The organism is Enterococcus sp. DIV0682, from assembly GCF_051712685.1.
Taxonomy (GTDB): domain Bacteria; phylum Bacillota; class Bacilli; order Lactobacillales; family Enterococcaceae; genus Enterococcus; species Enterococcus faecalis.
Genome location: NZ_JBIOPK010000001.1, coordinates 971,212 through 1,086,554 on the forward strand (window position 1 = coordinate 971,212; position 115,343 = coordinate 1,086,554).

Sequence of the window (115,343 nt, forward strand, 5' to 3'; positions counted from 1 at the left end):
TTGAATGGTTTCGTCACTCCATTGAACAATTACTTCGGCCGCACCTAAGCGATAAGCTTCTTCCGTAATTAAGCGGGCAAGGGGCGCTTGATCGACACTGATTTGTAAAACAACCGTATGATTGTCCTGAACATTGACACCCGTTTCAGCAATTAAACGTGCATATTTCTTTAGATTTTCATTAAAATTCTCTAAGGTCATTCGTGATTCCTCCTTCATTTTGATGGGTAATGACTGCTCATATCATAACACGGAAGAGCAGGGAACTCAACGAAATAAAGCCTTTATCAACTGTTATTTTAAGTTGGGGTAAAAGTTGTCGTGCTCCCGCTCAGTGAACTTTTGTACAAAGAGTTGTTCTAATTTTGCATAATAGAAAAATCGTGTTACAATAACCATAAGCATTTATTTGGAAGCGTTGTATATGAATGAATAAAGGGGATAGGGAATTATGGCAAGAAAAAAAACCATTACGAAAGAGCAGATTTTAACAGCTGCCTATGAAGTAGTCGCCACTGAAGGATTTTCGAAGTTCACTGCACGTAATATTGCTAATAAAATGAAATGTTCCACCCAACCGATTTATTTGGAATTTAAAAACATGGATGATTTACGCGATGCTTTATTTCAAAAAATTCATAAATACTTAGCGAAAGAAGTCTTTCCAGTAAAACATACCGGAAATACAATTGTTGATTTGGCTTTAAACTATATTCATTTTGCGACAAGTGAAAGTAAGTTATACCGTGCGCTTTATTTAGAAGAATATGGTGGCGGCAAAAAAATGCAAGAATTCTCTTATCACTATTTTACTGAAGCGGTAAAAGCTGATCCTGAGTATGCTAATTTAAACGATGTTCAAATTGACTCTTTACACATGGGAACATGGGTGGTCGCTACTGGTGTGGCTGCGTTGATGACTTCTGGAATTATCCATCCTTCAGAAGAACAAATCATTCATTTAATGAAAGATAGTATTGAAGCAATTCTTGAACGAGATGAACCAATTGATATTGACCTATAAAAATTAAAAAAAGTGTAACCTCATGCTGATAACTTCTGTGAGGTTACAGCAAAAGACTGTTTCTTAAAAGAACGGTCTTTTTTTGTTAAGTGTATTAATGGTAGATTATTCGCAACCATGCTACAGTAAAGAAGAGAAATAGAAAGGGGCAAAAAACATGAACCGAGTGAAAGATAAGCGTTTATGGCTAAGTATTGTAGGAATTACCGGACTAGGGCTCTTGTCGGGCTTATTTTCAGTAAATGCGAGAGAATATTATCAAGCGTTGAGATTACCAAGTTTTGCTCCGCCAGGCTGGTTATTTGGACCAGTGTGGTTGGTGTTGTATATTTTTATGGGCATTACTTTTTATTTCATCTTAGTTCATCCAAATAAACAACAGAAAAAACGGATGATTACGCTATTTATTTTACAATTTATTGCGAACTTTTTCTGGACATTTTTCTTTTTTTCTTTACAAAATAATTTATTATCTGTGATTGATATCTCATTGTTATGGCTATTATTAATAGTTCAACAGTGGGACTACTTGCGTTATAAATTAATAACGCGTGGCTGGTTGATGATTCCTTATATTCTTTGGGTTACTTTTGCGGCAGCTTTAAATTACAGTATTTTATTTTTAAATTAGGAATATCAAAACACCAGAGAAAAATGGGAACTAGCCATTTTTCTCTGGTGTTTTTTTTTTTATCTATTTCAACGTAGTTATTCTGCGGCAGTTGCTAATTTTTTCGCAAATTCTTCTAAACGTTGGATGTCGTCTTCTTCAGCGGCTAAATCAACTTTAACGCTGTCGGCGCCTTTTTTTGCCCCAATTTGAGTAAAGACTGCTTCGAAGTCGTCCACCGATTTACAAAAATCATCATAAAACGTGTCTCCTGAACCACAAACGCCGAAGATTTTTCCTGATAAATCAATCTCTTGTAAGTCTTCATAAAAGTCGACAATTTCATCAGGTAAATCGCCATCGCCATACGTATATGTAGCTACTACACAGATATCGGCCTCTTCAAAATCAGCGGCATCGACTTGCGTACACTCATCAATTTCGACCTCTAATTCTAAATCTTCAAATGCTTCTGCAACAATGTCGGCAATTTCTTCTGTATTCCCAGTCATGCTTGCATACACAATTTTAGCTAACGTCATAAACTTTCTTCCCCCTCATACAATTCTGTCACTTATTATAGCAGATGCGCATTTCTTATAAAAGACTAGCGAGTGCTTTTATTAAGGGACTTTTTGAAAATTGGTGTTTGAACAATCTTTTTTGCCAAAAATGTGATAAAATAATTTGAATGAAACAAGTTTAGGAGAGATAGTATGATTACATTAAAATCACCACGAGAAATTGAAATGATGGATGAATCAGGGGAATTATTAGCGGATGTTCACCGTCATTTACGGACGTTTATTAAACCTGGCATTACAAGCTGGGATATTGAAGTATTTGTGAGAGACTTTATTGAAAGTCATGGTGGCGTGGCGGCTCAAATTGGCTATGAAGGCTACAAATATGCTACTTGTTGTAGTATCAACGACGAAATCTGCCACGGATTTCCTCGTAAAAAAGTATTAAAAGATGGCGACCTAATCAAAGTAGATATGTGTGTCGACTTAAAGGGCGCAATCTCTGATTCATGCTGGTCTTATGTCGTGGGTGAATCAACACCTGAAATTGATCGCTTGATGGAAGTAACCAAAAAAGCGCTATATCTTGGGATTGACCAAGCACAAGTAGGAAATAGAATTGGCGACATTGGTCATGCAATTCAAACGTATGTAGAAGGAGAAGGCTACGGGGTAGTTCGCGATTTTGTAGGCCACGGCATTGGCCCAACTATCCATGAAAGTCCAATGATTCCTCACTATGGTGAAGCAGGTAAAGGACTACGTTTAAAAGAGGGAATGGTTATTACCATTGAGCCAATGGTTAACACAGGAACTTGGCGCATGAAAATGGACCCAAATGGTTGGACTGCTTATACTGAAGATGGCGGTCTAAGTTGTCAATATGAACATTCATTAGCGATTACGAAAGAAGGTCCAAGAATCTTAACGTCACAAGGCGAAGAATTGACTTATTAATAAGGAGAGTGTGTGATGAAGTTTCTCGACAACATCAAAAAGAATCAATCTTTGATGCGTTTTATTGAGACAACGCAAAGTCACATGGTCACAGCCGAAATAGGCAACAGCTCAGTGGTTGTTGCCTATTATTTATTACTCTCGCTGTTTCCATTACTGATTGCGGTAGGTAATGTCTTACCTTATTTAAGAATCGACCCTAATTCTGTGTTGCCTTATATTGCAGAGGCGATTCCGAAAGATGTTTATAAGAACTTAGAACCAGCGATTCGTTCACTACTGACTCAACGTTCAGGCGGGTTGCTTTCTGTTTCCGCTTTAGCAGCATTTTGGAGTGCCAGTCAAAGTATTAATGCACTACAAAATGCGATGAATAAAGCTTTTGGTGTCGAACAAAGGAAAAATTTTATTCTCGTAAGAGTGGTCTCATTTTTAGTTATTTTGTTATTTATGGTAGCGATTGTTGGTGTAGTAGTAATTTTAGGTCTGGGTCAGTACATTATTGAATTATTGCAACCAATTTTCCATTACTCAACATCTGTGATCGATACTTTCCAAGCGTTAAAATGGCCGTTAACGACCGTTGTTTTATTAGTGATTATGTGTTTGATTTATGCGGTCGTTCCTAATCGGAAATTATCGTTACGTTCTATTTTGCCAGGGGCTATTTTTTCGACAGTCGGTTGGATGCTATTATCACAAATTTTTGGTTTGTACGTAAAATATTTTAGTTCTAGAATCGCAAGTTATCAAATCATCGGGAGTTTTATCATCTTGATGTTATGGTTGAATTTTGCTGCCACGATTATTATTTTAGGAGCGATTGTCAACGCTGTCGTTGATGAATACTTATCTGGAGATAAAGAAAAAAAACAACCAAGTTTTGAACAACGCTTGTTTAGATGGTTTAAAAGGAAAAAATAAATGGATTTCTTTAAAAAAGTCTAAACCGTTGCCAGAACACATGTTTCAGCTTGTAAATGCTTCAGTTTACGGTATAATATACCCTGAACGAGAAGAAAGTGGGTTCGACTATGTCACTATTTATTTATGAAGTTTTGATACGTTTATTTATGACATTTATCTTATCTTTGCTATTAACACCACTTGTTAAGCTTCTAGCGTTTCGGATTGGCGCCTATGATGCACCAGGAGAGCGACGAATCAATACCAAAAATATGCCTACAGCAGGAGGACTTGCAATCTACATTGCTTTTGCTAGTTCATGTTTATTGATTTTTCGTTCGATTATCCCACAAGATTATATTTGGCCGATTATTTTGGCTGGTGGAATGGTTGTTTTGACAGGCCTCATTGATGATATTAAAGAGATTACTCCAATGAAAAAAACAATCGGTATTTTGTTAGCAGCATTAGTTATTTATTTTGTTGCTGGAATTCGGATAGATTTTGTGACGTTGCCAGTTGTTGGAATGATTGATTTACGCTGGTTTAGTTTACCACTAACTTTATTGTGGATTTTAGCGATTACGAATGCAGTAAATTTAATTGATGGTTTGGATGGTTTAGCATCAGGCGTATCCATTATTGGATTAACCACGATTGGTATTACAGGGTATTTTTTCCTACATGCTAAAACGGTCTATATTCCAATTGTTATTTTTATTTTAGTTGCGAGCATTGCGGGATTTTTCCCATACAATTTTTATCCGGCTAAAATATTTCTAGGAGATACCGGGGCGTTATTCCTCGGGTTTATGATTGCAGTAATGTCGTTACAGGGCTTGAAAAATGCTACGTTTATTACGGTAATTACGCCAATGGTGATTTTAGGTGTGCCAATTACGGATACGGTTTATGCAATTATTCGACGGCTATTGAACAAGAAGCCCATTTCCTCAGCAGATAAAATGCATTTGCATCACCGCTTGTTATCTTTAGGTTTTACCCATAAAGGGGCGGTCATGACTATTTATGCGTTAGCGTTAGTTTTTTCCTTTGTTTCTTTATTGTTCAGCTATTCAAGTACAGTAGCATCAATTTTATTAATTGTCTTTTGTTTAATTGGCTTAGAACTATTCATTGAACTAATCGGTCTAGTTGGCGAAGGACATCAACCGTTGATGTATTTGTTACGGATTTTAGGGAATCGTGAATATCGTCAGGAGCAAATGAAAAAGCGACTTGGCAAGCATTCTAAGAGAAAGTAAAGAAATCTTTAGGTTGCTTTGCGAGAGCGTAAACCTATGATATAATTCCATTAAACTTAAAAAAGTATATGTGTGAAACATATGCTTTTTTTTTAAGACGATGTTTCAGTAGTAAGGAGAAATGAGCATGCAAGAAATGGTAACAATCTCGATTGTCACTTATAATAGTCGTTACATTTTTAATGTACTAGACCAATTAAAAGCTGAACTAGGTACTGATAGTATTTATGATATTCATATCTATGACAACCATTCTGAAACAGCGTATCTTGAAAAATTAACAACATATGAACCATTTATTACTATCCATCGCGCTGAAGAAAATCAAGGGTTTGGTCATGGTCATAATCAAGTGTTATTCAATGCTTCGACAAAATATGCAATTATTTTTAATCCCGATGTTTTGGTTACTAAAGACGTGCTTGATCGTCTATTAGACCGTATCAAAATAGATAAGAACATTGCAGTCGTTAGCCCTAAAGTGTTAAATGAAGATGGCACGACGCAATATTTAGTTCGTCAAAAATTAGATGTCTTCGATTATATGTTACGTTTTATTCCCTTTCAATTTGTAAAGAAAATTTTTGATAAACGTTTGAGTATTTATGAATGTCGCGATTTGTCGGATACAGAAACAACGGATATTAAAATGGGCTCAGGCTGTTTTATGTTGATTGATCGTGAAAAATTCGTTGAAATTGGTGGGTTCGATGAACGTTTCTTCATGTACTTTGAAGACAACGATTTATGTTTACGTTTTGGCAAAGCAGGCTATCGGATTCTCTATACGCCTTTTGAAACGGTTGTTCACATGTATGAAAAGGGCGCCCATAAAAGTCGAAAATTGTTTAAAATCTTTATGCAATCAATGGGGAAATTTTTTAACAAATGGGGCTGGAGGTTCTTTTAATGAGTCAAAGATTAGCGGTAGTCATCGTCTTATATCAAATGAAAATAGCTGATACGCCGAATTATTTGTTATTAAAAGAAGTGGTAAATCATCCCGAATTGCACTTATTTATTTATGACAACAGCCCACTTCCTCAAGAAGATGCATTATTTTTACAACAAAATGTTACTTATCGACATAATCCTGATAATCCAGGCCTAGCGACCGCTTATAATGAAGCGATTGCTTTTAGTCAAGCGAATCAATGTGAATTATTGTTGCTCCTTGACCAAGACACAGAAGTGCCAGCCTCTTATTTTGATACGTTGATCATCATGCCATTAGATCCGACTGTGGCAGTCTATGTTCCAATTGTAGAAGCAAATGGACAACAAATTTCGCCAGTTTATAGTGATCAATATGTTGGACTTAAAGGAGCAAAGCCAACAGCAGGGATAGCCAACCAACCGTTGATGGCTATCAATTCTGGTACAGTCATTACGGCAGAAACACTGCGCTGGTTGGAAGGATTTTCGGAAGAATTTCCTTTGGATTATTTAGATCATTGGTTCTTTTATCAATTGAATCAAGCCAATAAAAAGATTGAAGTCTTACCAATCCACCTAAAACAAGAATTGTCTGTTTTAGATTATCGTACAATGAGTCCTCAACGTTATCGCTCTATTATTGAAGCAGAAACGTTATTTTATCGTCGATATGATCAAGAAAAGTTTTCCCATCATCGACGCCATTTATTTTTACGCAGTAGTAAGCAATTTTTAACTGTCAAAAATCGCCAAATTTGGCGGCAAACATTGGCAGAATTTCTCAAGTTAATGAAAGGATAATCTATGATCTCAGTTTGTATTGCGACATATAATGGAGAAAAATATCTCGCGGAACAATTAGATAGTATTCTTTTACAAGTCAGTGAAGAAGATGAACTAATTATTTCAGATGATGGTTCTACTGATCATACGTTGGAAATTTTGAGGACGTATGCAGCGAATTATCCCCAAATTCAATTGTTACAAGGTCCAGGGCAAGGAGTGATTGCTAATTTTGCATTTGCGCTTACGCATACGAAAGGCAAAGTAATATTTTTAGCAGATCAAGATGACGTTTGGTTGCCAAATAAAGTAACGACGGTGACAGAATATTTTGAAACGCACCCTGACATCCAAGTGGTTATTAGTGACTTGAAAATTGTTGATGCGGATTTACAAGTTACCAATCCCTCTTATTTTAAGTTTCGAAAAGTCAAACCAGGATTTTGGCGAAATGCGATAAAAAGTGGCTATATTGGGGCAGGTATGGCCTTTCGTCAAGAGATGAAAAACGTCATTTTACCCATTCCGCCGGAAGTTCCTATGCATGATATGTGGATTGGCTTATTAGCTGCACGGAAGAAGCAAACGGGTCTCATTAAAGAACCATTAGTGCTTTACCGAAGACATGGAGCGAATGTCAGCCCTATTATTACCAAAACAAGTTTCCAACAAAAATTAAATTGGCGTGTGAATTTATTAAAAGCTTTACATCAGCGTTTAAAGGAACAGCGCTAAACCTTTACAGATTTGTAAAATTTACGTAAAAAACATGACAAACCCTATGCTTAATGCGATAATAGGGAAGGATATTTGGTTTTATAGAAACTAAAAATAGAAGTATTTAAGGAGATTGTTCATGAAAGGAATTATTTTAGCAGGCGGAAGCGGGACACGCTTATATCCGTTAACAAAAGCAACATCAAAACAATTAATGCCAATTTACGACAAACCAATGATTTATTACCCAATGTCAACGTTAATGTTGGCGGGAATTAATGAAATTTTGATTATCTCTACACCAGAAGATACACCACGTTTTGAAAGCTTATTCGGCGATGGCCATGATTTAGGCATTCATATCGAATACGCGGTACAAGAAAGCCCAGATGGTTTGGCGCAAGCATTTATTATTGGTGAAGAATTTATTGGTGATGACAGTGTCTGCTTAGTTTTAGGGGACAATATTTATTATGGTGGCGGCTTATCAAAAATGTTGCAACGAGCGGCTTCTAAAGAGTCAGGGGCAACAGTCTTTGGTTACCATGTAAATGATCCAGAGCGTTTCGGCGTGGTAGAATTTGATGAAGAGATGCGGGCGCTTTCTATTGAAGAAAAACCAGCACAACCGAAGTCAAATTACGCAGTGACAGGTTTGTATTTTTACGACAATGAAGTGGTTGAAATTGCAAAAGGGATCAAACCGTCAGAACGTGGGGAATTAGAAATAACAGACGTTAATAAAGTCTACCTTGAAAAAAATAAACTTTCTGTTGAGGTAATGGGCCGTGGCTTTGCTTGGTTAGATACAGGCACACACGAATCCTTATTAGAAGCGTCAACATTTATTGAAACAATTGAAAAACGTCAAAATTTAAAAGTCGCTTGTTTGGAAGAAATTGCTTATCGAATGGGCTATATTACAAAAGAACAATTGGTAGAATTGGCACAACCATTGAAGAAAAATGGCTACGGCCAATACTTGCTACGTTTAGCAGCAGAATAGGAGCGAAGAAACGTGAAAGTTATTGATACAAAATTACAAGATGTCAAAATTATCGAATTGGATGTTTTCGGTGATCATCGTGGCTTTTTTACAGAAAGTTATTCCAAAGCTAAATTTGCAGAACATGGATTAGACTTTGATTTTGTCCAAGATAATCATTCATTATCAACAGAAGCAGGTGTCTTGCGTGGATTGCATTTTCAAAAAGGCGAAGCTGCGCAAACAAAACTAATTCGCGTTGTAACAGGTGCGGTATTAGATGTGATTGTTGATATTCGTAAAGGGAGTCCAACCTATGGTCAATGGGAAGGCTACATTTTATCAGAACATAATCACCGTCAGCTTTTAGTACCAAAAGGTTTTGCTCATGGTTTTGTCACCTTGACACCGAACGTGAACTTTATGTACAAGTGTGACAATTACTACAATGCGGCAGCAGACGGCGGTATTGCTTTTAACGATCCAGCGTTAGCTATTGATTGGCCAATTGCGCCAGAAAAAGCGATTACGTCAGAAAAGGATCAAAAACATCCAACCTTAAAAGAATTTGAAGCGGAAAATCCGTTTATCTATGGCGAAATTTAAGAAAAAAGTAGGAGAGTTTCAATTATGAAAAAAATCATCGTAACAGGTGGAGCTGGTTTTATCGGCTCAAATTTTGTTCATTATGTTGTAAAGAATCATCCAGAAGTTCATGTAACTGTATTAGATAAATTAACGTATGCAGGAAATGAAAAAAATCTTGAAGGTCTACCAAGTGATCGTGTGGAATTAGTCGTAGGAGATATCGCTGATGCTGAATTAGTTAATCGTTTAGTCGCTGAAACAGATGCGGTCGTTCACTATGCTGCTGAATCGCATAACGACAACTCATTAAACGACCCATTCCCATTTGTACAAACCAATCTGATTGGGACGTACACATTGATCGAAGCTTGCCGTAAAAACAATGTTCGTTACCACCATGTATCGACTGATGAAGTTTATGGCGATTTACCTTTAAGAGAAGATTTACCAGGACATGGAGAAGGCGAAGGGGAAAAATTCACTGCCGAAACGCCTTACAATCCTTCAAGTCCTTATTCTTCAACAAAAGCAGGATCTGACTTGTTAGTCAAAGCGTGGGTTCGCTCTTTCAACTTACAAGCAACAATTTCAAATTGTTCAAATAACTATGGTCCATATCAACATATTGAAAAATTTATTCCTCGTCAAATTACCAATGTCTTAAGCGGCATTACACCAAAACTTTATGGTGCTGGTAAAAATGTTCGTGACTGGATTCATACAAACGACCATTCTTCGGCTGTTTGGGCAATTTTAACAAAAGGGCAAATTGGCGAAACATATTTAATCGGAGCCGATGGTGAAGAAGACAATAAAACAGTGATGGAATTAATTTTAGAATTAATGGGACAACCTGTTGATGCCTATGAGCATGTCAACGATCGTGCAGGACATGACTTACGTTATGCGATTGATTCAACCAGATTACGCGAAGAATTAGGTTGGGAACCAGAATTCACGAATTTCCGTGAAGGCTTGGCAGAAACAATCAAGTGGTATACAGAAAATGAAGACTGGTGGCGTGCAGATAAAGAAGCTGTTGAAGCAAAATATGCACAAAATGGTCAGTAATTTTTTCTGACATGTGAGATAACAGTCGAAAGGCGATGGCAAAGTACAAAAGCTACTTTGCCCTGCCTTTTTTTCAAGAAGGAGCGAAAAAAATGATTTTAATTACTGGTGGAAATGGCCAATTGGGCACAGAATTACGTCACCTATTAGACGAACAAGGAATTGAGTATGTTTCGACGGATTCAACAGAATTAGATATTACTGATGCGGATAGTACGTTGGCAAAAGTGAAAGAAATTCAACCAAGCGTCATTTATCATTGTGCTGCTTATACAGCTGTTGATAAAGCAGAAGACGAAGGCAAGGAATTAGATGAAAAAGTGAATGTAGATGGCACACGTCATGTTGCAGAAGCTGCTAAAGCAGTGGGGGCGACACTTGTTTACGTAAGTACAGATTATATTTTTGATGGAACTAAAAAAGAAGGCGTCTATGCGATTGATGATCAACCGAATCCTTTAAATGAGTATGGTCGGACGAAGTTATTAGGGGAACAAGCGGTACAAGAAATCCTGGACGACTATTATATTATTCGAACATCATGGGTATTTGGTCAATACGGTCATAACTTTGTCTTTACCATGCAAAAATTAGCGGAAACAAGAGACCAACTAACGGTAGTGGACGATCAGTTTGGCCGCCCAACTTGGACAAGAACGTTAGCCGAATTTATGGCATTTGTTATTGCAGAAAAAGCGCCATTTGGTGTTTATCATTTGTCTAATGAAAACAGCTGTAGCTGGTATCAGTTTGCTAAAGAAATTTTAAAAGATACTGAAGTGGAAGTACTGCCAGTGGATTCAACTCAATTTCCACAAAAGGCGCAAAGACCACAATATTCTGTCATGGATTTAAATAAAACAGAAGCGTTAGGCTTTAAAATTCCTACTTGGCAAGAAGCCTTAGCACAAATGTTAGAAAATGTTCAACAATAAATTGTTTTGTGTAAGTGAGGGGTTTTGTTAGAGAAAAAGTGGAAAGGTGTTTCTCTTTATGAAGGTACTTTTAATCATTCCTGCTTACAATGAGGAAGAAAACATTTTGCGGACGATTGCTTCCATTGAAACATTTAAACAGGAAGTTACGCATTTTCAACATGAATTGGATTATGTGGTAATTAATGATGGCTCGACAGATGGAACCAAACAAATTTTAGAAGCCAACCAAATTAATGCCATTCATTTAGTGTTGAATTTAGGTATTGGCGGGGCGGTACAGACCGGCTATAAATATGCCTTAGAAAATGAGTATGATGTTGCGGTTCAGTTTGATGGTGATGGTCAACATGATATCAATAGTTTACCTATTTTACTGGAACCATTAGCAGAGGGTAAATGTGATTTTTCGATTGGCTCTCGTTTCATTCCTGGAAACGAAGCGTCTTTTCAAAGTACGAAAATGCGCCGTTTTGGTATTCGTTTGTTATCTTTTTGCATTCGAATGGCTTCTGGTAAAACAATTTATGATGTGACTTCTGGTTATCGAGCGGGAAATCGGAAAGTGATTGCTTTTTTTGCAAAGCGTTATCCGACAAATTATCCTGAGCCAGAATCGATTGTTCACTTAATTAAAAAACGTTTTGTGATTGTTGAAAGACCTGTCAATATGATGGAACGGCTTGGTGGTGTTTCTTCGATTCGTGCCTTGGCTTCTGTGAAGTATATGCTGGAAGTCGGCTCAGCAATTCTGATTGCTGCCTTTATGAAGGAGGGAGATTAATGCTACCAACCGTGTTATGGCTAGCTTTATTTTTATTTGCAATTGGCTTTTTCTTATACATTATTCGAGGAATTAATAAAAATATTTTTCTCCTAAAAAATGCTTTGATTTGGTTATTAATCTCAATTGTCTTAATTATTTTTGCTATTTTCCCGCATGTGGCAGAATGGTTAGCAATGGCCTTTGGGTTTGAAACAACATCAAACTTCTTATTATCAGCTGCGGTGATTGTCCTTTTAATCATGGAAATTAAAAATTCTGTGTTGATTTCAAAACACGAAAATCGCATTAAAACATTATTGCAAGAATTATCTATCATGAAATCTGAAGAAAATAAAAAAGATCGCTAATGTGTAGTGACCCTTAAAAGTTGGACCTGAAAGTCTAATATTTAAGGGTCAGCTCAATGAATAGCGATCTTTTTTATTTAAGATTCATAATCACAATGCCGACAATAATAACCACAGCACCAATAAGGGCATTCGTTGTGATCGTCTCTTTTAGAATCAGATTTGAAGCGATTAAAATAGCAATGTTTGTACAGGCAACGCCTAAAGGAACAATGTAAGAAACATCGGAACGACTAATAATTAACATCCATAAAATAAAACTAATTAAATAACAAAATAAACCTAATAAAGAAATAAGTGAGATATTCATTGAAAAGATTGTTTGTTGGAGTTGGATGTTCAAACTGCTAGAACCTAGTTTAAATAAGACCAGACCAGCAGAAGACAGAAATACGTAAATAATAAAAAGAACCATAATTTCCCTTCTCTCAAAAATAGTTTCCGTGCAAAAAAATGCAAGACCTCCATTATTGTAGCATAATCTCCTAAAAATTGGACAAGATTTTTTAATATAGCGAAATCAGTTAAATTTTTCTTTATAAAAAGGGGTCTACTATTGAAAAGCTAGGCGTTTATCGATAAAATAGAAATGTTGTTTAAAATGGCATTTTTGTATCCAAAAATTTTAGATAAAAATAGTTTATTACGGAAGGAATAAGTATATGTTTAAAGAAACATTTTCAATTTTCAAGAATATTTTTCAGAACAAAAAATTGTTATTACAATTTTCATTTAATGATTTTAAGGCCAAGTATGCTGGTTCAGCACTAGGAATTGTCTGGGCGTTTTTAACGCCATTAGTAACTGTTTTGACGTATTGGTTTGTCTTTTCTGTAGGCCTTCGTTCTAGAGCTGGCGACAATATGCCGTTCATTGTCTATTTAGTAACAGGGATGGTACCTTGGTTCTTCTTTTCAGATTCGTTATTATCAGCCACGAATGTGTTTCGTGAATATAGTTATTTAGTTAAAAAAGTCGTGTTTAATGTACAAATTTTACCAACGTCTAAAATTTTATCGAACTTGTACACCCACTTGTTTTTCATTCTAATTGGTTTTGTAATTACTACAGCTAACGGTTATTACCCAAGTCTGTACAGTTTGCAATTAATTTACTACTTAGCTTGTTTATTAGTCTTTTTAACAGCAATTACGTGGATTACTGCTTCAACACAACCATTTTTACCTGATATTATGCAATTTATCAATATCATTATGCAAACAGTTATGTGGACATTACCAATTTTATGGCAACCAACTGGAATGATTGCGACAATCTTAAAAATCAATCCATTATATTATATTGTTCAAGGATACCGCGAATCTTATTTAGGCGGTGCATGGTTCTGGGAACATTGGCAATATAGCTTATATTTCTGGGGAGTTACTATTGTTTTACTATTAATTGGCTCAACCGTGTTTAGACGCTTAAAACCACATTTTTCAGATGTACTATAAGGAGAGAACGACATGTCAGAATATGCAATCGATATCCAACATATTACCAAAACATACAACATGTATAAAAAGCCGTCCGATCGGTTTAAAGAAGCGCTTAGTCCAACCAAAAAATCTTACCACGATTTGTTTTATGCGTTAGACGATGTCACGATGCAAATTAAAAAAGGCGAGATGATTGGCTTTGTCGGCGAAAATGGTTCTGGAAAATCAACCATGTTAAAAATTATTACAGGAGTATTAACGCCAACCTCCGGGTCCATGGTGATTAATGGGAAAATTTCAGCGTTGCTTGAATTAGGTTCAGGTTTTAACCCTGAATATTCAGGATATGAAAATATTTTCTTAAATGGAATGGTCTTGGGTTTTTCCCGAGAAGAGATGGAAGAGCGTGTCCAAGATGTCATTGATTTTGCTGACATCGGCGATCATTTGTATCAACCAGTTAAGACATACTCTAGTGGTATGTTTGTCCGCTTGGCTTTTGCGGTAGCCATTAACGTGGATCCCGATATTTTAATTGTCGATGAAGCGTTGGCTGTCGGGGATTTAGAGTTTCAATTAAAATGTATGGAAAAATTTACAGAAATTAAAAATTCTGGTAAAACAATTTTATTTGTTTCTCACGATGTAAACTCCATCCGCCGTTTTTGTGATAGAACTTTTTGGTTGCAACACGGGAAAGTCGTTGAATATGGAGATACGATGGACGTGACTACCAATTACGAAAACTTTTTGAAAAAGAAATCAATTAAAACAGTTGACCGCGAAGCGACCATGAAAGATGAAACCCCAACGCCAGATATTATTGAAGTGGATCATGCGGAACTTTTAAACGCGGATTATGAACCCTTAGAAATGGTAACGCAAGATGAAAAAGTGATTGTAAAAATTGAATATACTGTCAAAAACGACCAAATTAAGAAGCCTGTTTGTGGGGTCGCTATTCGAACAGTGGACAATCATTATGTCTGTGGCTTAAATACGTTATTAGATGGCGTGCAAATTCCTTGGAAAAAAGGACGGAATGTTTTTTATTTAGAATATGAAAAAATGTCATTATTAACAGGTGAATATTATTTTGATATTGCTTTCTTTGAGGAACATGCAACAGTCCCATTAGTCTACAAAACAAAATACGTGACGATGTTTATTACCGGTCGCTATGCCGGAGAAGGAATTGTCATCTTAGATCATAAATGGAAGGATACGACAAAAGATGAAGTATGATTTTGAAATGGAAACAGACGAGAGTACCAGTGTTGGGAAAATCGTAGCACAAATCAAAGAAAATAGTGATGTCTTGGAATTTGGTCCAGGTAATGGGCGAATGACTAGCTATTTGATGGAAGAAAAAAAGTGCCAGGTCTCAATTGTTGAATTAGACAAAGAACTTTATGATCATGTCAGTCAATTTTCAACAGATGCCTTTTATGGCAATATTGATGAAAATGATTGGGTCGAATACTTTGCTGGTAAGACGTTTGATTATATCGTTTTTGCGGATGTGTTGGAACATTTAATGAATCCTCAAAGCGCCTTAGCAAAAGTCAAACCATTTTTAAAACCAGGCGGTCAAATTTTAATCACTTTCCCTAATTTGGCACATAATTCTGTCTTAATTGATTTATTTAATAATCGTTTAACGTGGAATGAAACTGGCCTATTGGATGCTACGCATAAATCATTCTATTTACAAGAAGGATTTGAAAAAGTTTTTGCAGAAGTAGGTTTATACATTGCCAAAGAAGATTTTACATTTAATCAAGTTGGCTACAACGAAATTCCTACGACGTATGAAGCGTTACCTGTAGAAGTACAAGCAGCTTTTAAAGCGCGTCCCTTTGGCGAAGTGTATCAGTACTTTTTTGCCTTGACTGCTGAACCAGTAGAACAGCCAGAGCGAGTGACACCAGTAAATTCATACAATGAAAAAAACGTTCATATTTTAATTAATTGCGGCGAAGAAAAAGAGACTGAGTTGGATCAACCAGTTGATTTACAAAAACCTGAAACAAAACAGTTCCAACTGAAGATACCAGAAGACGTCCAACTGATAAAATTATTCCCAAGTTTAACGGGGGCAATTGTTAAATTATCCATGACGATAGACGGCGAGACAGTCCCAGTCGCAGCCACGAATGCTTTTCTGGTACAAGAGAATATCTATTATTTCTTAGATACGCAAGTACCTGTAATCGAAGTAACCGATGCACAAATGGCAGGCAAAGACCTGACAGTAGCCATTGATTATTTCTTTGAAGGCAACTATTCAGAACGTGAAAATACCTTTATTCATGCACTGTTAGATGAAAGAAATCAATTTTTAGAAGAAATGAATAAACAGACGGAGACTGCCCCTATGCCTACTGGAAAATATAAACGAATCACGTTAACTAAATTTGATAAAATGATTAATTTAACCATCGATGATATTGCTCGCGATGTAGAAAATAACGTTTCTGTTATCAGAGGGTGGGCGTATGACAAACAAACAAATTATCCGCTAAGATTCAGCATTGCAGAAGCTAGTGAATCAGTCACTTATACGGTGGAAACAGAATATCGTCGGGATGTTATTGATATGTTTGAATTAGAAGGCGATCAAGATTATGGTTTTGTCATTACGATTAAAGATCCAGAAGATTTACCAGCCTACACGCTAAACATTGACACCAAATCAGGCCAGAAGGTTCAATACGTGGTGGAGCGTCCAAACATGGTTCAACCAGGCACGAAATTTGATCGAGCATGGCGTTCGATTCAGACACGTGGTTTGATGGGCTCAGTGAAGTGGTACTTTAAACGACAAGAAAAAGCAGAAGCCCCTGTTGACGTGGAGGCAGTTTTAGCGGAAATTAAAACGTTCCAATTTCAGCCTAAAATTTCTGTCGCTGTGCCTGTTTATAATGTCGAAGAAAAATGGCTTGCAGCATGTGTCTCTTCTTTACAAAATCAGTACTATGAAAATTGGGAGTTATGTTTAGCAGATGATGCATCGCCAAGCGAACATATTAAGCCTATGCTAGAAAAATATAAAGAACTAGATCAACGAATCAAAGTTATTTATCGCGAAGAAAACGGACATATTTCAGAAGCAACTAACTCAGCTTTGTCGATTGCTACTGGCGATTTTGTTGGTTTCATGGATAACGATGATGAATTAGCGCCACAAGCATTATATGAAGTGGTCAAAGCTTTAAATACAGACCCAACGATTGATTTTCTTTATACTGATGAAGATAAAATTACAGAAAATGGTCGTCGCTTCAACGCGTTTTACAAATCGGACTGGAATCCAGAACTGATTTTAAACCATAATTACATTACACACTTTGTTGTTGTGAAACGTGATTTATTAGAAAAAGTAGGCGGATTGAACTCAGCATATAACGGCGCTCAAGACTATGATTTCGTATTACGAGCAACGGAACAAGCAACGAAAATCAAGCATATTCCTGGTATGATGTATCATTGGCGTGCCATTGAATCATCGACTGCTCTAAACCCTGAAAGCAAAGGTTACGCCTATGTAGCTGGTCAAAAAGCGGTCCAAGCGGCAACGGAACGCCGTGGCTTAAAAGCACAAGTAGAGATTGCCGAATTTTATGGTTCCTATAAAATTAACTATCTTTATGATCATGTGCCGATGGTATCATTGATTATTACGAATGATACAGAGAATATGAGTAGTTACTTACGTCAATTATTAGAAAAAACTGCCTATACAAATTATGAAATTCTATTGCCTGCACGCTTCGAGAATCAAATAAATATCCAAAATGACCGTCTTCGTTATGTTTCAACAGAAACACGTCATGGCATGATTCAAGCTGCTAAGGGAGAATATGTGGCTTTATTAAATGCTGGATTGGTACCAACGAAAAATGATTGGTTAAAAGAGTTAATGAACATTGGTCAACAAGAGACCTCTGGTTTAGTGACTGGCCGCGTAGTTGACGCACGCTATCGTGTGGAAACAGTAGGAGTATCAGTTGATACAGACAAAGGTCGATTACTTTATCCCGAAAAAGGCACCCCTGGTAAAAGCTTAGGTTACTATTACAGAATTGCTTTACCAAGAAATATTCAAGCAGCAACTGAAGACTGCTTACTATTCAACAAACAACTTTACCTAAATTTAGAAGGAATTAACGAAAACTTAGGAAAAGAGTGGATGGGTGTCGATTTATCGTTACAATTTGCTAGCGCTGGTAAACGAAATGTATATGTGTCTTATGCAATTTTGAAAGCAGACGAAAAAATGCAAAACCATGATAAAAAAGGATCTTATAAAGAACTTGCGGAAAAATGGACCGCGGAAGCTTTAGTTGATCCCTACCGAAATCCGAAACATCTATAAGGAGAATGCACATGAATGAAGACATTAAGGTGATCTTTGATAGTATCTATCGCGACAAAACAACAAATAATTTAACCATTACAGGTTGGGCGTTGGATACAATCACTAAAGAAAGCCCAACTTTCACAATTAATAATGAAAACCAAGTGTCCGCTTATAACATTCAGCGCGTTTTACGTGAAGATGTTAATCAAATTTATCAAACAGAGCCTGCGATTGAAGCTGGCTTTGTTGTTACACTTGAAGGAATTAAACAAAAAAAAGTACTCCCTTTTCATTTTCAATCATCAGCACATGTTGTAACGGTGGATTTTCCCTTGAATAAAAAATATCCAGTGATTCCAGGGACAGAAGATAAAGTGACACGTCTCTGGATAAAAGCCAAAAAAGGATTTAAGTATATGGCTAAAAATGGTATTTCTCATACCATTCAACGAGCGAAAATTGAGAAACTGAGAAATCAAGCTTCGTATCCTAACTGGTTAGCTAGAAATGAAGTACTTGACATAGAAGCGATGACACAAGAAATCGCAACATTTCATTACCAACCTAAAATTTCCATTGCGATGCCAGTGTATAATGTTGAAGAAAAATGGCTTCGGTTGTGCATTGATTCTATTTTGAATCAAGTCTATACTAACTGGGAATTATGTATGGCCGATGACGCCTCAACAGATCCTAATGTCAAAAAGATTTTAACAGAGTACCAGCAATTGGATGAGCGAATTCGGGTCGTCTTTCGTGAACAAAATGGTCATATTTCCGAAGCAACCAACTCTGCTTTAGCGATTGCTACCGGAGAATTTGTCGCCTTACTAGACAACGATGATGAATTAGCAATCAATGCTTTTTATGAAGTGGTTAAAGTGCTGAATGAAAACCCAGAACTAGACTTAATTTATAGTGATGAAGATAAGATTGACATGGATGGAAATCGTTCTGATCCAGCCTTTAAACCAGATTGGTCACCTGATTTACTTTTAGGAACCAATTACATTTCGCATTTAGGTGTGTATCGTCGGAGTATTCTAGAAGAAATTGGCGGCTTTCGAAAAGGTTACGAAGGTTCTCAAGACTACGATTTAGTTTTAAGATTTACTGAAAAAACGACAAAAGAACGCATCACACATATTCCAAAAGTTCTTTACTATTGGCGGATGCTGCCAACCTCAACAGCAGTGGATCAGGGCTCAAAAGGTTATGCTTTTGAAGCGGGGCTAAGAGCCGTGCAAGATGCGCTCGTTCGTCGAGGTATTAATGGTCATGCAACGCATGGGGCGGCGAATGGCTTATACGATGTTTATTATGACATTGAATCTGAAAAGTTAGTCTCAATTATTATTCCAACTAAAAATGGCTATAAAGACGTACAACGTTGTGTTTCATCGATTATTGAAAAAACAACCTACCAAAATTACGAGATTATTATGGCTGACAATGGAAGTACAGATCCAAAAATGCACGAATTATATGCAGAATTTGAACAACAATTACCTGGTCGCTTTTTCGTTGAATCAATCGATATTCCATTCAATTTCTCAACTATTAACAATCGTGCAGCGAAAAAAGCGCACGGAGAGTATTTATTATTTTTAAATAATGATACCGAAGTGATTACAGAGAATTGGTTAACCTTGATGGTTTCATTTGCTCAGCAAGAACGGATTGGCTGTGTAGGTGCGAAATTATTGTATCCAAATAATACGGTCCAACACGCAGGCGTTATTTTAGGATTAGGTGGCGTCGCTGGGCATGGTCATTATGGTTATCCCCATGGTGACTTAGGCTATTTTGGTCGGTTAGCTATTAATGTTAATTATTCAGCAGTAACTGCCGCATGCTTACTTATGAAAAAAGCAGATTTTGATGCAGTTGGTGGTTTTGAAGAAGCGTTTACCGTAGCTTTCAATGATGTTGATTTATGCTTGAAAGTCCAAGCTTTAGGACGTGACAATGTCTGGCTTCATGAAGCAGAGCTTTATCATTTTGAATCTCAAACTCGTGGATATGATGATAAAGGCAAAAAGAAAAAACGTTTTGAACAAGAAAAAGTGATGATGGAAGAAAAATGGGGACCTTCAATTGAAAATGATCCATTTTATAATCCTAATCTGACAAGGGATATTCCCAACTTTTCATTACGAATTGACTAGATGCAATTGCGGATGACGAAATGGAGCGAAAAGATGGAACAACAACTAACTACAAGAAAAGAAAAACAACCATTACGCAACCAAGCTGAGCAGAGCGCTCGCTTGGTTGATCATTTGTTACGCTGGCGCTATCTGCTAGCGGCAGTCATTTTTATTTTACTGGTAGCCTTTAAAGTCCATGGTAGTTCATTAAACATGTGGGATGCGTATGTTTCTGAATATGCGGATGGTCAAAAAAGTTCATTAATTGCTGGTGAACCAAGAGGTGTTCGCTCGGATGAATGGCTCGTTCAAACCCCATTTAGCCTCTCACAAACACAAACAGGTTTGAAAACACATAATGATGTGATTACGTTAAATGGGCAAGACATGGTGGTAGGCTATAATTCACCAGCGTGGAATCTGGCCACGTTAGCGAAACCTTTTACGTGGGGCTATGTACTATTAGGCAAAGAATATGGCTTATCATGGTATTGGAATCTTAAATTAATTGGCTTAATTTTATTTTCTTTTGAAATTGGTTTGATCGTCACACGGCGGAATAAATATTTAGCTTTGTTAGCAAGTGTTTGGATTCCGTTTTCTTCGGCCCTTCAATGGTGGTTTGTCTCGCCAGTTGGAGATTTAGTATTTTTTGGCTTAGGTTTTTTAGTGGGAATTTATAATTATTTCTATTATCATAGTAGTGTTCGACGTCGTGTCATTTGTGCGATAACGGCTGTTATTATGGCCTCAGGATTTGTTTTAGTTATTTATCCTGCGTTACAAGTACCACTTGGTTATTTGATTTTATTATTTTTAATTTTATTCTTTTTAGAATTTCGTAAAAAAATTAAGTTGGATAAGTGGGATGGGGTCCTGATAGGTGGGGCACTCTTGATGACGGCGATTATTGTTGGCGGATCGCTATATGGCTCATTGGATTCCTTAAAAGCAGTAATGGATACCGCTTATCCAGGAAAACGGGTAAGTTTAGGTGGCGATATGCCTAAACGCGATATTTTGTTATTTTTAACAAATTGGAAAATGCCGTTTCAAGATGTTCCATATTCAAATAATTCGGAAATCAGTAGTTTTTATCAATTATTTTTTGTTATTTTGCCGCTCTCACCATTTATTTTTTATAAAAAAATCAAAGAAAACATTTACGGTTTTGTCTTATTCGTGTATTGTTTATTTAACTTAGTTTGGATGAGCGTTCAATTTCCAACAATTTTTGCTAAGTTGACATTGTGGTCTTATGTGCCAGAACAACGGGCGATGTTATCCTTTGGGTTTGCCGCTGTGTTATTGAGTTTATGGTTCATCGATTATTTATGGAATCGCCAAGCAAAAATTCCAATGATGGCCTGGTTAGGGGCGCTAGGATTAAATGTTGTTCTGTATTTCTTTGTTTTATATACGGGCAATTTACGGTTATACGTTACACGAATGGACATCATTGGTGTCTTAGTTGTCGCTACCGTTTTAATTGTTGCTTTATTTAAACGTTGGCGCACGTTATTTGTCCTTGTCTTATTAGGAATCATTATGGTTTCTGGTGCCTTTGTTAATCCAATTTCTCGAGGCGTTTCTGCTGTCTATGGAAAAAAATTAGCGGTAGAAGTGGAAGAAATTAACAAAAAAGACCCCAACCAATTGTGGGTGGGCGAACGCTTGATGTATGGCTATTTGCCAATGTTAGGTGTGCATACATTTAACGGTGTTGCTTTTACACCTGACTTAGAGGCTTGGAAACCATTAGATCCAAAAGGAAAAGACACATTTATTTATAATCGCTATGCGCACATCAATGTTGAAGTAGGAAATCAGACCCCTGTTTTAGAGTTGATGCAAAAAGATGCGATTATTGCTCGTTTATCTCCAGAAAAATTAAAAGAATATGGGATTAAATATGCGGTCGTTTATAAACCATTAGAACCGTTAGACACACCAACGATTCATTTTGAAAAATTATATGGACCTGATCAGAACGGGGCATATATTTATCGAATAAACGACTAGTGATTCATTCATGGAATGAGGTTTGAATATGGGAAAAGTATTGAATAGAATCGGTCGACTTATTTTATTAGTTACAATGATCGGCTCGTATACGATGTGGGTCGTAGGAATTGATGCGCCAGTCACAAAATATATGTATGCCAATAGTTCAATTTTATTATTAATAGCAGTAATACTTGTACTGCTATTAAATTGTACGAAATTAAAATTTATTGACTGGCTAACCGTTGCGTTGGCGTTAGCCACCTGGCTCTTGTTTCACTTTACGGAATCAATCCGTCATAGCACAATGCAAACAGATACAATGATTCCTTTAATTATTTTGTTGGTCCTTTGTTTTAAAGTTTGTGTCTTTGACCGTGTGGATCAAACGCTTTTATTAATTGTCTCTTTAGTTGCTTTGAGTGCGACTTTGTATCGGATGTCCGTGGAGTTGCCTCAGTTGATTCCAGCAGACGAAATTTTTAAAGAATCAAATAAACTAGAAAGTATTTGGATTAATACCAATACGATTGGTGCAACGTTGATGTTTTCAACAATGATGGCCAGTAGTTTGATCAAAGCATACAGAAACAAGGTTTTTAACCTGCTGCTTTTACCTGTATACATTGGTGGTGTTTTAGGTACATGGGTCAGTCAATCCAAAACCTCGTTTGCCATTTTAGTTGGTTTTATTCTGGTGGATAATCTTTTACCAAAACGTTTCTTGCAACGTTCGAAAGTTTGGCTGTTTGGTTTTGTCGGAGTAGTTGCATTGGGACCATTGTTGTTTTACTTATGTGCGGAATCGGATACTGTTGATTTATTTACAGGAAGAGAACGAATTTGGCATGAGTTTTTTGCTAAATGGTTATCTGATCCTCAACATATTAAAGTCGGTATGGAGCCTTTTGTGGCCTCATGGAAACCGCTGGGGACACATAATGCTTTTCTATTTACGTTAAGTAATTTCGGTGTCATTGGCTATCTGATTTTATTTGGTTTTTTAGTCAGTATGATTTTATTGATTGGTTTCCGCAAAAAAACATTGGATCGTTTGCAAGTTAGTTTACTTTTAGGCTTCCTTTTAATCTGGATTCATTCATTTATGGAAGATATTTTATTAGCGCCTCATTGGATGCCGATAGTTTATAGTTTCCTTGGGCTAGCCTTCTACTTCCGGCCAGAGAAAAAACGAGGAAGACATGAAAGACCAACGACACCTAAAAGAAGAAAACGAGTGAAACAAACAAGTCCTGTTAGCAATGAAGAGCGCCCGATAGCACCTGTTGACGAAGAGGGCTGGGACCAACCTGAAGAATTAAGTCGTGTCCAAAGACATCGCAGATAATTTTCATCCTATAGAACTTTCTTGTCCGCTGACATTATGGTAATATAGGGGTTGCATGTTATTACAAATAATGTAATTACTGGAAGTGAAGAGAGGAAGTTTTTAATGACATCAAAAAGTGAATGGAGTAATGCAAGACGAATTGTAATTATTTTAGCAGACGTTTTGCTCTATAATTTATCAATCATCTTAGGGTTTATGGTGAAATTTGGCCGAGAAATTCCTTCATTTAACTTTGTGGCTTATGAAAAATCTGCAATTTACATTTCAATCTTTTTTATCTTTTTGAATTTGTTGTTAGGTGCGTATATTTTTTATAATCGCAAAATTAGTGACATCATTTTTGTCACGGTGATTGGTCAAATTTTAATGACTTTAACGATTATGATTGTGACATTTGCCGGACGTTGGTTTACGTTCCCGCGTTCTGTTTTAGGATATTCCTTTATAATCGGAATTATTGTTCTAAGTCTTTGGCGAATTCTTGTTTATTATCTTTACTTAAAGGTCAGCAATGAGCGAAAAGTTGTTTTACTAGGTAAAGAAAATCAAGTTATGCGGTCAATTCAAAACTTTATGTCTGATAAAAATAACAAGCATAAAGTAACGAGTGTTGTTGTCAGCAATTACTATGAAAACTTAAAAAAAATTATCGATGAAATCGATATTGTTTATATTTCAAGTAATGTTGATGAGAACGAAAAAGTAAAATTGTATCAATTAATTGTCAAACACAAGAAAAAAATCTTTTTAGATACAAGTTTTGAAAATCTAATTATGTTAAAACCAAACATGATGAACTTTGAAGATGAAAGTATTATCGAAGTCTCAAATTTTGAAATCCAACCAGAAGAGAATTTTATTAAACGTTTATTCGATATTTTAGTCTCTGTTTGCCTATTTGTGATTACCTCACCCTTAATGCTTATTGCAGCGATTTTAGTCAAAGCAACCTCACCGGGACCAGTGATTTACAAACAAACTCGGATTACATTAGATCAACGTGAGTTCTCGATTTTAAAATTTAGAACGATGTCGGCAACAGCGGAAGCAAAATCAGGTCCAGTCTTATCTACAAGTAACGACAGTCGCGTCACTACAGTTGGTAAATACTTGCGCGCTTTACGTATTGATGAGTTGCCACAACTAATCAATGTTATTCGCGGGGATATGTCCATTGTTGGACCACGTCCTGAACGACCATTCTTTGTTGATCAATTTAATCAGGAAAACCCGAATTACTATTTACGTCACAATGTACGTGCGGGGATTACCGGCTATGCCCAAGTTTATGGGAAGTATGCTTCTGACTACAATAGTAAATTGAACTTTGATTTACTGTACATCAAGAATTATTCATTACTGTTGGATATGAAAATTCTGCTTCAAACCATCAAAATTCTCTTTGATAAAGTATCATCAAGAGGATTGGATGAGTCTGAAGAACGTGAAGAATTGACGATGGATTATTGTAAAGAGAATGCTATTAGAATTTACCGTTAAGAGGAGCTATGGCTTCTCTTTTTTTTGAAAAAAAGAGAGACTTCTAACAAAGCTTGAAAAATCAGGTATTCTATGTAAAAATATACAAGCGTGGATGAAAAAAGAAATAGGGGTGAAGAAATGGAAAAGGTACCAGTAAGTGTCTTACTTTCCATTTATATAAAGGAGCGTCCTGAATATGTTATTGCATGTTTAGACAGTATTTTTAATCAAACTGTAAAAGTCGATGAAATAGTATTAGTAGAAGATGGTCCTGTAACTGAAGAAATGACAGTCATTGTAGATAAATATAAAGAAACGTATCCAGAAGTGCTTCATGTTTTACCTCTAGAAAAAAATGTTGGTTTAGGTAAAGCGTTGGCAGAAGGGGTTAAAGCTTGTCGTAATGAACTGATTGCACGAATGGATGCAGATGATATTATGAAGACGGATCGGATTGAAAAGCAGTGGCAATTATTTCAAAAAAATCCTAACTTGGTCATTACCGGTTCTAACATTATCGAATTTGAAGGGAACATAGAAAATATTTTGGGGTATCGTAACCTTCCCAGTTCTAATGAGGCTATTCGTGAATTTTCCAAAAGAAGAAACCCGTTTAATCATATGACTGTCATGTATAAGAAGTCAGACATTTTAGAGGTCGGTAACTATCTGCCAATGTCAGGATTTGAAGATTATTATTTGTGGGTGCGGTTATTGAAAAAAGGAAAGGAAGCACAGAACCTTTCTGAACATTTAGTCTATGCTCGAACAGGCAGTGATATGTACGCACGGCGTGGTGGTTGGCAGTATTTTAAGTCAGGACTAAAAGGACGCAAAGCAATCTATCAAGCAGGACTTGGTAGTTTTAAAGATTTTTTTGTGAGTTCCAGTGCACATGTTGTCGTAAGTTTGATGCCGAATACTTTACGAGGTAAATTTTATGAGAAGTTTTTAAGGAAAGAAAATGATTAAGATTGAGGTAAAATTATGCAAGAGATGTCTCAGACAGATTTAAAAGAAATACAGGCTGTAACATTAACTATGTCCAAATATTTTGTGCAATTTTGTCAAGAAAATAATTTATTATGTTATTTCTGTGGCGGTGGTTGTATTGGTGCTGTACGCAGTCAAGGATTTATTCCGTGGGATGATGATTTGGATTTTTTTATGCCACGACCAGACTATGAAAAATTAAAAAAGCTATGGCCACAGAAAGCAGACATAAATAGATATCCATTATTAGTTGCTTCTAAAACATATAATGATCATAATTCATTTATAACTATTAGGGATACTGCCACTACTTTTATTAAACCCTATCAAGAGGATTTAGATATCCCTCATGGTTTACCAATTGATATTTTTCCGTTAGATGGTGCGCCAGAAGGGAAATTGCGAAGAAAAATCCAAAAGTTTTGGGCACTGATTTATGCGTTATTTTGTTCGCAAGTTGTTCCAGAAAAACATGGTGGTCTGATGGCTACAGGAAGCAAGGTTTTATTAGGGATTTTTTCTTCAAGCAAAATTCGCTATCATATTTGGCGCTTCGCTGAAAAAAGAATGACCAAGTATTCCTTTGGTTCAACTCCTTATGTCACAGAATTGTGTGTCGGACCACGCTACATGGGCAATATTTATCATTTAGAAGATTTTAAATCTGCTATTTTTGTTCCATTTGAAGATACAAAAATGCCAATACCAGTGGGCTACAAGCGCTACTTAACACAGGTTTTTGGGGATTATATGCAATTGCCACCAGAGGAAGATCGTCAACCTCATCATGAAGCGCTAATTGTTGATACTAAAAAATCGTATACAGAATATCTTTAAAAACTTCAATTATTTATACTGAAGCTGAACGTTATCTATAAATAGCGTTCAGCATTTTGTTGTAAAAAAATAAATAACATAATCAATGTAATAAAAAGATAAAGTTTAGAAATAAAATAGTAAAAAAAAGTTAGCAAGATTTTCTTGACGTAAGCTAGTCAAGTCCAGACTCCTGTGTAAAATGCTATACAATGTTTTTACCATTTCTACTTATCAAAATTGATGTATTTTCTTGAAGAATAAATCCATTCATCATGTAGGTCCATAAGAACGGCTCCAATTAAGCGATTGGCTGATGTTTGATTGGGGAAGATGCGAATAATCTTTTCTCTTCTGCGTACTTCTTGATTCAGTCGTTCAATTAGATTGGTACTCTTTAGTCGATTGTGGGAATTTCCTTGTACGGTATATTGAAAGGCGTCTTCGAATCCATCATCCAATGATGCGCAAGCTTTTGAATATTTTGGTTGATCGATATAATCATGAATCAATCGATTTTTAGCCTCACGCGCTAAGTTAATATCTGTGAACTTAAAAATTCCTTTAACAGCTTCTCTGAAAGATTTTGAATTTTTTTTAGGAATGGTGGTAAAGATATTTCTTAGGAAGTGAACTTGGCATCTTTGCCAACTTACGTTGGTGAAGGATTTTCTAATGGCAGAGACTAATCCTTTGTGCGCATCAGAAATAACGAGTTCCGTACCTTGTAAACCGCGTTCTTTTAGGTATTCAAAAAATGTTGTCCAGGTCTCTTCGCTTTCGCCACTTTGAATCATGAAGCCGATAATTTCACGGTCGCCATCTTTGGTTATTCCAATCGCTATATGACAGCTTTTTGAGAGTACTCGATTTTCTTCTCGTACTTTTATATAGAGTACATCGGTCATTAAGTAAGGATAATTTTTTTCTGATAATAAACGATTCTGCCACTCGTTAACCATAGGTTCTAGCTGTTCTGTTAAGCTAGAAACGAAGGACTTAGAGACGGATTTACCACAAAGTTCTTCCACAATTTTTGATACTTTACGAGTTGAAACGCCTGATACATACATTTCCAACATTGAAGCCATGAGGGCTTTTTCGTTTCGTTGATAACGTTCAAACACTGTGGGTGAAAAATGGCCATCACGTGTTCTGGGTACTTTTAATTCTAGCGTGCCTACACGTGTCGTAAAGCTGCGCTCATAATAGCCATTTCGTTGACTTTGTCGGTTTTCTGTTCGTTCATATTCTTTTGCTTGAATATATTCTGTTCGTTGATTTTCCATTAGTTGATTAAATACCGTTGTTAAAATATTTTTAGAAACGTCATCCTTTACAGAATATTCAATAATGCTTTGAATCTCTTCGCTTTTCAGTGTAAAATGTACTTGGGTCATGTAAAAGTCCTCCTGGGTATGTTTTTGTCGTTAAAAACATTGTACCGTAAAAGGACTGTTATATGGCCTTTTTACTTTTACACAATTATACGGACTTTATCCGTAAGCTAAAATTTATTAGAAAATTATTTGAAACTAGTGCTCATTCTAATCAGTTTTGAGAAATTTCAATTTGAAAAGTAAAAAATTGTTGGTTTCAAGTAAAATTTACATACTATAATTAAATGAGGATTAATTGTAAACAATACGCAAAAAGAAGGGTTAAATAAATAATGAAGAGAATAAATAAAATATCTGTTATTACAATGCTAATGTTGACAGCATTGGTTCCTAGTTCATCAATAGTGTATGCAATCGATGCATCAAGTAGTGAAAGTGCAGAAGAAGTAATTTCTACGGATACAGCAGAAACACTAAACTCTACGTCATCTAGCGGGGAAACTTCGACAGAAAGTTCTTCTAGCACCTCATCTTCAGTTCCTTCGGAAACAAAAAATAGTTTGGACACGAGTGATGCTAAAGACACTTGGCAATCAAAAGATGCTGAAGAAACTTCGGAAACGACTAGTTCTTCAGAAGCTAATAATAAAGATGAAGACGAAATCGTAATAACAGAGGATATGAACAAACCTATGGGATCAGGAATGAAAGGAACGAGAAGAAAAAGAGCCGCATATGCCTATGGTGATCCTATTAGCATAACAGAGGCAAATCGTCCGCCTAAAAACTTTATCGATGTATCTTCTTGGAATGGTAGTTTAAGTGTAGCAAATTATCAAACTATGAAAAGTTATGGGATAGGCGGAGTGGTCGTTAAAATGACCGAAGCGACAACTTATCAAAATCCAGAAAGATTTGCACAAGTTCAAAATGCAAATGCAGTGGGAATAAAAGTATCCGCCTATCACTATAGTCACTTTACAACAAAAGATCAGGCAATAAAAGAAGCAAACTACTTTGCCGATACAGCAATTAATACTGGATTACCAAAAGACACTTTAATGATTAATGATGCAGAAGAAGGTAGCATGAATAATGGACAATTGACAGCTAATTCAATTGCTTTTGCTAATCAATTAAAAGCAAGAGGTTTTACGAATGTATTACATTATTCAATGGCAGCCTGGTTTACAGAAGGAGTTTTATCGCCTACACAACTAGGGACTGAAAATATTTGGATTGCTCAGTATCCTTTTGAACCAACTGCAGATCAGTTATGGCACAAAAATGAAGGTTATGCGGCATGGCAATGGTCTTCATTATTAACGATTCCAGGTGTTGATATCGGCGTAGGTGTGTTTGATATTAATGCTGATTACACTGGACGATTTACATCTAGTGGTGGAAAACAGTATGATGATTTAATTAGCCAAAAAAACTACGATTATAACGCAAAAGTAAAAGTAGCGAGTGAAGCAAAAAAACATGATGTATACAACGGAATTTACAATGTCGGTCCAGGAGTTTCTAGTATGGGCAAAGGAGACATATACGCAGGTCAAGCCGCCCATATTACAGGGTATGCGAAGACTAGCCGTGCAGAGTTTTTGCGATTTGCGATTGGAGGCAAAACAATTGGCTGGATGAATAAGCAGGCGTTTACCCCTACTCTCAATACAGCGACTTACACGAAAATGAACAAACAAGGCATTATCGCAGACACGTCAATTTCTAATGGACATGGGGTCTTTAGCAAAGCGAACAATACTGCCGAAGATGGCGAGAACTTGGGACGTGCCTCTCAATATGCCAACCAAGTCGTAACTATTATCCAGTCTGCAAAATTATCTAATGGTCTGACCACATACCAATTTCAATTGAATGGCAAAACAATCGGCTGGGTAGATAGTCGAGCATTTGGAACAATCTTTGATGATTTAATTAGTCAAAAAAACTACGATTACAACGCAAAAGTAAAAGTAGCGAGTGAAGCAAAAAAACATGATGTATACAATGGAATTTACAATGTCGGTCCAGGAGTTTCTAGTATGGGTAAAGGGGACATATACGCAGGTCAATCCGCCCATATTACAGGGTATGCGAAGACTAGCCGTGCAGAGTTTTTGCGATTTGCGATTGGAGGCAAAACAATTGGCTGGATGAATAAGCAGGCGTTTACCCCTACTCTCAATACAGCGACTTACACGAAAATGAACAAACAAGGCATTATCGCAGATGCATCAATTTCTAATGGACATGGGGTCTTTAGTAAAGCGAACAATACTGCCGAAGATGGCGAGAACTTGGGACGTGCCTCTCAATATGCCAACCAAGTCGTAACTATTATCCAGTCTGCAAAATTATCTAATGGTCTGACCACATACCAATTTCAATTGAATGGCAAAACAATCGGCTGGGTAGATAGTCGAGCATTTGGAACAATCTTTGATGATTTAATTAGTCAAAAAAACTACGATTACAACGCAAAAGTAAAAGTAGCGAGTGAAGCAAAAAAACATGATGTATACAACGGAATTTACAATGTCGGTCCAGGAGTTTCTAGTATGGGCAAAGGGGACATATACGCAGGTCAAGCCGCCCATATTACAGGGTATGCGAAGACTAGCCGTGCAGAATTTTTGCGATTTGCGATTGGAGGCAAAACAATTGGCTGGATGAATAAGCAGGCGTTTACCCCTATTCTCAATACAGCGACTTACACGAAAATGAACAAACAAGGCATTATCGCAGATGCATCAATTTCTAATGGACATGGGGTCTTTAGTAAAGCGAACAATACTGCCGAAGATGGCGAGAACTTGGGACGTGCCTCTCAATATGCCAACCAAGTCGTAACTATTATCCAGTCTGCAAAATTATCTAATGGTCTGACCACATACCAATTTCAATTGAATGGCAAAACAATCGGCTGGGTAGATAGTCGAGCATTTGGAACAATCTTTGATGATTTAATTAGTCAAAAAAACTACGATTACAACGCAAAAGTAAAAGTAGCGAGTGAAGCAAAAAAACATGATGTATACAACGGAATTTACAATGTCGGTCCAGGAGTTTCTAGTATGGGCAAAGGGGACATATACGCAGGTCAAGCCGCCCATATTACAGGGTATGCGAAGACTAGCCGTGCAGAATTTTTGCGATTTGCGATTGGAGGCAAAACAATTGGCTGGATGAATAAGCAGGCGTTTACCCCTACTCTCAATACAGCGACTTACACGAAAATGAACAAACAAGGCATTATCGCAGACGCGCCAATTTCTAATGGACATGGGGTCTTTAGTAAAGCGAACAATACTGCCGAAGATGGCGAGAACTTAGGACGTGCTTCTCAATATGCCAACCAAGTCGTAACCATTATCCAGTCTGCAAAATTATCTAATGGTCTGACCACATACCAATTTCAATTGAATGGCAAAACAATCGGCTGGGTAGATAGTCGAGCATTTGGAACAATCTTTGATGATTTAATTAGTCAAAAAAACTACGATTACAACGCAAAAGTAAAAGTAGCGAGTGAAGCAAAAAAACATGATGTATACAATGGAATTTACAATGTCGGTCCAGGAGTTTCTAGTATGGGTAAAGGGGACATATACGCAGGTCAATCCGCCCATATTACAGGGTATGCGAAGACTAGCCGTGCAGAGTTTTTGCGATTTGCGATTGGAGGCAAAACAATTGGCTGGATGAATAAGCAGGCGTTTACCCCTACTCTCAATACAGCGACTTACACGAAAATGAACAAACAAGGCATTATCGCAGATGCATCAATTTCTAATGGACATGGGGTCTTTAGTAAAGCGAACAATACTGCCGAAGATGGCGAGAACTTAGGACGTGCTTCTCAATATGCCAACCAAGTTGTAACCATTATCCAGTCTGCAAAATTATCTAATGGTCTGACCTCATACCAATTTCAATTGAATGGCAAAACAATCGGCTGGGTAGATAGTCGAGCATTAAAAAAATAATAGTGAAAATACTTATTGAATCACACACAGAAAGAGCCTGGGACAAAAATCACTTCAGATTTTTGTCCCAGGCTTAAAAATTGATAAACGGCGGAAACAGAAGCAACACTACGCGTTGCATTGTTCTCAACAACTTCTATGGTGTTTTCTCGACATACGTCTCGTCACAGTCCGGCCGTCAAAAGAGCTAAAGCGCTAAAAGTTGCAATGTTTCACTGTGAAGCATGAACAGATGAAATCATCGTACACTACACTTCGTTTCGATCTCTTCAATTTCTAAGTCTTAAAGGACTAAGAGATTGAAGAATTCGGTGAAGGTCCTTCTTATTCTTCTAAAGAATTTTGGAAAGGGAAGTACGCCATAGTCGCAAATTTAAGGATTACTCTGTTGAAATTCATGCAAGAGAGTAGGTTTTAATGGCAGATTTCCCTAACAAAGTGAAACTATTAGAGCGAAAATGGGAACATAGATTAAAAAATTTATTTAGCGACTATTTCATACGTTGGTTCCTCATCAAAAAGCAATAATAGGTACTATTGAATTCCTTTATTTTGAAAATATTTCAAAGAAAGTTATTATCTAAAAATTTAATTCATATTAGTTGTGGAATTGTATAACAATTGGAATTATACGACTAGTTTAAAACATAAAGTCAATGAATCAAGGAGTATTCTTATCGTCGTATCTTTTATTTCAACTAAGGTAGGGTTTGTTAAAGAATGTATTATGGACAGGCTCTTAAAGAAAATACTATTTTTGAAAGTTAACAATAATTGAAGAAGATCATTGGGAGCTACATTTATTAGTATAACGATCATCGAAGTAAAGAAACACTTGGTTTGGCAATTCCTATCAATTTTTGTCAAGAACAACAATTAAAAATAAAGTGGAAAATACACTTAATAAAAAGTCAAACTTTCCGAAACCTGTCCAGATTTATATTCATCAATGAGTTTTTTCTTAATCAAATATTTACAGTTCGATTAAGGTCTACGATAAATTATTGAAACTTACTGTTAGTTATGAGAAAATGTAAAAGATTGAATGCAGTTTTGGCTGTGTTGATGAATATATAAGTTAAACAAAATTGAAATAAAACTAGTTGTTGACTAGTTAGAGAAAGGATTTTGTATCAAATGATTACAGCTTTAATTATTGCCGGTGGGGTCGGTAAACGAATGGGGCAGGAGATTCCTAAACAATTTATTATGGTAGAGGAAAAACCGATAATTATCTACACATTGGAATCTTTTCAAAAGCATCCACTCATTGATCGAATCTTAGTTGTGTGTAAAAAAGGTTGGGAACAAACACTAGATGCCTATGCAAAAGAGTACCATATTGACAAATTACAATGGATTATTCCAGGAGGAAATTCTGGTCAAGAATCAATTAACAATGGGGTTAATTTCTTAAAAGAACATTCAAATCCAGAAGATACTATTGTTATCCATGACGGGATTCGCCCATTAGTTGATGAATTAGTTTTATCTGATGTAATTGTTAAGTGTCAAGAATATGGAAATGCAGTGACTTCGTTGCCATATAATGAACAAATTTTTGTAAAAGAAACTGAGGAAACAACTCGACAATATATTAATCGTGAAACATTACGTCGCGTGTCAACACCACAAGCCTATAAATTTGAAAAATTAACTTGGGCTTACGAAAAAGCATTCCGTGAGAATATTGGTATTTCTGAATCGTCATACACAAATACTATGATGGTGGATTTAGGCGAAACATTGTATTTTGCTTTAGGCTCAGATAAAAACATTAAGTTAACCACACAAGATGACTTACAGTTATTTAAAGGCTTCTTGAAAATGAAAGAAGAGTAGTGGAGGGATACCATGTTATTTACAGACGATAATTATTTATCAGACGTTGAACGAGTTTTAGAGAAGACACCAGATTGGACGAAAGTAACTAATAAATCTGTTTTTATAACTGGTGCTTCAGGCATGATTGGGACCTTTTTAATTGATGTGCTTATGTACCAAAATAAAACGAGAAATGCGAATATTTCGATCTGGGCGATGGGACGAACATTGTCGCGTTTAGAAGAGCGATTTACTAGTTATCTAGAAGATCCGTTATTCCATATAGTTATCGGAGATGTCACAGAAGAAATTCAGATAGCAGAAGCTTGTGACTATGTGTTGCATTGTGCTAGTAATACACATCCTAAATCATATGCCAGTGATCCAATTGGAACGATTATGACCAATATTGCTGGTACGCAGCATATTTTAGATTATGCGGTCAAAGCGAATAGTGAAAAAGTGTTATTTTTATCAACTGTTGAAATCTATGGAGAAAATCGTGGAGATCTTGATAAATTTACGGAAGACTATTGCGGCTATATTGACTGTAACACGCTACGGGCCGGTTATCCCGAAGGAAAAAGAGCAAGTGAATCATTATGTCAAGCCTATATTCAGAAATATGGTATTGATGTTGTTATTCCAAGAATTAGTCGTACTTTCGGGCCTACGATGTTACTTTCGGATAGTAAAGCTTCTTCTCAATTTATTATGAATGCAGTTCATAAAGAAAACATTGTGTTAAAAAGCGCAGGGACCCAACTATACTCTTATGCATACGTTGCAGATATTGTATCTGCTCTTTTATTTTTATTAGTTAAAGGGCAAAAGGGGGAAGCTTACAATGTTTCAAACGAACATTGCGATATTACGTTACGTACTTTTGCGGAAACATTAGCCAATGTGGCTGGAACAAAAGTGATTCATGGTGAAGCCACCGCCCAAGAAAAACAAGGATTTTCTAAAGCAACAAAAGCACTACTAGACAATCAAAAAATCTACGCATTAGGTTGGCGGCCTCTGTACGACAGTATGGAAGAACCATTAAAACATACAATTAAAATTTTAGAAGGTAGCGGAAATTGATATGCCCAAAATTAGTATTATTGTTCCTGTATACAATGTAGAAAAATATTTAGAAAAATGTGTACGCTCTATTTTAGCTCAAACGTTTACTGACTTCGAATTAATTCTGGTGGACGATGGCTCTCCAGACAGTTCTGGAGCAATGTGTGATCAGTTTGCTGAACAAGATCAACGGGTAAAAGTTATCCATAAAGAAAATGGAGGGCTGAGCGATGCTCGTAATGCTGGAATTGAAATAGCGACAGGTGAGTATTTAGGTTTCGTAGACAGTGATGATTACATTGCAGATGATATGTATGAACTATTATATACAAATATCGTAAAAGAAGATGCCGATTTATCAATCTGTGGTATTTATGATGTTTATGAGGGAAAAGAACCTGTAGAAAAACAACAGCAATATATAGTACTAGATAAAGTAGCAGCAATGAAAATGATTTTAGAAGCTAAAGTTGTATCTGTTCATGCTGTGAATAAGTTATATAAAAAAGAAATTTTTGAAGATATCCGATACCCTGTAGGCATGATTACAGAAGACGGTGCAGTTATTTTATCTATCCTAGAGCATACAGAGAAAATTGTTATTGATACGCAACAAAAATATTATTATTTTCACCGTGCCAATAGTATTTCAAGCAATCTTTTTTCTAAGAAAGATTTAGATACAATCAATGTTTGGAAAGAAAATGAAAATTATATCTTAGACTGGTATCCTGAATTATCTAATGTTGTTCATACACGTGTATGTTGGGCAAATTTTATAGTATTAGATAAAATGATGAATAGTAAGTTAAATAATGAAGAAAAAAAAGTTCAAAAAGAAATTGTTACTTTTTTACGAAAAAATTTTAAATTTATAATGAAAAATCAATATTTTACTATGCCTAGAAAAGTCGGAGCAATCGCACTTCAAATCGGAGTACCATATTATAAGATGATTGCTATATTGGAAGAAAAACATAGGAAAACAAAAAATGAATAAATTAGGAGTAGTATTATGTGGGTAAATAACTTTTTGGAAAAAACGAAATTACCGTTTTTAATAATTTTTGAATTTATGCTTTTATTAAGAACAATTAGTCTTTATAGCTTGTTACCAAGTAAGGTAGATACTCTGGTGTTTGGGTTGATATCAATTTGGGCGATGGTTTATATTCTAAATCAGATGTTTTTTATTCTAAAAAATAAAAGATTTAAACAATTTGATCCGATGTTAGTCATTTTTATAGTCATGCTTTTTTTTGTAACACTCATTCATTACCAAACGTATTTTATAGCTAACCTAAAATTAGTTATATGGCAGGCTATTTTTTTATTAGTTATTTATCAAATTGGTAAAGAACAAGATAAAAAAACATTTAAAGTATTAGAAAAAATTCTTTTAATAGTTTGGGGATTGTTAGTAGTTATCGCTATTTGTATGTTTTTTATACAGTATTCATATACAGCGCCTTTGGATAAAATTTATAATGGCTTAAGAATTGGCTTTTTTGAAAATCGTTTATATGGGGTATTTGCCGACCCTAACTTTGCAGCTACCATTTCTGTTGTTTCAATAATTTTATCGGTGTCATTGCTTTTTCAAACTACTTTGAAAAAGTGGAAATGGTTATTGATAATGAATACTTTGATACAATGGATATATATAACTTTATCTGGATCAAGGACGGCTTTTGTAGAGCTAATGGTAATTATTTTTGTGGGTTCGTTTTTTGTGGTGTATCAAAAAACGACTGAAAAAAAATTAGGTTTACAACTTTTATATTCTATTATTACAAGTATTGGTATGGTCTTTTTTGCCTATATAGCAACGAAGCTAATTGAAAGAGGAATGTTAGCTATTTTAGATTTGTGGAATAACGTAGAATACAAATCTACAACGAACGTTTCAAAAAATCGACCAGATGTTTCTTTGGATAGACCAGACGTAGAAAACAAGACAGATATTTCTAATAATCGTTTTGGACTTTGGAAAAGTTCGTTTGAGATATTTCAGTCAAATATCTGGTTTGGTACCTCTCCTAGAAATTTGGTAACATATGCCCAACACTATTTACCTAATACTTTGATTGCGGTTAAACAACAAACTTCGCATAATTTTTTCTTTTATACCTTAGCGACAACGGGGCTGGCAGGGACTATTCCGTTAATTCTGTTTTTAATTAATAAAATCCTAACAACATTGCAAGTTTTATTTTCAAAAAAAATCAATATTTTTAATGATAATTTTTTGAGAAATGTCTTAATTGTACTGACTATTTTAGTTTCGGCAATGTTTCTAACAGAATTAATTTTAGTTAATAAAATTGGTACCTTTTTATTTTGGCTATATTTAGGTTCTGTATCTAGTCAATTAGTAAAAAACAATAATAAATTCTTATTTTGGAGATAAAAATGAAACCATTAACGATTAAAGAAATACAAGAAACGAGCACAGAAATATTAGTATATATTGATAATATATGTCGTCAAAATAATATTGAATATTCTATTTACTACGGTAGTTTAATTGGTGTTGAAAGGCACCAAGGATACATCCCTTGGGATGATGACTTGGATATTGTCTTAACGAGACCTAATTATGATCGTCTAATTAATATATTATCTAAAGATAAAAATTATCTATTATTGAGCTTGGAAACAAGAAAGAACTATCGCTATACGTTTGCAAAATTAGTTGATACTAGAACATGTGTTAAATCGAAGCAATTTTATAATAGTGAGGACCCAGAATTAGGTGTGTTTGTCGATATTTTTCCGATTGATGGTTTTCCAACCACATCTTCTGAACGTTTAGATTTTGGTCGTCAATGCGAGTCATATAGAGAAAATATGTTAGCTACCTTAAATAATTCTTATGCCATTTCTAAATCTCGATGGAAAGCATACTTAAAACGAGTACTTCTATATCCAAGGTACCGAAAATTACTTAAACAGGGAGATTATGATTTTTGGAAACGTAAATTTATGGATAAAGTAACTACTTATCCGATTGAATCATCTATCGAATGTGGTTATATTGAATTTATCAACGAAGAATGGGGTGTTTTTCCAAAAGAATGGTTTGATCATTATGAAGATGTGTTATTTGCTGGCAATAAAGTTCGAGCAATCAAAGACAGAAAACTATTTTTATCATTACGTTATGGAAATTATATGGAATTACCACCTATGTCTGAACAAGTAACGCACCATCCGTATACTTTTTATTGGAAATAAAGTAAAAAAGGTAGGAAAAATAATGGATTATAATCGCATGATGATTATTACTTTAGATGAAAAATCAGTTCTGTTTTCAACTGATGCGCAAAAATTAGGTGTACATGTAGAAAAATATTTTTCTAAACGTCCTTTTATTGTTAAATTATTAAATCAATTAGATAAAAGAATAGACACTACATTTGCAAGATTTTTTTATGGAGAGTGGAAAAATAATCTCTCTGAAATAGATTTTATTTTGTTGAATTCTCATTACTTTTCACGACCGGTAATTAAATATTTAAATCGTAAATATCCGCATATCAGGATTGCTATATGGTATAGTAATCCTGTTGAAAAAGATACACCGGTTTCTTATTACGCTGATTTAAACTGTGAGCTTTGGTCCTTTGATATAGGTGATTGTGAAAAATACCAAATGCATTTTAATAACCAATTTATAGACGAGACAAAGGTTGTTGCTAGTCAGGAAGATCCAAAGTATCAATCTGATGTTTGTTTTATTGGTGTAGATAAACAGCGTCTCTCTTATTTATTAGAGTTAGAAGCGTACTTTGTAGAGTGTAATTTGAATCCTTTTATCTATGTAGTAGATTCTTCGAAAAATTCTTATTCAAACTATGACTATAAGAAGCCTATCTCTTATAGTGAACTCATTAAGTATGAAGCAAATACATCGGCTATTCTAGATGTTGTACAGGAAAATCAACATGGAATATCATTAAGACCTTTAGAGGCATTATTTCTTAATAAAAAGTTAATTACGAATAATCGCACAGTTTTAAACATGGATTTCTATGAAAAAGAAAATATATTCTTACTAAATAAACAAAATATGTCTGAGATATTAACGTTTTTAAAGGTACCTATGAAACCAGTTGCTGAAACTGTTAAAGAGAAGTATTCATTCAAAGGTTGGTTAAATAATTTTTTTATTTAAAGTACGAAAAATGAAAATCTTTGATGAATATTTTTTTGATTTAAACTTATAAAAGAATAAGAGGTACAATAAATGAATGAGAAAGCTAAATCAGTTGTAAAAAATCTATACTATACAGTCGCTGCTAATTTTGCTACCCTGGGGATATCCGTTTTATTAAACTTATTTGTTCCAAAATTGCTGGGGGTTAGAGAATATAGTTATTGGCAATTATATGTTTTCTATGCTTCCTATGTTGGTTTTTTTCACTTAGGCTGGATTGATGGTATCTATTTAAAAATCGGGGGAGAAGAATACGAAAATTTAGATAAAAGAAATCTCGGTTCTCAATTCTGGTATTTAGCGATTTTTGAATGTTGTATTTCTGCTTTTGTCATTCTTTGGGCTTACTTTTTCATGCCGAAAGAATATCAAGGGATTATTTTGATATTGACGGCCATTGTTTCAGTAATTACAATTGCAAAAACGTTTATTCTGTATGTTTTTCAGTCAACAAATCGTATTAAGGAATATGCTCAATTATCCAGAAATGATCGCTATTTATATGTCCTGTTCATTGCAATTTACTTTGCATTAGGAGGACGAGATTTTTATTGGCTAATCATTATGGATATACTTTCTAAACTGATTATTACGGTTTGGGGAATGTTTAGAGTTAAAGACATGTTGCGTGTGAACATGATGAGTTTGAAGGAAGTTACTCCTGAAATAGTTGATAATATTAACATAGGTAGTAAACTAATGCTCAGTAGTATAGCAAGTATGCTAATAATGGGAACCATTCGCTTTTTTGTTCAACAGCGTTGGACTATCGAAACCTTTGGTAAATTGTCCTTTACTTTAAGTTTATCAAATATGTTTTTAACTTTTATTAATGCTGTTGGAATTGTAATGTTTCCGTTGTTAAGACGGACAAATAAAGAGCGATTGCCGTCTTTATTTGTCACATTAAGAGGTGTTTTTGTTCCGTTGACGTATGCAATTCTGCTGTTATATGTACCCGTCAAATTTGTTTTAGGTATGTGGTTACCCGAATATAGCGAGAGTTTGAAATTTATGGGAATTCTATTTCCTATAGTTATTTATGAAGGTCGGATGTCTTTACTAATTAATACGTATTTAAAAACGTTGAGAAAAGAAAAAACAATTTTATTTGTTAACGTATTGACACTTGCCTTGTCGTTAATCCTATCGCTGTTTGTGATTTTCGTTGTTGGGAACTTGAATTTAACTGTTGGGTTGATATTAGTAAGTTTAGCATTTCGTTGTAATTTAGCAGAAATTTTTCTATGCAAAGATATGAACGTTAAAATAGGTAATAGCACGGTATTGGAAACGTTGGTTACATTATTGTTTATCTTTAGTAATCTTTGGTTTGGCGGTAGTATTTATAGTTTCATTTCTTATGGAATTGTGTATATTATCTATTTCTTATTCATTCATAAGAGCTTTGTAAATAACGCAAAGAATTTAAAATATTTAGTAAAAGGTTGAGAAAGTTATTTTCTCTCCTTTTTTATTGAAAAAAACAAACTGTAGTCTTTGACACCTAAAAATGGTAAAATTAATGTATTATTTTAATTGGAGTGGGAAACTTGAGGAACTTTTTAATCACAGGCGGTGCCGGCTTTATCGGCTCAACCTTAGCAAATTATTATAGTAAAGACAATCAAGTTGTGGTCATTGATGATTTATCAATGGGCCAAACTGAAAATTTAAACACATCTGAAAATATCACGTTCATTGAAGGTAGCGTGATTGATCAACAATTAATGGAAAAAGTACTACAAGAGTATCAGTTCGATTACATTTTTCACTTAGCAGCGATTGCTAGTGTAGCAGATTCAGTAGCACGTCCAGTGGAAACACACCAAGTGAATTTTGAGAGTGTGTTACAATTACTGGAATTAATTCGGAAATACCAGAAAGATTTAAAACGTTTGGTGTTTGCTTCTTCTGCAGCGGTTTATGGTGATGAGCCAACTTTACCAAAACAGGAAGAATCAGTAATTCGTCCATTAACGCCTTATGCAGTGGATAAATTTGCTTCTGAAAAATATGTTTTAAACTATTGTCATTTATATGATGTTCCGACAAGCGCTGTTCGCTTCTTTAACGTTTATGGGCCAAACCAAAACCCTAATTCGCCTTATTCTGGCGTTATTTCGATTGTGATGGACTCTTACAAACGCTTATTGGCCAATCAAGAAGTGACATTCAATATCTTTGGCGATGGAAAACAATCCCGTGATTTTGTCTTTGTTGAGGACGTGGTTCAAGCATTGAATCTTGTCGCTCATTCTGACCAATCACTTGGGGAAGTGTATAATGTCGGGACTGGAAAAGCAACCGATTTAAATGAGTTAATTTCTTCTTTAAATGATATTATGAAAGTCACTTTGCCAGTTGAATACAAAGAAGCGCGAGCTGGGGACATCAAAGATTCCTTAGCGGATATATCTAAATTACGTGCCATTGGTTATGAACCGAAATATAGTATTCAATCCGGTTTGGATAAATATGTTAAGTATGAACTAAAAGATTAAGAGAATAAAAGACGGATTTGAGACTAAATTGTTTATAAGACTTAGAGAGTGGGACATCATCAGTCGCTTTGATTGATGTCTTGCTCTTTCTTTTCTTTTTCCTATATTTGAACCCACCTCACTCCAATGGTACAATAAACAAGATTGGAGTGAGAGCATGACAGATATTATTGCACATCGAGGAAGTAAAGGCACCCATCCTGAAAATACGTGTATTGCTTTCAGAGAGGCTGTTCGTGTTGGTGCTGAAGGAATTGAATTAGACGTTCACTTATCTAAAGATGGTTATTTAATCGTTATGCATGATGAAACGGTGGATCGTACGACAGATGGTCATGGTGAAATCCAACAGTTAACATTAAACGAATTAAAACAACTAGATGCTGGAAGCTGGTTTCAGAAAAATCCTTCTGTTCAATGTGTTCCAACATTGGAAGATGTTTTAAATTGTCTTGTAGAAGAACAATTCAATGGTTTTTTGAATATTGAACTTAAAACGGACATTATCCATTATGAAGGAATTGAGAAAAAAGTCGTCCAACAAATGAAGCGAAAAAACTGGCCGTTTCGTTATTTATATTCTAGTTTTTATTTTCCGAGTTTAGTTAAATTAAAAAAAGCTGATCCTAAGACAGAAATTGCCTTTATTTATGAATCTGCAGAGGATTTAAGTCAAGCGGGACCGGCATTCGCGCTTGTCGATAGTTTACATCCAAAAATGTCTTGGGTGTTGGCTCATGAAAAAGAACTTATCACAATTGGCAAACCGCTGCGGCCGTGGACTGTTAATCGGATGGAAGAAACGGAAAATTGTTTTCAGCTAAAATTGGCGGGTGTTCATACGGATTTTCCTGAAGAAGCAAAATTTGCTCGTCAAAATTGGCAAGAAGAAGGAGAAACATAATTGGAGAAAGTATTAGTTATTGTAGGACCCACTGCGGTGGGGAAAACAGCATTAAGTATTGCTTTAGCAAAAAAATTTAATGGTGAAATTATTAGCGGTGACTCCATGCAAGTTTATCGCTCGTTAGACATTGGCACCGCTAAAGTCACAGAAACAGAAAAAGAAGGAATTCCTCACTATTTAATTGATTGCCGTGAAGTCAGCGAAACATATTCTGCCGCTGATTTTCAGAAAGAGGGTCGTCAAAAAATCAAAGAAATTACTGAAAAAGGGAAACTACCAATTATCGTTGGAGGAACAGGTTTGTATATTCAATCACTCCTTTATGATTTTCAACTAGGAAGTCGTGAGATAGATGACTCGCCTGAAATTAGAGAAACGTACAATTTATTTGCGGAAGAAAAAGGGAATCAAGCCTTATGGCAGTTATTACAACAAAAGGATCCTCTAGCGGCTAACAGCATTCATTTTAATAATCGCAAAAAAGTGATTCGTGCGTTAGAGGTCTTTGATAAAACCGGTTATAGTATTTTGACCCCGAAGGAAAAACCAGCTCGTCTCTATGATTATTATTTGTTAGGTTTGGAAACAGACCGCGCTTTATTATATGAACGTATTAATCAGCGGGTGGATCAAATGATGACAGAAGGGCTGTTGGAAGAAGCAAAACAGATGTTTCAGCAACCACATGCACAAGCAGCTCAAGGTATTGGCTATAAAGAATTTTTCCCGTATTTTTCCGGTGAACAATCATTAGAGATGGCGGTTGAAACAGTCAAACAGCAATCGCGGCGATATGCCAAACGTCAATTGACTTGGTTTAGAAATCGAATGGCTGCGCATTGGTGGGATTTGGTTCAGCAGCCAACAGATTTGCCCAAGTTGGAAAAAGAAGTAGCGGAATGGCTACAACAGAAGGAGAGTGAGTAGGCGATGACCACTCATGAAAAAGTGATTCTAGTAGGAGTTGAGACGGAAAAAAATTATCAGACATTTTCTGCATCAATGGAAGAACTGGCGAATTTAACGGAAACCGCTAATGGCGAAGTGGTGTTTGTTTTAACGCAAAAACGACCACAAGTCGATCGACAAACCGTAATCGGTAAGGGGAAATTGGAAGAATTAATTCAATTAACAGATGCCTATGAAGCGGATCTTGTGATTTTTAATCATGAGCTCACACCGCGTCAAAATCAACTGTTATCTGAAGCGTTAGCTGTGCGAGTAATTGATCGTGTACAATTAATTTTGGATATCTTTGCTTTGCGTGCGCGCTCCAAAGAAGGAAAGTTACAAGTTGAATTAGCACAATTGGATTATTTATTGCCTCGCTTGGCTGGTCAAGGAAAACAGTTGTCCCGACTTGGAGGAGGTATTGGGACACGTGGACCTGGTGAAACGAAATTAGAGTCGGACCGCCGACACATTCGGAATAAAATCTTAGGCATCCGTCGTGAGTTAAAAGAAGTCACTGCTCATCGTGAACGAAGCCGCCAAAAAAGACAAAATTCAGAACTATTTCAAATTGGCTTGATTGGTTATACCAATGCTGGCAAATCAACCATTCTCAACATGTTGACGACAGCAGGAACTTATTCAGAGGATCAATTGTTTGCAACGTTAGACCCTTTAACTAAAAAATGGCAATTGCCTCAAGGCATGGAAGTTACGCTGACCGATACGGTTGGCTTCATTCAAGATTTACCAACACAACTGATTGAAGCCTTTCAGTCGACATTGGAAGAAAGTCGGACGATGGATTTACTGCTCCATGTGGTGGATGCAAGTGCGCCAGATCGGTTACAACATGAACGCACAGTTCAAACATTGATTAAAGAATTAGCGTTGGAAAATATTCCGTGCTTGACGGTTTATAATAAAAGAGATCAAGTGGACAGCAAAGAATTTGTCCCAACCTTATTTCCCAATGTATTGATCTCAACTAAAATTTCTGAAGATAAAGAACGACTGGTTCAAGCTATCCGTGCCCAAATGATGGAATTACTCGAGCCTTATCAATTAGAAATTAGCCCAACTGACGGACAACTATTAAGTGAACTTCGCCGGATGACACTAATGATTTCAGAAGAATATGCTGAAAATGAAAATCGGTATATCGTGAAAGGTTTTGCGAAAAAAGAGTCTAAATGGTTGGCTGAATCCGAAAAAGAATAAAAAATGATAAGTTGATTAGAAATGATTTGTAAAAACAAATCATTTCTATTTTTTTGGTTAGCAGGAGAAAATCAGCCATGAAAAGATGGAAAAGTCCATATTTATCAGGTTTTTTGTTTTATGTTAGAAAATCTAACATAAGTTCTTGACAATTTGTCATTCTATTGTTATTCTAAGAAATAACTAAGAGAGGAGGATGGAGATGAGAGAAAAAGAGTTACGCCGTTCCATGTCAGTTTTTCCAATTGGTACAGTTATGAAACTAACGGATTTGACCGCTCGACAAATTCGCTACTATGAAGAACAGGGATTGATTCATCCAGAACGTAGTGAGGGCAACCGACGCATGTATTCTTTAAATGATATTGATGTTTTGTTAGAAATTAAAGATTATTTATCTGATGGATTGAACATGGCAGGGATTAAGCGTGTGTATGAAATGAAATTAGAGGAACAAAAAAACACCGCCGAGGCGACTCGTCCGTTAACCGATGCAGATGTTCGTCAGATTTTATACGACGAAATCCTTTCGCAAGGAGGACTTACTCAGCAAAATCCGTTCCAATCGAATGTACCAAGGCTTTAACGTTTCAGCAGCCAATAAAAATGAAGGATGGGGATCAGACCGATGACAAGAAAAGCCAAAACGGCAGAAGAGATTAAACATATTGCAGAAGAAGAAAACGTACGTTTTTTACGACTAATGTTTACCGACATTATGGGAACAATTAAAAATGTTGAAGTTCCTGTGAGTCAGCTAGATAAAGTATTAGATAATAAAATGATGTTTGATGGGTCATCCATCGAAGGATTCGTTCGTATCGAAGAAAGTGACATGTATTTATACCCTGATCTATCTACATGGATGATTTTTCCGTGGGAAAGCGACCATGGAAAAGTTGCGCGCTTAATTTGTGATATTTACAATCCTGATGGTACCCCTTTTGCCGGAGATCCCCGCGGTAATTTAAAACGCGCCTTAGCAGATATGAAAGAATTAGGCTTTACTTCTTTTAACTTAGGACCAGAACCAGAATTTTTCCTATTTAAATTAGATGAGAATGGTGAAATTACCACTGATTTGAATGATAAAGGTGGCTATTTTGATTTTGCGCCAACCGATTTAGGTGAAAATTGTCGCCGTGATATTGTTTTAGAGTTAGAAAGTTTAGGCTTTGAAGTGGAAGCTTCGCATCATGAAGTAGCACCAGGTCAACATGAAATTGACTTTAAATATGCTGATGTAGTTGATGCTTGTGACAATATTCAAACGTTCAAATTAGTTGTGAAAACTATTGCGCGCAAACATGGCTTGCATGCAACATTTATGCCAAAACCTTTGTTTGGAATTAATGGTTCTGGTATGCACTGCAATATGTCATTATTTAATGAAGAAGGTAATGTTTTTTATGACGAGTCAGGAGAGATGGGCTTAAGCCAAACTGCGTATCATTTCTTAGGTGGTTTATTAAAACATGCCCGTGCCTATACTGCGGTATGTAACCCAACAGTGAACTCTTATAAACGCTTGGTACCAGGTTATGAAGCACCTGTTTATGTAGCTTGGAGCGGCAGAAATCGTTCACCACTCATTCGAGTTCCTGAGTCTCGTGGTTTATCGACTCGTTTAGAGTTACGTTCTGTCGATCCTTCAGCGAATCCGTATTTAACAATGGCAGTCTTATTACAAGCAGGTTTGGATGGTATTCGTAATGAACTTACGCCACCGCCAGCGGTTGATCGTAACATTTATGTGATGAATGAGGAAGAACGTCAACATGCACAAATTGAAGATTTGCCATCAACCTTACACAATGCCATCAAAGAATTACGTAAAGATCAAGTAATGATTGATGCATTAGGTCGTCACATTTTTGCCAATTTTGTAGAAGCAAAACGAATGGAATGGGCAGCCTTCCGTCAAACCGTTTCTGAATGGGAAAGAGAACAATATTTGGAGTTGTACTAAAAGCTGTTACTTTTAATAATCTTAATGTTTAGAAAGAGGGAGATAAGTCGAAACGCTTATCTCCCTCTTTCATTCTTTAGTTTGTGAACGAATGGATAATTTCTATTTCACAAAATAAAGTAATTTTAATTCAGTTAAATAGTTTGTTTATAGGGGATAAAGTGGTTTTTTCTCAATTTCTCTTTTATTTTTAAGCAAAAAAATTGACAAAATCTTTCATAATTTGTGAAATTCCGCTATAATAAACAAGAATATGCGTGCAACTATTCTATTTTTTAGATATAAAGGATGAGAAAAACATGCGGAAAATGAAAACAATGGATGGGAATGCTGCAGCAGCTTATATTTCCTACGCCTTTACAGAATTAGCAGCCATTTATCCAATAACACCAAGTTCAACAATGGCTGAACTTGTTGATCAGTGGTCGGCCGAAGGTAAGAAAAATATCTTTGGTCAACCTGTGAAAGTAGTCGAAATGCAATCGGAAGCTGGTGCTGCCGGCGTGGTCCATGGCTCTTTAAAAACAGGCGCGCTTACCACGACCTATACGGCTTCACAAGGGTTACTTTTAATGATTCCTAATATGTACAAAATAGCTGGAGAACTATTACCATCTGTTTTTCATGTGGCGAGCCGAGCTTTAACCACGAATGCTTTAAATATTTTTGGTGATCAAGGAGACGTAATGGCCGCACGCCAAACAGGCTTTGCTATGTTGTCAGAAAGCAGTGTGCAAGAAGTGATGGATTTGGCACCAGTGGCTCACTTGGCTTCGATTGAAGCGAGTGTTCCATTTATGAACTTTTTTGATGGCTTTAGAACAAGTCATGAAATTCAAAAAGTGGCAGTTCTTGACTATGAAGAATTAGCACCCTTAGTAAACCAAGAAAAATTAGCCGAATTCCGTCGTCGGAGCATGAATCCGAATCACCCTTCCGTTAGTGGAATGAACCAAAATCCAGATATTCACTTTCAACAACGAGAAACAATAAATCCTTATTATGAAAAATTACCTGGTATTGTTCAAAAATATATGACAGAAATTAACCGGTTACGGGGAACCAATTATGATTTGGTGACGTATTATGGCGCAGAAGATGCAGAAGAAGTGATTGTCACAATGGGTTCAGTTGCACAAACAATTGAACAGACGGTTGATTATTTACAAGAACAAGGAAGAAAAGTTGGTTTTCTTAATGTCCATCTTTATCGGCCATTTCCAGTTGAAACATTTCTTGAAAAAATACCACAATCAGTTAAAGCAATTGCTGTCTTGGATCGGACGAAAGAGCCCGGTGCTGGTGGCGAACCGTTATTATTGGATGTCCAAAGCGCGATGTATGAAGCGGACATTCGCCCAACAATTATTGGTGGGCGCTATGGTTTAGGTTCTAAAGATGTGCTGCCAAATCAAATTGTTGCGGTTTTTGATGAATTAATGAAAGAACGTTCTGCCATGAAGAAGCGTTTTACAATTGGGATTGATGATGATTTAACTTATACTTCATTAGAAGTTGGCAAACCACTTGATTTGACGAATCCGAAAACCTATCAAGCTAAATTTTGGGGCTTTGGTTCTGATGGGACAGTAGGGGCGAACAAGTCAGCAATTAAGATTATCGGTGATCATACAAACAAGTATGCACAAGGATTTTTCTATTATGATTCAAAAAAATCAGGCGGGTTGACCGTTTCTCATTTACGTTTTGGCGAGACGCCTATTCGTTCAACGTACCTCATTGAACATTCTGATTTTGTGGCTTGTCATACAGCCGCTTATTTGCATACTTATGATTTAGTAAAAGGGTTAAAAAAAGGCGGTACTTTCCTCTTAAATACCATTTGGAATGATGAACAACTAGCACGATTTTTACCCAATCAATTAAAACGGTATCTAGCTGAAAATGAGATTCAGTTTTATACAATCAATGCAGTGAAATTAGCTAGTGAAGTCGGACTAGGCGGGCGAATTAATACCGCAATGGAAACAGCTTTCTTCAAATTAGCGCAAATTATGCCTTTTGAGCAAGTGTTACCAATTTTAAAAGAAGAAGCACTGAAAAGTTATGGTCATAAGTCTATGAAAGTTGTCGAAAAAAATATTCAAGCAATCGATAAGACCGTTGAATTGTTGCATCAGGTACCTGTTCCAGCAGAGTGGAGAACGCTTGAAGTTCAACCGCGAAAACGTTCAGAAAATGTTAGTGATTTTGTTCATGAAATTGTTGAACCGATTAATCGTCAAGAAGGCAATGCGTTATCTGTTGCGACACTAGCGAAAAATGGGATGACAGATGGGCGGATGCCTTTGGGAACTGCGGCAGTTGAAAAACGTGGGGTGGCATTAGAAGTACCTGAATGGATTAGCGATCGGTGTACCATGTGTAATGAGTGTGCCTTTGTATGTCCCCATGCGGCGATACGACCATTCTTAGCCGATGAAGAAGAAATGACTGAAGCTCCAGAAGGATTCATTGTGCGTGATCTACGTGGTGCCGACGGCTTGAAGTATCGTATCCAAGTCTCAGTCAAAGATTGTACTGGCTGTGGTCTTTGTGTTGAAGCCTGTCCAGCTAAAGGCAAAGCTTTAGTAATGAAACCTTATGAAGAAGAAAAAGAGCAGGCTATGAACTGGGCGTTTGCTATGACGTTACGTCAAAAGGAAAACCCAGCAAAACCGAATACTGTTTTAGGTTCGCAATTTAATAAACCTTTATTAGAGTTTTCTGGTGCTTGTTCTGGTTGCGGCGAAACGCCTTATGTTAAATTATTGACGCAAATGTTTGGTGACCGAATGCTGATTGCTAATGCAACAGGTTGCTCATCGATTTGGGGTGCTGCAGCGGGTGTGACACCTTACACTACGAATGAACAAGGACAAGGTCCAGCCTGGTCAAATTCTCTTTTAGAGGATAATGCCGAGTTTGGTTACGGCATGTTGTTAGCAACGCAAGCGCGTCGCGAACGTTTAGCTAGTAAAATGACCAAAGCTTTTTCTGTAGCCAGTGACTCATTGCGTCTATTGATGGAAGATTGGATAGCACATCTGTCCGAAAGTGAAGGTACGCAACAACGTGCAGCTAAATTACGTGCAGCTTTGCTTGAAGAAAAAACGAATCAACCTTTATTGGAAGCAATTTATGACGATCAAGATCTTTTTGTTAAACCAAGTCAGTGGATGATTGGTGGAGACGGCTGGGCTTACGATATTGGCTACGGCGGTATTGACCACGTATTAGCTAGTGGCGCTGATGTGAATATGTTAGTTCTAGATAATGAAGTCTATTCCAATACAGGTGGCCAAACTTCCAAAGCAACTCCGGCATCAGCGATTGCGAAATTTGCTGCCAGTGGGAAATATGCCTCTAAAAAGGATTTAGGGATGATGGCAATGACTTATGAAAATGTCTATGTCGCCCAAATTGCTTCAGGTGCAAATCAAATGCAGACGATTAAAGCTTTTGAAGAAGCAGAAAAATTCCCTGGACCATCGATTATTATTGCCTATACACCATGTATTACACATGGTTTAGCAGGTGGGATGAGTCAAACGTTGAAAGAAGCGAAAGACGCAGTTCATTCAGGTTACTGGTCTTTATATCGCTATAATCCATTATTGCGAGAAAAAGGCAAAGAACCAATGACACTGGATTTCAAAAAACCAGATTTTTCATTAATGAAAGAGTTTATGCGCCAACAAGTTCGCTTTGCATCCTTAGAATCTAGTCAACCAGATACAGCGGAATTGTTATTTAATAAAACAATTAATGATGCTAAGAGACGGTTCTATAATTATGCTCGTTTAGCTGGTCAAGAAGAAAAAATTCGAGCAAAACTAGAAAAACAAAGTGAACCAGAAATAACTGCGCCAGAGAACGAGAAGCCACGAGTGAAAAAAGAACGCGCAGTTGATCCGGAAGCGGAAGCAAGAAGGGCTGCCCGTCGCGCTGAACGAGCAGCCAAGAGAAAACAACGTGAGCAAGATTAAATAGAAATCAAAAAAACGTGTCTGAGCTTTTTGCTTGGACACGTTTTTTAGTTAGAAATGCGATTTTTTGATGAAAAATTTCAAGTTATTTGAAAAAGTTCCTAAATTTTTTTGATGTTTCCGCTTGCGTTCTGTGATGAAAGAAAATAATGTGGTATACTTGTTAGGAAATCTTGAGAGAGAAGTGAGGGGTATGATGTCGTTTCAATTGAATCAACTATTAGATTTGAATTATTGGCAGCAAGTCATCTCAACGGATTTCTTATCTAAGGATTTTGTTATCAATATCATAGATATCCTAGTCGTATGGTACCTCGTTTACAAATTAATCATGCTTGTTCGTGGAACAAAAGCAGTCCAACTATTAAAAGGTGTCGCTGTTTTTATCATTATCCGCATTCTAAGTGAGATAATTGGTCTACATACATTATCTTGGTTAATGAATCAAGTCATCATGTATGGTGTAATCGCCGCGGTTGTTATTTTTCAACCAGAAGTGCGAAGAGGGCTGGAACATCTAGGGAGAAGTTCGTTTTTCCGCCCGAATAAAGGTGCGCAACAAGAAGATGAGCGTATTATTCAGGCCTTTGACAAAGCCATTCAGTACATGTCAAAACGGAAAATTGGTGCTTTGATAACCATTGAACGCAATACCGGTTTAGATGAATACATTGAGACAGGTATTGATTTGGATGCCGATATTACTGGTGAATTACTGATTAATATTTTCATTCCAAATACACCACTACATGATGGTGCGGTGATTATCAAAAATGAAAAAATTGCTGTTGCTAGTGCGTATTTACCGCTATCAGAGAGCAATTTAATTCCAAAAGAATTTGGAACGCGCCATAGAGCCGCAGTCGGTATCAGTGAAGTCAGTGATGCCATTACGATTGTTGTTTCTGAAGAAACTGGTGACGTTAGTTTGACGTTGAACAATGAATTAATTCCTGGCCTAACGCAAGAAGAGTATTTAACAATTTTGCGTAAGGAGTTAATTTCGGAATCATCGGAAGATAAAAAAAGTGCTTTGCAGCATTTTATCGATGATGTAACAAAGGGGGTTAAACGCAAATGAGAAAAGCCTCCCAAAAAAGCTGGTTTAATGGTTTGCTTTCATTGCTGTTTGCATTGTTGTTATTTTTTAATGCCAATGCAACAGGCAATAATCCCTCCAATTCAGGTTCAAGCCAAACGTATAGTGAGACACTGAATAATATTCCTGTCCAAGTCCAATACGATAAAGACAAATATTATGTCTCTGGATTTGAAGAGAGTGTGAATGTTCATTTACGTAGTGCGAACCGCATTCAATTAAACATGGAATCAAATGCTGACACACGAAATTTCCAAGTGGTCGCAGACTTAACCAAATTGCCATTAGGGACTTCGGAAGTGCCTTTGACAGTGCGGGGACTAAGTTCAGCTGTTACAGCTGAAATTGAACCGAAAACAGTGACTGTAACGATTGAAAAGAGAGTAACAAAAAAATTCGATGTAGAAGCACAACTTTCTGATAACATTGAAAAAGAAGGCTACAAAGTAAAAAATATTTCTGTAGATCCAAAAACCGTAGAAGTAACAACTGGAGAAGAAACAGCGAAAGCAATTGACAAAGTGATTGCGCCAGTCTCAAGTGCCAAACAAACAATTGATACGATTAAACAAACGGTAAATGTCCAAGCGCTAGATGCCAAAGGTCAAGTCCTAAGTATCGAAAATCCAGCACCACAAGTCAAAGTAACAGTAGGCTTAACCGCGCCAACGAAAGATGTACCACTGAATGTTAGTATGACAGGTACGCCACCTGCTGGGATCGCTCATTACAATTATAGTTTATCGACGTACCAAGTTAGGGTCAGTGGCCCGCAATCAATTTTAGATACGCTAGAATCAATTGAGGTACCGGTAGATATTTCTGATATTCGCAAAGAAACAAAACAATCAGTGACTATTCCCATTAATGGAGAATACGTAGTTACACCAGATGAGGTTGACGTTTCTTTGAGCCCCGTGTACAATCAACAACAGTCATCAAATACAAATGAAACTTCAGGGGAACCTGCAAGTTCAACAACGGTTGGCTCAGGTAGCCAAGCAGTACAACCAAGTACATCCAGTCAAGTAGAATCAAATACTTCTGAAACAACAAGTGAGGGATCAACAGTAGAAAGTACAACTGCTGGTTCAACTGAAAATACAGAGAATCAAGTGACTAAGGAGAATCAAAATGGGTAAATATTTTGGAACAGATGGTGTAAGAGGAATTGCAAATAAGGAGTTAACACCTGAATTAGCTTTTAAATTAGGGCGTTACGGTGGTTATGTGTTGAGTCAACATGAAGATAGTTCAAGAAAACCTCGTGTTCTCGTAGGGCGCGATACACGTATTTCAGGTGAGATGTTGGAACAAGCATTGATTGCTGGATTATTATCAGTCGGAATTGAAGTTTTCCAATTAGGGGTGATTTCAACACCTGGTGTAGCATATCTTACTCGTTTACAAAAAGCATCTGCTGGCGTAATGATTTCAGCTTCACATAATCCTGCGGAAGACAATGGGATTAAGTTTTTTGGGGCAGACGGCTTCAAATTAGTAGACGATCAAGAAGCAGAAATTGAAGCATTGTTAGACGCAGAAGAAGACACCTTACCAAGACCTTCTGCAGAAGGCTTAGGCTCGTTAGATGAATTTCCAGAAGGCTTACTAAAATATTCGCAATTTTTAGTTCAAAGTATTCCTGGCGATTTAGCAGATATGACTGTTTGTTTAGATGCTGCCAACGGAGCAACTGCAACAGCAGTCAATCGTGTCTTCGCAGATTTAGAGACAGATTTCTATACAATGGGAACAAGTCCTAATGGATTGAATATCAATGATGGTGTGGGTTCCACTCATCCTGAAGCTTTGGCAGAAATGGTTGTTGAAAAAGGCGCAGATGCTGGTTTGGCTTTCGATGGCGACGGTGATAGAATTATTGCAGTCGATGAATTAGGACGAATTATCGATGGTGATAAAATCATGTATATTTGTGCCAAATATTTAGCTGAGAAAAAACGTTTAAAAAAAGATACAATTGTTACAACAGTGATGAGTAATCTAGGTTTCCATAAAGCTGTAGAAGAAATTGGCTTAAAAGATGTGGTAACGCAAGTGGGTGACCGCTATGTTGTAGAAGAAATGCGTAAAAATGATTACAATTTTGGTGGCGAACAATCTGGTCACATGATCTTTTTAGATTACAACACAACAGGTGATGGCATGCTTTCAGGGATTCAATTGTTGAATGTTATGAAGCAAACGGGCAAAAAATTATCTGAATTAGCGGATGAAGTGACGATTTATCCACAAAAATTAGTCAATATTCGTGTCACAGATAAAAATGGTGCAATGGAAGTTCCGGCAATCAAAGCAGTTGTCGAACAAGCAGAAGCAGAAATGAATGGCGAAGGTCGTATTTTAGTTCGTCCTTCTGGAACAGAACCATTGTTACGTGTGATGGCCGAAGCGCCAACACAAGAAAAAGTTGATTATTACGTTGATAAAATTGCTGAAGTAGTACGTGCAGAAATCGGCGTTGAATAAGAACCAATTAGAAACCAGACACTTAATGCTAGCTTGCGTTAAGTGTCTGGTTTCTTTGTTGGAAATCAAAAAAAGAAAATAGCTAATAAGCTCCGTCTATCATTGACATAGAGCGGTTAAAAGGGTACTATTTTAGAAGTAAGATGCACCGTGTATCTTCTTTTTTTATTCGATAAAATCAAGAAGGGAGCGGCTGTAAATCAATGGAGTTATAGAATGGAGGAGCGAAATGAAAGAAAAAATGTCCGTCAAGACAATTGTAGCAATTGGAATTGGCTCTGCAGTTTTTGTTATTTTAGGTCGATTCGTTGTGATTCCAACTGGGATTCCTAATACGAACTTAGAAACGTCGTATCCATTTCTTGCTTTAATGTCAGTTGTTTTTGGACCAGTAGCTGGAGGGCTAATTGGTTTGATTGGTCACACATTAAAAGATTTTACCACGTATGGTAGCGCTTGGTGGAGCTGGATTATTTGTTCAGGAATTATTGGTATTATTTTTGGCTTCGCTGGTCGTAAAATGGATCTTCAACATGGTGAATTTACAACAAATGACATGGTGCGTTTCAATATTTTCCAAGCCTTTGGCAATATCGTCGTTTGGGGCTTAATCGCGCCTAGTTTGGATATTTTGATTTATAGTGAACCCGCAAGTAAAGTATTTACACAAGGCGTATTCGCGACTGTTTCAAATATTGTCGCTGTGGGGATTATTGGAACATTGTTGATGAAAGCTTATGCATCAACAAGAACAAAGAAAGGCAGTTTATCGAAAGATTAAGAAACTGTCGAAATAATTTAAATGGTTAAGGGTCTGCCCTAGTAATTACTTTGCTAATGCTCAGACCCTTTCTTTTATGGAGAAACTGAGGTGAGGCCGAATGAAAAAACCAATCATTACTTTTAATAATTTTTCCTTTCAATATCATAGCCAATCTGAACCGACATTAAAGGGGATTCAATTAACCATCTATGAAGGAGAAAAGGTTTTAATCGTTGGGCCTAGTGGTAGTGGCAAATCAACATTGGCGCAATGTATCAACGGGTTAATTCCCAATATTTATGAAGGTGAGATTCAAGGAACAGCTACGGTTGCTGGTAAAAATATCCAAGAAACAAGTCTATTTGATTTGTCTTTTGATGTAGGAACTGTTTTGCAAGATACCGATGGGCAGTTTATCGGTTTAACGGTTGCTGAGGATATTGCTTTTGCTTTAGAAAACGATGCAGTTGAACAAGCAGAAATGAAAAAAGCGGTCCACAAATGGTCCGAGATTGTTGAGCTGAATCAGTTATTGCAACACCGTCCACAAGATTTGTCAGGTGGTCAAAAACAACGTGTATCTATGGCGGGCGTTCTAATTAACCAATCAAAAATTTTACTTTTTGATGAACCTTTGGCTAATCTTGACCCACGAGCGGGACAAGAAACAATGACTTTGATTGACACCATTCAACAAGAAACAAAAGCAACTGTTTTAATAATAGAACATCGCTTAGAGGACGTTCTTTGCGAATCAGTTGATCGAATTATTGTCATGAATGAGGGCGCAATTATTTCTGATACAACGCCAGATGAATTGTTACGTCAAGATACGTTGACCCAGCAAGGGATTCGTGAACCTTTGTACGTTACAGCCATGAAATATGCTGGGATTGATTTAACACAAGTTAGTCATTTAGACAAATTAGCCGAAGTATCAGGCGAAACGGTTTTGCCCAAAATGACACAGTGGTCTGTCCAACCTAGTTCAGTTAGTGCGGTCAAAGGAGCTGAACTATTACGTTTGGAACAAGTGTCCTATCAATATGATCGTCATGGTGAAAAAGTGTTAGATGACTTCTCAGTAACTATTCATCATGGAGAAATGATCAGCATTGTAGGAAAAAATGGTGCCGGGAAGTCTACACTTTCTAAAATAATTTGCGGGTTCATCACGCCTCAATCGGGCAAGATTTTATGGGAGGGACAGGATTTTTCCAATTATTCAATCAAAGAACGTGCAGATAAAATTGGTTATGTGATGCAAAACCCCAATCAAATGATTTCTAAAAAAATGATTTTTGAAGAAGTAGCTTTAGGATTAGTTTTACGAGATGTGCCACAAGCAGAAATTGAGGAACGTGTGACGAATATTTTACATATTTGTGGGCTGTATCCCTTCCGGAACTGGCCGATTTCCGCATTGAGTTTTGGGCAGAAAAAACGGGTAACTATTGCATCGATCTTAGTTTTAGAACCTGAATTATTAATTTTAGATGAACCAACAGCTGGGCAAGATTTTAAACATTATACAGAAATGATGACATTTTTAGAAGAATTGAACCGCTTAGGTGTGACTATTTTAATGATCACTCACGATATGCATTTAATGTTGGAATATACAACACGTGCGTTAGTAGTTTGTGATGGACGTTTACTAGCAGATGCGACTCCAGTTGCTGTTTTAACAGATGAAAAATTAATTCAAGCGGCTTCTTTAAAAGAAACGAGCTTGTTTACCTTTGCTAAAGCGTTAGGCTTGGAAAATCCCTTGCTATTTACGGAAAAATTTGTTGCTTACGATCGTGAGGTGCGTTTTGGATGAGTGAACGACAAATGTTAGGCTATCATCCTGATTCAACCTGGATTCATCGCTTAAACGGCACAAGCAAATTAGTCTTTTTAATCGTTGTCTCTGTGGCTTGTATGACCACGTATGATACTCGTTATCTGTTAGGAATGTCTGTGGTTTCGCTTGTTTTGTTAAAATTATCAAATATTAAATGGCATCAAATATCTTTTGTTATTAAATTTATTGCTATTTTTTCTTTGTTAAATATCTTAACGGTTTACCTTTTTGCACCTGAATATGGGGTTGATTTATATCAATCACGTACCGTGATTTGGGAAGGAATCGGACGGTTTACTTTGACACAAGAAGAATTATTTTATGAATTTAATTTAGTTTTAAAATATTTCTGTACGATTCCGTTGGCATTAATCTTTTTATTAACAACAAATCCTAGTGAATTTGCCTCCAGCTTGAATCGAATTGGTGTGAGTTATCGGATTAGTTATGCAGTAGCGCTGGCTATTCGTTATATTCCCGATATCCAAGAAGATTTTTTTAATATTTCTTTAGCACAACAAGCGCGAGGCTATGAGATGTCTAAAAAGGGACGGTTAGGCCAACGAATCAAAGGCGTAGCACAAATCGTTTTACCCTTAATTCTATCTAGTTTAGATCGAATTGAAACTGTGAGTACCGCTATGGAATTAAGGCGTTTTGGTCAAAAGAAAAATAGAACGTGGTATGCGCAACAACCTTTTCATCTGCGTGATTTTTCGGTAATGATACTTGCCTTATGCTTATTAGGAATCAGTTTCTGGTTGTTCCATGTGAATGGTGGCCGGTTTTATAATCCATTCCAATAAATAACAAATTGATAAGGTTCTATAAATAGAACGGATATTTTTTTATTATTAAGAATCTAGTACTTTCTCTTACTATGAGTGTACTAGATTCTTTTTTTGCAACTTTAAAGAACTAGACCAATTTTTGGTTTTTAGATTTTTGTTGACAAGTACCTACTTTTAATTGTATGATTATTTATGTTTCTACGGAATATATTTACAAAGGAGGTATATAGACCAATATCGGATAGCGCCAGACCTGAACGTTCAGGTGACGAGGAGAGAGCTTATCGAAGATTCGGCGGGTGGCTCTAGGGACTGCACTCTACAGATAACAAAGAAAAACTAATTGTGAAGTTAGAACAAAGCGGTTATCACGCAGGTAGAAACATATAATGGGATTTGCTAGTTAAACAGGACCTAGTAAATACAGAATTTCAATTGGAAAGTAGGAATTAGCATTATGTGTGGAATTGTCGGAATGATTGGAAAAGAAAATGTCACGGAAAGTTTGATTCAAGGATTAACAAAATTGGAATATAGAGGTTATGATTCTGCTGGGATTTGTGTGAATGATCAAAGCCAACAGCCCCATGTAGTTAAGGCAGTTGGGGGCATTGCCGATTTAGCAGCAAAATTAACGCCAGAAATCGATGGAACAGTTGGTATTGGTCATACTCGTTGGGCCACTCATGGCGAACCAACTGTCGCCAATGCACATCCCCATGTTTCAAGCGATCAACGCTTTGCATTAGTGCATAATGGTGTCATTGAAAACTTTGAAGAATTAAAAGAACAATTTTTAAGTGGTGCTCACTTAATTAGTGATACAGATACTGAAATCGTCGTTCAATTAATTGCTCATTTTGCTGAAAATGGTTTTTCAACAAAAGATGCTTTTAAAGCGGCTTTAGCCGAAATTAAAGGTTCATACGCTTTTGCATTAATGGATAAAATGGACCCCAATACTATCTACGTAGCGAAAAATAAAAGCCCGTTACTTATCGGTCTAGGTGAAGGCTTTAATGTTATTTGTAGTGATGCGATGGCGATGATTAAAGAAACCAATCAATTTGTTGAGATTGTTGATGGTGAAATTGTAACTGTTACAGCGGACAAAGTAGTAATCGAAACGCCAGAAGGACAAGTGATCAACCGAGAACCTTTTGAAGCGCAATTAGATTTAAATGACATTGAAAAAGGAACATATCCGTTTTATATGCTCAAAGAAATTGATGAACAACCTGCAGTGATGCGCAAAATTGTTCAAGCGTATACTCAAGGTGAAAAAGTGACCTTAGATGAGGCGTTACTTGAAAAAATTAATCAATGTGACCGAATTTACATTATTGCTTGTGGAACAAGTTATAATGCAGGTTGGGTCGGAAAATCTTTAATTGAAACGATTGCCAGTATTCCTGTGGAAGTTCATTTATCAAGCGAATTTGGCTACAACATGCCTATTTTATCTGAAAAACCGTTCTTCATTTTCTTAAGTCAAAGTGGTGAAACGGCGGATAGTCGTCAAGTACTGGTACAGGTTAATGAATTAGGGCATCCATCACTTACATTAACAAATGTTGCTGGCTCAACATTATCACGTGAAGCGGACGATACCTTGTTATTACACGCAGGACCAGAAATTGCTGTCGCTTCCACCAAAGCTTATACTGCTCAAATCGCTGTCTTAGCTATTTTAGCAAAAGCAATTGGTGAAGAACGCCAAACATTAGCGGCCGTCTCATTTGATGTGGCTCACGAATTGAGCGTGGTAGCAGCTGTCATGGAAACCTTGATTGATGAAAAACAACAAATGAAAGCCTTGGTGGAAGATTATCTGACGTATACTCGAAATGCCTTCTATATCGGGCGAGGAGTCGACTATTATGTGTCGATGGAAGCGGCCTTGAAGTTGAAAGAAATTTCCTACATTCAAGCAGAAGGCTTTGCGGCAGGTGAATTGAAGCATGGAACGATTGCCTTAATTGAAGAAGGAACACCTGTGATTGGGATTGTGACAGATGCCAAAGTCGCAGCCCATACAAGAGGCAATTTAAAGGAAGTCGAAAGTCGTGGAGCAAGAAATATTGTGATTGCCTTGGAATCCTTGGCAAAACCACAGGACCAACTGATTATTCCAGATGTGCATCCGTTACTTTCTGCCTTAGTTAGCATTGTCCCAGGCCAATTATTAGCGTACTATGCAACCTTACAAAGAGGCTACGATGTTGATAAACCAAGGAACTTAGCCAAAAGTGTAACTGTTGAGTAAATCAAGAACCTGAGAGAAAGATGTTCAACGGGTTTTCATGAGTTTTAATATCTGAGACAAAAATCACTTTAGATTTTTGTCTCAGATATTTTTTATAAAAGAAAGATATTCAGTCAAAAATGAAAGATTCCAAAGAAATTCTTTTTTTCCGTTGAAAACTGTTTGCATTTTAGCAAAATTAGATATAATTAATAAGAACCGAAAAATAAGAATTAGCCAGTGAGGTAACTTTGTTTGAAAGAAAGCAAAAAGTAGGTTAAGCTGAAAAGTGCTAATTTATTTAACAAAAAAAGATTGTGAGTTGTTTGATATGGATCAGTTTAGTACATTAACTGAACAAGAATTTACTACCTTTGCAATGACACATCCTGCAGGTAACTTTTTAGAAACACCCGAAATGAAACATTTATTGGAACGACGTGGCTGGCATTGTGAATACGTTGGCGTCAAACGAGAAGGTCAACTAATTGCTGCGTGTATCCTAAGCAAGAAAAAAGTCAAAATTGGTTATGCTTTCGACATTGACGGCGGAATTTTGATGGATTATACAGATAAAAAATGTGTAGAAGCCTTTTTCACAGGCTTAAAAAAATATGTGAAAAAAAATGATGGCCTTTATTTAACCTTTACTCCAAATAAACAAATTTGTTTACGTGATTTTAATGGCGGTGAAGTTGAAAAGGTCAATCAAGAAACATTTGACTATTTCACATCAATTGGTTTTGAACACCAAGGGTTTGATGTGCACAATTTTGATGGCGCGCCACGTTGGCTGTTTGTCAAAGATATGGCTGGATTAACAGAAGAAGATCTTTGGAAATCTTATGGAAAAGATGCTAAATATGACATCAAGAAAACATGGGAATATGGAGTAACAACCCGAGAACTTCGTTACGAAGAGCTACCTCTCTTTAAGAAATTAACGGAAGAAACAAGTGCACGACGTAATTTTGAAGATAAGGATTTAGCTTATTACCAAGCTGTTTATGAAGAGTTTGGCGAACGAGCAAAATTTATGGTGGCGGAACTAAACTTTGCTACTTATTTAGAAAATCTTCATGAGAAATTACGCAAATTACAAGAGACGCTCAACGAAGTCAATGAAGCGTTAATTGCCAATCCTAAAAGCCGTAAAAAAAATAACCAGAAACGTGAATTTGAAGATGAAGTTCGTACCGTGCGCAAACGGATTGACGAGGCTAAAGAAATGAAAACATCAGATGAACCTGAAATTTTAGCAGGTGCCTTATTCATTGTTCATCCACAAGAAGTTGTTTACTTGTTTAGTGGTACGTATGAAAAATATAAACAATACTATGCACCGTATTTAATTCAACATAAAATGTTAACTTACACAGTAGAAAATAACATTCCCAAATATAATTTTTATGGCGTTGACGGTGTCTTTGATGGAAGTGATGGGGTTCTTAAATTCAAACAATCCTTTGGCGGTCATGTCGAAGAATTAATGGGCAATTTCCAATGGAAAGCCAAACCAATGAAATATGCCTTATATCACGCATTAAAAACAATTAAAGAAAAAGTCTAAAATTAAAACCCAATCCTTAAAAAGGAATGGCAAAGTGAGGCGTTTAAATGGAAAATCAAGTTGAGGTTATGACGTATGCACAGTTAAAAGAAATTATGCAGGCGTTAGAAGCAAACGAAGCGATTACAGAAGATACAAAGGTCTTTATTGATACAGGCTGGGATAGCGTGCAAGAAGTAGCACCAGATGCAGTCAGTATTGAAAAAGTTGCTAAATTCACAGTAGCAGATGTTTTAACAAACGAAAGTTTTGCTGGGTATAGTTTAGAGGAAAAGGCGGAGAAGATGAACGCTGAGGGCGACCTAGAAACGGCAATTATTATTCGTAATCTTTACTAAAAAAGTCCGTTTGAATAGTTAAAATCGAGGTCGGGACAGAACCGTTTAGCTCCGAGCAACGCGTAGTGTTGGTTCTGTTCCCGCCGGTTATCAGGTTTTGAGCCTGGAGCAAAAATCCAAAGTGATTTTTGTCCCAGGCTCATCTGCTTTAAATAAGAAATAAAGGAGGTTAGATATGAGTACCATTCATGAATTTCCAAAAAACTATGAACGTTTTATTGCACAAGGAGAAGAAGCACTTGTAGAACATAATCAGATCGCCGCTTTAGAAAATTTTCAACAAGCCTATCAGCTACAACAAACGCCGCCAGTAAACCAAAAAATTGTCCAATTATTGTTGGAAATGGGTGAAGCTGACGAAGCACTAGCATTGGCAGAAGCGTTCCAAGAGTCTTATTTTGAGAACCTTGAAACAGCGGCAATTTATATGCAAATTTATAGTCAAAGTCGTCGCTTTATTGAAGGGTATATTTTATTGAAGCAATTACTTCAAACTAAAAAAATAACGCTAGCACAACAAAAAACGTTAGAACAGCAATTAATGCAAGTGGAAGAGGCGTATCAACAATTAGAAACGCAGCAAATTCAAGCAATTAAAAGGAACTTGTTAGTAAGCGATCAATTGCCCGTTTATCAACAATTAGCGAACATTAAAACCAGTTTATATTTGCCTAAACCAGTATTTGTGGAAGTCGCAAAAGATTTAGTTATGAACCAAGCACTTAGTTATTTTGCTCGGGAATGGTTTATTGAAGAATTAGCACTGTTGCAATTTTCAGAACCACTGACTTTTCTTTGGTATGACAATCAGCCTCAGACAGTCTTACTAGAAGGAAAAACTGGACCGTTAAATACGCCGATCTATTCCGAAATTTGTACTGAACTTAGGAATCGTTTAGAAAATGATGATCCAATTATGCTGCAGCATTTGGAAGAAGAAATTCGGTTGCATCTTGCCTATTTGTATCCATTAGCAGAGACGGTTATTTCAGATCCAACTATCTGGGTCTTGGGTTATTTGGCAACCTATTATCCTGAATATATTGAAAAAGAATTGACTGAAGCAAAAGGCCATCAAATCGATGCTGTTCAAAATGTTCAACAGGCGATACGAACGGCATTTACACAAATAATGCTTTAAAAAATGGCACGTCCTAAAAGCGAGGACGTGCCATTTTTTCGGTTTCAGAAATTTGCTGAATCTGCTCTAATTGCTTTTCTTGACTGATTATTGCGGATAATAGAAAAAAGCAAGACAGAAATAAGTAAAAAGAATTCCTTGAATCAAGCAAATCACAACGAACAATGGCGTTGCTCCTGGAAAAGAATCAGAAATCCGTGTAATTAAAAATTCAACTAACCATAAAATCATTGAAAATAAAAATAATTTTTTCTGACGAGTTCTCATAGTCCGCAACAACCTTTCTGGTGATTTTCACTTCTCTATCATAACATAGAAAACGAGCTGTTTTTTCTCAAAAATTTTGTTACTTCATAAGAAAAATGGGAAAGAAACAAGTTTCAGGAAGTAATAAATGTACCCGAAAAGAATACTTAATCCATCTTAATCAAACCATACAGTCACGTTTATTGCAAAAGAAGTGTTTTTGGATGGAACAAATTATTTCATAAACACAAATATTTCTTTGTTGTTTGTATAAATGTCATAAAAGTGATTACTTACTACTTTTTGATTTTTAGACATATCCGTATCGGTCAGTGGTGCCATCTCTACTCCTAAATTCGATGAAGTATTGAACCAAACGTAATTAGGGAAGTATAGACCGTCATTTGGTGGCACAATTTTTGAAAGAATTGGGTAGTTTCGACTTGTATTAGCATAAACAGTTGAATTTTTGAAAAACGTATTTAAATAAACTTTTTTTCGTTCGTTTGTTACAACATTTTTTAAATCATCTGTTAAAACAGCTGCTTGGCGATTGAATGCTTCTTTTTGATAGTTTAATGTGGAAGAATACACCAAAACAAACGATAAAATATAATAAGATAACAAGCTGGCCACAAGTAACGAAGTTAGATAAATTGCTTTCACTTGTCGATTGTTAAATAAACTTAACATGCTGATTGTAACAAAAACAGCAAATCCGTAAATATAGCGAGGCGCATCACCAGCGATATTTCTTGAATAGACAATAAAAATACCAAAACTTAAGAGAGAAGCAAGTCCTAAATACAAGATACAATAGAGGAAACTTAAGCCTAAGTTGATTTTGCTATTTGATAGATGACTAATAAAAAATAAAACAAGCAGTAGGAGCAGTAATAAAAGCCATAAACGATTACTTTGGTTCAATAGCTCTGAAAAATAATGGTAACTATTTTGATAAGCCACACTGGGAATATCATGCAAACTTGGTAAGGCCTGACTGCCCCCAATGTTGTTTGTTGCGGAAGGTACAAATTTTAACTCGATAAGGTAGCTGACTATAGAAAGTAGATAAGCGATAGCAGCAAGTGCGACTTTTTTACAAAGAGCAATGAAATTTTCTCCAGCAAGTAACTGCTTGAAAGTAAGGAATAAGACGATAACTATATAAATTCCTGACGAGGCTTGGTAAGTATTAAACATAACAAACAGTGAAAAAACAGAAACCAAGAAAAACGTAAAAGAATTACGCTGCCACCAATAAAAAGGAAGAAACGAACAAAAAATACTCAATGCCATATAGGGACTATCAAACCTGAAACTAAGACATTGAAGGAACCAAGGATTGAGGCCAATTAAAGTAGCTACTAAAGAGGAACCCCAGCTAATTTTTTGGTCATTGATGATATAAATAGCCAGTATGCTTGTGAGAGATAAGATAAGACCTGTTAGAATCGGTGTGGTCAAGCCCAGATCTGTCAAATGACGACTTCCTTGAACAAACCATGAGAGAAATTCACTGCCCCAACGTGCGTAAGTCGTACCAAAATCTGTCATTCCAGCGACCTGGCGAGCATTATCATCTAAGTAAGGGAAATTGATAATGCCGATGGATAAAACTGCCACTTGATAAATTAAAATGATCAATAGAAGATAGGCTTTATTTTCAATACACCAATTCTTTAAATCAAATTTTTTTGATTCTGTAGGTAATTGTTTCATCATTGTACTCCACTCCAATAATTATTTAACAATTAAAATATACCATAACGAGTGGAATGAAGAAATTGCTTTTGTTATTTTCTCATCTTGACAGAACACTAAGGGTAGGCAAAACAAAAAAATCCCAACTCTTTATTAAAGAGTTGGGATTTTACCAAAAAGCCACCTGCCGGGCTTGAACCGGCGACCCCCACCTTACCATGGTGGTGCTCTACCAACTGAGCTAAGGCGGCACTTTCAAAGGCTAAACTAACTCGAGGATTGCAACGAAGTGAAACCCATAGAGTTCACTTTCAAAGGCTACACTGCGACGAGTAATCGTCAAAGTTCCTTTTGAAAAATCGTACAAATCTCGTGCACAAGAAATAGAATAACGTATAGACGAAAGTTTGTCAATTGCTCTTTCGTAAAAAAAGAAAAATGATTTTTTTCTAAGAAAAACTGTTGACAATCTCTTTTTTCTCTAGTAAAGTGTAAATCAACATCACAGATAACTATTCATTCGTTGAAGAGAAGAGTAAATTTTGATGACCTTCAAAAGAGAGTCCTGATTGGTGAAAAGGGACAAGGTTCAGAAAAGTTGAAGATGGCCTCTGAGAATAAATTGCTGATAAGTAAGCAATTTCGGCTAAGCACCCGTTACCATGTGCACCAAGTTAATAAAGACTTGGATAAGAGATGAGATATAAAGAATCAGTTATATTTCGAAAAAAGGTGGTACCGCGAATCATTCGCCCTTTACTAGCAAAACGCTAGTGAAGGGCTTTTTGCTGTGAATCACTACGACTGGCGCGAAGCGACAGAGTAGATGATGAACAGTACAAGATGACCGAAGGGCAGGTTGTGTCATTTGCACGAATCACTACGACTGGCGCGAAGCGACAGAGTAGATGCTGTCTGCGGTTACTCGACGCAGTATGGCCTTTGTAAGTGATGAACAGTACAAGATGACCGAAGGGCAGGTTGTATCATTTGCACGAAAGTGTTCCTACGATTCTCGCCAAGGCTGTGATTCTCGTCACAGTCAAATCCTGTTGAGCACTACGACTGGCGCGAAGCGACAGAGTAGATGCTGTCTGCGATTACTCGACGCAGTATGGCCTTTGTAAGTGATGAACAGTACAAGATGACCGAAGGGCAAGTTGTGTCATTTGCACGAAAGTGTTCCTACGATTCTCGCCACAGTCAAATCCTGTTGGGCACTACGACTGATGCAAAGAGAGAGAGCAGCTATTATCTGCGATTACTCGATGCTTGAAGGGATAGGAACTCTAGTCTGTTTGATTTTGAAAATAAACGAAAATCAGTTTAGAATGAATAAAAATAAAAAAGCAGTGATATAGTAAGTACAAGACTTGATTTGTTTAACAGAGAGCCTAGGTAGCTGAGAATAGGTGACAAAGACGTTTTGGAAAATGGCTATTGAGCAAGCGCTCCGAGTGTTAAACACAAGGCGGCGACGGGGGCTCCCGTTATCGAGCTAGGGTATCGAACATATTGTTCCGTACTTGAAAAGGGAATTTGTGTGAGCAAATTCTGAACATGAGGTGGTAACACGCAAAAAAGCGTCCTCAACGATACAACTTGAGTTGTGTCGTTGAGGATGCTTTTTTCTTTTTTGTGAAAAAATGCAGGTTGGTAAGAATGAAGGGGGATAAAGAATGATTGAACTAAAAAATATCAGTGTGACATTTCAACAAAAAAAACAAGAAATTCAGGCTGTCCAAGATGTTTCTTTGACAATTGATAAAGGGGATATCTACGGAATCGTTGGTTATTCCGGTGCTGGAAAAAGTACGTTAGTACGGGTAATTAATTTATTACAACGACCAACAGCGGGCACCGTTATTATTAACAAAGAAAATATTTTAACTTTTTCTAAAAAGGAATTACGACAACAACGAAAAAAGATTGGAATGATTTTTCAACATTTTAATTTGATGAAAGAGCGGACTATATTTAGTAATATCGATTTTTCATTAAAATATTCTGGGCTAAGTAAAAGTGAACGGCGTCAAAAAATCAGCCATTTATTAGAGCTAGTTGGACTAAGTGAAAAACGGGACGCTTACCCCAGTCAACTATCAGGAGGGCAAAAACAGCGGGTTGCGATTGCCCGCGCTTTAGCAAATGATCCTGAAATTTTACTTTGTGATGAAGCGACGAGTGCGTTAGATCCAAAAACAACGGGACAGATTTTAGCTTTGTTAAAAAAGTTAAATCAAGAACTGAACTTGACGATTGTCTTAATCACCCATGAAATGCAAGTGGTTAAAGAAATTTGTAATAAAGTCGCGGTGATGGAAAATGGCTGCGTTGTCGAATCAAACGATATTGTTTCGATTTTTAGTCAACCCCAACAACCTTTAACCAAAGATTTTATTCGGACAGCAACTCATATTGACCAAGCATTAACCACGATTCTTGAACATCCTAAATTAGCTGATTTAGATAAAAATCAAGAATTAATTGAATTTTCTTATGTGGGAGATCAAACGAATGAGCCATTAATTGCACAATTGTATAGCCAATATCAGGTATATACAAATATCCTTTATGGCAATGTCGAAATTGTTCAAAACGTTCCTATTGGCCATTTAATTGTGGTGCTTTCTGGTGATGAGGCCCAGCGTCAACAAGCCCTTACTTATTTAGCGAAACAAGGCGTGCGAACCAATGTTTTGAAAACCTATCAGCAAACGAAGCAAAAGCAGAATTTACAGGTGATTTAAAAAAGGAGTGAACTGAGAATGTATCAATTATTTGAGAAATATTTTCCGAATGTTGTCCAATTAAAACAAGAGTTTCTTCAAAGTACATGGGAAACATTATACATGGTTTTTTGGACAGCATTGATTGCTGGTGTGTTAGGAGTCTTGTTGGGTGTCGTGCTTGTCAGTACTGGCCCCAGTGGTGTTTTGAAAAATCCACCCCTGTATAGTGTCTTAGAAAAAATTATTAATGTTTGCCGCTCTATTCCTTTCATTATTATGCTCGCACTGATTCAACCATTAACACGAATTTTGGCAGGAACGACAATTGGTACAACCGCAGCGTTAGTCCCATTAGTTATTGGCGTAATCCCGTTCTTCGCGCGCCAAATTGAAAATGCGTTATTAGAAGTGGATCCTGGCGTTATTGAAGCGGCAGAAGCCATGGGGACGAGTCCCTTAGGGATTATTTTTCGGGTTTATCTAATTGAAGGGTTACCAAGTATTATTCGTGTTTCAGCAGTGACAATTATTAATTTGATTGGATTAACAGCCATGGCAGGAGCGATTGGAGCCGGTGGTCTGGGCAACTTAGCGATTACTCGAGGCTACAATCGGTTTCAAACCGATGTGACATTTATGGCCACGTTAATTATTTTAATTATGGTATTTATCAGTCAAGCCATTAGTAATCAATTAATCAAAAAAACATCACATTAGAAAAAAGGAGAAATGACAAATGAAAAAATTTAGTAAATTAATTGGACTTATTGGGGTATTAGCTTTTACGATTGCAGGTTGTGCATCGGGGTCTGCGAAGGATACTAAGACAGAAACCGTTAAACTAGGGGTTGTAGGAACAAAAAATGATGAATGGGAATCGGTCAAAGACCGTTTGAAAAAGAAAAATATTGATCTACAATTGGTAGAATTTACAGACTATACACAACCAAACGCAGCATTAGCAGAAAAAGAAATTGATTTAAATGCCTTTCAGCATCAAATCTTTTTAGACAATTACAATAAAGAACATGGAACGAAATTAGTATCAATTGGCAATACAGTCAATGCACCATTGGGAATTTACGCTAATAAATTGAAAGATATCACGAAAATTAAAGACGGCGGAGAAATTGCTATTCCTAATGACCCAACGAATGGTGGGCGGGCGTTAATTTTATTACAAACTGCAGGACTGATAAAAGTAGATCCTGCGAAACAGCAACTACCGACTGTCAGTGATATTACTGAAAATAAACGCCAATTGAAAATAACTGAATTAGATGCTACGCAAACAGCGCGCGCTTTACAAGATGTCGATGCTTCAGTGATTAATAGCGGCATGGCTGTCGATGCTGGGTATACACCAGATAAAGATGCTATTTTCTTAGAACCTGTAAACGAAAAAGCGAAACCTTATGTGAACATTGTCGTGGCTCGAGAAGAAGACCAAGAGAATAAACTTTATCAAAAAGTTGTAGAAGAATATCAACAAGAAGAAACGAAAAAGGTCATTGCAGAAACATCAAAAGGCGCCAATGTTCCAGCCTGGGAAACATTTGGTAAAAAATAAAGGAGGCATTTATAATGAGTACAACAACGATTCAAACAATCCAAGAAGCTATTGCTACAGAAAAGGAATGGATAATCCATTTAAGACGTCATTTTCATCAATACCCTGAAGCAAGTTTAAAAGAATATGAAACGATTAAACGAATTAAAGAAGAACTACTAGCCTTAGCTATTCCTTTTGTAGAAGTAGGGGAAACGGGTGTTTTAGCAACCATTGAAGGAGGTCTTGGCGCTGGCAAAACGATTTTATTACGTGCAGATATTGATGCGTTGGAATTACCAGATGCAACAGGTACCGCATATGCTTCTATAAATCCAGGACTCAATCATGCTTGTGGACACGATGGTCATGCGGCAGCATTGCTAGGTGCAGCTAAAGTGCTCAAAAAACATCAGGATATCTTTTCAGGAACGGTTAAACTGGCCTTCCAGCCCGCTGAAGAAATTGGTGCAGGCGCTCGACAATTTGTGGAAGGAAATTATTTAGAAGCAATCGACCAAGTGTTTGGGATTCATTTAGATTCTAGTGTGCCGGTCGGGAAATTAGTCGCTACCAAAGGCGCCACCAACGCCTCTTGTGATATTTTTAAAATTGAAGTCAGTGGTCAAAGTAGTCACGTCGCCCAACCACAGAATGGCCGAGATGCTGTTTTAGCAGCGGCCAGTATCGTTGTGGAATTACAAAAAATTGTAGCTCGCGAGATTGATCCTTTAGATTCTGTCGTAGTAGGAATTGGCGTTTTACAAGCAGGAACACGCTATAATATTGTAGCAAACCAGGCAACCATTGAAGGTACTGTTCGAACATTTAGTCAGGAAACGCGCCAATTTGTTTTACAACGAGTCGAAGAAATTGCCCATGAAATTGCCCATGAAATTGCCCAGTCTCATCGCACAGAAATTGCTGATTTTTCTGTTTATGCGGCAGCGAATCCATTAATTAATGAAGAACAAGCAACCAACCGTGCACAGCAGGTAGCCAGTGAAATTGTTGGTTTTGAAAATGTTGTGACCGATCATCCTAAAAGTTTAGGGGCGGATGATTTTGCTGATTACTTAGCGGTAATTCCTGGTATCTATGGACGGGTCGGTTCACGAAACCCTGAAAATCCTGCTACTCATTTTGGACACCATCATGAACAATTTGATATTGATGAACGTGCCTTACTTTTAGCAGCAGAGTACCACGTACGCTATGCATTAAATTATTTATCAGAATAACAGGGATAGGGAGCCGACAAAATGATTGTTTGTGGGCTCCTTTCGTTATAAACCAACGTGGCTTGCTTTCTTGTCATTCTATGGTAGAATACAAGCATAAGAAAGGTGATTCACATGTTTTTTGTTTTAACTGATAAATTAACAAGAAAAGTAGCTCCCGATAGTTTAAGAACAGATGAAGCACTGTTGTGGAGCCGAGCAATTAATTTCTTCATCGCTTGATAGGACATTTTTTGACTAGAAAAGCTAGTCTTATTTGAGTGTACGTACAAGCGGTTGTCGGGATTTCTGTCAGGATGGACGACGTGCAGACGTGGTTCTTTTTTTGTTGTCCCAAAATAATCAGTTAACAAGAAAGAAGTGACGAAAATGAGTATTTTAACTATTGAACATTTAACGCATCGATTTGGTGAAAAGGTCTTGTATGAAGAGGCTTCATTGCAAGTGAATAAAGGGGATCATTTAGGCTTAACTGGCCAAAATGGTGTCGGCAAATCCACCTTAATTAAAATTTTAACGGGGGAAGTATTGCCAGAAGAAGGAACGATTCAGTGGCAAAAAAATTGTAAGATTGGGTACTTGGATCAGCATGTTTCTGTAGAACAATCACTAACGATGGTTGATTTTTTGAAACAAGCCTTTCAAGAACTTTTTGATAAAGAAGCGAAACTGACAAAACTTTATGAAGAATACAGTCAAACGGCTTCGGAAAAACTTTTAGAACAAGCAGGCAAATTACAAACAGATTTAGATGAAAGTAATTTTTACCAAATCGACACGATTATTCAGGATTTAGCCAATGGGTTAGGACTACAAGCAATTGGTTTGGATAAAAAGTTAGGGGAGCTAAGCGGTGGTCAACGTTCAAAAGTGATTTTAGCAAAATTATTGTTAGAGGCCCCTGATGTGTTACTTTTAGATGAACCCACCAACTATTTAGATGATACACATATTCAATGGCTTGTTCGCTATCTGAATAATTTTGAAGGAAGCTTTCTATTAGTCTCCCATGATTATCAATTTTTAAATGAAGTGACGAATTGCATCGCAGACATTGAGTTTGGCAAGTTAACCAAATATACTGGAAATGTAGAAAAATCTTTTGCACAAAAAGAGCAGAATAAACAAACCTATTTGAAACAGTATCAGGCCCAACAAGAAAAAATTGAAAAAATGGAAGCCTATATTCGTAAATACAAAGCTGGAAATCGAGCAACGATGGCTAAAAGTCGACAAAAACAATTGGACCGGTTGGAACGATTGACTCCGCCAGGTTCCTTGACTAAGCCAGCGATTGAATTTCCTTATCAAGGGTTAGTTGCAACGCAAGCACTAACGACCCAGAAGTTAGTTGTCGGCTATCGGGAACCTTTGTTAGAACCGTTAGATTTAATGGTTCATGTCGGTGAAAAAGTCGCATTGAAAGGCTTCAATGGGATTGGCAAATCAACATTAATTAAAACGTTGACGAAAGTGATTCCTTCATTAGATGGAGAATTTCATTATCCGCTGAATACAAAAATTGCTTATTTTACCCAAGACTTGGCGTGGCCTAATGAGCAGTTAACGCCACTAGACTATTTATCAGATCGTTTTCCAGATACAACGATTAAAGAGCGAAGAAGTCATTTGGCTAGGGCAGGTTTACCAGATAAGTTAGCAATGCAGTCGCTAGCCCTGTTAAGTGGTGGTGAGCAAACAAAAGTAAAACTAGCGGAACTAATGATGCAAACAAGTAATTTGTTATTTTTAGATGAGCCAACCAATCATATTGATGAAGCGGCCAAAAAAAGTTTACAAGAAGCAATTCACGTTTACCCAGGAACGGTTTTTCTGGTTTCCCATGAAGCAGATTTTTATGAGGAAATTGTGGATCGAGTAATTGATATTGAGGAATTAGTTAAATAAAGAAGAAAGAACCAAGTTGAGGGGGAGTCAACTTGGTTCTTTCTTCTTTATTATTTATTTACTCATTAAGCCATCATGGATTTTTGTTAAATTCCAGTTCATCATGCTGTAGTACGTATCGCCTTCTGTTCCTTCTTTGGCAAGAGAGTCTGTGAAAAGTGTATCGTAAATTGGTCGTTTCACTTCTTTTGAGACCCGTTCCATACTACGTTTATCGACACTGGTTTCAACAAATAACACAGGTGCTTTTGATTTCTTAATGGTATCAATAATCGTGGTCATTTGTTCAGGTGTTCCTTGACTTTCTGTGTTAATTTCCCAAATATAAGCGGCATTTAAATCATAAGCTTTGGAGAAATATTTAAAGGCACCTTCACTTGTAACTAATAATTTTTTATCATCAGGAATATCAGCAAATTTAGCTTTGGCTTCCTCATGTAGTTTGCTAAGTTTTTCGGTATAATTTTTCGCGTTTTCTGTATAGAAATCTTTATTTTTTGGATCTTTTTCTACTAACACGTCACGAATGTTTTCTACATATTTGATGCCATTTTCAATGTCTAACCAAGCATGCGGATCTTCTGTTTGTTCTTGACCGGCACTTGTTAAATATTGTGGCGTAACATTTTTGCTTGTAGAAAAGTAATCTTTATTCTCAACTTTTTTGGCCGTTTTCATTAATTTGTTAAACCAGCCATTTCCGCCTGTTTCTAAGTTCAAGCCGTTAAAGAATAAAATGTCCGCTTCAGAAGCTTTCGCAATGTCTTCTGGTAACGGTTCATATTCGTGAGGGTCTGTCCCAATTGGCACAATACTATGCAGCTCAATTTTGTCTTGCCCAACATTTTTCACTAAATCGGATAAGATCGAGTTCGTTGTCACAATTGCTAATTTTTCTTTCTTTTCAGCGGCTTGATTCCCGCAAGCAGCTAACGTTAACCCTGCTAAAAGTGTTAAAAAAAATAAACTAAATTTTTTCATTCGTTGATTCCTCCATTTCTTTCTCACGGTTTACAAATACTAGGCCTTTCTTTGGTGAGAAAAAGAAAGCCAATAAAAAGAATAAGGCGGCGGTTAAAACAATCGTCGCACCAGAAGCTAAGTTATAAGAATAACTGAAGAATAGGCCAATCACTGAACTTAAAATCCCAAAAGTAGAGGCTAAGCCAATCATTGTCGGTAAGTGATTTGTTAATAGATAAGCTGTTGCCGCTGGCGTAATCAGCATGGCAATGACTAAAATAGTTCCGACGGTTTGTAAAGAAGAAACAGCGACTAGTGTTAGTAAAAACATCAATGCATAGTGGAAAAATTGAATATTTAAACCATAGGCCTGAGCCATTGTGGGATCAAAAGAAGTGAGTTGCAACTCTTTATAAAACAATGCCACAAAAATCAAAACAATCACGCCGACGACACAAGTAATTAAAATATCGGTATCTGCGACCGCTAATACATTTCCAAACAGAATATGATATAAATCGGTGGAACTTTTTGCAAAAGAGATAAAAATAATCCCTAAAGCAAAAAAAGAACTAAAGACAACACCAATGGCAGTATCATTTTTTAGTGGACTTTTTTGGGTAATAAAGCCGATTGATAATGCAGCTAATAAGCCAAAAATAGAAGCGCCAAAAATATAATTGAAACCAAACATATAAGAAACAGCGACCCCTGGTAAAACAGCATGGGAAATCGCATCACCCATCAAAGACATCCCACGTAAAATAATGAATGAACCAATTACCCCTGAAATGAGTCCGACAATTACAGACGTCAAAAGGGCATTTTGTAAAAATTGATAACGGAATAAACCATCAATAAATGCAGCAATCATTTTGCAACCCCCTGTATTAATAAATCACCTAACAAATCACCGTATGCTTCTTGGAGCGTTTCTGCAGTAAATGTTTGTTCAACAGGACCCGCAGCAATTAGCCGGTTTTTCAAAACGATTAATTCATCAAAATAGTGGGACACTTTGTGCAAATCATGGTGAACAATGATAATCATTTTACCTTGATTTTTTAATGATTTGAGAATATCCATAATCACTTTTTCACTAGACATATCAATGCCGACGAAAGGTTCATCTAAAAAAATCACCTCAGCACCTTGGGCCAAAACACGGGCAATAAACACACGTTGTAATTGGCCACCAGAAAGTTCGCCAATCTGGCGTTGCGCATAGTCTTCTAATTGCACCATTTTTAATGCAGCCATGGCTGCTTGCTTTTCTTTCTTTCCTGGGCGTTTTAATAGTCCCAAGTTTGGATAGGTTCCTAGCAAGACCGTTTCAAAAACGCTAATTGGGAAACTAAGATCCAAGGCGCTACGTTGTTCTACATAGGCAATGGTTGTTTTTTGTTGGTCAATCGCTTGATTATTTAACAAAACATCACGTTCCTTTGTTTTAATCAAGCCTAATAACCCTTTAATAAATGTTGACTTTCCAGCACCATTTGGTCCGATAATTCCAGTAATTTTACCGGAGGGAATAGTAACGTGGATATTATTTAAAGCGGTCCGTCCTTGATATTGAACGGTTAACGCTTGAACAGCTAAGTTAAAGCTTTTTCTCATGAAATTCCTCCTTTTTAGGTTTGCCTTAAAATAAGTATAAGGGATAGTTTAAGAAAATGCAAATAATTTTTAGGTGCACCTAAATACAAGCGCTTTTTTCACAAAGAAAACCGTTTCTTTCAATAAATTAAGGAGGATCCCATGATTTTTATGACAAAAAATGGTAGAATATGAATGAAAACGACTATTATTTTATATTGACGGAGGATATCATGACCGAAAACTATCAAGATGACACCTTACGCATCTTCAGTTTAAATGCAAATCGACCACTTGCTGAAAAAATCGCAGCATCAGTAGGAACAGAATTAGGAAAAAGCACCGTGCGCCAATTTAGTGATGGCGAAATTCAAATTAATATTGAAGAAAGTATTCGTGGCGATCATGTCTACATCATCCAAGCAACGAATGCTCCTGTAAATGATCATTTGATGGAATTGCTTATTTTAATTGATGCATTAAAACGTGCTAGCGCAAAAACAATTAATGTTATTTTGCCTTACTATGGTTATGCTCGCCAAGACCGCACAGCGAAACCAAGAGAACCCATTACTGCGAAATTAGTTGCTAATATGTTGGTAGAGGCAGGCGCAACACGTTTGTTAACATTAGACTTGCATACTGTTCAAGTCCAAGGATTTTTTGATATCCCAGTAGATAATTTATTTACAATGCCTTTGTTTGCTCATTATTATCGTCAACAAGCATTAGTAGGGGAAGAAATTGTGATTGTTTCGCCTAAAAACAGTGGCGTTCAACGCGCACGTAGTTTATCGGAGTACTTAGATGCGACCTTAGCAATTGTCGACCATGAAGAGATTGATGGGGTGCGCCAAGAAGGTTACGTTATTGGGAATGTCGCTGGGAAAAAATGTATTCTTGTTGATGACATTTTGAATACTGGTCAAACGTTAGCCACAGCGGCGGAAGTTTTAATGAAAAATGGTGCGCAAGAAGTGTATGCTTGCGCCTCGCATGGTTTGTTATCAGAAGGCGCAAAAGCAACCTTAGAAAATGCGCCGATTAAGGAAATTAGTATTACTGACTCTGTTTATACGACAGCAGACCGCCAACCAGCAACCTTGAATATTATTTCTTGCGCTGAGTTAATGGGGGAAGCGTTACTTCGTATTCATGAAAATAAACCAATGAGTCCATTATTCCGTTTAGAACCAAAAGGAGAATAAGTGATTCCTTAAACTAGAAATAGGTCTAACAACTTTAATAGTGTTGGGCCTATTTTTCTTATCTCTTTTATAAATAGAAGAGAAAGTATTCTGATTTTGTGTTTTAAGCTTTTTATGCTAGAATAACGCCAGAACATAAGGAAAGGGACGAGTCATTTGGAACCCATTTATTTAGATCATGCGGCAACAACACCGCTTCATCCAACGGTCATTCAAGCGATGACTGAAAATATGCAAACGACTTTTGGCAATCCATCAAGTATTCATCAGTTTGGACGAAAGGCACACGGTCTTCTGGAAGAAGTGCGTCAAACGATTGCCGAGAGCTTACAAGCCAAACCCCACGAAATTATTTTTAATAGTGGTGGCACAGAAGGGGATAACACAGCCATCTTGGCAGTTGCTTTTTCTCGTCAAAAGGAAGGAAAACATATTATTACTACAGCAATTGAACATCCCGCTGTGTTACGAACGATGGAATACTTAGAAACGTTAGGCTTTGAAGTGACTTACTTACCTGTGAATGAAAATGGTCAGATTTCAATGGAGCAATTCAAAAAGTCTTTACGCGAAGAAACGATCTTGGTTTCAATGATGTATGGCAATAATGAAATTGGAAATCGATTACCAATTGCTGAAGTTGGTGCAATTCTTAAAAATCATTCGGCGATTTTTCATACAGATGCCGTCCAAGCTTATGGAAGTGAAGTCATTTTACCTCATGAATTAGGGATCGACTTATTAAGTATTTCCGCTCATAAAATCAATGGTCCAAAAGGCGTAGGTTTTTTATTTAAAAGCGATGCAATCCAATTACCACCTCTTTTACATGGTGGGGAACAAGAAGAAAAACGACGTGCGGGCACGGAAAACTTAGCTGGAATTATTGGCATGGGTACTGCCGTTTCATTACTAACTTCTGCAGAAAAGCAAGCAAGAAAAACAGCCTATCAAAGTTTTCAAACGATTATTTTAAAAGCGTTAGAAGAAGCCAATATTGATTTTTCAATTAATGGTGAACCAACCAATCGTTTAGCGCATGTCTTAAATCTTCATTTAAAAGGAATTCCCAGTGATTTACTCTTAATGCATTTGGACTTAAGAGGTATTGCGATTTCAACAGGCTCGGCTTGTACAGCGGGAACTGTGGATCCTTCGCACGTGTTGACAGCGATGTATGGAGAAAATTCCTCAGCTATTAAAGAATCAATCAGGATTAGTTTTGGCTACGGGAACACACCAGAAGAAATTGCGACTTTTTCTGAAGTACTAGTTGCAGTGATTCAACAATTGAAAAAATAATCTGATTGCGGCAGCTACAGGTTTTCGCTATAATGAAGATAACAATGAAAATAATGAGGTGGAACCCATGGCATTTACAACAACGGCTGCTGTTGAAGGCTCAACAGTTTTTTACAAAGTACATCCTAGTGCAAAACGCTATACATTAAAAGATAACGGCTTTACTGAAACAAAATCAGGGAACTTTCAATTGATTCGTTCCTTAGATCCAACGCCTCAGAGAAATGAAGGCTTCAAATTGAAAATTACGATCACTGCTGATCTAAAAGAGTTGAAAATGTCCATTACAACGGCAAATGGTTTAAAACCAATGAATATTTTCAAGAATGAACAACATGAAATGAGTAAAGAAAAATACTTTTTCTTAATGGATGGCTTAATTAGCCGTGGTGTATTAGAGAAAGTAGAATAACTTAGAGAAACCTGAAGAAACAAGTGAAAGTAGCTTGTTCCTTCAGGTTTTCTGTTTCTTTGAAAGCAACAGCTTGTTGGCTGTGTCTTTGTTCCCAGTATTTTCTCATTATACGCCCGGCTTGCTTTACTTATTTCAAAAAAATAGTATAATGAAAAGCACTGAAAAGTTACGACCTTCAAATCGTGGATGATTTCAGAATCTAATTGAAATGATGGTGATAAAATGGCAGATAACAGCAAAACGCGTGTCGTGGTAGGCATGAGTGGCGGTGTCGATTCATCTGTCACAGCGTTGCTTTTAAAAGAGCAAGGCTATGATGTAATTGGGATCTTTATGAAAAATTGGGACGATACAGACGAAAATGGTGTCTGTACCGCAACTGAGGATTATAAAGATGTCGCAAAAGTAGCGGATCAAATTGGGATTCCGTATTATTCGGTCAATTTTGAAAAAGAATATTGGGACCGTGTGTTTGAATATTTTTTAGCAGAATATCGGTTAGGACGGACACCAAATCCAGATGTCATGTGTAATAAAGAAATTAAATTTAAAGCATTCCTAGATTATGCTATGCAACTAGGCGCTGACTATGTTGCAACTGGCCACTATGCGCAAGTAGAAACAGATGAAAATGGCGTAGTGCATATGTTACGTGGAATTGATAATAATAAAGACCAAACCTATTTTTTAAGCCAATTATCACAAGCCCAATTGGCAAAAACAATGTTTCCATTGGGTGGCATGGAAAAGTCAGAAGTTCGTGCAATTGCTGAACGTGCTGGATTAGCCACAGCCAAGAAAAAAGACTCAACGGGCGTTTGTTTTATTGGTGAAAAGAATTTCAAAGAATTTTTGAGTAATTATTTACCAGCTAAAAAAGGCAACATGGTGACAGAAGATGGCGAAATCAAAGGACAACATGATGGTCTGATGTATTATACTATCGGTCAACGCCAAGGCTTAGGAATTGGTGGCGGCGGTAAAACACAAGAACCATGGTTTGTGATTGGGAAAGATTTAACTACCAATACATTATATGTGGGACAAGGATTTCACCATGAAAAACTATATGCAACACATTTAGAAGCTAGTGAGGTTCATTTTACTGTTGATACGCCAATGCCAAAAGAGTTTGACTGTACGGCTAAATTCCGTTATCGTCAAGCAGATATTCCAGTGCATGTTTCCTTATCTGAAGATGGCACAAAAGCAACCGTTACGTTTAAGGAACCAGCCCGCGCAGTCACTCCAGGTCAAGCTGTTGTTTTTTATGATGGAATGGAATGCTTAGGGGGCGGCTTAATTGATCGCGCCTACCAAGATGAAAAAGAACTACAATACGTCTAAAAAAGTTTCACGAGTTGTGAAACAAAAAGCGTATAGTTAACCAAAAGAAAAGCGGATATGCTGGTCATAAAACCAGTAAATATCCGCTTTTCTTTTTTGTTTTATATGCCTATTTTTTTTGAAATAAGAAAAAGAGAAAAATTAAAAATTCAAATTGTGGATAACTTTTCTGTGTATAACTTAGTCATCATTTTTCTCTTTTTTTAATTCGGCGGTGCTTCGACGAACCCATAGAAGGTTAATGAGAACCAGACAAGAAGTGGAAATAAAGACCCCACGATAACCGAAAGCGGCAGATACGCTTGAACCAATCATAGGACCAATCACATTTCCTGTCGCTTGGAAAGATTGATTGTAACTGAAAATACGACCTGCAGCGTCACTTGGGGAATAACGAGTGATCAACGTTTGAACAGCTGGTAGTAAACAGGCATCGGAAATCCCAACTAAGAAACGAAGCATGGCAAGCTGCCAGACATTTTGAACAAAGGCCATTGGTAGGTAAACGAAAATGGCTAAAATTAAGCCAATTGTCAAGATGCGTTCACTGCCAATACGATCGCCTAACCGGCCGAAACGAGGGGCGGCTATTAACGTTGCAATCCCTGGAATAGAAGCAATGACTCCGCTAATTAAGGTGACATTTCCGTGACCACCCAACAATTGTTGAATATATAAACTGATGATGGGACTAATTGAATTATTGGAAGCTTGAATGATTAATGTCGTAATAAACATTCCAAGAATCACGTGGGGATGTTCTAGTTTTTTTAAAATTTGTTTCCCAGATGCGGCTTGATTTTTTTCAATTGGCACAAACTCTTCATGGACAAAGACGAGACTCAAAACAAAAACGAGTAATAAAATCGTACCAGTAATGAAAAAGGTTGGCCGATAACCGAAAATAGAAGCAGTGACACCGCCCAAAAGAGGACCAAGCAACGTGCCGGTAACAGAACCAGTGGCTAAAGTACCAAGCACTTGACCGCTTTTTTCCTTAGGTGTGCCTGTAGCAACTAACGCAGTCGCATTACTGATATAACCAGAAAAAACACCTTGTAATAAGCGTAAGCCAATCAATTGATAAACACTTGTGACTGCGCCCATTAAACTAATGACGATAGCCATCCCTAATGAAGCGCGTAATAACATTAACTTGCGTCCTTTTCGGTCGGCTAAACGGCCCCACCAAGGTGAAACAATGGTCGTGACTAAAAAAGTGGAGGAGAACGTGATTCCGCTCCAAAAATTCAATTGTTGGTGGGTAAAATTACCTAATGTGTTGATATAAAGAGGCATGAATGGCATCACTAAGCTAAAGCCAATACCAGCCATAAATGTGCCAAACCATAAAACAAGCAGATTTTTTTCCCAAGGTTGTCTTGGACGGAAAATTTTACTTTTAATTAATTCATACATTCTATTTCCTCACTTTCTAGTAAAGAAATTCAAATTTGGCTTTGGCGAGTCGTTGATCATTCAATGCTTGATGCAATTCATTCGCAAAAAAGCCTTCTTTTAAATTTAGTGGATTTTTTGTAGCGTATACATATAACGTATAGGTGTGCACACCAGAGCGAGGACTTAACCCCAGATAACGTTCGGTTAACTCAGGTAACGTTTCAGTGGCAAGCGCTGGAATCATCTGTTTCCCCAAAGGAGAAGCAAGACTATTTTTTCCTTGAATGGTAGGCTTGAGTGCTGTTCGACTAAAGTCTTCAGGAATCTCATTGGTTACAGGAACATTGGCAGCTAACCAATGAATAAAAGGGAAACCGATTAGAGGAATCGTGTCATAATCAATTAATTCCCAGGATAAATAGCGGGCTTCTTTAGGAATGGCCGCTAAAGAAATAGGAAAAGATAAAATAGGACGTTCGTGTAATAAAAATTCTGCACTGGTTCGTTTGCCATAACGATCGGCCAAATGAGAACGGTTGGTAATATGCATGCCAAACAGCCTTCTTTCAAAAATGATGTTTACAAATTATTATTATAAACTATAATTTATAGTTTAAAAAGAGTCAATAGATATGATAAACTAATACTTGTCCAAAATTTAAGAATTGGAGGCGTCAGAAAGATGGCAAAAAAACGGAATTTAACGAAAGCCAAAATCCTTGAAAGTGCCCGCAACCTAGCGGAAGAATTGGGCGTTCACCAATTAACCTTTCAAAATTTAGCCGTTGATTTAGGCATCAAGTATCCTTCACTCTATAATCACTTTAAAAATATTGCTGAAGTAAAAAATGCTCTAGTGGACTTGTTAATTCAAGAATTAAATGATGCATTGCGAAGAGCCTTAGTGGGTAAGAGTGGCGCAGAAGCAATTCGGATATATGCTGAAACGTACCAACAATTTGCTTTTGAAAATTCTGCAGTCTATGAATTACTTATCAGTGTGCCGAAAACGCAAAACCAACAATTAATTGAAGGCATCCATGAAACCAATCAAATTATCTTACAACTTTTAGCTTTTTATCCATTTAATAATGAAGAACGACTGCACAAAAGTCGAGAATTACGTAGTTTAATCCATGGCTATATTACCTTACGTTTTTTAGGTTATTTTCAACGCGAAGAAGCCACGCCGGAAGAAAGTTATCGTCGCATGATTGAAGATTTTATTGCTTCTTTAGAAGTAGCAGGATAAAATAAATTTCAAAAATTTCTCAGTCCGAAACCAAATCCTTGCAACTTTTTCAGAAAGTGACTATGATACCTACAGTAGCAAAAAAAGGAGCGGTTCAATGTATCAAGTAATTACAATGTATGGCGACAATGAACCTTGGTGGTTTTTTGATGATTGGCAAGAGGACATTGTTCAAGAAAAAACCTTCGATAACTTGACCGATGCAGAGACATATTATGTGGAAGTTTGGCAAAAACTTTCTCAGAATTATACATACGTCAACACAAAGCCTAATTATTTAACGGCTTTCTGGAATGATGGGGAAGAACGCTGGTGTGAAGAATGCGATGAAGATTTACAACAATACTTCGGTTTAGCATTACTAGAAAATCATCATGCAGTTACTTTTGAAAATAAAGCTGAGTTTACCACAATATCCAATCATTTTGGCAAAACAAAATTCTGCAAACGGAAAGTTATTTGAAACGCATGAGTTTAAAGAAAAACCTCAGGGAATTTTCTTTAAACTCTTTTTCTATTCTCGGAATTTAGAGAAAATCGAACCAATATTTGGTATAATACGAAAAGATAGCACTCAAAAAGGAGCGAAACTAGTGGTTGCAAAACAATTAATTATTGCTGAAAAACCTAGCGTAGCAAAAGATTTAAGCCGCGTTTTAGGAGCAAATCAAAAAAATAAGAATTATTATGAAGGACCCAACGTGATTGTCACCTGGGCTTTAGGCCATCTCTTAGGACTAAAAATGCCAGAAGATTTAAACAAAGAATGGCAAACGTGGCAAATGGAAACTTTACCGATGATTCCTAAGAATTTAGGGATTAAACCGTTACCGAAAACGGGACATCAATTAAAAGCGATTAAACAATTAGCTAATCGTAAAGATGTTTCTGAAGCCGTGATTGCCACTGATGCTGGTCGTGAAGGTGAATTAGTGGCCCGCTGGATTTTAGAATATGTCCGTTTTAACAAACCAGTCAAACGCTTATGGATTTCATCTCAAACAGACAAAGCCATTAAAGACGGGTTTAAGAAAATTCGCCCAGCGAAAGACTACGATAATTTGTATTACTCTGCCTTGGCGCGCGCAAAAGCTGACTGGTTAGTTGGGCTAAACGTCACACGGGCCTTGACAGTGAAATATCAAGATAACTTATCCGCAGGTCGTGTTCAAACACCAACTTTAGCAATGGTACGCCAACAAGAAAAAACGATTGAACAATTTAAGCCTCAAACTTATTTTACTATCTCGTTAACTGTTGAATCAGAAAAAGCAAAGATGACCCAAAAAAATCCATACGCTTTAAAAGAACGGCAGGAAGCAGAACAATTAGTCAAAGAACTCTCAAAACAAAAGGGCTTAGTTACCGATATCCAAGAAAAAGTTAAAACAGAAAATGCGCCGTTACCGTATGATTTAACCGAAATCCAGCGTGAAGCCAACCAGCGATTCCAATTTTCTGCAAAGAAAACGTTGTCTCTTGTACAAAGTTTATACGAAACCCATAAAATTGTTTCCTATCCTCGAACTGACAGCAAATATCTAACGACGGATATGAAAGGAACGATGAAAGAGCGCCTTCAAGCTATTGCTGATTTTTCACCAGAAGTGAAAGGCTACCTTAAAAATGGGGCCGTTGTTAAACAACAAAAAGTTTTCCAAAATGCAAAAGTCACGGATCACCATGGGTTGATTCCAACTGAACAACGTCCTCGTTATGAAAAACTAAGCAATGATGAACAAAAAATCTATCAAATGATTGTTCAACGATTCTTAGGTTTGTTTGCTGAGCCAAATCAAACCAAACAAACAAAAGTTACAGTCGCTTTTGGAAAAGAAACATTTGTCTTTCATCAAAATAAAGTAGTTGTTGCTGGTTGGAAAACAACAGCCGAACAGCCGCTATCCACTGTCCAATGGCAAAAAGGCATGACCGTTGCGCCAAACTTTACCATTAACAAAGAATTAACGTCGCCGCCAAAACCATTAACCGAAGGAACGTTGTTAGGAAAAATGGAGAAACACAGTTTAGGCACACCGGCAACGCGAGCTGAAATCATTGAAAAACTGATTAAATCAGAATTGATGGAACGAACCAATAGCGGTTTAAGTGTCTCTGCCAAAGGAAAGCAACTATTAGACTTGGTGAATCCATCACTTGTGACACCTGAACTAACGGAAAAATGGGAAAAGTCGCTCGAAGCAATCGCTTCGGGTCAACAAAAGAGTCAACTTTTCTTAAAGGATATTGAAGAGGATACGAAAAAATTAGTCCGTGAAATTAAACAAAGCGAGAAAAAATATCAAGATTTTTCCATTACGCAAAAAAAATGTCCAGATTGTGGCTCAAACTTACGGGAAAAAAATACGAAAGATGGGAAGATTTACGTTTGTACAAACCAAGAATGTTCTTATCGTCGGCGAAAAGATCCTAAAGTATCCAATCACCGTTGCCCACAATGCCATAAAAAAATGGTTATCATAGAAGGAAAAAATGGTCGTTCTTTCAAATGTAAATTCTGTTCGATTACTGAAAAAATTCCCGATAAAAAAGAACGAAAACAAAAAATGACTAAACATGAAGAACGTCGTTTGATGAAAAAATATTCACAACCAGACGAACCAGAAGAAAGTGCTTTAGCACAGGCTTTAAAAGCCGCTATGAACCAAGAGTAGCAATTTGACGAATGTTGACTCTAAATAATCAAGTCATCCTTGTTGGTCTTTAGTAAACTTTCAAATAGAAAGAGAGGGACACGGATGCTCGCAAATTTAAATCAAGCAATGGATTATATTGAAGAACATTTAACGGAAGAAGTATCCTTCGATGAATTGGCAAAAAAGACAGGGATTTCTGTTTACCATTTTAAACGAACTTTTTCGTTTATTGCGGGGATGAGTCTGGCTGAATATATTAAAAAGAGACGTTTGGCGGAAGCAAATTTAGCATTACTTGCTGGTGAAAAAGTGACAGATGTAGCTTTTAAATATGGTTATCAAAGTATTGAAGGATTCTCAAGAGCCTTTCGCGATTGGTCAGGACAAGCCCCTTCTGAAGTAATGAAAACACAAATCCAAAAAACGTTCCCTAAATTCTCTTTCTATATTGATATTAAAGGAGGACAATCAATGGATGTTAAATTGATTGAAAAACCAGCGTTTCAAATAGTCGGAGTTAGTCAGAAGGTTCCCTTGCAGTATCAAGGGGAAAATCAAGCAATCATGGAATTAGCACAGCGCATTACACCACAACAACGAGCGGAAATGCATACATTTGATGACATATATCCTCATCAAGTAGTAAATGCTTCTTTTGACTTTCAAGAGGGACGAACAACAGAAGGTGGAGAAATGACACACATGATTGGCTTTGCCACTTCGCAAGAAAATACCTATGAAGATTTGGAGCAACTAAGCGTACCTGCTCATACATGGGCGGTTTTTTCAAATGAAGGTCCTTTCCCACAAACTTTACAAGAAACCTGGGCAAGGATATTCTCTGAATGGTTGCCTTCATCTGGTTACCAAGTCGTTGCAGCACCAGAAATTTCGTTTACGCAATATCAAGGACCAGCAGAAGCTAAGTACAGTGAAATCTGGCTCGCTGTTACAGCTACTAAATAAAGAAAACCCACCATTGAAAAATGGTGGGTTTTTCCGCCAAGAAGGAAAAAGTTTGGTATAATAAACGTGAAGAAAAAAATTAGACCTTCTAAACTGAAATCTAGCTATGGATAAGTGATGCGAATACGGAATCATGGAGAAAAAATAATTCTCCGAGGTTTTAGAGTCATGTTGTTTAGAATGGTACCAAAACTCATTATACCCGAATAACACGCCTTTAAGTGTTTTAGAGTCATGTTGTTTAGAATGGTACCAAAACCAAAGCGTTCTGGTTATCGTCTCAGAATAGGTTTTAGAGTCATGTTGTTTAGAATGGTACCAAAACAAATCAACTATCCAGTCGCACATGTCCGCAGTTTTAGAGTCATGTTGTTTAGAATGGTACCAAAACATCAAAAGCAGTTGTGAAGACACCTGAAGCGTTTTAGAGTCATGTTGTTTAGAATGGTACCAAAACGACTGCTATCACGAGCGCTTTACATATATTGTTTTAGAGTCATGTTGTTTAGAATGGTACCAAAACCCAAGTTGGTACGATTACTCAAAAATTAGAGTTTTATAGCCATGTTGTTAAAAAACAAACTATCACCACAAGCAATCCGTAATTTTTATCACAAGATTAGAATTTTTATCATCAAAGACGAGCTGCTTCAATTTTCGAAAACTAATCAAGTGATAAGTCAAAATGTTGATAGATTGAGATTAGTTCTTCCTTTTTTTAGGAAGGGCTTTTTTTATTGATAGAAGAAAGGGAAGAAATCTTGGTAGCACCTAAAAAAATTGTGAGAAATGCTTCTGTATTGTTTGGTTTCTGCCTCAGAAAGTTGTATACTTAGATTGGAATTATTCTATATTACATGCATTTTCACACTTTTTGGAAAAGTTCACTTGAATTTTCTTTTAGTTTCGTAGATAAAAGGAGTCATCGCTAATGGAAATGAACAATTCAGGTAAGCTTGTTTCTTTGTGTGGAGGCAAATCAGGGAGGAAATAATATGTTTGATATTGTAACATTGGCGAGAATCCAATTTGCGATGACAACAGTTTTCCACTTTTTCTTCGTACCGTTTTCAATAGGATTAGCACTTGTTGTAGCAATTATGGAAACAATGTACGTTGTGAAAAAAGAGGAACGTTATCGTAAAATGGCCAAGTTTTGGGGAAATATATTCCTATTAAGCTTCGCTGTTGGGGTTGTAACCGGGATTATTCAAGAATTTCAGTTTGGGATGAACTGGTCTGACTATTCTCGATTCGTCGGAGATATTTTTGGGGCACCGTTGGCGGTAGAAGCGCTCTTAGCTTTCTTCTTAGAGTCAACATTCTTAGGTTTATGGATCTTTACTTGGGATAAAATGAATCCAAAAGTTCACGTAACCTTTATCTGGTTAGTCGTATTCGGTTCAATGATGTCTGCTTTCTGGATTTTAGTTGCCAATAGTTTTATGCAACATCCAGTAGGTTATGTCATCAATAATGGCCGTGCTGAAATGGTGGATTTTGTAGCTGTCATCAGCAATCCAAAAGTTTGGTATGAATTTTCACATGTTATCATGGGCGCCTTTACATTGGGCGGCATGGCAGTAGCTGGTATGGCTGCTTTCCAATTGTTGAAAAAACGGGATATTTCATTCCACAAAGCATCTATGCGCATTGGCTTATGGGTTACTTTGTTCGGTTCAATCGGCGTTTTATTAGCTGGCGACTTGCAAATGAAAGCTCTAATTGAAGGACAACCAATGAAATTTGCGGCGATGGAAGGGGCCTATGAAGACTCTGATGATCCTGCTGCTTGGACATTGATTGCTTGGGCAGATGAACGAGAACATAAACAAGTTTTTGGTATCGATATTCCATATATGCTAAGTATTTTATCGTATAACAAATTATCAGGTTCGGTTGATGGAATGGATACAGTCAACAAGCGCTTGGTAGAAAAATATGGGGATGATAAAAATTATTATCCACCAGTTAACACTTTATTCTGGAGCTTCCGTATCATGGCTGGTTTTGGTGCCTTAATGTTATTGGTTGCTGCCTTAGGACTATTCTTTACAAGGAAGAAAAAACCATCGCTGTACGAGAAGAAATGGATGCTGTGGGTTGTTGCTTTATGTACGTTCGCACCATTCCTTGCGAATACAACAGGTTGGTTAGTCACTGAATTAGGTCGTTATCCGTGGACTGTCTATGGACTATTTACGATTGAACAAAGTGTTTCACCAAATGTATCGGTTGCTTCATTAATTACGTCAAATGTCATTTATTTCTTATTATTTGCTGGTTTAGGTAGTGTCATGGTTTACTTGGTCATTTTAGAATTACGTAAAGGACCAGACTATGAAGCGAAAAAATTAGCGAAAGAAAATGAACCAGCGTTGGATCCATTTGATAAGGGGGTATTTGGCGAATGAGTACACTACAATTATTATGGTTTGTCCTTATCGGCGTCTTGTTCTCAGGTTTCTTCTTCTTAGAAGGATTTGACTTTGGTGTTGGAATGGCCGTTCAAACGTTGGCACACAATGACGACGAAAAAGATCAAGTCGTTGCAACAATTGGACCTGTTTGGGACGGAAACGAAGTTTGGCTATTAACAGCGGGCGGCGCAATGTTTGCCTCTTTCCCATATTGGTATGCTTCATTATTTAGTGGCTACTATTTAATTCTATTTACGATTTTATTTGGCTTAATTATTCGCGGAGTTTCCTTTGAATTCCGCCACAACATGCCGGAAGGTAAACGTCGTCGGATGTGGAACTGGACGCTATCAATTGGTAGTTTCCTTGTACCGTTCTTCTTTGGTATTTTGTTTATCAGCTTAGTCCAAGGGATGCCTTTAGATGCAAACGGCAATATGCATGCGCAATTTACGGATTATTTTAATCTGTTTTCAATTGTTGGTGGAGTAGCCTTAACATTACTTTGCTACTTACACGGCATGAACTATATTGCTTTAAAAACAGAAGGCCCAATTCGTGAACGTGCTCGAAATTATGCAGAAATCTTATACGGCGTTTTATATGTCGGTTTAGTTGTTTTTGCAGTGTTGATGTACTTCAAAACGGACTTTTATGAAAAGAACTTTGCGGTCACTTTAATTTTAACGTTAGCAATTGTGGTCTTAACGGTCATTGCTAATGTTGGGGTGTTTAAACGCAAAGAGATGTTAGCTTTTCTAGCGAGTGGTTTAACATTAGTTGTACTAGTTGCTCTCTTGTTCAGTGGCTTGTTCCCACGTGTTATGATTGGTAGTGAAGGTTTTGATTTGTTGATTAAAGATGCAACAAGCACACCATATACACTAAAAATTATGACGTGGATTTCTTTAAGCATTTTACCATTCGTGTTAGCTTATACTGCTTGGTCCTATTATATTTTCAGAAAACGTATTTCACAGACAGCCGTACCAGAGGGGTATTAAATCTATGATTGATAAAGACATCTTACAGATGCCTAAAATCAAAAAAATTCTTGTCTTGCTTGCAGGTTTTTCTTTCCTGCAAGCAGTCTTTATAATTGGGCAAGCTTTTTTTCTTTCAAAAGCCATTGTCGGCCTTTGGAGTGGCGGGCATCTTAACCAACAACTACAGAGTATTTTACTCTTTTTTATTTTTTATCTTGGTCGACATGTTATTACGTATTTTCGTGAGAGAATGCTCGATACATTTAGTTATGAACGCTCGAAAGAATTACGCGAACAATTATTAACCAAAATTTTCCGTTTGGGGCCAAATGTTGTTCAAAAAAATGGAACTGGAAATATGGTTACCATGGCTTTAGAAGGCATCAGTCAAACCGAAAATTATTTACAATTGATTTTGACAAAAATGATGAATATGATGATTATTCCTTGGATTATTTTGGCCTTTGTTTTTACACAAGATATTCGCTCAGGCGTAACATTGCTGATTGTTTTTCCGATTATTATTATTTTTATGATTGTGTTAGGTTATGCAGCACAAAGTAAAGCGGACAAGCAATATGCGGCGTTTCAAATGCTTTCCAATCATTTTATTGATTCCTTGCGAGGAATTGACACACTGAAACTGTTTGGGTTGAGTAAAAAATATGCTGGGAGTATTTACCATACAAGTGAACGATTCAGAAAAGCGACCATGAGTACGTTGAAAATTGCTATTTTATCAACTTTTGCGTTAGACTTTTTTACGACATTATCGGTAGCTGTTGTGGCAGTTTTCCTTGGATTAAGTTTATTAAACGGCACGATTTTATTATTTCCTGCCTTGGTTACTTTAATTTTAGCACCCGAGTTCTTTTTACCGATTCGTGATTTTTCAAGTGATTATCACGCAACCTTAGATGGAAAAAACTCTTTTCAAGCGATCCAAGCGGTATTAGCATTGCCAGAAGCAGAACAGACCGATGTGCTCACGTTAGATGATTGGCATCAAGAAAGTCAGTTGTCAGTCACCGCGTTAAATTTTTCCTATGAAGATGCAACGCAAGAAGCAATTCAATCGTTGCAATTCTCTGTTGATGGTCGCAAAAAGATTGGAATTATCGGGGCGAGTGGTTCTGGTAAGTCAACGTTAATTAATTTATTAAGTGGCTTTTTATTACCAACAGAAGAAACGAGTCAATTGGCGATAAATGGTCAAACGATTCCACATTTTTTACAAAAAGACTGGCAAAAACAAATCCTTTATATTCCGCAAGCACCATATATTTTCCAAGATACTTTGGCAAACAATATTCGCTTTTATACACCTGAAGCAACAGATGAGGCGATTCAGCAAGCGATTCAGTTAGTTGGCTTAGACGAGCTGGTTAAAGACCTTCCCGAAGGAATTCATACCTTGATTGGGGAAAGTGGTCGAATGTTAAGTGGGGGACAAGCGCAACGAGTAGCGTTGGCCCGCGCCTTTGTCGATCAAAAACGCCACGTCTTGCTGTTTGATGAGCCGACAGCGCATTTGGATATTGAAACAGAAGTTGAAATGAAAGAGCGCATGTTGCCATTAATGAACAATCATCTTGTCTTCTTTGCGACACATCGTCTGCATTGGATGGAAGAAATGGATTACATTTTAGTGATGGAAAAAGGTCAATTAGTGGAACAAGGAACGCTAGCAGAGTTGATTGAAAAAGATGGCTACTATGTTCAATTAATGAAGCAAATGAGAGGAGGACGCCAATGATGGAAAAACAGCCGACAACGAAAGACGTTTGGAAAAACGATCAATGGGTTCGTCCTTTTTTAAAACGCTATAAAAAAACCTTGTATTTTGCCTTACTTTTAGGCTTCTTGACGTTCTTTAGCGCAGGGGCATTAATGTTTACGTCTGGTTACTTAATCAGTCGTGCGGCTTCCTTACCAGAGAATATTTTATTAATTTATATTCCCATTGTTTTAACAAGAGCATTCGGGATTGGCCGTCCTGTTTTTCGTTATGTGGAGCGTCTAACGAGTCATAACTGGGTGTTAAAAATGACCTCTGATCTGCGCTTGAAACTTTATAATGTGCTAGAAAAAGATGCGATTTTCTTTAAGACAAAATATCGCACTGGGGATATCTTAGGTTTGCTTTCGGAGGATATTAATCATATCCAAAACTTGTATTTACGAACGATTTTCCCAACCGTTATTGCTTGGATTTTGTATATCTTTTTAGTGATTGCATTAGGTTTCTTTTCTTGGTGGTTTGCTTTATGCATGTTACTGATGTTAGGAGTGGTTGTTTTTCTATTACCACTTGTTTCAGTTCTAGTGAATGGTGCGCGTCAAGAAAAACATAAATATGCCAAAAATGAGTTATATCAAACACTAACCGACAATATTCTAGGTGTGTCTGATTGGGTATTTAGTCAACGTGGCTCTGAATTCGTTGCTCGTTATGAAACAGATGAAGCGAATGTTCGTGCATTAGATGAAAAAATGAAGCAATTTAACCGTGGCCGAGACTTTGTTTTACAACTTCTGTTTGGTGTGATTGCGATTGCTGTCTTAGCTTGGACTAGTGTGCGGTTTCCAGGTAATCATGGGGGTGCAGCCAATTGGATTGGTGCCTTTGTTTTAACCGTTTTTCCGTTAATTGATGCTTTTGCTCCGCTACCTGCTGCAGCACAGGAAACAACGATTTATAAGGATTCCATTCGTCGTTTTAATGAGCTTCCTGAAGGGGAAGATGACTCAACAGAAGTGCCTGTTCAGCCAAATGGCACCAGTTTATCGATAGAACATTTGTCTTTTGCATATGAAAATCAAGAGAAAAAGGTATTAAATGACTTATCGTTAACAATTCCTGAAAAACAAAAATTAGCGATTTTAGGGCGCAGTGGTTCCGGAAAGAGTACGTTGGCTTCGCTCATTCGTGGTGATTTACGGCCTACTTCGGGAGAAATCCTTTTAGGAAACATCCCAACTGAGGCATTTGGTGAGACGATGACTGAATATATTGGGGTTATGCACCAAGCACCGTACCTATTTCGAACAACCATTTTAAATAATATTCGGATTGGTAGAGAAGAAGCGAGCGAAGCAGAAGTTTGGGCGGTTTTAGAAAAAGTTGGCTTAAAAGAAATGGTTGCCCAATTACCAGAAGGTTTACAAACAATGGTGGATGAAGCAGGTTTGCGTTTCTCTGGTGGCGAACGACATCGCTTGGCGCTAGCACGGATTCTTTTGCAAGATACACCAATTGTGTTATTAGACGAACCAACTACTGGTTTAGATCCAATTACAGAACAGCAATTGCTGGAAACCTTTTTTGAGGCATTAAAAGATAAAACCGTCATCTGGATTACCCACCATTTGCAAGGCGTAACTTTGATGGATCAAGTGATCTTTATTGAAGATGGCCAATTAGAGATGAGTGGTACACCAGAAGAATTACTTGCAACCAATGCGCATTATCAAAAACTTTACCGAATTGATCGTGGCATTAGTTCTTTCGAGGAATAAAAAAACGACTGGTTGTTGATTAAAGCAAACAATCAGTCGTTTTTCTATTTCAATTAATGGCAATTCTTCCATAAAACGTTTAAAATGAACGATGTAATAAGAGCTCAGTTAAGGAAAGTAAGGTTTCTTTTGCTGTGCCATCAGGCAATTGTTGAATATCAGTGATTGCTTTGTTGGTTACTTTTTTAGCAAAAGCTTGTGCTTCTGTAACGCCATGATAGTCGTTGACTAGCGCCGCAACTTCAGCTGCTTCTTCTAAGGTAATGGCGCGTCCTTTATCCAAATAAGGGCTGAATACGTCAGGTGCTGCTTGGTAAGCGAAGAGAAGGGGTAACGTATAAACACCTTGTGACAAGTCTTCTAAAGCGGGCTTTTTCAAGGTTTCCGTGTCAGCAGTATAATCTAAAATATCGTCATAGACTTGAAAAGCAATGCCAATATGACGGCCAATTCGTTTAGCTAAACGTTGGACTTCTTTTGAACTATGACCGAAATAGGCCCCTTCAAGACAGCTTAGTGAAAAAAGTTCGGCTGTTTTGCCGTTGACACTTCTTAAATAAGCAGGAATCGACATGCGGCGGTCAAATCGATGACTCATTTGATCGAGTTCACCAAGTAATAACCGTTTCATTCCTTGTGCATTGATTTTCATAAATTCAGAGCCATTCATGGCATCTGCAATCAAAGTAAAGAATTCAGTGAATAGTAAATCACCTGTGTAAACAGCCACGTCTTTACCATATTGTGATTGAATAGTCACAGCGCCTCGGCGCAATGGAGAATCGTCAATAATGTCATCGTGAATCAACGTAGCCATATGTAGGATTTCCAAAGATGCAGCTATTTTTAATAATTGTTGTTTCTCTTGTTTTTCTTCATCACCCAGTTGAGCAAAAAGAAAGAAAAAAGCGGGGCGTAATAATTTGCCGCCAGAACGAGCCAAAGTTACTAAGGCTTCTTCAATGTCTTCGTTGCGTGTATGCAACGTTTGTTCAATTAATTCACATGTTTCCGTTAAAGAACGTTCAACGTCAGGAAACGACTTCCAAAATGTGTTCATAAATATACTACGATCCTTTCAGTGGTTCAATACTATTTGATTGTATACGAATTGGCGACAGAAATACAGTAATTAAGTTTTAAAAGTAACAAAGTTTGTAAAAAAGTAGCGGAGGGATAGTTTGAATCGAGAAATATTTTTTGAATTAGTAGAATTAAAAGCAAAAACAGCGAGTGTTTTGCCATTTTTGTTAGGAATTTGTTTTAGTTGGTACCAATATGGGCGGCTCCATGTCGGTTATGTTTTAATTTTTTTCATTGCGATGTTTATTTTTAATATGGCGGTCGATATTTTAGATAATTATAATGATTACCATCATGCCACAGAAGTTCATGATTATAAGGAAAAAACGAATATTATCGGTCGAGAAAATTTATCTTTGCCATTAATACGCAAAATGATTTTTTGGATGATTCTCGTTTCTGCTTTAATGGGGATTGGGTTGTCATTTATTGTCGGCTGGCCGTTATTAATTATGGGTCTGTATTGTTACTTAATTGGTATTTTTTATTCATCAGGACCGAAACCTTTGTCCAGTCTACCATTAGGGGAAGTTTTCTCAGGATTTACAATGGGGTTCATGATTACCCTTATTTGTGTCTACATTAATACGTTTGAAGTTTTCAATTGGTCAGCAGCTAATTTATGGGGGATTTTCTTAGTCGCTTTACCTAATACTTGTTACATTGCTAACTTAATGTTAGCAAATAATATCTGTGACTTAGAGGAAGATGAAAATAACAAGAGATATACATTAGTTCATTACCTTGGCAAAGCAAGTTCTTTGAAATTATTCGTCGGATTAAATACAATAGCAATGTTAGCCATTTTGTTAGCTGTCGGTTTAGGATTAACCCCGCCAACAATGTTACTCATGCTTTTAACTTTACCTTTTGTACGGAAACAAACCCAAGCCTTACTGAAGGAACAAGTGAAGAGTAAAACATTTGTTTGTGCTGTGAAGATCTTAGCTGTGGGAGCAACTGCACAAGTGCTATTTTTTGCCATAGGTTTGTGGTGGCTGTAAATTTTTTATAGAGTGGAAGGGAATCAAAATGAATAAGAAACATGTTGTTATTTTAGGTGCTGGTTACGCAGGCTTAAAAACATTACGCGAATTACAAAAAGGCGCCAAAGACGTCGAAATTACTTTAGTGGATCGTAATAACTATCACTACGAAGCAACGGACTTGCATGAAGTTGCTGCTGGAACACAACCAGCTGAAAAAATCACATACAATATTATGGATGTTGTCGATGAAAAAATGACAACCTTTATCCAAGGAACAGTTAAAACAATTGATGCTGCAACACAAACAGTTGCTTTAGAAGATGGTCAAGCAATCAATTATGATTACTTAGTTGTTTCTCTTGGGTTTGAATCAGAATCATTTGGTATCCCTGGTGTGCAAGAACATGCTCTACAAATGGTAGATGTGAAAACGGCTTTAAACGTGTATGAACATATCCAAGAACAAATGCGTCAATACAAAGCAACTCAAAACGAAGAATTCTTAAAAATTGTTGTCTGTGGAGCAGGCTTTACAGGGATTGAATTATTAGGTTCTCTTGTTGAAAACAAACCAAAATTTGCTGAAATCGCAGGTGTCTCAACAGATCAAATCCAAATTTATTGTGTCGAAGCAGTTACTCGCCTATTGCCGATGTTTAACGAAAAACTTGCGAACTATGGTGTGCAATTATTAAAAGATTCAGCTATTCATTTATTATTAGGTAAACCGATTAAAGAAATCAAACCAGGCGCAGTTGTTTATCAAGATAACGAAGCAGGCGACTTGGCAGAACTTTCTGCCAAAACAATTATTTGGACAACGGGTGTTAGTGGAAGCCACGTTGTAGGCGATTCTGGATTTGAAGCTCGTCGTGGTCGTGTCATGGTTCAACCAGATTTAACAGATGCGAACCATAGCAACGTCTATATTATTGGTGACTGCTCAGCAGTTATGGATACAGAAACCAATCGACCTTACCCAACAACAGCACAAATCGCCTTGAAGATGGGCGCTCATGCTGCTAAAAATATTCAAGCACAATTGAAAGGGGAAGCAACTAAACCTTTCAGCTTTAAATCACAAGGTTCTGTTTGTTCTGTCGGAAATACACGTGCTTTAGGAATTGTTGGTAAAACAGACATTAAAGGATACCCAGCTTCATTCATGAAAAAAATTATCATGAACAAAGCGCTCTTTGAAACAGGTGGTACCAAAGAAATGATGGCTAAAGGTCGTTTCGACTTATACCATTAAGAATCAGCAAAATAAGAAATAATGAGGTCGGGACAGAACCGTTTAGCTCCGAGAAATAAGAAGAAATTTCCGAAAATTGCTCTTTAATTTTTGGAGAATTTCGGCTTATTTCCGAAGGAGTTGGTTCTGTTCCCGCCGTTTATCAGTTTTTGAGCGTGGAGTAAAAATCCAAAGTGATTTTTGTCCCACGCTCATTTTTCTTAAATGAAAGTTTTTAAAAAATTTCCATGATTTTTCAAGTAAAATGAGGTGGGCACTTTTGTTCGATTCCATTTTTATGTATAATGAGAAGTGATGGAAAGAGGGAAGTTAAATGGCACAAAAAAGAGCAACAAATAAGAAAAAAAGTACGACAAAGAAAAAGACCAAAAAACAACAGCAACAACAAGAACGTTTAAATTATATGTTTCTTGGCCTGATTTTTATTTTATTCGGTGTCTTTGGACTCTTTCGCTTAGGGTTTTTAGGCACGTTATTAGCGAATTGTTTACGCTTAGTTGTAGGTAATACCTTTCCATTTGCAGCGATTTTACTAATCCTGTATGGCTTATTAGTCATGATTTATGGGAAAGATTTTCCGTTAAAAAGAGGGCGCCCTATTTTTGGGGCTGTTCTGATTTATATTAGTGTTTTGTTATTTTTCCATGCCTTTATGTTTCGAAATGTTAGTGGCAGTCAACCAGATATTTTAGGTAACACTTGGGAATTTTTGCAAAGCGATTTAAAAGCCAACCAAGTGACGCAAAACGTAGGGGGCGGTATGATTGGCGCGCTGCTTTATCAAGGAACGTACTTTTTGGTGGCACAATTTGGCAGCTATTTAATTGCCACATTGCTACTGTTAGCGGGTATTTTCTTGATGAGTATGTGGGATTTTCAGCAAATTGTTGATCATTTCCAAAGTATTCAAGATCGCCTAAGTCATGTTTCGGCAAAATCACAGGCGCGACAAGAAGAAAAAGAGGCGAAGCGAGCAGCGAAGAAAGAAGCCAAAGCTGCAGAACGCCAAGCAAAAATTGAAGCCGCTGCCCAACAAAAATTACAAGAGCGGGAACGTATGGAACAAGCGGCAGCCGAGCGCTTAACAAAAACACCAGTTGAAACCCACCAACCAATGGTGGAAGAACCGGCCGCACCAACGCCTGTTCAAATTGATTCGTTTCAACAGCAAAATCAGGCGATGCCTGTACCACCAATTGCAGCAACAAAACCGCACCGAGAGCAGGAAGAAAAGGCGGCAGATGAAGCTGGTGTTCTCGAGTTTGAAATTTCTGAAGAAGCGGAAGATCGTGATTATCAACTACCACCAACTGATTTGTTAGATACAATTCAAGCAACGGATCAAAGTGGTGAATATGAAAAAATCGAAAAAAATATTGGCGTCTTAGAACAAACCTTCAAGAGTTTTGGTGTTGATGCTAAAGTAGTCAAAGCTAGTTTAGGACCATCTGTCACAAAATTTGAAGTTCAACCCGCTGTGGGGGTAAAAGTTAGCAAAATTGTTAACTTGACGGATGACATTGCTTTAGCGCTTGCGGCCAAAGACGTTCGTATGGAGGCCCCAATCCCTGGCAAATCACTAATCGGGATTGAAGTTCCTAATAGTGCAATTAGTACAGTATCCTTTAGAGATATTGTTGAGGCACAACCAAGTCATCCAGATAAACTACTAGAAGTACCTTTAGGTCGAGATATTTCAGGGATGGTTCAAACTGCGGATCTATCAAAAATGCCGCATTTATTAATTGCAGGATCGACAGGGAGTGGGAAATCGGTTGCTATCAATGGCATCATCACAGGTATTTTGATGCAAGCGAAACCCCATGAAGTAAAATTAATGATGATTGACCCGAAAATGGTGGAATTGAATGTGTATAACGGGATTCCTCATTTATTAACGCCAGTGGTTACTAATCCGAGAAAAGCGGCCCAAGCCCTGCAAAAAGTAGTTCAAGAAATGGAATTTCGTTATGAAAAATTTGCAGCAACAGGCGTCCGAAATATCACTGGTTACAATCAACTAATTCAACAGAAAAATGCGGAAGATGGCGAAAATCGTCCGATTCTGCCATTTATTGTTGTCATTGTTGATGAGTTAGCTGATTTAATGATGGTGGCAAGTAACGAAGTAGAAGATGCGATTATCCGCTTAGCCCAAATGGCACGGGCAGCAGGCATTCATATGATTTTAGCGACACAACGGCCAAGTGTGGATGTCATTACAGGAATCATCAAAGCAAATGTCCCTTCTCGAATGGCTTTTGCAGTCTCAAGTGGGACAGACTCGCGTACCATTATTGATACTAACGGGGCGGAGAAACTATTAGGTCGAGGCGATATGCTCTTCTTACCAATGGGAGAAAATAAACCAATTCGTATCCAAGGGGCCTTTATCTCTGATCAAGAAGTCGAACGAGTGGTTGCGTTTGTAACGGACCAACAAGAAGCTGAATATCAAGAAAGCATGATGCCAACGGATGAACCGACCACTTCAGGCGGTGGCGAAGCTCCTCAAGATGAGTTGTTTGAAGAAGCGAAAAACTTGGTAGTTGAAATGCAAACAGCTAGTATTTCATTGCTACAAAGACGTTTTAGAATTGGCTATAATCGTGCGGCTCGCTTAGTGGATGAATTGGAAGCACACGGAGTTATTGGACCATCAGAAGGTAGCAAACCAAGAAAAGTCTTTCTACAAGCGGAATCAGAAGAGGCAGTACCTGAAACGCCAGAACAATAAACAAAAAGAACAAAAATAGATAAATTTATCTATTTTTGTTCTTTTTTTATAATTTCAGCAAAGCATCATGTTATAATCATCATTTTCTGGTAAAATAGAAAGGAATAGTGCGGTTGGGAGGGAGCGTATCATGAGAAGAAAGAGCGTGCTTTATTTAGAAGTAGCAGATCAGATTAAAGAAGATATTTTGAGTGGCAAGTATCCAGTAGGAACGTTTTTACCAACAGAAACAGAATTGGAAGAGATGTTTAATGTTAGTAAAATTACGATTCGGCGGGCAATCGAAATGTTAGCAACAGAAGAATTTGTTGAGAAAAAAAGTGGCCGAGGCACAACTGTGTTAAGCAATCGTCCCTATAATAAACTATCAAAAGCAGGGACATTCACTGAATTTTTGAATGAATCAGGTCAGAAAGTAACTAAAAAAGTTTTACAAGTTGAAAACTTGACGTTGTCAAAAGAGATGCCGGCTTATCAATTTTTAGGAGAAGAAGTGGTTCACCTTTCACGGTTATATCTAATCGATGAACAACCCTATATTTATTTTAATTACTATTTGCCAGCTGCCATGAAAGACGTATCATTGACTGAATACAAAGAAGAATCCTTGTATCGTTTGATGGATCGACATGCCATTGAAATTTATAAATTTGAAGACCGTTTTGAAGTTGCAACTTTGACAGAAGCAGAGCAAAAGATGTTGCAAACAACTGAAACAACGGGCTTAAAAAGAATTCGGCGTTCGTTAAGCCCAACAGGTCGTTGCGTAGAATATTCAGAAGCTATTTATAATACGAAGATTCATCCTTATGTGATTGAATATGAAGCATAACTTTTAAAAGAATAACAGTGCACTTACAGTAATGTAAGTTCATTGTTATTCTTTTCTATTGTCGTTTTTTTTCGTTTTCGATACACTAAATGAGTGAGAAGAATAGGAGTGGAAAATATGTTAGAAGTACAAAATTTGAAAAAAGTTTACGGAAACGAAATTAAATATGAAGCTTTAAAAGGGATTAATTTAACTGTCCAAGATGGTGAATTTATTGGTATTATGGGACCTTCTGGAAGTGGGAAAAGTACACTTTTAAATTTATTGGCAACAATCGATAGTCCAACAGACGGTGAAATACTTTTAAATGGAAAAAATCCAAACAATTTGAATCAAGAACAAATTGCTAAATTCCGTCGTACAGAATTAGGATTTGTTTTTCAAAGCTTTAATTTAATGCCAACATTAACTGTTGAAGAAAATATTATTTTGCCATTGACGCTTGATGGAGAAAAAGTCTCTGTAATGAAACGACAATTAGCAGAATTAAGTGAGCGTTTAGGTATCAATCATCTGTTGAAAAAACGAATTGCAGAAATTTCTGGTGGACAAGCACAGCGTGTCGCCGTTGCGCGGGCAATGATTCATCATCCGCAATTATTATTGGCTGATGAACCAACAGGAAACTTAGATACGAAATCATCTAAGGATGTGATGGGCTTGTTACAACAATTAAACGAAGAAGAAGCGGCGACTATTTTAATGGTGACCCATGATCCGCTAGCCGCAAGTTATTGCAAGCGCATCGTCTTTATTAAAGATGGTGAATTAATTGATGAAATTGTCCAAAATGGCAATCAAAAAGAGTTCTACGATTTAATCATGGTGAAACTGGCTGAGATTGAAGGTGTCGATAATGAATTTTAATCAGTTTGTTATAAGAAACACGATTCGAAATAAGCATTTATACTTGGCTTATTTCCTAAGTACAATGTTTTCTGTGATGATCTTTTTTACGTTCACTGGTTTTGTCTTTCACCCAGCCTTAGCTAATGGTTTAAATCCTAAAGCACAAATGGGAATGACGGCTGCGGCAATTATAATCTATGGTTTCTCTTTCTTATTCGTTTTATACTCGATGGATGTCTTTATCCAATCTCGGAAAAAAGAGTTTGGAACCTTGATGATTCAAGGGATGAGTCCAAAACAGTTAAAGAAAATGATTTTTATTGAAAACTTAGTGATTGGTTTCTTTGCTACAATTTTTGGTAGCATTTTAGGTGTTGGATTTTCACAGTTTATTTTATGGATTAGCAATTTATTGATGCATCTAGGTTTAGGTTTTTATTTGCCAGTGATGCCGTTTATCATTACTGTCATTTCATTTGCGGTCTTGTTCTTAGTAATTTCTTTCTTTATTCAATTCCGCTTGCCAAAAGCGACACTTCAAGAGCTATTAAAAGCAGGGGAAATGGGTAAAGGTGAAATCAAAAGCTCTAAAGTTAAATCTTTCTTAGCCGTGTTGCTTTTAGTTGTCGGTTATGGAATTGCTTTAGTTGCTAAGGGACAGTTAGTTTTAATGGTGATGTTCCCAGTAATTTTCTTAGTTATTTTAGGGACAAAATTCTTATTTGACCAATTGAGTGTTTCTGTCATTGAACGTTTAAAACGGAAACCAAAAATCTTTTGGAAAAAAACCAATATGGTCGTTTTATCAGATTTAGCTTTCCGCATGAAAGATAATGCACGTTCGTTCTTCTTGGTTTCGGTGATTTCAACGGTCGCTTTTGCTGCCATTGGAACGTTATACGGCGTGAACGAGATGATTTTTAAAGGAATAAGTTCTGTACCGTACGAACTGACATTGTCTGATTCGACCAACCCAGAAAATCAAGAAATGAAACAATTTGCGACAAAAACATTCCAAGAAAAAAATATTCAGTTTGATGAAGTGGAGTATCCACAATTTACAACAAATGAAGGTATCCGCTTAATTCAAGCATCAGAATATAATAAGTTAGCAAAAATGATTGACGAACCAACGATTGATGGGAATAGCGTAGTTAATTTAAAACAAGAAAATGTTCCTTCAGATATGTTTGTGGACGTAAAAACAGTTAGTTTAGCTAACAATCAAACTTTAAAAGTCGATAAAATCTCTAAAACCAATGTTTTGCCAACAGCTGGAGGGATTTTAGTTGTTCCTGATACAACACCGTTAGACGGAGTTAAAAGTGAAATAAATACCATTTGGCAGCCCAAAGCAGGAACTGATCGTGAAGAATTGATAAAAGCAGAAAATATCATTGGTGACAAGTACCCAATGTTACTAGGAACAGCTGCAATGTCGGCAGCCATTACGCAATTTTATACGCCAGTTCTATTTGTCGGACTATTTATCGGTATCGTGTTCTTTGTTTCGGCGGGTAGTTTCTTATACTTCCGTTTATACAGTGATATGAATACGGACGTTGAAAAATTCAAGATGATTTACAAACTTGGCTTGACGAAAAAAGAATTGAAGAAAATGATTTACCAACAAGTAGGTATTTTATTCTTTACCCCAATTGTTGTTTCATTTATTCATGGAGCTGTTGCTTTGAAAGCAATGTATGCTGTCTTAGATCAGCCAATGCAATTAGCTGGCTGGGAAGTTTTAGGCGTTTTCTTATTGATTCAGGTCGTTTACTATTTAATTGCCAGAACGTTCTACTTCAAGAAAGTTTATCACTTAGTGAAAGATTAATTATAAAAAATCGTTAAGCATGCACGCTTAACGATTTTTTTTTGAGGCTCTTCGTGATATTGCATTCAAAGTGAGAATACGTTATAGTTATGAAGCGAATGTAATAGCAGAAATGAGGAAAAGAAATGCAGAAAGAATCCATTTATGGACTGACGAGAGAACAGCTTGTGGACTGGTTTTTAGCCCATGGCGAGAAGAAATTTCGCGCAACACAAGTGTGGGAATGGTTGTATACAAAACGTGTTGCTTCGTTTAGTGAAATGTCGAACATTTCTAAATCGTTGATGACTTTATTAGAAGAAAATTTTTCATTAAATCCATTAAAACAAGTCATTGTGCAAGAAGCGCAAGATGGTACCGTGAAATATTTATTTGAATTACCAGATAAAAATATGATTGAAACAGTCTTAATGCGTCAAGAATATGGATTATCTGTTTGTGTGACCACTCAAGTTGGCTGCAATATTGGGTGTACATTTTGTGCTAGTGGGCTATTAAAAAAACAAAGAGATTTAACTGCTGGCGAGATTGTTGCCCAAATTATGTGGGTGCAACATTATTTCGATGAACGTGGGTTGGATGAACGTGTTAGCCATGTCGTTGTGATGGGAATTGGTGAACCATTTGATAATTATGCAAATGTCATGAACTTTTTACGAACGATTAATGATGATAAAGGTTTGGCCATTGGTGCCCGCCATATTACAGTTTCAACAAGTGGTTTAGTGCCAAAAATTCGTGAATTTGCAGACAGTGGACTACAAGTAAACTTAGCAATCTCATTACATGCTCCTAACAACGAAGTCCGTACATCAATTATGCGGATTAATCGTAGTTTTCCAATTGAAAAATTAATGGCAGCAATTGATGAATACATTGAAAAAACCAACCGACGTGTTACATTTGAATATATTATGTTGAGTCAAGTGAACGACCGACCAGAACATGCTCAACAATTAGCAGATTTACTACGGAATAAGAAAAAACTTTCTTATGTTAATCTGATTCCGTATAACCCAGTGAGTGAACACGATCAATATAGCCGAAGCTCTAAAGAAGCGGTTTTAAAATTTTATGATGTACTCAAAAAGAATGGCATCAATTGTGTTATTCGTAAAGAGCACGGAACAGATATTGATGCGGCTTGCGGACAATTACGCAGTAAACAAATGAAAAAAGAAAAAGTCAAAAACCAATAACGTAGTTAAAATCGGATCAGAAAGGTTTCTTTTTGATTCGATTTTTCGTTTATTTAATAAAAAATCGTCGGTTTTTCCATTCTTGTTTATAAACAAAAGATGAATGCTCTAAAACTTTTATGACAAATTTTCTTTTTGTGGTTTTCAAACTTGAAATTCTAAAAGAAATAGCTATACTGAAAAGAGATCGTCACAGAATTTTTCATGAAAACAGCTATTATTTTCGTTATCTTTTCAAGAAAGTGAAATTTTGTTACGCTTGTTTAGTTTAAATGAAATGAGGGAGTCTATGGAGAAAAAGCAATTAAAAAGAGAGATAACAACGTTTGGTGCGTTATCCACGGTAATGGGTACGGTGATTGGCGCTGGTGTTTTCTTTAAAGCTGCGAGTGTCGTTGGACACGCACAGTCAGCTAGTTTAGCTATTTTTGCTTGGGTGTTAGGTGGTGCCTTAACCATTTGTGCAGGATTAACCAGCGCCGAACTTGCTACAGCAATCCCTGAAACAGGTGGCGCAGTGAAGTATATTGAATATACATATGGTAAATTAGCTGGTTTTCTTTTAGGGTGGGCACAAAGTATCATTTATTATCCTGCCAACATTTCGGCGTTATCCATTATTTTTAGTACACAACTAATCAATTTGTTTCATCTATCGGCAAATTTATTGATCCCGATTGCCATTCTTGCGGGAACTAGTATCACCGTAATTAATTTATTAGGAACAAAAATTGCTTCTTTGGTCCAATCAACAACATTGGTGGTAAAACTGATTCCAATTGCCTTGATTTCTTTAGTAGGATTATTTACTCCAGGACAGGTAGCTGTTTCACTTTTTCCTGTTGAAACAACAGCGAATACTGGCTTTTTAGTTGCTTTTAGTGGCGCCTTAGTCGCCACCATGTTTGCTTATGATGGCTGGCTAGGTGTGGGTAACGTGGCTGGTGAAATGAAGCGACCAGAAAGAGACTTGCCTAAAGCCATTATTTTTGGTTTGTTATTGATTACTTTAATTTATGCTTTAATTAATTTTGTGTTTCTAAAAACATTACCAATTGAGCAAATCGCTGGGAATTTGAATGCAGCTTCGGATGCTTCTGTGGCTATTTTTGGACCAATTGGCGGCAAAATCGTAACTATTGGGATTTTAATCTCTGTATATGGTGCGTTAAACGGCTACACAATGACAGGGATTCGGATTCCTTATGCCTTAGCCTTAGATAATCTGATGCCTTTTAGTCGACAGTTTCAAAAGTTGTCTAAACGCTTTGTTGTTCCTTACGTTGCTGGAATTTTCCAGTTAGCTGTAGCCATTATCATGATGTTTTTCGGAACCTTCGATTTATTGACGGATATGTTAGTTTTTGTTATGTGGCTGTTTAATCTATTAATTTTCTTAGCCGTTTTTATTTTAAGAAAACGAGAACCTGAATTAAAACGTCCGTATAAAGTTCCTGGCTATCCAATTATTCCAATTATCGCAAGTCTAGGTGGTATCTTTATCTTGGTTACAACGAGTATTACACAGCCTATTCTTGCATTGATTGGTATAGGGATTACGCTTCTAGGAATTCCAGTTTATTTAGTTAATAAACAAAAAACGAAGCAAAAAACGTAAACGATCCAATCGGATTATCATAGTTTTTCTCAAAAATTTTGTGATTCAGAGAAATTTTTGAAAACTAAACGCAAGATTTTTTTAGTATAATACTAAGTGTCTAGGAGTTCCACTATTTTGGGGAAGATAGATGGACAGCGCAAACTTCAAAAAAAGAACCTTCATCTTATTGGTGAAGGTTCTTTTTTTGCTGAAATCATAAAATAAATGCGTAGTTTATTAGTGAGAGGAGGAAATGAATGACTGAAAATGTAAAAAAATTGGCTCATCAATTAATTGAATGGGGCGTCCTTCATGGGGCGCAAGACGTTTATTTTTTACCCAATGATACCGAAATAGCTATCTCTTTTCGGACAGGGATGCAACGGACACCTTACACACAAGTTTCCGCAGAAATAGGCGAAAAGTTAATTTTCCACTTTAAATTTATAGGCGGCATGGATGTCGGAGAAAGACGAAAAGCACAATTAGGCGCGACAACTTATCTAATTGGCGAGACGAAGCAACGCTTGCGTTTATCATCTGTGGGAGATTTTCAGAATCGAGAGAGCTTGGTAATTCGTTTTTTGCACCGATTTGGTGAACAAGCTGAACATTTTTTCTTTCCCCACCAGCTGAATGAAATTGAAGCATCTTGTCAGAAACGAGGACTTTATTTATTCAGTGGGCCAGTTGGTTCTGGGAAAACAACAACCATGTATCGTGTGGCTAAAGAAAGAAGTGGCGAACAACAAGTGATAGCGATTGAGGATCCTGTTGAAATTGAGGAAAAGCAGTTTTTACAGTTGCAAACAAATGAAAAAATTCAGTTAACGTACGAAGCCTTGATCAAAGTTTGCTTGCGCCATCATCCTGATATTTTGATTATTGGTGAAATTCGTGATGGCGAGACGGCTCAAGCAGTTATTCGAGCCGCCTTAACGGGTCATACTATTTTTGCGACAATTCACGCCCGTAACTTATTGGGGGTGCAACGGCGTTTGATAGAATTAGGTGGCCCAGAGCATGAATTGGCTGAATGCTTGCAAGGTATCATTTATCAACAGATTTTGACAACCACGATTAATAAGGAACAAGTAGCAGGAATTCTTTATGATTATTTTTTCTTTAAGGGAGCCGTTATAAAGAGTAGTTGGCAAAAGAATCTAAGAAAGGCGTGGGCGTATGGGTTTATTACAGAAAAAACGTATTTTCAAGCCATCGAATAAATTAACGAAAAAACAACAGCAGCTTTTTCTGAAACTATTAGCGGATTTACTTGCAAATGGTTTTAATATACAAGAAAGTTTTTCCTTCATGAAAAAATCAAACGCCTTACCTCAGCACAGTATAACTTTTTTAGTTGAAGGCTTTTCCTCAGGCATTGCCTTACAAGCTTTAGTCGAAGAATTAGGGTTTTCAACAATGGTCTCGGCACAATTGTCGTTTGCTACCGCACACGGGGATTTGGTAGGGACACTACAAGCGATTTCCGAACATTTTTTTCAAACGGAAAAATATCGGCAACAGTTCTATAAAATAATTAGTTATCCGCTGCTCCTGATTGTTTTTTTGATTCTCGTCATTGTTGGTATTCGGCAATTTTTATTGCCCCAATTAATGGAAAATGATGCCAATAGTTATTCTAAAAATATTGGGATTCTTCTGATTGTTTACAGTCCATACATTCTGGTTACCTTAGTTTTTGTCCTCTCATTTAGCTTCTTCATTTTAAACCGTTATTTGAAGCATCAGTCTGCTATTCAGAGGGCCTGCGTATATCTGAAATTGCCAATTATCCGTGGCCTTTATCGGGAATACGTCAGTGCTTTTTTTGCACTAGAATGGGGGAAGTTGCTCGCACAAGGATTAGAAATGAAAGAAGTCATCGATTTGATGCGCCATACAACCAATTACCCCTTAATGAAAGAATTAGCTGGAGCAATTAGTGAAGGTCTGCTAGTTGGTGAAACCTTACATAGACAATTAGCTGCTTATCCTTTTTTTACAAAAGCATTGGGTTTAATGATTCAACAAGGAGAAGTAAAAGGAAAATTAGGCAAGGAGTTGATGGTTTATAGTAATGTCTGTTTCCAAGGTTTTTTCAAAAAAATTGAACGAGTCATTACTCTCGTTCAACCACTTATTTTTATCATAATTGCTTGTTTAATTATCGGTGTTTATGGGGCAATGTTGCTGCCTATTTATGGCAATATGGAAGGAGTTTTATAATGAAAAAGAAACAAAAATACGCGGGGTTTACATTATTAGAAATGTTGATTGTCTTATTGATTATTTCCGTATTGATTTTACTTTTTGTCCCTAACTTAGCGAAACATAAAGAAACAGTTGACAAAAAAGGCAATGAAGTAATCGTAAAAATTGTAGAATCACAAATCGAGCTCTACACACTAGAAAAAAATAAGACGCCTTCCTTAAATGAATTAGTCAACGAAGGCTACATTACTAAAGAGCAGTTAGATAAATATACAGCAGAAAAGCAATGAACAAGTCAGCAGGATTCACATTAATGGAAACACTTGCTAGTTTAACGATTGTTTGCTTTATGACTATGCTCCCAACACTCGCTATTAACCGCTGGCAAGAAACATTAAAAATTGAACAGTTTCTTGCTACGGTAGAAAAACAACTTCGTTTTGCGCAACAGCAAGCAATTGTTTTAGAGGAAACACAAGAAGTTTGGTTTTTTGAAGAACAACAAAGCTTTTCATTTCCTGATAAATTTAACCAATCAGCTCGAAGGACTTCGCTAGCTGTACCTGAAAAAATGACAGTGAGTGGTCCAAGCAAACTCAGTTTTCTTCATTCGTCAGGGAACAATGGTCGTTTAGTGAAATATATTTTTACTTGGACTGAAAAGAAACAGCAACTTATTTTACAATTTCAGATGGGGAGTGGCAAATATACGAAGAAAATTAACTATTTATAGCGGTTTTATTTTATTAGAGAGTCTCGTTAGTTTTAGTATTGTATGTGTGGTAGCAGGGATATTCTCCCTGACTATTACACAATTAATTCAGCAAAATTATCAACGGGAGCAAGAATTAACGCGCACTCGTCTAGGATACGAAGCAATTTTATTTTTAGAGCAGACGGGTGATTTACGTTTCAAAGAGCGGATATATCAAGGAGAAACTTACCGATTTTCTTTGATGGAGAACGAGGGAAGAAGGATACTAAAAGTCACAGATTCAAGAGGAGCGATTTTGATTGGTCAATAAAAAATATGCGGGTTTTACGATGTTAGAGTGTTTAGTGGCACTAGTCGTTTTAAGTTGTATGTGTCAATTGTTTCAGTTGATGATTCAACAAAGTTTTATCGGAAATCAATATTTGAAAAACAATGATTCGAAATCCTGGCATATTTTTTTAATTCAATTAGAAAAAGAATGTCAAAAGCTCGTTTTCCAAACAGGCTCTGCTCAAGAGATTTCTTTCCTCGACTCAGAAACAAACAAGACTATTTCAATTCAAATCAAAGAAGATAAAATTATTAAGCGAGTCAATGGTAAAGGTTACCAACCGCTGTTAATTGGTATCAAAAATGGACAGTTTAAAAATGAAGGACAATCGTTTACTTTGGAAATTACTTTTACTTCTGGAAAAACATTTGATAGTTTTTTTCCAATAAAGGGAGAATTTTAATGAGGCAAAAATATTCAGGAAACTTATTGTTCACGGCCATGGCCTTTGTTTATTTGATGAGTTTTCTCGCCCTTCTGTTACTAGAAGAACGTCAGTTAACACAAAAATTTACGCAAGCTACCCAGGAATACTATGCAGGGCAAAGTATCCTTCATTTATTTCTTGCAGATGTTAAACAAAATAGACGAAAGTTAAAAACAGAAGAAAGGCTCGTATACGCGCAAGTGACCCTCGATTATACGTACAAAAATGAACAATTAAGAATAACTGTTTTATTAAACAAATCTGGTCGAAAATACCAATATCAAGAGAGAGTTTCTCATCAAAAAAAAGCGGAAACAATACTGGAATAGCGTTGTTTTTCTACAAATTATTAGATTTTAGAAGAAAGACAGTAAAGGCATTGATTATTCTTTCTTTTTTCGTTAAAATAAAACAGGTATGGAAGTTGTTACATTTTGAATAGAATAGAGGTGCTAATTTGTTCCCAGAAAAAATTGAAGAGGCTTTCGAGCCAATGGAACAAGCAATCCAGTTATTGCAACAGTCATTGGATACTTCTTTTTTAGATGCGTATATTGAAAATGGTGAAAATATTTTAGATGATTTTCAAGTACGAGTACTTGACGGAGTACCTAATCCAGAGACAGTGAAACAATTAGAAACGCTGTATCATACGATTAAAAAAATTGATTTAGCTCCTGAAGATGTGCGACGCTTGTCCCAATTACTTTTGTTAAAAGGAACGAGAAAAGAGCAGCTTCAAGCAAATCATCAATTGACGCCAGACGGTATTGGCTTTTTGTTTGTTTATTTAGTAGAACAATTAACAAATAAATCAGAGCCATTAAAAATTTTAGATCCTGCTTCAGGAATGGGAAATTTACTGTTAACGGTTCTGCTGAACCTTGAAACAGCTGGTTACAAAGTTTCTGGTTATGGTGTGGATATCGATGAAACACTTTTGGCAGTATCTTCTGTGAACAATGCTTGGTCACAAGCCAATATTCAGTTGTTCCATCAAGACGGATTGCAAGATTTGTTATTGGATCCAGTTGATTTAGCATTAAGTGACTTACCGATTGGCTATTATCCAAATGATGAGCGAGCAAAGGGATTTGCTGCTGCTGCTGAGGAAGGCCATAGTTATGCGCATCATTTATTAATGGAGCAAGCTATGAAATACGTGAAGCCAGCAGGGTTTGGCTTATTCTTAATCCCGACAAATATTTTAGAGACTGAGCAAAGTGAATTCTTTAAAAATTGGTTGACAAAAAATGTCTATTTACAAGGAATGATACAGTTACCTGATGAATTGTTTAAGTCAGAACAATCACGTAAAAGTATCTTGCTTGTTCAAAACAAGGGTGCAGATGCTGAGCAAGTGAAGGAAGTTTTGTTAGCAAAACTTGCCTCTTTGAAAGATATCAATAAAGTAACGGAGTTCTTTAAACAATTTGAAGCTTGGAAAGCTTCAAATTTAAAATAAAATAGTAACGAAGAGGAGAAAATTATGTCTAAAACAATTGCAATTAATGCAGGTAGTTCAAGTTTAAAATGGCAATTATACCAAATGCCAAATGAAGAAGTGATCGCTAAAGGAATCGTTGAACGTATTGGCTTAAAAGATTCTATCTTCACAATTAAATATGGTGAAGGACAAAAATATGAAGTAATTGTTGATATTGATAACCATGAAGTGGCAGTAAAAATGTTACTAGACCAATTAATCGACTTAAACATTTTAGGTTCTTATGATGAAATTACTGGTGTTGGTCACCGTGTAGTTGCTGGTGGAGAAGAATTTAAAGATTCTGTTGTTATTACAGACGAAGTATTAGAAAAAATTGAAGCTTTATCTGAATTAGCACCTTTACACAACCCAGCGAATGCAATGGGGATTAAAGCATTTAAACATATCTTACCAGAAATCATTAGCGTGGCAGTCTTTGATACGTCGTTCCACACAACAATGCCAGAACACAACTATTTATATAGTGTACCGCGTGAATACTATGAAAAATTTGCTGCTCGTAAATATGGGGCACATGGAACAAGTCATCGTTATGTCTCTCAACGTGCCGCAGAAATGTTAGGTCGTCCAATTGAAGACTTGAAAATTATCACTTGTCACTTAGGAAATGGTGCTTCAATCACTGCAGTTGATGGTGGTAAATCAGTCGATACATCAATGGGCTTCACTCCTCTTGCTGGCGTTACAATGGGGACTCGTTCAGGGGATGTTGATGCGTCACTATTGCCTTATTTAATGACAAAACTTGGCTTGACTGATGTACAAGACATGGTTGATATTTTAAACAAAAAATCTGGTTTATTAGGTTTAACAAATGGTTTATCAAGCGACATGCGCGATATTCAATCAAACCTAGATAAACCTGAAGTTCAAACAGCATACAACATTTTTATCGATCGTATTCGTAAATACATTGGTAGCTATGTCACTGTTATGAATGGCGTTGATGCGATTGTCTTTACTGCTGGAATCGGTGAAAATGCAGTTGGCGTTCGTAAAGATATTATTGATGGCATGACTTGGTTTGGTTGTGAAATCGATGATGACAAAAATAATGTACACGGTGAAGAAGCAGTTATCTCAACTGATGATTCAAAAATCAAGCTTCTATTAGTACCAACTGACGAAGAGTTAATGATTGCCCGTGACGTAGAACGTCTAAAATAATTAAACGAACACACCTTGTGAGACGCTCTCACAAGGTGTGCTTAATAGGTCAATAAAGAGAAGCTGAGCCAACTATCACTTTTGATAGTTGGCTCAGTTTCTTCTTATTTTTTATTTTTCTTCATTTTTTGGTAATTTGTTGTCTAAATCCGTCCGTACAACGAGAACATCGCAACTAGCGTTACGGATAACTGATTCAGAGACAGAGCCAATAAATAAACGCTCAACGGCATTTAATCCAGTTGCTCCTAACATAATTAAATCAATGTTGTATTCTTTTGGTAATTCTTTGGCAATAATGTTCTTAGGAGAACCATAGGCTAGAACGCTAGAGACTTTTGTTTGTCCCATATCCACCGCTTGTTGTTGGTAGGTGTCTAAGGTTTCTTTTGCCATTGACATTGCTTCTTCTGCTAGCGCACCATCAAAAGAGGACACTGATTGGAAAGAGCGCGTATCAACAACATGTGCTAATAGTAATTCAGCATCGTTTCGTTTAGCGACGTTGACCGCTTTTTTAAAGGCTAAGTCTGCTTCGTCAGAACCATCGATTGCTATCATAATTTTTTGATATTGTTGTAACATAATAACCGCTCCTTTCAGCGTAAAAAAATCATTAATTGTTTCTATAATAATTGTAAAACAAACAAAGAAAAAAAGAAACTGAAACCGCTTCTTTTTTTCTGAATATTGGCATTTTTTTGTAAAAAAAACTTCGTTCAAAAAAATCTTTTTGAACGAAGTTTTAAATTCATCGTCTTTTATGACATTTTTTTTGCAAAAGTTAAACTAAACAACGTTGAAAGTAATAAAACAAAAAAGATAAAACCAATTGACAATAACGGGCGATTAAAAATAGCCGCTAGAACACCTAGAATGGCGATAATCAAGTAATAACGCCCAAAACGTTCGATAAACTGTTGACTTTCTGTTGCAGTTTCTTTTTTTAAGAGTGGTAAAAAAGCTGCACTTTTCTTCATCAAATAATAACTGGCTACGCCTGTGACAACGGCGAGTAATAGTACGAGTATACGAATCATCTTGTCCTCCAAAAAAAAACAACTTGCCAGAGCAAATTGTTTAGAAATCTTCATAAAAATGGTAAAATCCGTCGATGCCGGTAATCGTCCTAGAGTATTGAACCCGCAAGATAAGCAGGTGGGTTCCTCGATCGCAGTATTGAACTACCAAAAGAAAAGGCATGTTACCAACTTTGATACAAGCAGGATCCCTAGATATCAATAAAAATGTTCGGTCAACACAGTGAAAGGACAACGCGTACATCACAGATTTACCATCTTTATAATAGCATACTCTCTCAAAATCGGCAACGAGATTGTTTCTTTTTTTGAAAGCGTATTATTTTGTTATTTTTTCTGTTTCCATTCTTGGATACGCTTGAGTTGCTGATGTAAGGCTTGTTCATATTTACCAATATCAATCGGCTCATAATAACGTGCCTCTTTTAATTTGTCAGGTAAGTATTGCTGATTGACCCAACCGTTTTCAAAATTATGTGGGTATTGATAACCAATACCACGGTTTAATTCTTTGGCTCCAGCATAGTGGGCATCACGCAAATGATCAGGAACGTCTCCCACAGAGCCTTGTCGAATATCTGCCAAAGCAGCATCAATCGCTGTGACTGCAGAATTTGATTTTGGCGATAAACATAAATCAATGACGACACTAGCTAGAGGAATCCTAGCTTCTGGAAACCCTAGCTTTTCGGCGGCTTGAACAGCGGTGACTGTCCGAGCGGCGGCCGCAGGATTCCCAAGACCGATATCCTCGTAAGCAATGACCATTAAACGACGACAAATAATTGGTAAATCACCTGCTTCAACTAAGCGACCCAAATAATGAAGTGCAGCATCTACATCGCTTCCTCGGATCGACTTTTGGAAAGCGGAAATCACGTCATAATGGGCATCGCCATCTTTATCATGGGTTAAGGCTTTTCGTTGCACGCACTCTTCAATAATCGGTAAGGTGATCTTAATTTCGCCTTGTTCATTTTTGGGTGTTGATTTAACAGCTAATTCTAGTCCATTTAGCGCACTACGTAAGTCACCGTTCGTTGCGCGTGTCAAATGTTGTAATGCTTTTTCTTCTAAGTGGACGGGATAATCGCCTAAGCCACGTGTGCTATCGGTTAAGGCTTCTTGAATCGCTTGCTGAATGTCTGTTTCTGTTAAGGGCTTTACTTCAAAAATTTGCGTGCGACTACGAATCGCAGGGTTAATTGTGATATATGGATTTTCGGTAGTGGCTCCAATCATAATAATTCGTCCGTTTTCTAAATGAGGGAGCAAAAAATCTTGTTTTGTTTTATCTAATCGGTGAATTTCATCAAGCAGTAAAATCACTGTGCCACTCATTTTGGCTTCTTCAGCAACGATTTGTAAATCTTTTTTGGTGTCTGTGGCCGCGTTCAACATGCGAAAGGCATAATTTGTTGAACCAGCGATTGCGCTGGCAATACTGGTTTTTCCAGTGCCAGGCGGCCCATAAAGAATCATCGATGAAAGCATTTTGGCTTCGACCATCCGACGAATAATTTTACCAGGGCCGACTAAATGTTGTTGACCAACTACTTCGTCTAAGTGACGAGGTCGCATTCGATAGGCTAAAGGTTGTTGCATAAAAGGACCTCCTTTTTCATAATCATCTTATTATAACATAAAGAACGTACATTCGCTTTTTGGTGGTTTTTTGGGTTTTAGATGGATATAGCGGAAGGTTTCGTGTATGATAGGGAGTGGTGAAAGAAATGAAAGAAACGATAAATATCTTTAACACAAAAACAACTGAAGAAGTGGCGCAATACTTGTTAGGGATGTATTTAGAGCACGAAACAGCAACAGGCGTTTTAGGTGGGTACATTGTGGATGCAGAAGCTTATTTAGGTCCTGATGATGAGGCGGCCCATAGCTTTGGCTTGAGAAAAACGCCACGCTTACAAGCCATGTATGACAAACCAGGCACGATTTATTTATATACTATGCACACGCATTTAATTTTAAATATGGTGACACAAGAACAAGGCAAACCACAAGGGGTGATGATCCGCGCGATTGAACCTGTTGAAGGTGTCGACAAAATGATTGAAAATCGCCAAGGACGTCAAGGCGTGGAATTGACCAATGGACCAGGTAAATTAGTTGCAGCCTTAGGAATTGATAAGCAATTATATGGGCAGTCGATTTTTTCTAGTTCGTTACGGCTCGTGCCAGAAAAACGAAAATTTCCGAAAAAAATTGAGGCACTACCACGAATTGGAATTCCCAATAAAGGTCGTTGGACAGAGTTGCCTTTAAGATACGTCGTGGCTGGCAATCCATATATTTCTAAACAAAAAAGAACAGCAGTAGACCAAATAGATTTTGGCTGGAAGGATGAAGAAAATGAAAAAAGCAACAATGCTCACATACTTAGAGGAACAACTTGAAAAACACTTAGCAGATTACGAAGTAGGCCTTGATTGGGATCGCAAAAACCATACCATCGAAGTCATTGTTCGTTTATATGCAGAAAACAATGAACAAGTGGCGATTGATGATGTTGACGGTACGCTTTCAGAAGAAGAATTCATTGAATTTGAAGATGGCTTGTTATTTTATAATCCGCAAAAGTCAGTCGTTGATGATGAAGAGTATTTAGTCACAATTCCTTATGAAGGAAAAAAAGGGCTACGCAAAGCAGTTTTAGACGGATTCATTCACTATTTAAAAGTGGTTTTAGATGAAGGGCAAAGTGATTTGTTAGACTTTTTATCAGATGAAACAGCGGAAGTTTTTGAATTGCATTGGGAGCCAGCAGATTTTGAAGCGATGATTAAAAAAGTGGCAGAAACAGAAAAAGAACAATGGAT

General features: G+C 36.8%; 99 protein-coding genes, 1 tRNA gene, 1 other RNA gene, 1 CRISPR repeat array and 2 other annotated features (2 of these 104 only partly in view). Of the genes, 84 read left to right on the top strand and 17 right to left on the bottom strand.

The window, feature by feature from the left end:
* Positions 1 to 201, bottom strand: partial view of an aminopeptidase gene (locus tag IGK96_RS04695; protein WP_002362125.1) — the 5' end (the start) only. The gene continues 1,038 nt to the left of window position 1, outside the view; the window shows 201 of its 1,239 coding nt (coding positions 1-201); it begins with the start codon at positions 199 to 201; its stop codon lies beyond the left edge, outside the window.
* A gap of 250 nt (positions 202 to 451) precedes the next feature.
* On the opposite strand from IGK96_RS04695, the gene IGK96_RS04700 reads away from it, so the two are divergent.
* Complete coding sequence (locus tag IGK96_RS04700; RefSeq protein ID WP_002356883.1) at positions 452 to 1,024, top strand: TetR/AcrR family transcriptional regulator; 573 nt, start codon at positions 452 to 454, stop codon at positions 1,022 to 1,024.
* Between the two features lie 157 nt (positions 1,025 to 1,181).
* Entirely contained in the window at positions 1,182 to 1,655 is a 474-nt protein-coding gene (locus tag IGK96_RS04705; protein ID WP_002356884.1) for a TspO/MBR family protein, read from the top strand.
* A gap of 77 nt (positions 1,656 to 1,732) precedes the next feature.
* On the opposite strand, the gene IGK96_RS04710 is transcribed toward IGK96_RS04705, so the two are convergent.
* Positions 1,733 to 2,176, bottom strand: a complete 444-nt coding sequence (locus tag IGK96_RS04710) for a flavodoxin (protein WP_002356885.1) — start codon at positions 2,174 to 2,176, stop codon at positions 1,733 to 1,735.
* A gap of 174 nt (positions 2,177 to 2,350) precedes the next feature.
* Here IGK96_RS04710 and map point away from each other — a divergent pair, with 174 nt between their 5' ends.
* From map to IGK96_RS04770, 12 genes are all read left to right on the top strand, one after another.
* Positions 2,351 to 3,115 (top strand): type I methionyl aminopeptidase, encoded by a 765-nt coding sequence (map, locus tag IGK96_RS04715; protein ID WP_002389095.1) that lies wholly within the window; start codon positions 2,351 to 2,353, stop codon positions 3,113 to 3,115.
* Positions 3,116 to 3,130: 15 nt separating this feature from the next.
* Complete coding sequence (locus tag IGK96_RS04720) at positions 3,131 to 4,039, top strand: YihY/virulence factor BrkB family protein (protein ID WP_010713249.1); 909 nt, start codon at positions 3,131 to 3,133, stop codon at positions 4,037 to 4,039.
* Positions 4,040 to 4,149: 110 nt separating this feature from the next.
* A complete protein-coding gene (locus IGK96_RS04725; RefSeq protein ID WP_002366956.1) occupies positions 4,150 to 5,286 on the top strand; it encodes an MraY family glycosyltransferase in 1,137 nt (378 codons plus the stop codon).
* 121 nt (positions 5,287 to 5,407) lie between these two features.
* On the top strand, positions 5,408 to 6,196 hold the full coding sequence (locus IGK96_RS04730) for a glycosyltransferase family 2 protein (protein WP_002359892.1): 789 nt from the start codon (positions 5,408 to 5,410) through the stop codon (positions 6,194 to 6,196).
* Complete coding sequence (locus IGK96_RS04735) at positions 6,196 to 7,023, top strand: glycosyltransferase (protein WP_033625057.1); 828 nt, start codon at positions 6,196 to 6,198, stop codon at positions 7,021 to 7,023. Before IGK96_RS04730 ends, IGK96_RS04735 begins: the two co-directional genes overlap by 1 nt.
* A gap of 3 nt (positions 7,024 to 7,026) precedes the next feature.
* Positions 7,027 to 7,740: a glycosyltransferase family 2 protein gene (locus IGK96_RS04740; RefSeq protein WP_033625056.1), complete on the top strand. Its 714-nt coding sequence runs from the start codon at positions 7,027 to 7,029 to the stop codon at positions 7,738 to 7,740.
* Between the two features lie 121 nt (positions 7,741 to 7,861).
* A complete protein-coding gene (gene rfbA / locus IGK96_RS04745) occupies positions 7,862 to 8,728 on the top strand; it encodes a glucose-1-phosphate thymidylyltransferase RfbA (RefSeq protein ID WP_002364387.1) in 867 nt (288 codons plus the stop codon).
* A 12-nt stretch (positions 8,729 to 8,740) separates the two neighbouring features.
* The gene (gene rfbC, locus IGK96_RS04750; protein WP_085443024.1) at positions 8,741 to 9,313 is read left to right on the top strand and encodes a dTDP-4-dehydrorhamnose 3,5-epimerase; all 573 of its coding nucleotides are present in this window, start codon (positions 8,741 to 8,743) and stop codon (positions 9,311 to 9,313) included.
* A gap of 24 nt (positions 9,314 to 9,337) precedes the next feature.
* Positions 9,338 to 10,366: a dTDP-glucose 4,6-dehydratase gene (gene rfbB, locus IGK96_RS04755; RefSeq protein ID WP_002359895.1), complete on the top strand. Its 1,029-nt coding sequence runs from the start codon at positions 9,338 to 9,340 to the stop codon at positions 10,364 to 10,366.
* A gap of 92 nt (positions 10,367 to 10,458) precedes the next feature.
* A complete protein-coding gene (rfbD, locus tag IGK96_RS04760; protein ID WP_010707333.1) occupies positions 10,459 to 11,301 on the top strand; it encodes a dTDP-4-dehydrorhamnose reductase in 843 nt (280 codons plus the stop codon).
* A 58-nt stretch (positions 11,302 to 11,359) separates the two neighbouring features.
* Entirely contained in the window at positions 11,360 to 12,085 is a 726-nt protein-coding gene (locus tag IGK96_RS04765) for a glycosyltransferase family 2 protein (RefSeq protein ID WP_002379615.1), read from the top strand.
* Complete coding sequence (locus IGK96_RS04770; protein ID WP_002356898.1) at positions 12,085 to 12,435, top strand: DUF2304 domain-containing protein; 351 nt, start codon at positions 12,085 to 12,087, stop codon at positions 12,433 to 12,435. Before IGK96_RS04765 ends, IGK96_RS04770 begins: the two co-directional genes overlap by 1 nt.
* A 73-nt stretch (positions 12,436 to 12,508) precedes the next feature.
* Here the strand turns inward: IGK96_RS04770 and IGK96_RS04775 are convergent, their stop codons facing one another.
* Complete coding sequence (locus tag IGK96_RS04775; RefSeq protein WP_002356899.1) at positions 12,509 to 12,850, bottom strand: EamA family transporter; 342 nt, start codon at positions 12,848 to 12,850, stop codon at positions 12,509 to 12,511.
* Positions 12,851 to 13,097: 247 nt separating this feature from the next.
* Between IGK96_RS04775 and IGK96_RS04780 the strand changes: the two genes are divergently transcribed.
* The 9 genes from IGK96_RS04780 to IGK96_RS04820 all read left to right on the top strand — a co-directional run bounded on the left by IGK96_RS04780 (position 13,098) and on the right by IGK96_RS04820 (position 27,057).
* Entirely contained in the window at positions 13,098 to 13,892 is a 795-nt protein-coding gene (locus tag IGK96_RS04780) for an ABC transporter permease (protein WP_002356900.1), read from the top strand.
* Between the two features lie 12 nt (positions 13,893 to 13,904).
* Positions 13,905 to 15,122, top strand: a complete 1,218-nt coding sequence (locus tag IGK96_RS04785) for an ABC transporter ATP-binding protein (protein ID WP_002356901.1) — start codon at positions 13,905 to 13,907, stop codon at positions 15,120 to 15,122.
* The gene (locus IGK96_RS04790; RefSeq protein ID WP_010828888.1) at positions 15,112 to 18,255 is read left to right on the top strand and encodes a glycosyltransferase; all 3,144 of its coding nucleotides are present in this window, start codon (positions 15,112 to 15,114) and stop codon (positions 18,253 to 18,255) included. The genes IGK96_RS04785 and IGK96_RS04790 overlap by 11 nt, the downstream gene beginning before the upstream one ends.
* A gap of 11 nt (positions 18,256 to 18,266) precedes the next feature.
* Positions 18,267 to 20,408: a glycosyltransferase family 2 protein gene (locus IGK96_RS04795; RefSeq protein ID WP_014862218.1), complete on the top strand. Its 2,142-nt coding sequence runs from the start codon at positions 18,267 to 18,269 to the stop codon at positions 20,406 to 20,408.
* The gene (locus tag IGK96_RS04800) at positions 20,409 to 22,412 is read left to right on the top strand and encodes a DUF7657 domain-containing protein (protein ID WP_002383759.1); all 2,004 of its coding nucleotides are present in this window, start codon (positions 20,409 to 20,411) and stop codon (positions 22,410 to 22,412) included.
* A 28-nt stretch (positions 22,413 to 22,440) separates the two neighbouring features.
* Complete coding sequence (locus tag IGK96_RS04805; RefSeq protein WP_010775969.1) at positions 22,441 to 23,742, top strand: EpaQ family protein; 1,302 nt, start codon at positions 22,441 to 22,443, stop codon at positions 23,740 to 23,742.
* Positions 23,743 to 23,847: 105 nt separating this feature from the next.
* The gene (locus tag IGK96_RS04810) at positions 23,848 to 25,245 is read left to right on the top strand and encodes a sugar transferase (RefSeq protein ID WP_002356909.1); all 1,398 of its coding nucleotides are present in this window, start codon (positions 23,848 to 23,850) and stop codon (positions 25,243 to 25,245) included.
* 120 nt (positions 25,246 to 25,365) lie between these two features.
* On the top strand, positions 25,366 to 26,199 hold the full coding sequence (locus IGK96_RS04815) for a glycosyltransferase (RefSeq protein WP_010707337.1): 834 nt from the start codon (positions 25,366 to 25,368) through the stop codon (positions 26,197 to 26,199).
* Positions 26,200 to 26,214: 15 nt separating this feature from the next.
* A complete protein-coding gene (locus tag IGK96_RS04820) occupies positions 26,215 to 27,057 on the top strand; it encodes a LicD family protein (RefSeq protein WP_002400614.1) in 843 nt (280 codons plus the stop codon).
* Between the two features lie 206 nt (positions 27,058 to 27,263).
* Here IGK96_RS04820 and IGK96_RS04825 read toward each other — a convergent pair whose 3' ends face one another.
* Positions 27,264 to 28,436, bottom strand: a complete 1,173-nt coding sequence (locus tag IGK96_RS04825; protein WP_000195429.1) for an IS256-like element IS256 family transposase — start codon at positions 28,434 to 28,436, stop codon at positions 27,264 to 27,266.
* Between the two features lie 272 nt (positions 28,437 to 28,708).
* On the opposite strand from IGK96_RS04825, the gene IGK96_RS04830 reads away from it, so the two are divergent.
* From IGK96_RS04830 to IGK96_RS04950, 25 genes are all read left to right on the top strand, one after another.
* Complete coding sequence (locus IGK96_RS04830; protein ID WP_271232429.1) at positions 28,709 to 32,368, top strand: GW dipeptide domain-containing protein; 3,660 nt, start codon at positions 28,709 to 28,711, stop codon at positions 32,366 to 32,368.
* Between the two features lie 1,137 nt (positions 32,369 to 33,505).
* On the top strand, positions 33,506 to 34,210 hold the full coding sequence (locus tag IGK96_RS04835; RefSeq protein ID WP_002378508.1) for an IspD/TarI family cytidylyltransferase: 705 nt from the start codon (positions 33,506 to 33,508) through the stop codon (positions 34,208 to 34,210).
* Between the two features lie 12 nt (positions 34,211 to 34,222).
* Positions 34,223 to 35,281, top strand: a complete 1,059-nt coding sequence (locus tag IGK96_RS04840) for an NAD-dependent epimerase/dehydratase family protein (protein ID WP_002378507.1) — start codon at positions 34,223 to 34,225, stop codon at positions 35,279 to 35,281.
* Position 35,282: 1 nt separating this feature from the next.
* Positions 35,283 to 36,263, top strand: a complete 981-nt coding sequence (locus IGK96_RS04845; protein ID WP_010713260.1) for a glycosyltransferase family 2 protein — start codon at positions 35,283 to 35,285, stop codon at positions 36,261 to 36,263.
* A gap of 15 nt (positions 36,264 to 36,278) precedes the next feature.
* Positions 36,279 to 37,673 carry an O-antigen ligase family protein gene (locus IGK96_RS04850; protein ID WP_002401289.1) on the top strand — a complete coding sequence of 465 codons (1,395 nt, stop codon included), beginning with the start codon at positions 36,279 to 36,281 and terminating at the stop codon, positions 37,671 to 37,673.
* A gap of 2 nt (positions 37,674 to 37,675) precedes the next feature.
* Positions 37,676 to 38,500, top strand: a complete 825-nt coding sequence (locus tag IGK96_RS04855) for a LicD family protein (RefSeq protein ID WP_010707340.1) — start codon at positions 37,676 to 37,678, stop codon at positions 38,498 to 38,500.
* Between the two features lie 22 nt (positions 38,501 to 38,522).
* The gene (locus IGK96_RS04860; RefSeq protein ID WP_010707341.1) at positions 38,523 to 39,440 is read left to right on the top strand and encodes a hypothetical protein; all 918 of its coding nucleotides are present in this window, start codon (positions 38,523 to 38,525) and stop codon (positions 39,438 to 39,440) included.
* 72 nt (positions 39,441 to 39,512) lie between these two features.
* Complete coding sequence (locus IGK96_RS04865) at positions 39,513 to 40,934, top strand: lipopolysaccharide biosynthesis protein (RefSeq protein WP_002401292.1); 1,422 nt, start codon at positions 39,513 to 39,515, stop codon at positions 40,932 to 40,934.
* Between the two features lie 92 nt (positions 40,935 to 41,026).
* A complete protein-coding gene (locus tag IGK96_RS04870; protein ID WP_029656611.1) occupies positions 41,027 to 41,986 on the top strand; it encodes a GDP-mannose 4,6-dehydratase in 960 nt (319 codons plus the stop codon).
* Between the two features lie 157 nt (positions 41,987 to 42,143).
* Positions 42,144 to 42,890, top strand: a complete 747-nt coding sequence (locus IGK96_RS04875) for a glycerophosphodiester phosphodiesterase (protein WP_010713262.1) — start codon at positions 42,144 to 42,146, stop codon at positions 42,888 to 42,890.
* Positions 42,891 to 43,820, top strand: a complete 930-nt coding sequence (gene miaA / locus IGK96_RS04880) for a tRNA (adenosine(37)-N6)-dimethylallyltransferase MiaA (RefSeq protein WP_002395447.1) — start codon at positions 42,891 to 42,893, stop codon at positions 43,818 to 43,820.
* Positions 43,821 to 43,823: 3 nt separating this feature from the next.
* Positions 43,824 to 45,065 carry a GTPase HflX gene (gene hflX, locus IGK96_RS04885; RefSeq protein ID WP_002356926.1) on the top strand — a complete coding sequence of 414 codons (1,242 nt, stop codon included), beginning with the start codon at positions 43,824 to 43,826 and terminating at the stop codon, positions 45,063 to 45,065.
* Positions 45,066 to 45,267: 202 nt separating this feature from the next.
* Positions 45,268 to 45,651, top strand: coding sequence for a MerR family transcriptional regulator (locus tag IGK96_RS04890; protein ID WP_002388239.1), 384 nt, complete (start codon positions 45,268 to 45,270; stop codon positions 45,649 to 45,651).
* Between the two features lie 42 nt (positions 45,652 to 45,693).
* Positions 45,694 to 47,034: a type I glutamate--ammonia ligase gene (gene glnA / locus IGK96_RS04895; protein WP_002356929.1), complete on the top strand. Its 1,341-nt coding sequence runs from the start codon at positions 45,694 to 45,696 to the stop codon at positions 47,032 to 47,034.
* Positions 47,035 to 47,291: 257 nt separating this feature from the next.
* On the top strand, positions 47,292 to 51,023 hold the full coding sequence (gene nifJ, locus IGK96_RS04900) for a pyruvate:ferredoxin (flavodoxin) oxidoreductase (RefSeq protein ID WP_041161704.1): 3,732 nt from the start codon (positions 47,292 to 47,294) through the stop codon (positions 51,021 to 51,023).
* 196 nt (positions 51,024 to 51,219) lie between these two features.
* Complete coding sequence (gene cdaA, locus IGK96_RS04905; protein ID WP_002389035.1) at positions 51,220 to 52,104, top strand: diadenylate cyclase CdaA; 885 nt, start codon at positions 51,220 to 51,222, stop codon at positions 52,102 to 52,104.
* Positions 52,101 to 53,264, top strand: coding sequence for a CdaR family protein (locus IGK96_RS04910; protein WP_002366928.1), 1,164 nt, complete (start codon positions 52,101 to 52,103; stop codon positions 53,262 to 53,264). The genes cdaA and IGK96_RS04910 overlap by 4 nt, the downstream gene beginning before the upstream one ends.
* Positions 53,257 to 54,612 carry a phosphoglucosamine mutase gene (gene glmM, locus IGK96_RS04915; RefSeq protein ID WP_002356936.1) on the top strand — a complete coding sequence of 452 codons (1,356 nt, stop codon included), beginning with the start codon at positions 53,257 to 53,259 and terminating at the stop codon, positions 54,610 to 54,612. The genes IGK96_RS04910 and glmM overlap by 8 nt, the downstream gene beginning before the upstream one ends.
* A 229-nt stretch (positions 54,613 to 54,841) precedes the next feature.
* Positions 54,842 to 55,393, top strand: coding sequence for an ECF-type riboflavin transporter substrate-binding protein (locus IGK96_RS04920; protein ID WP_002356937.1), 552 nt, complete (start codon positions 54,842 to 54,844; stop codon positions 55,391 to 55,393).
* A gap of 100 nt (positions 55,394 to 55,493) precedes the next feature.
* Positions 55,494 to 57,200, top strand: a complete 1,707-nt coding sequence (locus tag IGK96_RS04925) for an ABC transporter ATP-binding protein (RefSeq protein ID WP_002356938.1) — start codon at positions 55,494 to 55,496, stop codon at positions 57,198 to 57,200.
* The gene (locus IGK96_RS04930) at positions 57,197 to 58,030 is read left to right on the top strand and encodes an energy-coupling factor transporter transmembrane component T family protein (RefSeq protein ID WP_002356939.1); all 834 of its coding nucleotides are present in this window, start codon (positions 57,197 to 57,199) and stop codon (positions 58,028 to 58,030) included. The genes IGK96_RS04925 and IGK96_RS04930 overlap by 4 nt, the downstream gene beginning before the upstream one ends.
* A gap of 442 nt (positions 58,031 to 58,472) precedes the next feature.
* Positions 58,473 to 60,281 (top strand): glutamine--fructose-6-phosphate transaminase (isomerizing), encoded by a 1,809-nt coding sequence (gene glmS, locus IGK96_RS04935; protein ID WP_438755904.1) that lies wholly within the window; start codon positions 58,473 to 58,475, stop codon positions 60,279 to 60,281.
* 310 nt (positions 60,282 to 60,591) lie between these two features.
* On the top strand, positions 60,592 to 61,830 hold the full coding sequence (locus IGK96_RS04940) for an aminoacyltransferase (RefSeq protein ID WP_002359935.1): 1,239 nt from the start codon (positions 60,592 to 60,594) through the stop codon (positions 61,828 to 61,830).
* A gap of 47 nt (positions 61,831 to 61,877) precedes the next feature.
* Entirely contained in the window at positions 61,878 to 62,168 is a 291-nt protein-coding gene (locus IGK96_RS04945) for a hypothetical protein (RefSeq protein ID WP_002359936.1), read from the top strand.
* Positions 62,169 to 62,343: 175 nt separating this feature from the next.
* A complete protein-coding gene (locus IGK96_RS04950; protein WP_002401299.1) occupies positions 62,344 to 63,309 on the top strand; it encodes a hypothetical protein in 966 nt (321 codons plus the stop codon).
* A gap of 87 nt (positions 63,310 to 63,396) precedes the next feature.
* Here the strand turns inward: IGK96_RS04950 and IGK96_RS04955 are convergent, their stop codons facing one another.
* From IGK96_RS04955 to IGK96_RS04965, 3 genes are all read right to left on the bottom strand, one after another.
* Positions 63,397 to 63,576, bottom strand: a complete 180-nt coding sequence (locus IGK96_RS04955; protein WP_002383739.1) for a hypothetical protein — start codon at positions 63,574 to 63,576, stop codon at positions 63,397 to 63,399.
* Positions 63,577 to 63,789: 213 nt separating this feature from the next.
* Entirely contained in the window at positions 63,790 to 65,280 is a 1,491-nt protein-coding gene (locus IGK96_RS04960; RefSeq protein ID WP_002385810.1) for a glucosyltransferase domain-containing protein, read from the bottom strand.
* Positions 65,281 to 65,437: 157 nt separating this feature from the next.
* A tRNA-Thr gene (locus IGK96_RS04965) sits at positions 65,438 to 65,510 on the bottom strand.
* A 263-nt stretch (positions 65,511 to 65,773) separates the two neighbouring features.
* Positions 65,774 to 66,019: a binding site (T-box leader), on the top strand.
* A 583-nt stretch (positions 66,020 to 66,602) separates the two neighbouring features.
* Positions 66,603 to 66,853: a binding site (T-box leader), on the top strand.
* A gap of 85 nt (positions 66,854 to 66,938) precedes the next feature.
* Between IGK96_RS04965 and IGK96_RS04970 the strand changes: the two genes are divergently transcribed.
* From IGK96_RS04970 to IGK96_RS04990, 5 genes are all read left to right on the top strand, one after another.
* Complete coding sequence (locus IGK96_RS04970; protein WP_002356948.1) at positions 66,939 to 68,009, top strand: methionine ABC transporter ATP-binding protein; 1,071 nt, start codon at positions 66,939 to 66,941, stop codon at positions 68,007 to 68,009.
* 18 nt (positions 68,010 to 68,027) lie between these two features.
* Complete coding sequence (locus IGK96_RS04975) at positions 68,028 to 68,708, top strand: methionine ABC transporter permease (protein WP_002359998.1); 681 nt, start codon at positions 68,028 to 68,030, stop codon at positions 68,706 to 68,708.
* A gap of 19 nt (positions 68,709 to 68,727) precedes the next feature.
* Positions 68,728 to 69,561 (top strand): MetQ/NlpA family ABC transporter substrate-binding protein, encoded by an 834-nt coding sequence (locus IGK96_RS04980; protein ID WP_002366917.1) that lies wholly within the window; start codon positions 68,728 to 68,730, stop codon positions 69,559 to 69,561.
* A gap of 14 nt (positions 69,562 to 69,575) precedes the next feature.
* Positions 69,576 to 70,781, top strand: coding sequence for an amidohydrolase (locus IGK96_RS04985; RefSeq protein WP_113851241.1), 1,206 nt, complete (start codon positions 69,576 to 69,578; stop codon positions 70,779 to 70,781).
* 369 nt (positions 70,782 to 71,150) lie between these two features.
* On the top strand, positions 71,151 to 72,689 hold the full coding sequence (locus tag IGK96_RS04990) for an ABC-F family ATP-binding cassette domain-containing protein (protein ID WP_113851240.1): 1,539 nt from the start codon (positions 71,151 to 71,153) through the stop codon (positions 72,687 to 72,689).
* Positions 72,690 to 72,743: 54 nt separating this feature from the next.
* On the opposite strand, the gene IGK96_RS04995 is transcribed toward IGK96_RS04990, so the two are convergent.
* Genes IGK96_RS04995 through IGK96_RS05005 form a run of 3 tightly spaced genes read right to left on the bottom strand, consistent with a single transcriptional unit; the run spans position 72,744 to position 75,272 of the window.
* Positions 72,744 to 73,670 (bottom strand): metal ABC transporter substrate-binding protein, encoded by a 927-nt coding sequence (locus tag IGK96_RS04995; RefSeq protein WP_002356954.1) that lies wholly within the window; start codon positions 73,668 to 73,670, stop codon positions 72,744 to 72,746.
* Entirely contained in the window at positions 73,657 to 74,526 is an 870-nt protein-coding gene (locus IGK96_RS05000; RefSeq protein WP_002369145.1) for a metal ABC transporter permease, read from the bottom strand. The genes IGK96_RS04995 and IGK96_RS05000 overlap by 14 nt, the downstream gene beginning before the upstream one ends.
* Positions 74,523 to 75,272, bottom strand: a complete 750-nt coding sequence (locus IGK96_RS05005) for a metal ABC transporter ATP-binding protein (protein ID WP_002360005.1) — start codon at positions 75,270 to 75,272, stop codon at positions 74,523 to 74,525. Before IGK96_RS05005 ends, IGK96_RS05000 begins: the two co-directional genes overlap by 4 nt.
* 212 nt (positions 75,273 to 75,484) lie before the next feature.
* Between IGK96_RS05005 and IGK96_RS05010 the strand changes: the two genes are divergently transcribed.
* The 4 genes from IGK96_RS05010 (at position 75,485) to mnmA (ending at position 79,523) form a co-directional block, all read left to right on the top strand.
* Positions 75,485 to 76,459, top strand: a complete 975-nt coding sequence (locus tag IGK96_RS05010; protein ID WP_002362076.1) for a ribose-phosphate diphosphokinase — start codon at positions 75,485 to 75,487, stop codon at positions 76,457 to 76,459.
* A gap of 156 nt (positions 76,460 to 76,615) precedes the next feature.
* Entirely contained in the window at positions 76,616 to 77,761 is a 1,146-nt protein-coding gene (locus tag IGK96_RS05015; protein ID WP_033625042.1) for a cysteine desulfurase family protein, read from the top strand.
* 67 nt (positions 77,762 to 77,828) lie between these two features.
* Complete coding sequence (locus IGK96_RS05020) at positions 77,829 to 78,173, top strand: DUF1831 domain-containing protein (protein ID WP_002356959.1); 345 nt, start codon at positions 77,829 to 77,831, stop codon at positions 78,171 to 78,173.
* A gap of 225 nt (positions 78,174 to 78,398) precedes the next feature.
* Positions 78,399 to 79,523, top strand: a complete 1,125-nt coding sequence (gene mnmA, locus IGK96_RS05025) for a tRNA 2-thiouridine(34) synthase MnmA (RefSeq protein ID WP_002362075.1) — start codon at positions 78,399 to 78,401, stop codon at positions 79,521 to 79,523.
* A 180-nt stretch (positions 79,524 to 79,703) separates the two neighbouring features.
* On the opposite strand, the gene IGK96_RS05030 is transcribed toward mnmA, so the two are convergent.
* Positions 79,704 to 80,942 (bottom strand): multidrug efflux MFS transporter, encoded by a 1,239-nt coding sequence (locus IGK96_RS05030; RefSeq protein ID WP_016618437.1) that lies wholly within the window; start codon positions 80,940 to 80,942, stop codon positions 79,704 to 79,706.
* Between the two features lie 16 nt (positions 80,943 to 80,958).
* The gene (locus IGK96_RS05035) at positions 80,959 to 81,474 is read right to left on the bottom strand and encodes a YbhB/YbcL family Raf kinase inhibitor-like protein (protein ID WP_002362073.1); all 516 of its coding nucleotides are present in this window, start codon (positions 81,472 to 81,474) and stop codon (positions 80,959 to 80,961) included.
* Positions 81,475 to 81,606: 132 nt separating this feature from the next.
* Between IGK96_RS05035 and IGK96_RS05040 the strand changes: the two genes are divergently transcribed.
* The 8 genes from IGK96_RS05040 to cydC all read left to right on the top strand — a co-directional run bounded on the left by IGK96_RS05040 (position 81,607) and on the right by cydC (position 92,724).
* On the top strand, positions 81,607 to 82,176 hold the full coding sequence (locus IGK96_RS05040; RefSeq protein WP_002411399.1) for a TetR/AcrR family transcriptional regulator: 570 nt from the start codon (positions 81,607 to 81,609) through the stop codon (positions 82,174 to 82,176).
* 97 nt (positions 82,177 to 82,273) lie between these two features.
* Entirely contained in the window at positions 82,274 to 82,639 is a 366-nt protein-coding gene (locus tag IGK96_RS05045; protein WP_002356966.1) for a DUF1033 family protein, read from the top strand.
* Positions 82,640 to 82,769: 130 nt separating this feature from the next.
* Entirely contained in the window at positions 82,770 to 84,851 is a 2,082-nt protein-coding gene (locus IGK96_RS05050; protein ID WP_002388224.1) for a DNA topoisomerase III, read from the top strand.
* An 84-nt stretch (positions 84,852 to 84,935) separates the two neighbouring features.
* Positions 84,936 to 85,799, top strand: coding sequence for an AraC family transcriptional regulator (locus IGK96_RS05055; RefSeq protein ID WP_071646747.1), 864 nt, complete (start codon positions 84,936 to 84,938; stop codon positions 85,797 to 85,799).
* Between the two features lie 157 nt (positions 85,800 to 85,956).
* Positions 85,957 to 86,322: direct repeats of the CRISPR family, unit length 36 nt; unit sequence GTTTTAGAGTCATGTTGTTTAGAATGGTACCAAAAC.
* A gap of 472 nt (positions 86,323 to 86,794) precedes the next feature.
* Entirely contained in the window at positions 86,795 to 88,213 is a 1,419-nt protein-coding gene (locus IGK96_RS05060; protein ID WP_010707351.1) for a cytochrome ubiquinol oxidase subunit I, read from the top strand.
* Positions 88,210 to 89,223 carry a cytochrome d ubiquinol oxidase subunit II gene (cydB, locus tag IGK96_RS05065; protein ID WP_002356976.1) on the top strand — a complete coding sequence of 338 codons (1,014 nt, stop codon included), beginning with the start codon at positions 88,210 to 88,212 and terminating at the stop codon, positions 89,221 to 89,223. Before IGK96_RS05060 ends, cydB begins: the two co-directional genes overlap by 4 nt.
* 4 nt (positions 89,224 to 89,227) lie before the next feature.
* Positions 89,228 to 90,961, top strand: a complete 1,734-nt coding sequence (gene cydD, locus IGK96_RS05070; protein WP_002364369.1) for a thiol reductant ABC exporter subunit CydD — start codon at positions 89,228 to 89,230, stop codon at positions 90,959 to 90,961.
* Positions 90,958 to 92,724, top strand: coding sequence for a thiol reductant ABC exporter subunit CydC (gene cydC / locus IGK96_RS05075; protein ID WP_085443342.1), 1,767 nt, complete (start codon positions 90,958 to 90,960; stop codon positions 92,722 to 92,724). Before cydD ends, cydC begins: the two co-directional genes overlap by 4 nt.
* 79 nt (positions 92,725 to 92,803) lie before the next feature.
* On the opposite strand, the gene IGK96_RS05080 is transcribed toward cydC, so the two are convergent.
* Positions 92,804 to 93,784, bottom strand: coding sequence for a polyprenyl synthetase family protein (locus IGK96_RS05080; protein ID WP_002360015.1), 981 nt, complete (start codon positions 93,782 to 93,784; stop codon positions 92,804 to 92,806).
* Between the two features lie 121 nt (positions 93,785 to 93,905).
* Here IGK96_RS05080 and IGK96_RS05085 point away from each other — a divergent pair, with 121 nt between their 5' ends.
* The 17 genes from IGK96_RS05085 to IGK96_RS05165 all read left to right on the top strand — a co-directional run bounded on the left by IGK96_RS05085 (position 93,906) and on the right by IGK96_RS05165 (position 111,469).
* Positions 93,906 to 94,811, top strand: a complete 906-nt coding sequence (locus tag IGK96_RS05085) for a prenyltransferase (RefSeq protein ID WP_002360016.1) — start codon at positions 93,906 to 93,908, stop codon at positions 94,809 to 94,811.
* A 28-nt stretch (positions 94,812 to 94,839) separates the two neighbouring features.
* Complete coding sequence (locus IGK96_RS05090) at positions 94,840 to 96,051, top strand: NAD(P)/FAD-dependent oxidoreductase (protein ID WP_002401320.1); 1,212 nt, start codon at positions 94,840 to 94,842, stop codon at positions 96,049 to 96,051.
* 313 nt (positions 96,052 to 96,364) lie between these two features.
* Entirely contained in the window at positions 96,365 to 98,788 is a 2,424-nt protein-coding gene (locus IGK96_RS05095; protein ID WP_070415770.1) for a DNA translocase FtsK, read from the top strand.
* Between the two features lie 130 nt (positions 98,789 to 98,918).
* Complete coding sequence (locus IGK96_RS05100) at positions 98,919 to 99,620, top strand: GntR family transcriptional regulator (protein WP_002356983.1); 702 nt, start codon at positions 98,919 to 98,921, stop codon at positions 99,618 to 99,620.
* A gap of 117 nt (positions 99,621 to 99,737) precedes the next feature.
* Positions 99,738 to 100,487 (top strand): ABC transporter ATP-binding protein, encoded by a 750-nt coding sequence (locus IGK96_RS05105; RefSeq protein ID WP_002381711.1) that lies wholly within the window; start codon positions 99,738 to 99,740, stop codon positions 100,485 to 100,487.
* Positions 100,477 to 102,306 (top strand): ABC transporter permease, encoded by a 1,830-nt coding sequence (locus IGK96_RS05110; RefSeq protein WP_010713274.1) that lies wholly within the window; start codon positions 100,477 to 100,479, stop codon positions 102,304 to 102,306. The genes IGK96_RS05105 and IGK96_RS05110 overlap by 11 nt, the downstream gene beginning before the upstream one ends.
* Positions 102,307 to 102,431: 125 nt before the next feature.
* Positions 102,432 to 103,505 carry a 23S rRNA (adenine(2503)-C(2))-methyltransferase RlmN gene (rlmN, locus tag IGK96_RS05115; protein WP_002356987.1) on the top strand — a complete coding sequence of 358 codons (1,074 nt, stop codon included), beginning with the start codon at positions 102,432 to 102,434 and terminating at the stop codon, positions 103,503 to 103,505.
* Positions 103,506 to 103,794: 289 nt separating this feature from the next.
* On the top strand, positions 103,795 to 105,123 hold the full coding sequence (locus IGK96_RS05120) for an APC family permease (protein ID WP_064687249.1): 1,329 nt from the start codon (positions 103,795 to 103,797) through the stop codon (positions 105,121 to 105,123).
* A gap of 239 nt (positions 105,124 to 105,362) precedes the next feature.
* A complete protein-coding gene (gene comGA, locus IGK96_RS05125) occupies positions 105,363 to 106,331 on the top strand; it encodes a competence type IV pilus ATPase ComGA (protein WP_085443259.1) in 969 nt (322 codons plus the stop codon).
* Positions 106,288 to 107,334: a competence type IV pilus assembly protein ComGB gene (gene comGB, locus IGK96_RS05130; RefSeq protein ID WP_085443260.1), complete on the top strand. Its 1,047-nt coding sequence runs from the start codon at positions 106,288 to 106,290 to the stop codon at positions 107,332 to 107,334. Before comGA ends, comGB begins: the two co-directional genes overlap by 44 nt.
* Positions 107,334 to 107,609: a competence type IV pilus major pilin ComGC gene (gene comGC / locus IGK96_RS05135; RefSeq protein ID WP_438755912.1), complete on the top strand. Its 276-nt coding sequence runs from the start codon at positions 107,334 to 107,336 to the stop codon at positions 107,607 to 107,609. Before comGB ends, comGC begins: the two co-directional genes overlap by 1 nt.
* Positions 107,606 to 108,052 (top strand): competence type IV pilus minor pilin ComGD, encoded by a 447-nt coding sequence (gene comGD, locus IGK96_RS05140; RefSeq protein ID WP_016618445.1) that lies wholly within the window; start codon positions 107,606 to 107,608, stop codon positions 108,050 to 108,052. Before comGC ends, comGD begins: the two co-directional genes overlap by 4 nt.
* The gene (locus IGK96_RS05145; protein WP_010775953.1) at positions 108,018 to 108,344 is read left to right on the top strand and encodes a type II secretion system protein; all 327 of its coding nucleotides are present in this window, start codon (positions 108,018 to 108,020) and stop codon (positions 108,342 to 108,344) included. Before comGD ends, IGK96_RS05145 begins: the two co-directional genes overlap by 35 nt.
* Positions 108,334 to 108,768: a competence type IV pilus minor pilin ComGF gene (gene comGF / locus IGK96_RS05150; protein ID WP_010707381.1), complete on the top strand. Its 435-nt coding sequence runs from the start codon at positions 108,334 to 108,336 to the stop codon at positions 108,766 to 108,768. Before IGK96_RS05145 ends, comGF begins: the two co-directional genes overlap by 11 nt.
* Positions 108,768 to 109,121, top strand: a complete 354-nt coding sequence (comGG, locus tag IGK96_RS05155) for a competence type IV pilus minor pilin ComGG (RefSeq protein WP_016618446.1) — start codon at positions 108,768 to 108,770, stop codon at positions 109,119 to 109,121. Before comGF ends, comGG begins: the two co-directional genes overlap by 1 nt.
* A gap of 128 nt (positions 109,122 to 109,249) precedes the next feature.
* Positions 109,250 to 110,257: a class I SAM-dependent methyltransferase gene (locus IGK96_RS05160; RefSeq protein ID WP_002357063.1), complete on the top strand. Its 1,008-nt coding sequence runs from the start codon at positions 109,250 to 109,252 to the stop codon at positions 110,255 to 110,257.
* 24 nt (positions 110,258 to 110,281) lie between these two features.
* Positions 110,282 to 111,469, top strand: a complete 1,188-nt coding sequence (locus tag IGK96_RS05165) for an acetate/propionate family kinase (RefSeq protein WP_002357064.1) — start codon at positions 110,282 to 110,284, stop codon at positions 111,467 to 111,469.
* A 111-nt stretch (positions 111,470 to 111,580) separates the two neighbouring features.
* Here IGK96_RS05165 and IGK96_RS05170 read toward each other — a convergent pair whose 3' ends face one another.
* From IGK96_RS05170 to IGK96_RS05185, 4 genes are all read right to left on the bottom strand, one after another.
* Positions 111,581 to 112,054, bottom strand: a complete 474-nt coding sequence (locus IGK96_RS05170) for a universal stress protein (protein WP_002357065.1) — start codon at positions 112,052 to 112,054, stop codon at positions 111,581 to 111,583.
* A gap of 176 nt (positions 112,055 to 112,230) precedes the next feature.
* On the bottom strand, positions 112,231 to 112,563 hold the full coding sequence (locus IGK96_RS05175) for a hypothetical protein (protein WP_002357068.1): 333 nt from the start codon (positions 112,561 to 112,563) through the stop codon (positions 112,231 to 112,233).
* Positions 112,564 to 112,570: 7 nt separating this feature from the next.
* Positions 112,571 to 112,764, bottom strand: a non-coding RNA gene (gene ssrS / locus IGK96_RS05180) — 6S RNA.
* A 72-nt stretch (positions 112,765 to 112,836) separates the two neighbouring features.
* Positions 112,837 to 114,114, bottom strand: a complete 1,278-nt coding sequence (locus IGK96_RS05185; RefSeq protein WP_002360030.1) for a replication-associated recombination protein A — start codon at positions 114,112 to 114,114, stop codon at positions 112,837 to 112,839.
* Between the two features lie 128 nt (positions 114,115 to 114,242).
* Between IGK96_RS05185 and IGK96_RS05190 the strand changes: the two genes are divergently transcribed.
* Both IGK96_RS05190 and IGK96_RS05195 read left to right on the top strand, forming a co-directional pair.
* The gene (locus IGK96_RS05190; protein WP_002364174.1) at positions 114,243 to 114,920 is read left to right on the top strand and encodes a DNA-3-methyladenine glycosylase; all 678 of its coding nucleotides are present in this window, start codon (positions 114,243 to 114,245) and stop codon (positions 114,918 to 114,920) included.
* Positions 114,877 to 115,343, top strand: the 5' portion of a protein-coding gene (locus tag IGK96_RS05195) for a DUF3013 family protein (RefSeq protein WP_010713278.1). The gene runs 19 nt beyond the window's last position; only the first 467 of its 486 coding nucleotides appear in the window; it begins with the start codon at positions 114,877 to 114,879; its stop codon lies beyond the right edge, outside the window. The genes IGK96_RS05190 and IGK96_RS05195 overlap by 44 nt, the downstream gene beginning before the upstream one ends.

Excerpts from the sequence above, each read along its gene's own strand:
- glnA (WP_002356929.1), top strand. The coding sequence starts at position 45,694 with ATGACAAGAAAAGCCAAAACGGCAGAAGAGATTAAACATATTGCAGAA.
- IGK96_RS05185 (WP_002360030.1), bottom strand. The coding sequence starts at position 114,114 with ATGCAACAACCTTTAGCCTATCGAATGCGACCTCGTCACTTAGACGAA.
- IGK96_RS05090 (WP_002401320.1), top strand. The coding sequence starts at position 94,840 with ATGAATAAGAAACATGTTGTTATTTTAGGTGCTGGTTACGCAGGCTTA.
- IGK96_RS05095 (WP_070415770.1), top strand. The coding sequence starts at position 96,365 with ATGGCACAAAAAAGAGCAACAAATAAGAAAAAAAGTACGACAAAGAAA.
- IGK96_RS04795 (WP_014862218.1), top strand. The coding sequence starts at position 18,267 with ATGAATGAAGACATTAAGGTGATCTTTGATAGTATCTATCGCGACAAA.
- IGK96_RS05175 (WP_002357068.1), bottom strand. The coding sequence starts at position 112,563 with ATGAAGATTTCTAAACAATTTGCTCTGGCAAGTTGTTTTTTTTTGGAG.
- IGK96_RS04700 (WP_002356883.1), top strand. The coding sequence starts at position 452 with ATGGCAAGAAAAAAAACCATTACGAAAGAGCAGATTTTAACAGCTGCC.
- comGC (WP_438755912.1), top strand. The coding sequence starts at position 107,334 with ATGAAAAAGAAACAAAAATACGCGGGGTTTACATTATTAGAAATGTTG.
- IGK96_RS04790 (WP_010828888.1), top strand. The coding sequence starts at position 15,112 with ATGAAGTATGATTTTGAAATGGAAACAGACGAGAGTACCAGTGTTGGG.
- IGK96_RS04995 (WP_002356954.1), bottom strand. The coding sequence starts at position 73,670 with ATGAAAAAATTTAGTTTATTTTTTTTAACACTTTTAGCAGGGTTAACG.
- cdaA (WP_002389035.1), top strand. The coding sequence starts at position 51,220 with ATGTCGTTTCAATTGAATCAACTATTAGATTTGAATTATTGGCAGCAA.
- IGK96_RS04920 (WP_002356937.1), top strand. The coding sequence starts at position 54,842 with ATGAAAGAAAAAATGTCCGTCAAGACAATTGTAGCAATTGGAATTGGC.
- IGK96_RS05035 (WP_002362073.1), bottom strand. The coding sequence starts at position 81,474 with ATGCATATTACCAACCGTTCTCATTTGGCCGATCGTTATGGCAAACGA.
- IGK96_RS04940 (WP_002359935.1), top strand. The coding sequence starts at position 60,592 with ATGGATCAGTTTAGTACATTAACTGAACAAGAATTTACTACCTTTGCA.
- IGK96_RS04825 (WP_000195429.1), bottom strand. The coding sequence starts at position 28,436 with ATGACCCAAGTACATTTTACACTGAAAAGCGAAGAGATTCAAAGCATT.
- IGK96_RS04990 (WP_113851240.1), top strand. The coding sequence starts at position 71,151 with ATGAGTATTTTAACTATTGAACATTTAACGCATCGATTTGGTGAAAAG.
- comGB (WP_085443260.1), top strand. The coding sequence starts at position 106,288 with ATGGGTTTATTACAGAAAAAACGTATTTTCAAGCCATCGAATAAATTA.
- IGK96_RS04705 (WP_002356884.1), top strand. The coding sequence starts at position 1,182 with ATGAACCGAGTGAAAGATAAGCGTTTATGGCTAAGTATTGTAGGAATT.
- IGK96_RS04730 (WP_002359892.1), top strand. The coding sequence starts at position 5,408 with ATGAGCATGCAAGAAATGGTAACAATCTCGATTGTCACTTATAATAGT.
- IGK96_RS04810 (WP_002356909.1), top strand. The coding sequence starts at position 23,848 with ATGACATCAAAAAGTGAATGGAGTAATGCAAGACGAATTGTAATTATT.
- IGK96_RS04855 (WP_010707340.1), top strand. The coding sequence starts at position 37,676 with ATGAAACCATTAACGATTAAAGAAATACAAGAAACGAGCACAGAAATA.
- IGK96_RS04960 (WP_002385810.1), bottom strand. The coding sequence starts at position 65,280 with ATGATGAAACAATTACCTACAGAATCAAAAAAATTTGATTTAAAGAAT.
- IGK96_RS04765 (WP_002379615.1), top strand. The coding sequence starts at position 11,360 with ATGAAGGTACTTTTAATCATTCCTGCTTACAATGAGGAAGAAAACATT.
- IGK96_RS05040 (WP_002411399.1), top strand. The coding sequence starts at position 81,607 with ATGGCAAAAAAACGGAATTTAACGAAAGCCAAAATCCTTGAAAGTGCC.
- IGK96_RS04910 (WP_002366928.1), top strand. The coding sequence starts at position 52,101 with ATGAGAAAAGCCTCCCAAAAAAGCTGGTTTAATGGTTTGCTTTCATTG.
- IGK96_RS05080 (WP_002360015.1), bottom strand. The coding sequence starts at position 93,784 with ATGAACACATTTTGGAAGTCGTTTCCTGACGTTGAACGTTCTTTAACG.
- rfbA (WP_002364387.1), top strand. The coding sequence starts at position 7,862 with ATGAAAGGAATTATTTTAGCAGGCGGAAGCGGGACACGCTTATATCCG.
- IGK96_RS04725 (WP_002366956.1), top strand. The coding sequence starts at position 4,150 with ATGTCACTATTTATTTATGAAGTTTTGATACGTTTATTTATGACATTT.
- IGK96_RS04875 (WP_010713262.1), top strand. The coding sequence starts at position 42,144 with ATGACAGATATTATTGCACATCGAGGAAGTAAAGGCACCCATCCTGAA.
- IGK96_RS04970 (WP_002356948.1), top strand. The coding sequence starts at position 66,939 with ATGATTGAACTAAAAAATATCAGTGTGACATTTCAACAAAAAAAACAA.
- IGK96_RS04775 (WP_002356899.1), bottom strand. The coding sequence starts at position 12,850 with ATGGTTCTTTTTATTATTTACGTATTTCTGTCTTCTGCTGGTCTGGTC.
- hflX (WP_002356926.1), top strand. The coding sequence starts at position 43,824 with ATGACCACTCATGAAAAAGTGATTCTAGTAGGAGTTGAGACGGAAAAA.
- comGG (WP_016618446.1), top strand. The coding sequence starts at position 108,768 with ATGAGGCAAAAATATTCAGGAAACTTATTGTTCACGGCCATGGCCTTT.
- IGK96_RS04770 (WP_002356898.1), top strand. The coding sequence starts at position 12,085 with ATGCTACCAACCGTGTTATGGCTAGCTTTATTTTTATTTGCAATTGGC.
- IGK96_RS05030 (WP_016618437.1), bottom strand. The coding sequence starts at position 80,942 with ATGTATGAATTAATTAAAAGTAAAATTTTCCGTCCAAGACAACCTTGG.
- IGK96_RS04820 (WP_002400614.1), top strand. The coding sequence starts at position 26,215 with ATGCAAGAGATGTCTCAGACAGATTTAAAAGAAATACAGGCTGTAACA.
- IGK96_RS04865 (WP_002401292.1), top strand. The coding sequence starts at position 39,513 with ATGAATGAGAAAGCTAAATCAGTTGTAAAAAATCTATACTATACAGTC.
- IGK96_RS04955 (WP_002383739.1), bottom strand. The coding sequence starts at position 63,576 with ATGAGAACTCGTCAGAAAAAATTATTTTTATTTTCAATGATTTTATGG.
- cydC (WP_085443342.1), top strand. The coding sequence starts at position 90,958 with ATGATGGAAAAACAGCCGACAACGAAAGACGTTTGGAAAAACGATCAA.
- IGK96_RS04740 (WP_033625056.1), top strand. The coding sequence starts at position 7,027 with ATGATCTCAGTTTGTATTGCGACATATAATGGAGAAAAATATCTCGCG.
- IGK96_RS04780 (WP_002356900.1), top strand. The coding sequence starts at position 13,098 with ATGTTTAAAGAAACATTTTCAATTTTCAAGAATATTTTTCAGAACAAA.
- IGK96_RS05120 (WP_064687249.1), top strand. The coding sequence starts at position 103,795 with ATGGAGAAAAAGCAATTAAAAAGAGAGATAACAACGTTTGGTGCGTTA.
- IGK96_RS05010 (WP_002362076.1), top strand. The coding sequence starts at position 75,485 with ATGACCGAAAACTATCAAGATGACACCTTACGCATCTTCAGTTTAAAT.
- IGK96_RS04975 (WP_002359998.1), top strand. The coding sequence starts at position 68,028 with ATGTATCAATTATTTGAGAAATATTTTCCGAATGTTGTCCAATTAAAA.
- IGK96_RS04930 (WP_002356939.1), top strand. The coding sequence starts at position 57,197 with ATGAGTGAACGACAAATGTTAGGCTATCATCCTGATTCAACCTGGATT.
- IGK96_RS05165 (WP_002357064.1), top strand. The coding sequence starts at position 110,282 with ATGTCTAAAACAATTGCAATTAATGCAGGTAGTTCAAGTTTAAAATGG.
- IGK96_RS04840 (WP_002378507.1), top strand. The coding sequence starts at position 34,223 with ATGTTATTTACAGACGATAATTATTTATCAGACGTTGAACGAGTTTTA.
- IGK96_RS05055 (WP_071646747.1), top strand. The coding sequence starts at position 84,936 with ATGCTCGCAAATTTAAATCAAGCAATGGATTATATTGAAGAACATTTA.
- IGK96_RS04945 (WP_002359936.1), top strand. The coding sequence starts at position 61,878 with ATGGAAAATCAAGTTGAGGTTATGACGTATGCACAGTTAAAAGAAATT.
- comGD (WP_016618445.1), top strand. The coding sequence starts at position 107,606 with ATGAACAAGTCAGCAGGATTCACATTAATGGAAACACTTGCTAGTTTA.
- IGK96_RS04720 (WP_010713249.1), top strand. The coding sequence starts at position 3,131 with ATGAAGTTTCTCGACAACATCAAAAAGAATCAATCTTTGATGCGTTTT.
- IGK96_RS04830 (WP_271232429.1), top strand. The coding sequence starts at position 28,709 with ATGAAGAGAATAAATAAAATATCTGTTATTACAATGCTAATGTTGACA.
- IGK96_RS05060 (WP_010707351.1), top strand. The coding sequence starts at position 86,795 with ATGTTTGATATTGTAACATTGGCGAGAATCCAATTTGCGATGACAACA.
- IGK96_RS04735 (WP_033625057.1), top strand. The coding sequence starts at position 6,196 with ATGAGTCAAAGATTAGCGGTAGTCATCGTCTTATATCAAATGAAAATA.
- IGK96_RS05170 (WP_002357065.1), bottom strand. The coding sequence starts at position 112,054 with ATGTTACAACAATATCAAAAAATTATGATAGCAATCGATGGTTCTGAC.
- IGK96_RS04950 (WP_002401299.1), top strand. The coding sequence starts at position 62,344 with ATGAGTACCATTCATGAATTTCCAAAAAACTATGAACGTTTTATTGCA.
- IGK96_RS04815 (WP_010707337.1), top strand. The coding sequence starts at position 25,366 with ATGGAAAAGGTACCAGTAAGTGTCTTACTTTCCATTTATATAAAGGAG.
- IGK96_RS04835 (WP_002378508.1), top strand. The coding sequence starts at position 33,506 with ATGATTACAGCTTTAATTATTGCCGGTGGGGTCGGTAAACGAATGGGG.
- IGK96_RS04980 (WP_002366917.1), top strand. The coding sequence starts at position 68,728 with ATGAAAAAATTTAGTAAATTAATTGGACTTATTGGGGTATTAGCTTTT.
- IGK96_RS04710 (WP_002356885.1), bottom strand. The coding sequence starts at position 2,176 with ATGACGTTAGCTAAAATTGTGTATGCAAGCATGACTGGGAATACAGAA.
- IGK96_RS05020 (WP_002356959.1), top strand. The coding sequence starts at position 77,829 with ATGGCATTTACAACAACGGCTGCTGTTGAAGGCTCAACAGTTTTTTAC.
- IGK96_RS04805 (WP_010775969.1), top strand. The coding sequence starts at position 22,441 with ATGGGAAAAGTATTGAATAGAATCGGTCGACTTATTTTATTAGTTACA.
- mnmA (WP_002362075.1), top strand. The coding sequence starts at position 78,399 with ATGGCAGATAACAGCAAAACGCGTGTCGTGGTAGGCATGAGTGGCGGT.
- IGK96_RS04845 (WP_010713260.1), top strand. The coding sequence starts at position 35,283 with ATGCCCAAAATTAGTATTATTGTTCCTGTATACAATGTAGAAAAATAT.
- IGK96_RS04850 (WP_002401289.1), top strand. The coding sequence starts at position 36,279 with ATGTGGGTAAATAACTTTTTGGAAAAAACGAAATTACCGTTTTTAATA.
- IGK96_RS05110 (WP_010713274.1), top strand. The coding sequence starts at position 100,477 with ATGAATTTTAATCAGTTTGTTATAAGAAACACGATTCGAAATAAGCAT.
- IGK96_RS05105 (WP_002381711.1), top strand. The coding sequence starts at position 99,738 with ATGTTAGAAGTACAAAATTTGAAAAAAGTTTACGGAAACGAAATTAAA.
- IGK96_RS04925 (WP_002356938.1), top strand. The coding sequence starts at position 55,494 with ATGAAAAAACCAATCATTACTTTTAATAATTTTTCCTTTCAATATCAT.
- IGK96_RS05045 (WP_002356966.1), top strand. The coding sequence starts at position 82,274 with ATGTATCAAGTAATTACAATGTATGGCGACAATGAACCTTGGTGGTTT.
- IGK96_RS04800 (WP_002383759.1), top strand. The coding sequence starts at position 20,409 with ATGCAATTGCGGATGACGAAATGGAGCGAAAAGATGGAACAACAACTA.
- map (WP_002389095.1), top strand. The coding sequence starts at position 2,351 with ATGATTACATTAAAATCACCACGAGAAATTGAAATGATGGATGAATCA.
- IGK96_RS05100 (WP_002356983.1), top strand. The coding sequence starts at position 98,919 with ATGAGAAGAAAGAGCGTGCTTTATTTAGAAGTAGCAGATCAGATTAAA.
- IGK96_RS04985 (WP_113851241.1), top strand. The coding sequence starts at position 69,576 with ATGAGTACAACAACGATTCAAACAATCCAAGAAGCTATTGCTACAGAA.
- IGK96_RS04785 (WP_002356901.1), top strand. The coding sequence starts at position 13,905 with ATGTCAGAATATGCAATCGATATCCAACATATTACCAAAACATACAAC.
- cydB (WP_002356976.1), top strand. The coding sequence starts at position 88,210 with ATGAGTACACTACAATTATTATGGTTTGTCCTTATCGGCGTCTTGTTC.
- comGA (WP_085443259.1), top strand. The coding sequence starts at position 105,363 with ATGACTGAAAATGTAAAAAAATTGGCTCATCAATTAATTGAATGGGGC.
- rfbB (WP_002359895.1), top strand. The coding sequence starts at position 9,338 with ATGAAAAAAATCATCGTAACAGGTGGAGCTGGTTTTATCGGCTCAAAT.
- rlmN (WP_002356987.1), top strand. The coding sequence starts at position 102,432 with ATGCAGAAAGAATCCATTTATGGACTGACGAGAGAACAGCTTGTGGAC.
- rfbD (WP_010707333.1), top strand. The coding sequence starts at position 10,459 with ATGATTTTAATTACTGGTGGAAATGGCCAATTGGGCACAGAATTACGT.
- IGK96_RS05005 (WP_002360005.1), bottom strand. The coding sequence starts at position 75,272 with ATGAGAAAAAGCTTTAACTTAGCTGTTCAAGCGTTAACCGTTCAATAT.
- IGK96_RS04890 (WP_002388239.1), top strand. The coding sequence starts at position 45,268 with ATGAGAGAAAAAGAGTTACGCCGTTCCATGTCAGTTTTTCCAATTGGT.
- IGK96_RS04860 (WP_010707341.1), top strand. The coding sequence starts at position 38,523 with ATGGATTATAATCGCATGATGATTATTACTTTAGATGAAAAATCAGTT.
- cydD (WP_002364369.1), top strand. The coding sequence starts at position 89,228 with ATGATTGATAAAGACATCTTACAGATGCCTAAAATCAAAAAAATTCTT.
- glmS (WP_438755904.1), top strand. The coding sequence starts at position 58,473 with ATGTGTGGAATTGTCGGAATGATTGGAAAAGAAAATGTCACGGAAAGT.
- IGK96_RS05190 (WP_002364174.1), top strand. The coding sequence starts at position 114,243 with ATGAAAGAAACGATAAATATCTTTAACACAAAAACAACTGAAGAAGTG.
- IGK96_RS05000 (WP_002369145.1), bottom strand. The coding sequence starts at position 74,526 with ATGATTGCTGCATTTATTGATGGTTTATTCCGTTATCAATTTTTACAA.
- glmM (WP_002356936.1), top strand. The coding sequence starts at position 53,257 with ATGGGTAAATATTTTGGAACAGATGGTGTAAGAGGAATTGCAAATAAG.